The sequence below is a fragment of the Streptomyces boninensis genome (assembly GCF_048572725.1).
In the GTDB taxonomy this organism is placed as follows: Bacteria; Actinomycetota; Actinomycetes; order Streptomycetales; family Streptomycetaceae; genus Streptomyces; species Streptomyces boninensis.
Genome location: NZ_CP183837.1, coordinates 8446869 through 8562211, shown reverse-complemented (window position 1 = coordinate 8562211; position 115343 = coordinate 8446869). Strand labels below are relative to the sequence as shown.

The window sequence follows — 115343 nt, the reverse complement described above, 5'->3', positions numbered from 1 at the left end:
CAGGCACCGGCCTTGGAATGCTCCGCGGCCGCCTTGCCCCAGCCCAGCGCGAGGGCCCCGGCGACCAGGACCGTGCCCCACCGGAGCGGGCGCGACCGCATCGCCAGGCGAAGCCGTTCCACCGACGGCGCGACCAGCGAGTGCGGCTGCATCTGCCAGGTGCCGCGGCCGCGCAGGTCGCCCAGGCACAGGGCCGCGAACGCGGACACCACCCCCAGCAGATAGCCGCCCCACAGCGGCGGCCCGCCCACCCGCTGCTGCCACCACGTCTCGCCGAAGTCCAGCCGCGCCATCACCGCCACGGCGATGGCGAAGGCGGGCAGCAGCGGCAGCACCCGGACCGGCGCCGGCACCTCCCGGTCCAGCCGCCACCAGGCGAACTCGGTGTGCCCCGCCGCCTGCATCCGCGCCGCCAGGAACCCGGCCCATTTACGGGCATGTTCGGGTGAGTGCCCACCGCTGAGCTCCCGCTCGGACCGGGAGGGGTTGTATACGGCATCCAGGTAAGCCGTGTAGAGCCGGCGCTGGATCTCACCGGTACCCCGGAACCGGCCCGCCTCCAGCAGCTCGTCCGGATCCCCGGCGCCGTCTCGGTACGCGTCCGGCGCGATCACCACCATGAGGGGCACGGCCAGCGCCTGCCGCAACTGCACGACCGCACGCGACTGGTCGCCCGCGTCCTGCAGCCGGTCGGTCACGTTCCGCCAGCGCGGCCGGCGGCCATCCGGATTCAGGTACGCGGCGATCGCCGACGCGTCCAGGTCGCGCAGCGTGATCTCGGTGCGCAACAGGTCGCTGTCGGCGGGAAGTTCGGCCGCGTACTCCCCCGGTCGGCTACTCATGACGAACTTCCGGGACTGCGGCATGTGCAGCAGGTCGGACACGGCTTTCTTACGGTCGGCCGCGGGCAGTTCGTCGAGGCCGTCCAGCACCAGCAGCACCCGCCCGGATTCCACCAGCCGCCCGGCGACCCGGCCCGGTGGCGCCCCGGACACCGGCCGGCACGCCTGCGGGTGCTCGTCGGCGATCCGCTCCGCGGCCCAGGCCTCAAGGCCCTGCCCGGAGTCCCAGGAGGAGAGGCCGATGACGACGGGAACGGGCACAGACCGGTCCGCCGCACGCTCCCGCTCCAGCAGATCGCGCGCGAGCCGCAGCACGAGGACCGACTTCCCGGCGCCGGCCGGGCCCAGAACGACGAGGCGCTGATCGGGCGTGCCGAGGAAGTAACGGGCGATCTCCGGCACACCGTCGGCGGCGAGCACGGGCGCACCGCCGGGCGCCCTGCCCTCGCTCCACAGCACGTCCATCAGCTGGTCGTTACGGGCGGGCGCCAGCCGCTCGTCCTCGGCGTACCGGTACAGCAGCGCCTCGGCGAGGTCGTCCGCCGCCTGGTCGAGGACCTGGGGCGAGTCCCAGACGGTCTCACGCCGCCGCTGCAGCACGCGGCCGATCCGTACGAGGACCTCGGCGGCCAGCCAGACCCCCAGCAGCACCCACCCGGCTTCCGCCGGCGCCAAGCCGAGCCGGCGCGGCAACGGCAGCGGCGGCTGGGCGAGGAGCAGCACGACGCCGAGTACGGCGATCAGGCCGCGGGCTCCGGTGCCGATGCCGATGCCGATGCGCAGGATGAGGCGTTCCACCTGTCCGGCGACGATGGCGGTCTCCTGCCGCCCGGACACGTGCACCCGCATCGGCGCGGCCGGCCTGTTACGACGGCGCATCACCGGTTACCTGGACGCCCCCGGGCCGCTGCGGCCATCGAGATTAAGGGTGCCGATGTGTTCCGCCACGACGACGTTGTGCTGGTTGCCCGTGATCTCCACGTGCATCCTGGTCAGGGAGCGGAGTTCGCGCAGGAAGTCAGGGTCCTGGCGCGCCCGCTCGGCCAGCGCGTCGGCGAGCTCCTGCGCCAGGCCCGGATCGCCCGGCTCGCGCTCCAGCCGATCCAACGCCGCTCGCCCGCGGTCCTCTTCTCCGTCGCCGCCACGCGTCACCAGCGAACGCAATGACTGCCAGGCGCCCCCGCCGGCACCGCTCGCCGCCCCGCTCATCCAAGCCATCAGGAGTTCAGCCGCTACTGGGTCCACAGGGCGAGAGTAGGTCAAGTCGAGACCGTGCGCCCCCTTCGTCGCTAGGGTGACACAGCACAACTAGTCGTATTCACGGGGGATTTGATGCCGGATCCGGAGTCGGTGCTGGCGATGACCGCGGCGACGACGATTGTGGCGGCGATGGCGACGAACGCGTGGGAGACGACCAGGGCCGGGGTGGCCAGGATCTTCCGGCGGGCGGCTGAGGAGGGGCCGGAGACGCCGTCCGGAGCCGTCATCGAGGTGCGGTTGGACCGCAGCGCGGCGCAGATCGGGCGAGCCGACGAGCCGGACCGGGCCCGGGAGGCGCAGGCCGGCCGCTGGCGGGTGTACCTCGAGGACCTACTGCAAGATCATCCAGAGGCGGCGGCAGAGCTGACGGACCTCGTGGCAGACGTACAAAGGCAGCTGCCGCCCGTCCACCAGCAATGGATCATGCACGTCGTGGCCCGCGACGGCGGCTCCGCCTACGGGGCGCAGGGGCCGGGCAGCAGAGTCATCGTCCATCCGCACCCGGAGCCGCCTGAGGCCCGTCGTTGATCCCCGCCCAGCAGCAGACCGTCCAGGCGGTCAACGGCTTCGCGTACGGCTGCGTCGGCGCGGACATCCATGTCTTCGGCGACGGCGTGCCGCTGTACGTCCTGCAGCGCCGGAGCCGCGACGCCCGGCCGGACGCGTCCTGGCTGCTGGCGCTGCCCAGCCGCATGCTGAATTCCCGGTTCGAGGTCGTCGGCTTCAGCGGGCGTACGAAGGAGCTGGACGACCTGCGCCGCTGGCGCGATCACGGGCCCCGGCTGGCGGTCCAGTGGCTGCATGCGCCGGGGGGCCAGGGCAAGAGCCGGCTGGCCGCGGAGTTCGCGAAGGAGTCGGAGGCGGCGGGGTGGACGGTCGCGACCGCCGCCCGAGGGCCTGGTGTGGCGCACCCGCCGCCCGGCAGCCAGGACCTGCGCGGCGGCGGCTCCGGGGCCGGGGTGCTCCTGGTCGTCGACTACGCCGACCGGTGGCCGGTGGCGCACCTGACGTGGCTGCTCAGCAATGCGCTGCTGCACCGGGCCACCGAGCCGGCGCGGGTGCTGCTTCTGGCCCGTAGCAGGGACCCCTGGCCCGCTGTCCGGGCCGCGATCGCCGATCTGCACGCCGACGCCTCGACCCGTGCGCTGCCGCCGCTGGCGGACGCGGGCCGGCAGGCGGGCGAGAGCGAGCGGCACCAGATGTTCGTCGCCGCGCGTGATGCCTTCGCCGGCCTGTACGGGGTGCCCGCGCACGTCATCGAGCCGCCTGGTGAGCTGCGCGGACCGGACTTCGGGCTGACGCTCGCGGTCCACGTGGCCGCGCTGGCGGCCGTGGACCGGCACGCGCACGCCGCCACCGCGGCTGCGGCGCCGCCGGGCATGACGGGGCTGACCGCCTACCTCCTGGACCGGGAGCGCCGCCACTGGCACACCCTGCATGCCACCGGCGCGCTCGGCGCCTCCACGGCGGAGCTCGCCCGCGCCGCCTTCGTCGCGTCGCTCACCGGCCCGCTGCCGTACCGGGAGGCGCTGCAGGCGCTCGACCTCGCCGGGCTCGGCGCCGATGCGGACCGCCTGCTCACCGGCCACGCGTACTGCTATCCGCCAGGCGACTCCGGCACCGTCCTGGAGCCGCTCTACCCCGACCGGCTCACGGAGGACTTCCTGGCACTGTCCTTGCCGGGGCACCAGGTGCCCGACCACGCCGCGGACCCGTGGGCGGCCGGGGTCCCGGAGCTGCTGCTGCCCGCGGCCGAGCCGACGGACGCCGCCGCCGACACCGACGACGGCTCCGGCTCCGGCTCCAGCTCCAGCTCCGGCTCCGTAAGCGAGCCCGACAAGGACGGCGGCCTCCCGCCGTACGCCCCCCGCGCACTCACCTTCCTCACCGCCGCCAGCTACCGCTGGCCCCACCTGCGCCCCACTCTCGAAGCCCTCGACGCCCGGCTCCCGGAGGACCTCGCCGCGAGCGAGGAGCTCGCGGCGGCCGCGGCCGACCTCGCCGAGCGGCTCGCCCCCGACCGCCTGGCGGCGGCCTCCGGGCCGGCCGATACGGCCCGCCTGCAGCGCGCGTTCGGGAAGCGCCTCGACCAGGCGCGCAGGTCCGCGAAGGCGCCCGCCGCGCTCGCGCAGGCCGTGCGGCTGTATCGCGAGCTCGCCGCCTCGGATCCGCGGGCGTACGAATCCGATTTCGCCGAGGCGTCGCTGGAGCTCGCCATGGCGCTGGTCTTCGCGGACCTCGACCAGTGGTCGGAAGATCCCCTGGTGAACCCCGGGGGCGATCCGGACCGGGCGGATCAGGCGGCGGCGGCCTTCCGGGACGCCATCGAGGTCTTCCGCCGGCTGGCGGCCGCGAACCCCGCCGAGCACCAGGAGCACCTGGCCGTGGCGCTGACCGTAGCGCCCTTCCTGATGCCCCGGCTCGGCCCGTCCGACCTGGCGATGACCACGGCGCTGGAGGCGGTCGGCATGCTCCGCCGGCTGGCGGACGAGGACCCGGGCGAATGGCTCGACGGGTTGGCGTATGCGCTGGTGGCCGCCGCCGGGACGCTGGCCGATGGCCGCCCGGAGCAGGCGCTGGCGCTGGCGGCGGAGGGCGTCGGCATCGCGCGCGGGCTCGCCCGCGACGACCCCGCACAGCACCTGAAGGACCTCGTCTTCGCCCTCCCGACGCAGGCGGCGCTGCTGCTGCGGCTGGAGCAGGGCGAGGCGGCCCTGGACGCGCTCAGCGAGGCCGCCGGGCTCAGCGGCGGCGGGCAGGCCGGGCAGGCCGGGCAGGCCGGGCAGTCCGGCCAGGACGCCGACGCGTGGCAGTCGGTGATGTCGCACGCGCTCAGCTTCGTATGGGTGCAGGAGCGGACCACCGGCGCGTCGACGGGACTCGGCACGGCCGCGGCGGTGCTGGGCGGGCTGGCCCGCGGAGACACCGCGGGTCGCGGTCCCGCACTGCTGCAGGCGCTGTTCGCGGTCCTCGCCATGCTCGAAGGGTCCGAGCGTACGGAGGACGCGCTCGCCGTCCGCCGGGACATCGTCCACCTGCTCAAGACGTCGGACGAGATCCCGTACGCGGGAGGCGACCTCGTCGGCACGTCGGACGTGCTCGGTGTGCTGGTCGAGATGAGCGTCCGGCTGGCGCGGACCGGCCGCTGGGAGGAGGCGCTGACCCACCTCGACGAGGCCGCCGAGGAGCTGTGGGCCGAGGGCTCGGGTTCCCGCGCGGCGAGCCTGGGTGGCGCGCTCACGAACATCACGACCCTGCTCCTCGACCGCGATCCGGGCGCGCCGGAGGATCCGTACGAGCAGATGGCCGACCCCGATGCGCTGCGCGTGCTGGAGCGGATTGCCGATACGTACCACCGCCTCGCGCAGCACGACCCGGCCGCGCACGAACTCGGCGTCGCGGTCACCGCGAAGATCCGCTCCCAGGCGCTGGGGAAGCTGGGGCGGTTCCAGGAAGCCGCGGCCGCCGGCCGGGAGGCGGTCCGCGTCTGGCGCCGCCGCATCGCCAGGGAGGACAATGCCGAGAACCGCGAGCAACTCGCCCTCGCCCTGCGCTATCTCGCCGACAAGCTGTCGCACACCGGCGAGGCGGAGGCGGCGGCCGCCGCGGCGCGGGAAGCCGCCGACCTCCGGTACGTCCTGGCCCGGGACTCCCCCACCCACTACCCGGCCGCCGCGGCCGCCCTCTTCCTCGTCGCGGACAACCTGCGCCGGCTCCGCCCCGCCGAAGCCCTGCGCGCCGCGGAGGAGTCCGCCGACCTCTTGCGGCGCTTCCCCTCCGACAACGCCGCCCAGAACAGTTCCTACCTCGCCACGGTGGACGGGTTCATGAACGAGCTCAGGCAGCGGACGCTCGATTAGCCACTTCTTCCGCACACGCGTTTGAGTGGAATTCGACGTTCAAGAAATCTGCACAATGTGACCTCCAAGTGCATGGAATAGGAGCTCGAATCCCGCCGCTATGCCGGAATCGCCTGGAGCGATCGGGGAGCCCATCGCCCCTGCGTGACAAGGGCGTTCACGCAGGGCAGTCGCCCGCCGCGCACGTTTGTGAAGGATCCGTCCCCATCCGGTGATCACCTCTGCACCGGTTGGCAACGAGCGGCCGGAATGCCCGCCGATGCGGCGTCAACGAGATTGACCGGGTCACCCGTGTGCGTGATTTCATCTTGCGCACCGCGGCAGTTGCGGGAAGGCGCCGGATTCTCCGTCGTCTGCCTGCCGCGGGGTAAGAATCCCCCGACAACGGAAGGGCTGTGCGCCCAATGCGTAACGACCTCGAGACCCGTGAGATCGCCGACACCGAGCTGGACGCCATCTCCGGCGGCGTGATCACCGAAGCCACCACCCTCGGCACCGCCGTCGCCGGCGACGTCACCAACACGGTGAACGGCCTCCAGACCACCCAGGCCGTCACGGGCGTCGCCACCGGCGTCGTCGGCGGCGTCGTCGGCGCCACCGGTGTGCAGCAGGACGCCGCGGCCATCTCCGGCCTGGTCGGCTGAGCACCGCCACTCCCGTGAACCCCGGAGCCCGCTCTGCTCCGGGGTTCACCGCTGCCCGGACCAGGGCGGCCCAGTAGCAGTTGAAGGAATCGTTCCCGTGCAGTTCCGCCAGAAGGCGCTCTCCAAGCTGCAGTCGCCGGAGGAGCTCGATCTCCCCGTACGCTTCGCCCGCCCGCAGGGCCGCCTCGTCCTCGCCGTGACGGTCATCGTCATGGCCGCCGCGGCCTATTGGGCGCTCACCGGCTCCGTGCACTCCAAGCTCTCCGCCCCCGGCATCCTCACCCGCGCCGAGGGCAGCTACCTGCTGCAGAGCCCGGTCTCCGGGCAGGTCACCGAGGTCCTGGCCAAGGAGGGGCAGGTGCTGCGCGCCGGTGCGCCGCTGCTCAAGGTCCGTACGGACATGGGCTATCGGGCCGTGCGCGCGGTGGAGGGCGGCCGGGTCACCTCCCTGGTCGCCAAGACCGGTGCGGTCGTCACGACCGGCGCCGATGTCGCGACCGTGGAGCGGATGCGCAGCGCCGATGAGCCGCTGATCGCCATGGTGTACGTGTCCGGCGGGAGCGGCGCCGGCATCGCACCCGGGGCGCAGGTCGACCTGACTGTGCAGTCCGCGCCGCAGGAGCAGTTCGGGGTGCTGCGCGGCAAGGTGAAGGCCGTCGGGCGGGCGCCGCAGAGCCGCGAGCAGCTCGCCGGGTTCCTGGGGAATCCGCAGCTGGCCGCCCAGTTCAGCAAGGCGGGCAATCCGCTGGCCGTCCTCGTGGAGCTGCAGCCGTCGGAAGCGACCAAGTCCGGCTACCGCTGGTCCTCCGACGCCGGGCCGCCCTTCCGCATCGACTCCCCCACCCCCGTCACCGGCGCCGTGCACCTCACGGCCGAGCGCCCCGTCGACTGGCTGCTCCCGTGACCACGCAACAGCAATCCGGCAGACAAGCCCCGCACCGCCTCCCGCCCTCGGGCCACCGGCGCCGCAGGAGCACGACCAGCCCGCCGAAGGGCCGCACCCCCCGCCGCGTCCACACCCCCACCATCCTCCAGATGGAGGCCGTCGAGTGCGGCGCCGCCGCGCTCGCCATGGTGCTCGCGTACTACCGGCACTTCGTCCCCCTCGAAGAGCTCCGCGTCGCCTGCGGCGTCTCCCGCGACGGCTCGCGCGCCTCCAATCTCCTCAAGGCCGCCCGCTCGTACGGGCTGAAGGCCAAGGGCATGCAGATGGACATCGCCGCCCTGGCCGAGGTCCGCGGGCCTGCCGTCCTGTTCTGGGAGTTCAACCACTACGTCGTCTACGACGGCATGGGCCGCCGCTTCGGCAAGCGCGGCGCCTGGATCAACGACCCCGACAAGGGCCGCCGCTTCGTCCCCCTGGACGACCTCGACGCCGCCTTCACCGGCGTCGTCCTCACCTTCGAGCCGGACGCGGGCTTCCGCCGCACCGGCCGCAAGCCGGGCGTCCTCGGCGCCATGCCGCTGCGGCTGCGCGGCACCTCGGGGACGATGGCCGCCGCCGTCATCGCCTCGCTGCTGCTGGTCGCCGTCGGCGCCGCGGTGCCCGCGCTGAGCCGTACGTACATCGACATGTTCCTCATCGGGCAGCAGACCTCGCTGCTCCCGGTGCTGTTCACCGCGATGGCCGTGACGCTGGTGCTGACCGCGGTCCTCACCGCCCTGCAGCAGGCCAACCTCCTCCGCGGCCGCATCATCGCCTCCACCCTCGGCAGCGCCCGCTTCCTCCGCCACCTGCTGCGGCTGCCGGTCACCTTCTTCTCCCAGCGCAGCCCGGCCGACCTCGTGCAGCGCCTGCAGTCCAACGACACCGTCGCCGAGACCCTCGCCCGGGACCTCGCCGCGGCGGGCGTGGATGCGGTGGTGGTCGTCCTGTACGCGCTGCTGCTCTGGTCGTACGACCCCCAGCTCACCGTCCTCGGCATCGGCATCGCGCTGCTGAACGTCCTGGCGATGCGCATCGTCATCGGCCTGCGCGCCACCAACACCCAGAAGCTGCGCGCCGACAGCGCCAGGCTCACCAATACGTCGTACTCCGGCCTGCAGCTCATCGAGACGATGAAGGCCACCGGCGGCGAGAACGGCTTCTTCCGCCGCTGGGCCGGGCAGCACGCGACCACGCTGGAGGTGCAGCAGCGACTCGGCGTCCCGAGCGCCTGGCTGGCCGTCGTGGCCCCGACCCTGGCCGCGCTCAACAGCGCCCTGATCCTGATGATCGGCGGCATGCGCGCCGTCGAAGGCCACCTCTCCGTCGGCCTCCTCGTCGCCTTTCAGGCGCTGATCACCTCCTTTACGGCCCCCATCGCCCGCCTCAACGGCGTCGCGGGCCGCATCCAGGACTTCGGCGCCGATGTGGCCCGGCTGAAGGACGTCGAGAACGTCCCCGTCGACGCCCTCTACACCCGCCGCGAGCCGCCCGCCTCGACGCGGCGGCTCAAGGGTCACGTAGACCTGGAGGTCATCACCTTCGGCTACAGCCCCCTCGACCCGCCGCTGCTCAAGGACTTCTCGCTCAGCGTCGGCCCGGGTCAGCAGGTCGCCCTCGTCGGCGGCTCCGGCAGCGGCAAGTCCACCGTCTCCCGGCTCATCGCCGGCCTGTACGCCCCCTGGGAGGGCGCGGTCCGTATCGACGGGATGCGCCTGGAGGACATCCCGCGCGGCGCCCTCGCCGCCTCCGTCTCCTTCGTCGACCAGGAGGTCTTCCTCTTTGAGGGCACCGTCCGCGACAACGTCGCCCTGTGGGACCCCTCCGTCCCCGACGAGGACGTCGTCGCGGCGCTGCGGGACGCCGCCGTGTACGAGGTCGTCGCCCGCCGCCCCGGCGGCATCGACGCCCGCGTCGAGCAGGACGGCCGCAACTTCTCAGGCGGCCAGCGGCAGCGCCTGGAGATCGCCCGCGCGCTGGTCCGCCGCCCGTCCGTCCTCGTCCTGGACGAGGTCACCTCGGCCCTCGACGCGGAGACCGAGCAGGCCATCATCGACAACCTGCGCCGCCGCGGCTGCGCCTGCGTCGTCATCGCGCACCGGCTGAGCACCGTCCGGGACAGCGACGAGATCGTCGTACTCGACAAGGGCACGGTGGTCGAGCGCGGCCGCCACGAGTACCTCGTCGCGGCGGGCGGCGCGTACGCCGAACTGGTCAGGGAGCACTGAGAGTTGAGCACGCCCTACGACACCGGCGCCCCCGCCATGGGACAGCCCGCCCCCGACGCCGTCCTCGCCGCCCTCGGCGAGCTCGGCTCCGCCGTCGACTGCGCCGGGATGCGCAGCATCAACCTGGAGGGGCCGCACGTGCTGTGGCTCGTGCTCGACGGCGCCATGGACCTCTTCGCGGTGGACGCCGCCGCCGACGGCCACTGGCACTTCCTCGGCCGCATGCGCGCGGGCACCCTGCTGCTCGGCCCGGTCGAGGGCCCGCGGCACACCCTCGTCGGCCGGCCGCTCGCCGGGTGCTGGCTGCGCCGGATCGAGCTGCGGGAGCTGTACCGGCCGGAGTGGGATACGGGCCAGTGGCAGACCGGCCAGTGGGACACGGGCCAGTTCTACGCCGGGCAGTTCTACGCCGACCAGGGCCACGGCGCGTACGCCCCGCAGCCCACCCCGCTCGAGAACGCCTTCGCCCTGGGCATCGGCCGCGGCCTGCGCGTCCTCTACCAGGCGCCCCTGGACGGCCGCCACACCACCGATCAGTACGGCGGCGACGACGACATCCTCTGGATGCAGATCGCCCCGGGATCGGTCCAGTACGGCGCCGCCTACGAGGCCGACGCCGCGGGGCTGCTCCTCGTCGACCCCGCCATGTGGCAGTCCATGGTCGACCAGCAGTACCGCCTCCTGTACGCCCTCGACCGCTGGATCGAGCAGTTGGAGCGCGCCCACGAGGACCGTACGGCCGCCGGCATCGAGGCGGGCGAGGAGGCCCGCGCCCAGGCCGACCAGGCGCTCGTCGCCTCCATCGGGCGTACGGGCAGGGGCAGCTCGCGCCGCGCGGGCGACGACGCCACCTACGCGGCCTGCCGCCTGGTCGCCGACGAGGCCCGCGTCCCGCTCGGCGAGGCCCGGTCGTCCGGCGCCGCCGCCGGCCGCCTCAGCCCCGTCGAACGCATCGCCCTCGCCGCCCGCATCCGCACCCGCGTCGTGAAGCTGACCGGCCGCTGGTGGCACGAGAACACCGGCCCCCTCGTCGGCCACCGCGCCGACGACGGCACCCCCGTCGCACTGCTGTGGCGCCATGGCCGCTACACGGCCGTCGACCCGGAGTCCGGCGAGCGCACCCGCATCGACAAGGTGACGCAGGAGGACTACGAGCCGCGCGGCGTCATGCTCTACCGCCCGCTCCCCGACACCAAGCTCACCCTCCCCCAGGTGATCCGCTTCAGCGTCCGCGGCACCCGCCGCGACCTGCTGTCGCTGCTCCTCGCCGGACTCGTCGCCGTCGCCCTCGGCGCCCTGGTGCCGATCGCCACGGGCAAGGTGCTGGGCGAGTTCGTGCCCAAGGCCGAGACGAGCCTGATCACCCAGACCACGGTGGCGCTGATCGCGACCAGCGTGGTCGCGGCGTCATTCATGCTCATGCAGAACGTCTCCATCCTGCGCATGGAAGGCCGCATCGAAGCCGCCTTGCAGCCCGCCGTCTGGGACCGCCTCCTCCGCCTCCCCACCCGCTTCTTCGCCGACCGCTCCACGGGCGAACTGGCCAGCGCCGCCATGGGCATCAGCGCCATCCGCCGGATCCTGTCGGGCATCGGCTCGGTGACGCTCCAGGCGAGCACGGTCGGCACGATGAACCTGGTCCTGCTGCTCCTCTACAGCGTCCCCCTCGCCCTGGCCGCGATCGCCATGCTGCTGGTGATCGCGGGCATCTTCGCGGCCCTCGGCCTCTGGCAGCTCCGCTACCAGCGCCGCCTGATCAAGCTCTCCAACCGCCTCAACAACCAGGCCTTCCAGACCCTCCGCGGCCTCCCCAAGCTGCGGGTCGCCGCGGCCGAGTCCTTCGCGTACGCCGCCTGGGCCCGGGAATTCGCGCGCACCCGCGAACTGCAGCAGCGCATCGGCCGGATCAAGAACGCCACGACGGTCCTGAACGCGATCTATCTCCCGCTCACCGCCCTCCTGATGTTCATGCTCCTGGCGGGACCGGCCCGCGGCTCCATGTCGGACAGCGCCTTCCTGACCTTTTCGACGGCGGTGACGATGATGCTGACGTCGGTCACGCAGCTGACGGGCGCGCTGATCTCGGCGGCGGCGGTGCTGCCGATGTTCGAGCAGGTCAAGCCGGTCTTCGAGGAGACTCCTGAGGTACGGCCCGCGGCCACCCAGCCCGGCGAGCTGACCGGCGCGCTGGAGGCCCGTAACCTCTCCTACCGCTACTCGGACGACGGCCCTCTGGTGCTGGACGACGTCTCGTTCTCCATCAGCCAGGGCGAGTTCGTGGCGGTGGTGGGCGCCAGCGGCTGCGGCAAATCGACCTTGCTGCGGCTGCTGATCGGCTTCGACCGCCCGGTCACCGGCAGCGTCCTGTACGACGGCCAGGACCTGGCCGCCCTCGACCAGGCCGCGGTGCGCCGCCAGTGCGGCGTCGTGCTGCAGCATGCGCAGCCGTTCACCGGCTCCATCCTCGACTGCATCTGCGGCACCGAGTCGTACACCCTCGAAGAGGCCTGGGAGGCCGCGGCGATGGCGGGGCTCACCGACGACATCAAGGCGATGCCGATGGGCATGCACACCATGCTCTCCGACGGCGGTGGCACGGTCTCCGGCGGCCAGCGGCAGCGCCTGATGATCGCCCAGGCCCTGATCCGCAAGCCCCGCATCCTCTTCTTCGACGAGGCCACCAGCGCCCTGGACAACGAAACCCAGCGCACGGTCATCAACTCCACCCGCGCCCTGAATTCGACCCGCATCGTGATCGCCCACCGCCTGACGACGATCCTCGACGCGGACCGCGTGATCGTGATGTCCGACGGCAAGATCGCCCAGCAGGGCACCCCGAACGACCTCCTGGCAGACGCCTCGGGCCTCTTCCATCACCTGGTACGACGCCAGCTGGCGTGACCATTCGTTCGAGGAGTTCTGGGCGCCGATGCAGGGGGATATAGCCTGACTTCTCATGGAGTCACTGAGGGAGGGGTCGCGGCGGCAGCACGCGGAGACCGAGGTGCTGCCCCCGTTATTACGCGCGTGGTTGGGGCTGATCGCGGTCCTTGCCACGCTGGTGGTTGTCGCGTTCGGGGTGCCGTACGCCGGTGACGGCGAGTCAAGCCGGGTGGACCGGTGGTTTGTGCTGCCGACGGAGGACAGCGTGCGGCAGCCGCTGCGGAACGTCGCGCTGGCCATCGACTTCTTGGGGGAGCCGGCGGGATCGGCGCTGCTGATCGTGGCCGCGGTGGCGGGCTGTCTGCTGCTGCGGCGGCCGCGGGGGGCGGTGCTCGTCGTGGTCGGCGTCGGCGCGGCCGTGGTGACGACGACGCTGGTCAAGCACCTGGTGGGGCGCACCATTCACGGCCCCGGCAATCTGTCGTACCCGAGCGGCCACACCACCTTCGCCACCGCGCTCGCCGTCGCGGCGGCGCTGGTCGCGGTCGGCCGACTCGGCCTCGGCAGGGCGGGCGGCATATCGCTGGTGCTGGGCGCCGCGCTGGTGGGCGGCGGCGCCATGGGCTGGGCGCAGGTCGCGCTCAGCGCGCATTACCCGACCGACGTCCTCGGCGGCTGGTGCACCGCGCTGGTCGTCGTACCGGCGTCGGCGTGGGTCATCGACCGGGTCGCCGACACTCCGTCCAGGAGGTATCCGGTGCGGCGGTCGTAGTCGTCCCGGGCAGGCCGCTCGCCGTGCTTGAGGGCGAGGGCATTGTCGACGACGAGCGCGTGGAGGTCGCCCGCCGTGAACTCCGGCCGCAGCGCACCGACGGCCCGTGCCGCCGCGATGAACTCATCGTTGGCCTCGCTGCCGACCCGGCAGATCTCCATCAGCTGCGGTGAGTGCGGGTAGGTCTGCAACAGGACGTCGTTGAAGGCGGGCTGGCGGTACTGGAGGTCGCGGATCGCGGTGAGGTAGTACGCGATCCGTGCGCCGCCGTCGTCGATGGTCCGGGCGTGGTCGATCAGGGCGACCAGCTCACGCGCCACGACCTCCTCGATGACGGCCTCGATGAGGCCGATCCGCCCGCCGAACCGGTTGAAGATCGTGGCCTTGCTCACCCCTGCCGCCTTGGCGACCTCCTCCAGCGGCACCGTCAGGCCCTGCCCCTGGAAGGCGCCGATCGCGGCAGCCCGGATCTGCTCGGAATTGCGCCGGGCGTCAGCGCGCATGGCCCTCACCACCACTTTCCTAATTTGACTCGCTCGGTCAGTTTACCTACGGTCGTAGTCACAAGCGAAACTGACCTACCTGGTCAACTTACGAGGGTGAAGATCATGATCGTTGTCACCGGGGCGACCGGCGGGCTGGGCGGCACCACCGTCGAGCACCTCCTCAAGCGCGTACCCGCCGACCGGATCGGCGTCAGCGTCCGCGACACCGCCAAGGCACAGCACCTCGCCGACCGCGGCGTGCGCGTGCGGCAGGGCTCGTACGAGGACCCGGCCGCGCTGCGCGACTCCTTCGCGGGCGCCGAGCAGGTCCTGCTGGTGTCCGGCAACGACCCGGCCGCCGACATGGTCGCCCTGCACCGCAACGGCATCGAAGCCGCGGTCGCGGCCGGCGCCCGGCGGATCCTCTACACGAGCCAGCACGGCGCCGTCCCCGGCAATCCGTACCGGCCGTCGGACATCCACATCGCCACCGAGGCGATCCTCGCCGACTCCGGCGTCGCCTGGACCGCGCTGCGCAATGCCGCCTACGGCCCGATCGACCAGATGCTCGGCCCGTGGCAGCGGACCGGCGTGATCGCCCAGCCGGCGGACGGCCCCGTGCCGTACACCGACCGTGACGACATCGCCGAGGCCACCGCGGTCGTCCTCGCCGGGGACCGCTCCTTCGACGGCCCCGTCGACCTCACCGCGCCGACCGCCGTGACTTTCGACGACTTCGCCAAGATCGCCTCTGATCTCGCCGGCCGCACCATCGAGCGCGTCGTCGCGGACGACGAAAGGTGGATCGCCGACCAGATCGCGAGAGGCGTGCCGGAGCAGCTGGCCCGCTTCTTTCTCACCTGGTATCAGGCAGCCCACGCGGGCTACTTCGCCGAAGCCGGCCCCCTGCTGGCCGACCTCCTCGGCCGCGAGCCCCGCACCGTCGCGGACCGGCTCGCGGCCGAGACCGCTTAGCCCCTCACGCCAGCCGGCGGAACACCGGCTTCACCGGCCGCCCGCCCAGCCATGGCGTGGGGTCACCGGCGTCGAGCGCCTTCCGGTACACCGCGCAGGCCTGACCGACCACCTCGACCGTACCGTCGATGTCCGCGTCATCGAGCGCGCTGCTCACCACGAACGACGGGGCCAGCACGCCGCCCGCGAGCAGCCGCCGGAGGAAGAGCGTCCGGTACGGCTGCGACGGCTGGCCGTTCTCGTCCAGGGTGGCGAAGACCAGGTTGCTGGCCCGGCCCTTCACCACGACGTGGTCGCCGACGCCCATCCCGGCCGCCGCATCGCGGACTCCGGCGGCCAGCCGCTCGCCAAGGGCGTGCAGCCGCGCGGTGATGCCCTCCTCGACATACGTGGTCTGTACGGCCATCGCCGCCGCCAGCGCATGCGTCTCCGCCCCGTGCGTGGTCGACAGCAGGAACACCCGCTCCCCGGAGTGCCGCAGCCCGCCCCGCTCCATCAGCTCGCGGCGACCGGCCAGCGCGGAGACGGCGAAGCCGTTGCCCAGCGCCTTGCCGAAGGTGGAGAGATCCGGGGTGACGCCGTACAAGCCCTGGGCGCCCGCCGCCGACCAGCGCAGGCCGGTGATCATCTCGTCGAAGACGAGCACGCAGCCATGCCGGTCCGCCAGCTCGCGCAGCCCGGCGAGATACCCGGGCGGCGGCTCGGTGTGGGTCGCGGGTTCGAGGATCAGGCAGGCGACCTCGCCCGCGTGGCGGGTGAGCAGCTCTTCCGTCGCGGCCAGATCTCCGTACGGGAAGGCCACGGTCAGGTCGGTGGTCGCCGCCGGAATGCCCGCCGGCATCGGCGTCGTCCCGATGAACCAGTCATCGACCGAGAAAAACGGATGGTCGCCGCACACCGCCACCCGCGGCCGCCCGGTGACCGCCCGGGCGAGGCGCACCGCGGCCGTGGTCGCGTCGGAGCCGTTCTTCGCGAACTTCACCATCTCGGCCGTCGGCACCGTCGCCAGGAAACGCTCCGCCGCCTCGGCCTCCACGATCGAAGGCCGGACGAAGTTGCTGCCGCGGTCGAGCTCCCGCCGCACCGCCTCGATCACCCGGGGATGTGCGTGACCGAGGCTGACCGCCCGCAGCCCGGAGCCGTACTCGATGTACCGGTTGCCGTCGACATCCCACACATGCGCGCCCCGGCCGTGGCTGATCACCGGCGCCAGCTGCTCGGGATACTGGTCGTCGCCCTTCGCGTACGTATGCGCGCCACCGGGAATCGCCGCGTGCAGCCGCTCGTTCGCCGCCCGCGACTTGGGCAGTTGAAAGTCGTCCGTGTCCACGCCGCCTCACCTCTCCAGTTGCTTCAGGACCTCGGCGAGGCCGGGCGCCTCCCGGTCCCGCCGGGACATCGATGTGGCCGGCAGCGGCCAGGGGATCCCGAGCTCCGGGTCGTCGAAGGCGATCGTCACGTCTTCCGCCGGGTCGTGCCGGCGGTCGATCCGGTACGAGGTGTCGGCCGTCTTGGACAGCGCCTGGAAGCCGTGCGCGCAGCCCGCCGGGATGTACAGCGTCAGCTGCGTCTCGTCGGACAGCTCGTAGTAGGCCTGATTCCGGTACGTCGGGGAATCCGGCCGCAGGTCCACGGAGACGTCGAAGATGCTCCCGTACGAACACCGCACCAGCTTCGCCTCCCCGGCGCCCGACCGCAGGTGCAGGCCGCGCAGCACGCCGCGGGCCGAGCGGGAGACGCTGTCCTGGACGAAGGCGTGCGGGTCGAGACCCACCGAGCGGATCACGTCGGCGTCGAAGGTACGGGAGAAGAAGCCGCGTTCGTCGGCGTGCGGGGTCGGCTCGAAGAGATAGGCGCCCGCGATCTCCGGGATTTCGGTGGCTTTCATCTGGTCTCCTGGAACAGGGCCGCGGTCAAGGCGGTGAATTGGTCGTCGAGTTGCTCGGTGGCGGCGCGATTGCGGACGGCGAGGGTCCGCCGCAGCTCCGCCGATTGCCGCTCCAGCTCCCGGAATTGCCCGAGCAGCCGGTCGGCGTCGACCGCGCGCGCCGGGTGGCAGTACTCCCCCAGGCTCATCGCCGCCATCAGCGCGTCGCTCTTCGCCGCATAGCTGACGGCGAGCGTCGGGGTGCCGGCCTTCAGCGCGCAGATCAGGTTGTGATAGCGGGTCGCCACCACGGCATCGGCGGCCGCCATCTCCTTCATCAGGTCAGCGAGCGAGCCCGCTTCCGCGGCCGTGACCAAAGGCGAATCGACCGCGCCGAGCACCGCGTCGACCGCCGCCACGTCGACCTCGTCGCCGATGAGCAGCCGGACCTGCCGGCCGTCCTCGACCAGGGCACGTACGAACCGCGTCATCCCGTCCACGTACCGCCGGTGGATCTCCCCGGCCCGGTCGCGGTCGTCATTGCCGCCGTGGAAATCCATGACGCCGACGCACACCGTCCCCGAGGACCCTGCCGGCGCGGCGGGCGGCGGCAGCGCGAACGCCAGGTCCGGATAGACCTCGTCGCGCGCCGTATCCACGCCCATCGCCCGCATCGCATCCCGGGACTGCACGTCCCGGTACGACCGATACGCGGCCAGCCGCCCCGCCCACCGCACCAGCACCCGCGTCGCCCGCACCCCGATCGGCCCGGCCCCGACCCCGACCAGCGCGACCTTCGTACGGGACACCCGCCCGCTCGCACACAGCAGGAACAGCGCGTACGGAAACCCCCACGGCCGCAGCGGCAGTGTCGCCTCCAGCACGCCCATCCCGGGCACGATCACCACGTCATGCCGCCGCACCCACGCGGCCGTACGGAAGACATCGACCAGCTTGCCGACCCCCTTCCCCGCGATCGCCCCCGCCCGCGACGCGGTCCGGTACTCGCCGCGGTACCAGTGCAGCCGCGTCGCGCGGATCCCGTACCGGGCCGCCACCACCTCGGGACCGCCGCACAGCGCGTCCACGACCGCCTCCGGATGCTCGGCGCGCAGATATCCGAGCACGGCCTCCAGCGACCCGTCGTTGCCGAGGTTCCCGGAGCCGAGCAGGCCGAACACCCCTACGCGCACAGGTGTCACGCCTGCCGCCCTTCACGCCCGGCGACCAGCGCGTCCACCGACACCGCGAGCTTCGCCGGGTCGACCGGCGCCCGGTCCTCGACCCGCTCCCCCGTGCCCGGCCGGGCCCGGCTGGTCATCCATGCGGCCAGGTGGCGGTAGCACGTGCGCCGGTCGCGCGCGGACAGCGGCGCCCGCTGGATCGCGGAGACGAAGCCCCATACGTACTCGGCGAGCAGCCGCGGCGTCGGGTGCAGCCGGCCGGCCCGGCGCGGGTCGAGGTTGACGCAGCGCGAGCGCTTCGAGGGGTTCGCCCGCTCGGCGCGCGTCGGGTGGTCGCGGCGGAAGTACAGCAGCTCCGGCACCTGGTGGAACGGCCCGTGCAGGCCGATCTCGGCGACGAAGGTGCGGTCCGCGTGGTGATAGCTGTCGTGCGGCTTCACCTTGCGCAGCACGTCGGCCCGGATCACCCCGTAGAAGTCGTCGCCGCCGGGCTCGAAGAGCATGCTGCGGAAGCGTTCCGGCGCGTGCGGTGAGTCGGTGGCGAGGGTGTATTCGTACGGGACCTTCACCTGCCCGTTCTCGTCGATGACCGCCTGGTCGGCGTGCGCGAGGATCACCTCCGGGCGCTCGTCCAGCGCTTCCACGCAGCGGCGCAGCAGGTCGCGGGCGTAAAGGTCGTCGTGCGAGGCCCACTTGAAGAGCTCGCCGCGGCACTCGGTGAAGACGTAGTTGTGGTTCGGCGCGGCGCCGATGTTCCGGGGCAGCCGGAGGTAGCGGATGCGGGAGTCCTTGTCCGCGTACCGGCGGCAGATGTCCTGCGTCCCGTCGGTGGAGGCGTTGTCGGTGATGACCAGTTCGAAGTCCTCGTAGGTCTGGCCGAGCAGGGCGTCGAGCGATTCGGCCAGGTACTCCTCGCCGTTGTAGACGGGCAGGCCGATGCTCAGCCGGGGACGGTCGGTCATGGCAACCTCACTTCAGGGATCGAATGACGGTGGCGCTCGCGCAGCGCGGACCGCAGCTGCTGCCACCAGACGGCCGAGCTGACGACGGTCGCGGCGGCGACGCCCCAGGCAGAGCCTGAGGTGCCGCCCAGGGCCGCGCCGCCGAGGCCGCCGCCGACGTAGCAGGCGGAGGCGAAGAGCTGGCAGCGCAGGCTGCGCTTGGCCGCGGCGAGCGCGCGCAGCCCGGCCGCCGCGCCGGTGCCGAGCCCGGCGCCCGCGACGCCGAGGGTGGCGGGCACGATGAGCTGCGCGGCCCCGTACCAGACGGTGCCCAGCACGTGTTCGCCGAGATGGTCGGGGACCAGCAGCAGCGCCGCGCCCCAGAGCACCGCGGCGACGGCCTGCCCGGCGCCGAGCAGCAGGCAGAACTGGGCCAGCCGGTGCGGCGCCTGCCGCAGCACCCGCGCCGCCTCGGCGACGGTGACCAGCGAAAGCCCCATCAGCACGGCGAGGAACGGGCCGAGCAGCAGCTCGGCGCCGCGGACCACGCCGACCGCGCTGACCCCGACGATCACCCCGAGGCCGTACGAGCGGAGCTGGGCGGCGCCGCTGAGGCCGACGTTCTCGACCAGGTACCGGTAGCCGAGGTCGCGCTGCTCGCGCAGCCACCGCCGCGCCCCGGTGAGCCGGGGCCGGACGCCGGCCTGGAAGCAGCCGTACGCGGCCGCCACCGCGGCGGTGCCGCCCCAGGCCAGCACGAACCCGGCCACGCTCCCGACCCGGGCCGCCGCCACCAGCGCGGGGATCATCGCGACGCCCCACACGACGTCGTTGACGAACGCCTTCCGCCCGGTCCCAGCCGCGAAGAACGCGAACCGCCAGGCGTCCTGCAGCAACAGCCCCGGCAGCACGATGCCCAGGCAGAAGAACGCGGACCCCACGCGCCCGCCGACCCCGAGCCCGACCACCAGACACGCCGCCCCGAGCGCGGCGCCGACGGCGAGCGCGGTGCCCGACGACCGGCCCGTGGCCTCGCGCCAGGACTTCTCCGACGTGCCGCTGAAGCGCACCACGAGCGGGTCGGTGGCCAGCCCGCGGGAGACGCTGAGCACGACTCCGTACGTCACCCAGGCCAGGCTGAACACGCCGAAGGCGGCCAGCCCCAGCGAGCGGGCCACATACATCCCCACCAGGAAGTTGGACGCACTGGACGCCGCCTGGTCGGCCAGCCCCCACGACAGCCGCCCGGCAATCGCCCGCCTGGCGGTCGACCGCCGGTGCCGCCCCCTGGCCACCGTCTCCCTCGTCTTCTCCCCCTCGATGGTCATCGCGATGTCACGCCTTGATCAGCCCGGCGCCGTGCAGCGCGCCCGCCGCCACGGCGACGGCGTCGAAAGGCAGCCCGGACCGCTCGGCGATGTCTAGCAGGCTGTGGCCGCCGTCGGAGAGGCTGAGCACCCAGAGCATCGCCATCTGCGCCTGCTTGGCGTCGCTGCGGCCGCCGAGCGAGTCGTAGAGGCCGCGCCTGCCGAGCTGCGGTTCGCCGTACGGGCTGACGTTGACGTACCGCAGATTGCGGTCCAGGACGGCGAACGCCTCGCGGCAGACGGCGAGCGTGTCCGCCATCGCGTCCCCGGATACAAAGTCCAGGTTGTCGCCTGACGTGTGGTACTCCGGGTAGCCCGCGTACGGGGTCCGGCAGAGCGAGCCCACTCCGAGGTCGAAACCGGGCGAGCAGTACTGCCGCTCGTCGTAGCCGTACGGCGTGAACTCGGTGATCCGGTGCGGCCGTTCGGAGGCGGCCAGCACATGCGCCAGCACCCGGTCGATCTCCGCGTCGCCGCGCCTGCTCTGCTTGTACGTGAGCGAGCCCGAGTCGCCCGCGCAGGCCAGCACGAGCCCGTGCTTGACCTTCTCGACGCGCTCCCTATTGCGGGCCAGCCACGTGATCGCGCCGATGGTGCCAGGCGCATAGATGAATCGGTAGGTGTACCAGGGCGTCTCCTCCGCCAGCGCCCGCGCCAGGAAGGTCGCCACCGCGATGCCGGCCAGGTTGTCGTTGGCGAGCGACGGGTGGCAGACGTGGCAGGAGACGATCACCTCGTCGGGGACTTGGCCCGGGACGACGTGCTCGGCGTAGGTGAGGTGGCCGTCCTCGAGGGTGGAGTCGATGCGTACCTCATAGTCGCCGTCCGGCAGCGCGTCCAGGGTGTCCTGGGACAGGCAGAAGCCCCATTGCGGCTGGTAGTAGCTGGTGCGGTACGGCATCAGGGCCGGCTGGTCCGGCAGCGTGTGCAGGTGGTCGCGCAGCTCGGACAGGGGCATGGTCTGCCGCGCCACCGGGACGCTGTAGCCGAGCACGTGCAGGCTGGACTCGGCGAAGTCGACGACCCGGCGGCCGGCGGGGTCGGCGATGTAGGCGTCCCGGATGTTCCATTCCTGCGGCACCGTCCAGTCGAGCACCTGTGTGCCGGTCGGCACCTCGTGCACCTCCAGCGGGACGTACTCGCCGACGATGTCGAGGGTGGCGCGCACCCCGTCGCCCGTGATGCTCCGGCAGAGCGGGTAGAGCCGCTCCACCAGCGCGTACATCTCCTCCCCCGGCTCCGTCATCGGCGCCACCGCAGGGTGTCGTCGACGGCGCCGTCCTCGGACGCGGCGCGGAGCACGGCGAGGCGGGTGAAGCGGCGGTCGAAGTCCTCGCGGGTGAGCTGGTGTTCGCGGTAGGCGGCGGCGAGTTCGAAGGCGCCGCGCTTGACCGTCCACTCGCACTCGAAGTCGGGTATGGCGGCACGGAAGCGGGAGAAGTCGACCCGGTAGGAGCGCGGGTCGGCGCCGGTCTCGCCGGTGATCACCACCTTGGCGCCGTCCACCGCTTCCGCGACCTGCTCGGCGATCTCGGCGACGGTGACGTTGTTGACCTCGCTGCCGATGTTGAACGCCCGGTCGTGCACGGCCGCCCGCGGCGCGGTGAGCGCCGCCGTGAAGGCGCGGGCGATGTCGGCGGCGTGGACGAGGGGGCGCCACGGGGTCCCGTCGGAGAGCACCAGCACCTCGCCGGACAGGTAGGCGTGGCCGACGAGGTTGTTCAGCACGATGTCGGCGCGCAGCCGCGGCGAGTAGCCGAAGGCGGTGGCGTTGCGCATGAAGACCGGGGTGAAGCCCTCGTCGGCCAGCTCGTGCAGGTCGTCCTCGACGCGGACCTTGGATTCCGCGTACGGGGTGACCGGGCGCAAGGGGGCGTCCTCGGCGACCAGGTCGTCGCCGCCCGCGGCGCCGTAGACGGAGCAGGTGGACGCGTACAGGAAGCGCCGCACCCCGGCCTCGCGGGCCAGCCTGGCGAGGCGTACGGACGCGTGGTGGTTGATGTCGTAGGTGAGCTCGGGTGCCAGGGATCCGAGCGGGTCGTTGGACAGGGCGGCCAGGTGGATGACGGCGTCGACGCCGGTCAGGTGCTCGGCGGTGACGTCGCGCAGGTCCACCCGCTGCCCCGGCGGGTCCGCGGGCCGCGGACCGAGCACGCAGTCGGCGAAGAGGCCGGAGTCCAGGCCGGTGACCTCGTGTCCGGCGGCTTTGAGGACCGGGGCCATGACGGTGCCCAGGTAGCCCTGATGTCCGGTCAGCAGTACGCGCAAGGTTCAACCTCCCAGGTTGAGCGTGAGTTTGGTGACGGCGAAGGCCTCGGCGTAGCGCGCCTGGCATTCGATGCCGCGGATCCGGGCGAGGCCGAGGAAGGCCTCCCGGTCGTACCAGGGCCGGTGCCGCTGCGAGGGATAGTGCTCCTGCAGCAGCTCGACCTTCCGCACGGCGGTCTGCGGTGACAGCGGCTGGTACGCGATCGGGCGGCCGAGGTCGGCGTCCCATTTGACGATTTCGTAGCCGAGGACGAGGTGGTCGCGGAAGGCGGTGGTGACGAGCTGCGCCAGGCCGCGGTGGTCCTGGTGCGCGTCCTCGGTACGCGGGGCGAGCACCAGGTCGGGGTCGGTTTCGGCGCGCAGCTCCTCGACGGCGACCTTGGCCTCGTCCCAGTGCGCGGGCAGCCGGCCGTCGGGCAGCTTGAGTACGGTCAGCCGCAGGTCGGCGTCCGGGCAGAAGGCGGCGAGCGCGGACCGCTCCTCGTGCTCCCGGTCGGTGCCGCCGCCGGAGAGTACGAGCGCGTCGACGCGGATGCCGGGGCGGGACCGGCAGAGGGTGAGGAGGGTGCCGCCGGCGCCGATGGCGATGTCGTCGCAGTGGGCGCCCATGGCGACGACCCAGTCGAGGGCGCCGGCGCCGAGGCGGATCATGCGGCTTCCTCCCAAACCGCCCACGGCCGATCCCCGCGCGCATACGCGGCATCCAGCGCCGCCTTCTCCTTCACCGTGTCCGTCGGCTTCCAGAAGCCGCGGTGCTGGTGCGCCACCAGCCGCCCCCGCTTGGCCAGCTGCGCACACCCGTCGGCGACCAGGTCGCCGCCCTCCGGTATGTGGTCGAAGACCTCCTGCCGGAGCACGAAATACCCGCCGTTCTCCCACAGCGGCAGCTCGCTCACCGCCGTAATGCCGCCGACCAGCCCGTCCTCACCGAGGTCCACGCAGTGGAACGAGGACTGCGGCGGCACCACCATCATCGACGCACCCGCGTCGCGCCGCGCGAAGGCGTCGATCATCTCCGGCAGCGGCGCGTCGGTGAGCACATCCGCGTAATTGGCGAGGAACATCTCGTCGCCGTCCAGGTGGTGCCGCACCCGGCGCAGCCGCTCCCCGATCGGCGACTCGATGCCGGTCTGCGCGAAGGTGATCGTCCAGTCGGCGATGTCGGTGGACAGCAGCTCGGCCCGCCCGTTGCGCATGACGAAGTCGTTGGACGTGGTCTCCTCGTAGGTGAGGAAGAAGTTCTTGATGTGGTGCGCCCCGTATCCGAGGCACAGGATGAAATCCTTGTGCCCGAAGTGCGCGTAATAGCGCATCACATGCCAGATCAACGGCCGCGGCCCGACCATCGCCATCGGCTTCGGCAGGTCGTCGGACGAGCCGCTGCGCATCCGTAACCCATAACCGCCGCAGAACAGAACGACCTTCACGGCTTCACCTCGACAATGCTGAGTTCCGGTATGGGAAAGACCAGCCGCCCGCCCCACTCGTGGATGTAGGAAAGCTGCTCGACCAGCTCGGCCCGCAGGTTCCACGGGAGCACCAGGACGTAATCCGGCCGGTCCACCGCGATCTGCTCGGGCGGCAGGATCGGAATGCGGGTCCCCGGGGTGTACCGCCCGTGCTTGTACGGATTGCGGTCGACCGTGTACGGCAGCAGATCGGGCCGGATGCCGCAGTGATTGAGCAGCGTGTTGCCCTTGCCGGGCGCGCCGTACCCGGCGACCGTGTCGCCGCGCTCCGCCGCCGCGATGAGGAAGTTGAGCAGGTCCCGGCGCACCTTGGCCACCCGCGCCGAGAACTCGGTGTACCCGGACAGCTCCTGCAGCCCGGCGGCCTTCTCCCGGGCCAGCACATCGGCCACCCGCTGCGACGGCTCCCCCGCCACCTCCTCGGGCCTGGCCCACAGCCGGATCGATCCGCCGTGCGTCGGCAGCAGCTCTACGTCCACGAGCGCAAGCCCGCCGCTGGCCAGCGCCCGGATGGCCGACGCGACCGTGTAGTACTGGAAGTGCTCGTGGTAGATCGTGTCGTACTGGTTCTGCTCGATCAGCGTCAGCAGATGCTGCACCTCGATGGAGACCCAGCCGTCGTCGGCGACCAGGGAGCGCAGCCCCTTGGTGAAGCCGATGACGTCGGGGATGTGCGCGTACACGTTATTGGCCACGACCAGGTCCGCCGGGCCGTTCCTGGTGCGGACGGCGTCGCCGGTGTCCGGGGTCAGGAATTCCGTGACCGTGGGCACGCCCGCGTCCCGCGCCGCGGCGCCGACGTTCACCGACGGCTCGATGCCGAGGCAGCGGATCCCCCGCTCCGCCACGTGCTTCAGCAGATATCCGTCGTTGCTCGCGACCTCGACCACGAAGGAGTCGGTGTCGAGCCCCAGCCGCGCCACGGCCTCGGCGACGAAGCCGCGCGCATGCTCCACCCAGGACGTCGAGTACGACGAGAAGTACGCGTACTCGCTGAACGTCTCCTCCGGCGTGATCAACGGCGGTATCTGCGCAAGCCAGCACTCGGTGCAGACCCGCAGATGCAGCGGATAGGCCGGCTCCGGCCGGTCCAGTTGGTCCGCGGCGAGAAAGCTCTCGCACGGTGGTGTCGCCCCGAGATCGACGACGCTCTCCAGCGCCGTCGAGCCGCAGAGTCGGCATCCTGTCATTTAGTGCCCCCCAATATCGCGGTGCGGTACTCATCCACCAGGCGCTTCAGCCCGACGGCCGGGCTGAATCCCTGCTCGTATCGGCGCCGGGCCGCCAGTCCCAGCTCCCGGTTGCGGCGCGGCTCCGCCGCGATCCGCCGTATGCGGTCCGCCAGCGAGGCGGCGTCGCCCGGCTGGTGCAGCAGCCCGCTGACGCCGTCCTCGACGAGTTCGACGAAGGCGCCGTGGGCGGCGGCGACGGTCGGGACCCCGGCGGCCATCGCCTCCACGACCACCAGGCCGAAGGTCTCCAGGGACATCGAGGGGGCCAGCACGGCGACCGACCGCTCGATGGCCTTCTGGCACTGGGCGGGGTCGTACAGGCCGACGTACTGCACGTCGTCCCGGTCCGCCGCCCAGTCGGCGACCTCGCGCTCCAGCGGCCCCGCCCCCGCGATCACGAGGGGCACGCCGATGCCGCCGGCCACCGCGAGCTCGTCCCACGCGGCCATGAGCAGCGGCAGGCCCTTGGCCTCCGCGAGCCGGCCGAGATATAGGACGTGCTCGCCGTCGCCCTCGCGGCAAGCTCCTGGATCCGGTACGAAGTTGTGCTTCACCACCAGCCGCTCGGCCGGCATCCCGGACCGCACCAGGACGTCGCGCTGGGCGGCCGAGATGCAGAAGAAGCGGGTGACGTCCCGCCACCAGCGCCGCCGGTTGAGCGGCAGGCCGACCGCGAGCGGCACCGTGGCCAGCCGGGAGTGGCGGTAGCAGCCGTGCCGGACGGCGGGCAGCGGCACGGTGTGGCCGACGCAGTCGGTGCAGGTGCGGCCGTCCCGCTGCAGGGTGCCCGGCGGGCAGATTTGGTAGTAGTTGTGCAGCGTGGCCACGGCGGGCACCCCGGCGTCGGCGCAGGCGGCCAGCACCGCAGGCGACAGCAGCGGGAAGACGTTGTGGACGTGCACCACATCCGGCCGGGTCGCGCGGAGCCGGGCGGCCAGTTCCGTACGGACCGCGGGATTCCACGGCACCAGCAGCGGCACCGCGGCCTTGCCGAGCAGCGACTTGGCGGCGATGTCGTCGCTGCGCCGCTCGAACATCTCGACCCGGTGGCCGGCCGAGCGCAGCAGCTCGGTCTCCTGGTCGACGACCCGGTTCTCCCCGCTCGGCTGCGCCGAGACGTAGCGGTTGTGCACCACGAGGACATGCATGGTCAGGTCACCTCCTTGCCCATCGCGGAATGCGCCGCTGGGGCACGTCGGGTGTCTTCAGGGGCGCTGCCTCGACCGGCGTCGCCAGCAGCGAGGCGGCCAGGGCGAGATGGAGCAGGTACGGCGAGGCGTCGGCGAGTCCGGCCTCGGTGTATGAGGAGATGGCGACGTAGCTGATCAGGAAGATCGCGCAGGCCCGGGACAGCGACGGCGGCCGCAGCAGCGCGACGCCGAGCAGCACGGCGATGTACACCGCCACGATGGTCACGCCGACCAGGCCCTGCTCGTTGTACGCGGCCAGCCAGCTGTTGTCGATCGGCAGCCCGCCGAACGACTTGTCGCCCAGGCCCGTACCGAAGAGCTGCTCCGAGGTGGTCCTGGGCGCCGCGAGCAGCGCGTCCCATACCTTGGCCCGGCCGGTGAGGCTGGTGAAGTACTCCTGGCTCTGCCCGCGCAGGAACCACGCCTGCAGCGCGCCCGCGAACCCCACCGCGGCCACCACCACGACCAGCACCGACCAGCCGAAGAACCGGCGGGCGGCGCCGCTGGTCATGATGAGTGAGCAGATCGCCAGCACCAGCCCGGCGAGCAGGCCGATGGTGGCCGTACGGGTATGGGTCAGCGCCAGCAGCACCAGCGACGGCACGATGACCACGGCCGCGCTGGCCCGGTCGATGCTGCGGCCCACCAGGAGCAGCACCGTCAGGCCGATGATCACCGCCGTGTACTGCCCGATCTGCGGCGGCGTCAGCGGCCACAGGGCGCCGACCAGCCGCCCGCCGTACAGCTCGGGCATGGCCGCGCCCGGCGAGATGAGCAGCCCGGCCGCCACCGTCCCGAGGATCCCGAAGTAGACCCGGATATGGCTTCTGACGAAGGTCAGGCTGCCGTCCCACCAGCGGGTGAGCAGCCACAGCGTGCCGACGAACAGCGCCAGCCGGGTGCAGCGGAACAGCGCCCCGAAGCCGGACTCCAGGTCCACGCTGGAGATCACGCTCGGCACCAGCAGCAGCGTGAGCAGCAGCACGAAGGCGCTCGGCCTGATCCGCAGCCGCAGGTTGAGCGCGAGGGCCAGCGCGAAGGCCGCGAGCAGCGAGCCCATGGTGACCATCTGGATGAGGGAGCGGGGCAGCGGGATGATGGTCTTCGCCCCGGCGGAGCCCATCGTGTTGACCGCCAGCAGCCCCCAGACGATCCCGACGGCCTTCGGCTTGCGTACCGTATCCATCTCAGCCACCCGCCCCGGGGCGGAAGGTGCTGGTCCTGTCCTGCCGGTACGGGCCGGCCTGCCACTGGTCGTAGTCGAGGACCCGGCTCGGGTCGTGGGCGACGAACTGCCAGGGCCCGAGGTAGACGTTGTCGTGCCAGCGGTTGTGCTGCTTGCGGGTGACCGCCTCGGCGACCCCGTTGCCCTTGTACGGCGACCACTTCGGGTAGGTGCCGTAGTTGGCCAGCACCGCCATGCGGTCGCAGAGGTCGATGCAGTTGATGGCGGTCTTCTTCAGCGCGAAGCGGTTGTCGTGGATGTCGACCCGCTGGGTCTTCCACCGGCAGTCGGCGTAGAGCGGTGCCTTGGCGATGCCCGGCTGCTTGCAGCGGTCCTTGTCGCGTACGAGGAGGGTGCAGTCGCCGGAGGAGGTGTTGGAGGGGCTGTTGCAGAACCGGTCGGGGCTTTCCCAGAGGGTGATGCCGTTCCAGTTGTTCTCCAGCACGTTCCGGTAGATCTCGATCTTGCTCGTACGGGCCTTGATCCGCGGTTCGCCGCCGGACTCGGAGACGTAGACGGTCGCGAAGGGGAAGGTGTCGCCGCGGTCGGCGTTCCGGCGGCCGTCGACCAGGTTGTTGCGCCGGATCGTGTTCTTCCTGATGACGGCGTTGTAGCTGATCTCGTAGATGATCGCGGCGCCGTCGTTCTTCTCGATCAGGTTGTTCTCGACCAGGAAGTCGTTGTTGTTGGTGTCCGCCCAGAAGCCGGTGCCGCGGTTGTCGTGGATCCAGTTGCCGCGGATGTCGGCGCCGTTGACCGCCCAGAACTTCATGCCGCCGGTGCAGCCGCAGCCCTCGTTCCGCCGCTCCCAGTCGTCGGTGTTGTTGCCGACGACCTCGTTGCCCTCGACGACCAGGTCGCGGACGGTGTTGCCTTCCTTGTAGCCGTTGATGCCGTACTGGCCGTTGTCGCGCAGGCAGTTGCCGCGGATCCGCTGGCGGGCGCCGGTCATCATCGCGGCGCCCTTGTTGTACTGGATCTTCGAGTGCTCGATCACCCAGTCGTCGCCCGAGCCGGGGTTGACCACGCCCTCGTCCTGCGGCGCCACGAAGCCCTGCACGGTCAGGTGGCGGATGGTGACCTTGTCGGCGTGGCCGCCGAAGGCATACTGGTTCTTCTTCCGGCCGTCGAGCACCGCGCCGGGCGCGCCGACGTAGCGGTTGCCCTTCTTGGGGATGACCTGGGCATAGCGCGCCGGCTCCAGCCGGTGCTTGCCGGGCCGCAGCCAGAACGTCGTGCCCGCGGGGTGGCTCCTGGTCTTCTTCGCCAGGTCGTCGACCTTCTTGGGGTCGACGGTCACCGCGCCCTTCGGCGCCTTCGCGGGCCCGGCCGTCGGCTTGGCGCACACCCGGGCCACGGGCTGGGCCGACCCGGCTTTGGCCGGCTCGGTGGACGCCGCGCCGTCCGGCTCCGCGCCACCACCCGACGTGCCCGTGCAGCCGGTCGCCAGCAGCGTCAGCGCCAGCGGTGCCGCCGACCGCGCCCAGTGCCGCCACTTCATCCCCACGCGCCCTCCCTAGCCGCGGAACCTGAGTACAGTGGTGAACCCGTCCGCGCCGTCGGCGAAGCCGCTGCCGATCAGCGTGGTGGCGGGTTCCTTGCGCCCGAAGCCGGGCGAATACCAGCCCAGCGGCGGGTCGGTCTCGCCGTGGTGGGCCCGCCAGGACAGCTGCTCCGGCAGGTCCAGTACGGCGGAGCGGGGCTCGCCGTCGCGGGTCCAGGTGAGCTCGGCCCGGTTTCCCACCAGGCCGGCCGAGATGGCGGGCCCGAGGTGGAACGCCAGCCGGGCCGTCAGGCGTGGGCCGCGCGCCTCGGCGACCCTGCGCACTTCGTCTACGATCCGCAGCTCCCGGCTCGCGGCCGTCAGCTCGACCCGGCGGCGGTGCACGACGCCCTCCTGGCGCCGGTAGCCGTCGTGTTCGCCGCACCAGTTGGCCACCTGCTCATCGGCGGTGTCCACGGACAGGACGCGGCTGCGGGCGTGCTGGGTCCACAGGAACGGGCCGCCGGATCCCGACTGGTCACCGGCGCCCAGCTGCAGGGTGTTGTGGCCGAGCGTCGACCTGAAGTAGCGGCGCCAGTCGGGCTGCCCGTGATAGCAGTACGTCCCCGGGTCGGCGAGCACGTCGACCCCGTCGTGCCGTACCTCCACGGACAGCGCGTCCGCGTGCGCGTGCGCGGCGATGGACAGGAAGCCGTGCGGGCCGCCGTCGCAGCGGCACCAGATCTCGCCGGGGCCGCGGAGGATGGTGAGCCCGGCGTCGGCGAAGTGGGCAGGGCGCTTCGGAGGGCGGGACGCCGGCAGTTCATGCGGCTTGATGAGCGCGGCCAGCAGCGGCGTGCGCACATCCGTCCCGGGCACCTCGGGCCACCAGTCGAGCCGGCCGAACACGGCCTCCCCCGTGGCCAGCAGCGAGCCCCACCGGTCGGTCCCCGCCCCGTCCACGACCAGCCCGTGCCCATCGTCCGCGTCCCCCTGCCGCGGCGGCCGCAGCGCGCTGTCCACGACGGCCGCGAGCGCGTCCGTCATCCGTAACAGCACCAGCCGCACCGTCGCGGGCACCGGCACCCCGGCGGCATCCGCCTCGGCCACCGCGGCCAGGCCGAGCTCCAGCACCAGGCCGTGGTACTCGGTGGCCAGCTCGCGGTTGAGCCCCGAGAGGAAGGTATTGCTGCGCAGGTGCCGGTCCAGCGACCGCAGGGCGTCGGCCCGCCAGCGCGCCGACGAAGGGAACCAGTCGAAAGCGCAGGCCGCCGCGAACTGACCCGCGGCCTCGGCGATGACGTGGTTGTTCGCCGAGGAGCCGCGGCTCGGGAAGGCGGCCAGCCAGCGCTGGTGATGCCATATCTGGCCGACCGCCGCCGGGTTGTCCTCGAAAAGACCGGCCGCGCCCGGCCAGCCGTCGAGCAGCCGCCGGATCCACACCCACGACAGCAGCCGGATCCCCAGCTCGATGCCGCTGACCCAGTGCACGCCGCGCAGCGGCGGGTTGTCCGCCCACCAGGACCGCAGGTGCTCGGCGACGCGCTCGGCGTAGCGCTCGTTCCCGGTGATCGCGTACGCGGCGGCGAGCTGGGTCAAGTACTGGTGCCGGGACAGCTCCCAGATCTGCTTGATGTCGCCGACCGTGTCCTCGTCCCGGTACGGCACGTCGAAGGCGTAGCCCCACGGCGCCCTGAGCCCGGTCTTCGGGTCGTACCACCAGCCGGGCTCGATGAGGTCGTCGCGCTCGACGCCGAAGTACTCGACCCGCCCGGCCAGCAGCCGGTCCGCCTCCGCTACGAGCCGCTTCGCGGCGTCCGCCGGCACCGCGGCGAGGGCACCTTCGGGCAGTGCTCCGGTGAAGTGGGCGCCGGTCACGTCCGGGGCGGCCGGCGGCGCGGACCGCCACCGCCGTCTGCGCACCGCGTCGGCCACCCGGCCGCCGACCTCCCGCGGCTCCATCCGGGACAGCCGGCGCAGGTACCAGCCCGCGCTCATCGTCATCGCGCCGCCCTCGACAAGGTCACCGGCGCGCCCCCGGCCAGCCCGGCCGGCACGGCGAGGGTGGCCGCGGTGGTGGCCGCCAGGGACTCCAGCGGCACCGGCATCGGCCCGCCGGACCGTACGGCCCGGAGGAACGCGCCCAGTTCGGCGCGCTGGCCCTTGTCCCTGGCCTTGGGGAGCCGCGAGCTGACCCAGCGGTCACGGCCGTACACCGAGGCCTTGACGAAGTCGTCGAGCCGCAGCACCTTGCCGTCCGCGACGAGGTCGAGGGTCTCCTTCGGGAAGCCGGGCGCGCCGGTGGTGACGTAGCTGATGGTGGCCGTGGAGTCGTCCGGGTAGCGCAGCACGACCTGCAGGTCGTCGGGCCCTGACGTGGCGACCGCGTACACCGACACCGGGTCGGCGCCGAGCAGCCAGCTCGCCGTGTCGATGAAGTGCCCGCCCTCGCCCGCGAATCGCGAGCCCTCGCTGTCCTGCTGCAGATACCAGCTGCCGTGCTCGAGCCGGCCCGCGTTGATGAGGTAGCGCAGGTTCGCCGGTCCCGTCCTGGTGCCGAAGCGCCGCTTGGCCTCCCGCAGCAGCGGCGCGAAGCGGCGGTTGAAGCCGACCTGCAGCCGGTCGTTGCCGGTCTCCTCCACGGTGGCCAGGACGTCGGCCAGCTCTTCCTCGGTGAGGGCGAGGGGCTTTTCCACGAAGACCGCCTTGCCGGCCTGCAGCGCCTTGCGGGTGAGGTCGGCGTGGGAGCTGTGCCGGGTGACGACGAAGACGGCGTCGATGGACTTGTCGCCGAGCACGGCGTCGAGGTCGGTGGTGGCCTCGGCGAAGCCGAACTTCCGCTGCGCGTTGGCCCCGGACAGCGCCGTCGTGGTGACGACGGTGGCCAGCTCCAGGCCCTCCTGCCCGGCCAGGTGCGGGAGCAGCATGGACGTGGCGTAATTCCCCGCCCCGGCGAAGGCGATCCGCAGCGCCCCCTTGGGCGTACGGGCCCGGTCCCGCCGCACGTTCACCGCGGGCACGGCCACCGTCGGCGCGGGCTGCGGCTCGGCCGCCTGCCCGGCGTACCGGAACAGCACGGCGACCGCCTTCAGCTCGCCTTCCTTCAGGCTCCGGTACGTCTCCACGGCGTCGTCGAAGCCGGCGACATGGGAGATCAGCGGCTCCACGTCGACCCGGCCGCGGGCGGCGAGGTCGAGGAAGCAGGCCAGATTGCGGCGCTCGGTCCAACGCACATAGCCGATCGGGTAGTCCCGCCCCTCCAGCTCGTACGCCGGGTCGTAGCGCCCGGGGCCGTACGACCGGGAGAACCGGACGTCCAGCTCCTTCTCGTAGTACGCGTTCCACGGCAGGTCGAGGCTGCACTTGCCGATGTCGATGACGCGGCCGCGGTCCCGGGCCAGCTCGGCGGCGAGCTCGACGGGCTGGTTGCTGCCGCCGCCCGCGGCCAGATACACCTGGTCGACGCCGTGCCCGCCGGTGAGTTCGGCGACCGCGTTCGCCACGTCCGCGGAGCCCGGGTCGCCGCAGGCCGCGGCGCCCGTACGCTCGGCGAGCTCGCAGCGCGCGGGGTCGGGGTCGGCGCCGATGACGCGTACGCCCGCGGCGGTCAGCAGCTGCACCACCAGCTGCCCGATCAGCCCGAGCCCGATGACCAGCGCCACCTCGCCGAGCTGCGGCTCGCCCTGCCGGACGCCCTGCAGCGCGATCGAACCCACCGTGCCGAAGGCCGCGTGCCGCGGGGCGAGGCCGTCCGGGACCGGGGTGTAGAGGTTCTGCGGCACCCAGTTCAACTCGGCGTGCAGCGCGTGCTCATTGCCCGCGCAGGCGACCAGGTCGCCGACCTTGACGTCGTCGATCCCGGCCCCGACCTGCTCGACCACCCCGCACAGGCTGTAGCCCAGCGGCGTATACGAATCCAGCTTGCCCATCACCTTGCGGTACGTCGCGGGCAGCCCGTTCGTGGCCACGCTCTGCATGACCTTGGCGACCTGGTCGGGGCGGGAGCGGGCCTTGCCGACCATCGACATGCCGGCCTCGGAGACCTTCATCAGCTCGGTGCCGGTGGAGATCAGCGAGTACGCGGTCCGTACCAGCACCCCGCCCGGCTTGCAGCCCGGCACCGGGACGTCGAGCAGCGCCAGCTCGCCGCTCTTGTAGTTCTGCACTACCTGTTTCACCTGGAAAACTCCCCAGAAGTCGCGCCCCGGTACCAGTACTCGAGGGTCAGCACATGCCATAGATGCTTGGAAAAGTCCCGCTGCCCGGCGGCGTCCTCGGCGGCCATCCGCCGCAGCGCGTCGCGGCGCAGGAACCCGGCCTTCACCAGCTCGCCGTCGTTGATCACATCCCGTACGAGCGGCGCCAGATCGCGGCTCATCCAGGCCCGCAGCGGGGCGCTGAACAGGCCCTTGGGCCGGTAGACGATCTCCTTCGGCAGGATCGAGGTGGCCGCCTCCTTGAGTACGGCCTTGCCCTGCCGTCCGGCGATCTTGCGGTCGCCGGGGAAGGCGAAGGCCGCCTTCACCACCTCGACGTCCACGTACGGCACCCGCACCTCGGTCGACGCGGCCATGCTCGACCGGTCCGTGTAGGTGAGGTTGAGGCCCGGCAGGAACATGCGGGCGTCGCCCAGGCACATGCGGTTGACGAAGTCGTCGAGCTCGTTGTCCGCGTACGTATCGGCGTGCTCGGTGAGCACGTCGTCGACCGTCCCCGCCAGGTCCGGGTCGATCAGGGCGAGCAGCTCCTCCTGGTCGTACATGGTGTAGCTGCGCCGGAAGGCGGTTTCCTCCGGCAGTTCGGCGAAGGACAGGAAGCGCTTCGCGAAGCGCACCGAGCGGTAGCCGCGCCGGGCGGTGGCGACCGGCAGCCGGTCCACGGCGGCGTGCACGCCGCGCCGCAGCGGCCGCGGGACGCGCTGGTAGCGCAGCGCGATCAAGTTGGCCAGATGCTTGCGGTAGCCGGCGAACAGCTCGTCGGCGCCCATCCCCGAGAGCATCACCTTCACCCCGGCCTCGCGGGCGGCCGAGCAGATCAGGTACGTGTTGATCGCCGCCGGGTCGCCGATCGGCTCGTCCAGGTGGTACGTCATCCGCGGCAGCAGATCGAGCACGTTCGGCGCGATCTCGATCTCCCGCAGGTCGACGCCGAACCACTCGGCGACCTGCCGCGCGTAGCGCAGATCGTCCGGCATGGCCTCGAACTTGGCGTCCTCGGCGCGGAATCCGATCGTGTAGGCGGCGATCCCGGGCTGGTGGCGGGCGGCCAGGGCGGTCAGATAGCTGGAGTCGAGGCCGCCGGAGAGAAAGGTCGCCACGGGCACGTCGGAGAGCAGGTGCTGCCGCGTCGACTCCTCGATGATGGCGGCCAGGTCGGGACGCTCGCCGCTACGGGCCCGCTCCTGGCCCTCGGCGGCGACCTCCTTCAGATCCCAGAACCGGCCGCGCTGCACATCGCCGTCGGGCCGGATCCGCAGCCAGCTCCCCGGCGGCAGCTTCTCCGCCTCGCGGTAGGCGCAGCGCGAGTCCGGCACCCAGTAGTAGAGGAGCGAGGCCACCAGCGCCGCATGGTCCACCTCCAGCGTCCCGCCGGTGGCTGCCGCGAGCGCCTTCAGCTCCGAGGAGAAGACCAGCCCGTCGCCGCGCCGCAGCAGGAACAGCGGCTTGATGCCGAGCTGGTCGCGGGCGAGGGTCAGTTCTCCGGTGCGCTCGTCGAAGACCGCGAAGGCGAACATGCCGCGCAGCCGCGGCAGGCAGTCCGTACCCCAGCGCCGCCAGGCCTCCAGCACCACCTCCGTGTCGGAGGTGCCGCGGAAGCGCACCCCGGCGGCGGCCAGTTCGGCGCGCAGCTCGGGTGCGTTGTAGAGCTCGCCGTTGTACGTAAGGGAGAGGCCGTCCACCGCCATCGGCTGGGCGCCGGTCTCGGACAGGTCGATGATGGCGAGCCTGCGGTGTCCGAGCGCCACTTCGCCGTCGCCGGCGGCGTGGCTGTACCTGCCCGCCCCGTCGGGCCCGCGGTGGGCGAGGATTTCGGTGAGCCGGTCGGTCACGGCCTTCCCGTCCGGCCATCGGTAGGTGCCTGCGATGCCACACACGTCTTAGCGCGCCTCCTGGTCGCTGTCCGGGACCCGTACGGCAGGCCACGACGGCCGCTCGGCCCGCTCCGCCCGCTCCGTCCGCAGCCGCCCCGTGCCGTTCTGCCGGGCCTGCCGCTCGCCGTGCCCGCGCAGCGCGGTGTGCAGGCCGTCCCACAGGGTGCCGTCGGTCCTGTCGCCCGGGTCGGGGTCGATCAGCACCACGCCGATCACCGGAATGCGCAGGTCGGCGAGTTGCCGCGCCACGGTGTGCAGCCATGCGGCGCTGCCGTGCCCGGCCCGTACCACCAGCACGGTCTGGGCGCCGAGGTGGTGCAGATCGGTCCATGCGGTGCCCGGGCCGACCGAGCCGACGCCGATCCTGCGGGTCCGCCGGGGCACGGCCGCGGCCTGCTCGGCGCCGATCACCTCCGGGTCGCCCGGCTCTCTGCTGAGCGCCGCGAGCTGCACGCCGGGCAGGCCGTCGACGAGGACCAGCGGCCCCTGCGCCGCCAGCGCTCTGCCGAGGTCCAGGGCGATCACGCTGGTGGTGCGCGCGCAGCCCACTTCGAGCAGCGACACCGGGTCGGCGGAGGCGCGTACGACGCGGGCCAGGGTCGCGGTGAGCTGTCCCCGGGCCCGGGTCCGCGGGCGCAGCCACAGCCTGGACGGCTTCCGCAGCTCGCCGATCACCGAGGCGCCCAGGTTCACGGCGATCTCCCGGCGCAGCACCGGGCGGTCGGCCACCACCGTGCCGACGGCGGCCACGAGCAGCCCGAGGACGAGCCCGAGGACCATCCCGATCGCGCCGCTGGTGACGGCCGACTTGGGCACGGAGTGCGCCACCGCGCGCGGGTCGTCCACGATCTGCGTACGGGCGATGAGCTGGGGCGTGCCGATGCGCGCTTCCTCCGCGCGCTGGTCGTAGTCGCCGATCTGCGAGTTGAGCTTGGCGCGGCGGTCGAAGAGCGACTCGAGCTCCGCCGACTGCGCCGGGGCGCTTTCCGGGGAGCGGCCGCCGATCGCCTTGTTGACCTTGTCGAGCTCCTTGCGCAGCCGGTCCCGCTGGTCGATCAGGCCCTTGGCCTCGGCCTTCGCGGAGTCCCGCATCCGCTTCACGTGGTCGGCTATGAACGCGTCGGCCAGCGCCTTGGCGCGGTCCACCGCCTGCGCGTCGGTGTCGCCGGTCACCGTGATCTGCAGCAGGTTGTTGGTGACGCCCGCGCCCCGGTAGACCTGCAGGAAGTCGTCCGGGCTCTCCGTGGACCCCAGGGCCTTGAGGGCTTTCTCGGCGACCCTGGTGGTCTGCAGCACTTCGACGTCGGTGCGGATCAGGGTGCCGGTGTCGTTCGGCTGGTCTTCCTGGTGGGCGACGAGCACCTTGGTCGTAGCCCTCGGCGGCGGCGGCATCAGCACGGCGAGCGCCGCGCCGACCAGCAGGCCCAGCAGGGCCATGGAGCACCAGAGGCGGCGGCGCCTGCGCACCGCCACCACCAGTGCGTGCAGGTCGAGCAGCGGTGAGGCTGCCGGTGCCTGCGGAGTCGTGCTCGTGGTCACGCTGATCCCCCCGTTACGTGCTGGCCAACCGCGGTCGCCGCCGGCGGGCCGGGTTCCGGCACGGGCCCCGCGGACCGCGTACGGCCCCGGACCGCGCCGGCGACGACGATGCCGACGACCTCGTGCCCGGCGTCGGCGCAGGCCTCGGCGATCCCGGTGAGCTCCGGCGCGGTCCAGTTGCCCGCGCTGAGCACCACCAGGGCCCCCGACTCGGTGCCGCGGTCCGGCACCAGCGGCCGGGACACCGGCACCTCCACCACCCGCAGCGCCGGATATCCCCTGCTCGCCGGGCCCGGGTTGCTCCCGGCCTCGGCGGCGAGCTGCCCGGCGGCCCGGAAGGCGATCTCGTCGCCCTCCGGTACGAGGGCCAGCAGCCGTCGCGGCCCCGGCAGCTGGTCGCGCAGCCGGGCGCACACCCGCCGGTAGCGGGTCCGCCTGCTCGCCTCGTCGCCCGAGGTCCGCGGGGCCGGCGTGTCCCACCGGATGTCGAGGCCCAGCAGCCGGCGGGCAGCGGCGCGCGCGCCACCGCCCTTGGGCCGGTGCGCGCCCCGTTCTCCGGGTACGTCGACGGTGCCGAGCAGCGCCGAGCCGAGCGCCGCGGCCATCTCCCGTTCCGTACGCAGCCGGTTGCTGCGCCGGGCGGCGGTGAGATGGCCGATGATCGCGGCGATGACGAACAGCAGCGCCCCACCGCCGACGAGCTGCGTCCGGGTCGGCGGCGCCTCGCCGGTCGGGCGGGCGGCGGGGCCCATGACGACCATGCTGGCCTTGTTGTTCTCCGGATCGGACTGGTCCAGCTTCTCCACGGCCTCCTCGAGCGCGGTGCGCAGCTGCTCGAGCTTGGTACGGGCCTGCACGCTCTCCACGGACTGCCCGGACCCCGCCGTCTTGGCCAGGTCGGTGATGTCGCGGCTGGTCTGCTCGACCTTCTTGCGCAGCGCCTTGGGCCCGCCCGCCGCCTCGGGGTTGCTGCCCGCGATCCGCGCGGAGTAGGTGACGAACTGCTGCGCCGACTCGTCGGCGAGCCGCTGGGCGCGCTCCGGGGTCTCGGCCGTACCCGAGATCTGGATGAAGTTGCCCTGGGCGCCGGCCTTGGCGGTCACCTTGCCCAGCAGGTCGCTGCCGCTGACGCCGCTCCAGCCGAGCGCGTTGGCCGTACGGTCCACGACGGCGGAGCTGGTGGCGACCTGTGCCTGCGTCAGGATCTCGCGCTCTTCCCACTGCCCCGGCATCACGACGGACGCGGCCGTCGTGTAGCTGGGCGGGAACAGCACCGAGAGTCCGAAACCGAAGAGCGCCCCCGCCACGGCGCAGGCGGCGAGCAGCCGCCCGCGGCGGCGGAAGATCCGGCCGATGGTGGCCAGCCTGATGGTGTCGTCGGTCACGGGGACCACGCTCCGCGGCAGGCGGCGGCGTAGGCGGCGAGCAGCGACTCCTGCGAGTTGCGCCAGGAGAGCGGTCCGCCGATCCGCTCCTGCCCGTATCTGCCCATGCGGGCGCGCTGCTCGGGATCGTCCATCAGGACCGCGATGAGCTTGGCGAACTCGGCCTCGTCGTTGGCGGGCGCGTACAGGGCGGCATCGCCGGCGGAGACGCGCGCCTCCTTGAGGTCGAAGGAGACGATCGGCCGGCCCATGACCATGTATTCCAGGACCTTGTTCATGGTCGACACGTCGTTGAGCGGGCTGTGCGGGTCGGGTGAGAGGCACACGTCCGCGGTGGACAGGTAGCGCACCAGGTCGTCGTCCGGGATGCGCCCGGTGAACTGCACCTGCTCCGCGAGGCCGAGCTGCCGGGACAGCCGCACCATCGCGTCGAAGGTGTCGCCACCGCCGACGAAGACGGCATGCCAGTCGTCCCGCCCCACCTCGTCGCGCAGCTTCGCCAGGGCCCGTAACGCATAGTCGACGCCGTCCTGCGGGCCCATCACGCCGAGGTAGCACAGCAGATGCGGCTTGCCGCGCTTCAGCTCCGGCTCGGGCGGCACGGGATGGAACCGCTCGATGTCGGGGGCGCTGCGCACCACGAAGACGTCCGCGGGGCGGCGGCCGCCGCGGCTGACGGCGACGTCCCGGTAGCTCTCGTTCGTGGCGAGCACGATGTCGGCGGTCCGGTAGGTCCGCCGCTCCAGCGCGCACACCGCTCGGTAGAGCAGGTCCTTGCCGCGGTCGAACCTGGACAGATACAGCTCGGGCACGAGGTCGTGCTGGTCGAAGATGAACCGGGCGCCGCGCCGCTTCAGCCACAGCGCGGGCAGGAACAGCAGGTCGGGCGGATTGCAGGCGTGCACCACATCGACCGGGCCGACCTTGCGGGCCAGCCGGAGCGTGTGCCAGAGCGCGGCGCCGTACTCCCGCAGATAGCCGGCCGGCCCGCCGGTGGCGGCCTTCAGCGGGTAGCGGTGGATCCGCACCCCGCCGATCATCGCCTCCGGCTCGGTGTCCCGCTTGGTGCCGCGGGGGCAGATGACGTGCACCTCCCAGCCCGCGTCGCGCAGGGTGGTGCACTCCTGCCACACCCGGCGGTCGAAGGGAACGGACAGATTCTCGACGAGGATCAGCGCGCGCCGGTCGAGCTGGTCGCCGTTGTTCGCGTTACCAAGTGCGTTGCGCTTTGCGTTACCAAGCAAGTCCCATGTACCCCGGTTCGGCCCGGCGCGCCTCGGCGTCGGGGAGGCGGATGAGGTCGATCAGTACGGGCTTTTCGCCATGCGGCAGCGCCTTCAGCACCGCCGGGTCCCGCGTCCCGACCAGGCATACGTCGGCGTGGTCGAGGACCTCGTCGACGGAGTCCGCGAGCAGCTGCGCGAGGTGCGGCAGCCGGGTCTCGATGTACTCGCGGTTGGCGCCGAGCAGCCGGGAGAGGCTGACGTTGGCGTCGTAGATCTTCAGGTCGTAGCCCTTGCCGAAGAGCCGCTCCGCCAGCTCTACGAGCGGGCTTTCGCGGAGGTCGTCGGTGCCGGGCTTGAAGGACAGCCCGAACAGGCCGGCGCGGCGCTTTCCGGTGCGCTCGACCAGCTCCACCGCGCGCTGCAGATGCTCCGTATTGGAGGGCAGCACATGGGAGAGGATCGGCACCGAGACGTCCGCCCGCCGCGCCGCGTGCACCAGGCTCCGCAGGTCCTTGGGCAGGCAGGAGCCGCCGAAGGCGAAGCCCGGGCGCAGGTAGGCGGGGCTGATGTTCAGCTTGCGGTCGGCCAGGAAGACGTCCATCACCTGGTGCGAGTCGACGCCGAGCGCCTGGCATACGGCACCGAGCTCGTTCGCGAAGCCGATCTTGAGGCCGTGGAACGCATTGTCCGCGTACTTGATCGCCTCGGCGGTCGGTACCGGCACCCGGAACACCTCGCCGGGCAGCCCGTCGTACAGCCCCGCCACCACATCGCCGCTCGCCGGGTCGAACTCGCCGACGACGGTCTTGGGCGGATCGAAGAAGTCCTTGACGCTCGTGCCCTCGCGCAGGAACTCCGGGTTGACCGCCACCCCGAAGTCCACCCCGGCGGTGCCGCCGGTGTACTTCTCCAGGATCGGCACCAGCAGATTCAGGCAGGTGCCCGGCAGCATGGTGCTGCGGAAGATGACGGTGTGCCGGGCCTGGTCGCCGCCCCGCTCGGCCAGCGCCGCCCCGATCTGCTCGGTGACCCGCTCCAAGTACGTGGTGCACAGGCTGCCGTTCGGCTCCGACGGCGTGCCCACGCACACCAGCGACACGTCGCTCTCCAGGATCGCCTCGCGGGCGTCGACGGTGGCGCGCAGCGCTCCGCTCCGTACGACCTCGGCGGTCAGCTCGCCGATCCGCTCCTCGACCACGGGGGCCTTGCCGCCGTTGACCAGGGCGACCTTCGCCGGGTTCACGTCCACCCCGACGACCTCGTGCCCCAGGCTGGCCAGGCACGCGGCCGACACGCAGCCGACATAGCCGAGCCCTAAGACGCTAACTCTCATTCTCGGTAACTCCCCCCACCAGGCAGGCCCTTCTGACCTGCGTCCAGCCCCCGCACTTCAGTACGCCCCCTGACCGTGCAGCACCGCGCGTAGCGTCTTCCACAAGATCACCGTGTCCAGCGCCAGCGACCAGTCCTCCACGTACCGGAGGTCCAGCCGGACCGCCTCCTGCCACGGCAGATCGCTGCGTCCGCTGATCTGCCACAGGCCGGTGAGCCCCGGTTTGACCAGCAGCCGCCGCCGGATGTCCGGGCCGTACGCCGCGGACTCCTCCGGCAGCGGTGGGCGCGGGCCGACGAGCGACATGGATCCGGTGAGCACGTTGAACAGCTGCGGCAGCTCGTCGAGCGAGTACCGGCGCAGCACCGCGCCGACCCGGGTCACGCGTGGATCCCGGCGCATCTTGAACATCAGTCCCGCACCCTCGTTGCGGTCCGCGAGGGCCTCGCGGGCCCGATGCGCGCCGGCGACCATGGTGCGGAACTTGAAGATGGTGAACTCGCGCCCGTCCTTCCCGACCCGGCGCTGCCGGTAGAACACCCCGCCCCGGCTGTCGAACAGCACCGCGAGCCCGACCACGACCATCAGCGGCATGAACAGCAGCAGCAGCACCGCCGCGCCCAGCCGGTCGACGACCTCCTTGATGGCCCGCCGCCCGCCGGTGAAGGCCGGCATGCTGACCCGCAGCAGCGGTATCCCGAGCACGGCGTCGACGTGCAGCCGCGGTCCGGCCACCTCCATCAGCACCGGCGCCACGACCATCTCGGCGTCGCTGCCCTCGAGGTTCCAGGCCAGCCGCTGCAGCCGGTCGGGCGACCAGGCCGGGTCGGGTGTGACCGCGACGACCCGGTAGCCGTCCCGGCGGACGTGGCCCGCGACATCGGCGAGTTGGCCGACGACGGGCACCCCGTCGAGATGGTTCCTGTCGGCCCCGGGCCGGCCGGGTGTCTGGTCGGGCGTGCACACCGCCTCCACCCGCCACCCGAGATGCGGAAACTTGCGGGTCCTGGTGATCAGATCCCGTACGGTCGCCGGGCTCCCGGCGGCGAGCACGGGGCGCAGGCACCGGCCTTCCTTGCGCTGCCGGTGCAGCCACAGCCGCAGCAGATATCGCTCCGTCATGGTGACGAGCGCGATGGCTGGTATCGCGACGAATATCCAGAGCTTGATATTGCGCGAGGTAAGCGCAATCCCGCTGAGCGCCAGCACGACGACCGCGGTGAAGAGCGAGCGGCCGAGCCGGCGGAATTCCTCGGCGCCCTGGCCAAGTACGGCCGGCGCCCATGACCGGGTCACGGCGAGCGCGCCCAGCACCAGCAGTTCGGTGCCGAAGGCGAGAATTCTCCACTTCTCGTGCCAGTTGGCCGCGTCCCGTACGCCGAAGAAGCCGCCGATCGCCGCCACGACGAAGGCGGTGGCCACTGTGTCGCTGGTGATCACGGCGCGGCGGTAGCGCTGCTCCCATCCGATCGCGGGCTGTCTGAGTGCCGCCCCGTTCACCGGGCGCCCGCGCGCCGGTGGAAACGGGCCGATTAATTCCCCCTGTGGTACGGAACCCCCGGGATCGCCAGTGGATGCGACGTGCTTGCCCAACACGGTTACTCCCCCCCGGGAGGCCTCCCCGCCCCCCGCGCTGTCCTCCCTCGGGAGACCTCCCCGCCTCCCGCGCCGCGCCACTGCTCCCGGCGGAAGGCCTCCCCGCCCTCCGGCACAAATCCCGGCAGTCTCAGCGCGACTTGAACAACTCACCTGGCGGCAGCAATCTCGCCAGTCCTAGCAATCCCCTCTAGCGCCACCCCCACGCCGGCACCGGGCCACAACCGCTGTCAGCGCAGCACCCAGCACCAGACCTATAGATCGTTATTGCCCGCCTCATGCCCAAACGGCGGAAGCACGGTCAATCTAGACGATCGAAGCCACCGTGAAGAGGGCCATGCGGGCCATTTGCACACACCCCGAGAACCGGTATCCGCCCGTCCGCGAGCGACCGGATTCCGCCAGAACAGATCCAGAAGTTAGCCGAGCCGTTGAACCTCCGCTGAACTGCGTACAACCAGCCCCGCCCCTCGACGGTCACACCCAATGTCCCGCACCCGTCGATCGAGTGGGAGCCATCGTGCCGCACCGCCGCCGCATCCTGACGTACGCCATCGCCGCCGCCACCGCGGCCACCGCCGGCTTCGCGCTGCCCGCCGCCGCACCCGCCGCCCCCGGCGCCGCTGCCAGCGACTTCAACGGCGACGGCTACGCGGATCTCGCCGTCGGTGTCCCGGACGGGACGGTCGGCGGTGCGGCCAAGGCCGGGTACGTGAACGTCGTCTGGGGCGGCCCCAAGGGCGTCGGCGCCCACGGCAGCATCCGCGTCACGCAGGCCACGCCCGAGGTCCCCGGCACCCCGGAGGCGGGCGACCGCTTCGGCGCATCCGTGCAGCTGACCGACCTCAACGGCGACGGCATCGCGGAGCTCATCGCCGGCGTCCCCGGCGAGGACGTCACCGACCGCGGCACGGACGCCGGCATGCTCAACGTCGTGGGCGGCGCGAAGGGCGGCCCAGGACCGGGCTCGACGGTCCTCTCCGGCCCCGCGCCCTCGGCCGCGTACGGCAAATCCGTCCTCGCCGCCGACTTCACCGGCGACGGCAACAAGGAAATCGTCACCGGCGGCAACGACAAGGTCGCCGCCTTCGTCGCCCAGGGCGAAGACGCCATGATCACCACCATCGTCACCGCTCCCATGGGCGGCGGCGCCCCCTCCCTGACCACCGGCGACTACGACGGCGACGGCACCGCGGACCTCGCCCTGTCGTACTGGAACGCCGGCGCCCCCAGCACGCAGTCGCACGTACGCCTGTGGAAGTGGGACGCCGCCCAGCAGTCGATGGCCAACTTCTGGAACACGGACAACGCCGGCGTGACGGCCCTGGCCACCGGCGACTTCGACGGCGACGGCCACGACGACCTCGCCCTCGGCGAATGCCGCGAGATCGCCGACGAGAACATCGACGACCCGTGCGGCCCCGAGGGCTTGGCCAAGGGCGGCGGCATCCACGTCCACTACGGCAGCCCGGCAAACGGCTCCTTCGGCAGCCGCACCCAGACCCTCAACCAGGACACGCCAGGCGTCCCCGGCATCGCGGAGGACGGCGACCGCTTCGGCGCCGCCCTGACCGTCGCCGACTTCAACCGCGACGGCCGCGACGACCTGATCGCCGGCGCCCCCGGCGAAGCCATCGGCACCAAGGCGAAGGCAGGCGCCGCCTGGCTCCTCCGCGGCGGCGCAACCGGTCTCCTCAACGAAGACGGCGCCGCCTTCACCCTCGCCTGGAACCAGAACACCCCCAACATCCCCGGCATCGCCGAACCCGGCGACACCTTCGCCGCCGCAGCCGCCACCGCCGACTACAACGCCAACGGCACACCGGACCTCACCCTCGGCTCCCCCGGCGAGAACGCCTCGGTGGGCGCGGCCTGGCACCTCCCCAACGCCGGAGCGAAAGCCTCAACAGCCTTCTCCCCCCGCACGCTCAATCTCCCGTCCCCCGCCACAGCCCAGCGGTACGGCAACCCCCTGAGCAGCCGCTGAGCACCGCCTCCTGGTCGGCCACCGCTACACCTGGCGGAACAGTGCCCGAGCGTGATCCGCGGGATCTGCCCCGATCTCGGCGAACAGCTCACCGGCCAGCCGCTCATGGTCCTGGTCGGCCGGGCGGCCGGAGCCGCGCAGCGCGTGGCCCGCGATCAGATGGGCCTGGGCCGCACCGAGGCGGTAGCCCGTCTCCGTATGGACGGCCAGGGCCAGCCGCGCGTGGTCGAAGGCCCGGGCCCGGTCGTCCCGGTCGAGGTGGAGGGCGGCCAGCTCGGTGAGGCAGTGTCCTTCCAGCAGGCGCAAGCCGCTCCGGCGGGCGATCGTCAGCGCCTCCCCCGCCGCGGCGGCGGCGCTGTCGTGGTGGCCGACGTGCCGGTGCGCGGCGGCGAGGCCGACCAGCGCCTCGGCCTCGGCGTAGCCGCTGCCGATGTCCCGGGCGAGCCGCAGCGCCTCCCGGTGCTCGTCGGCGGCCTGCCGGGGGTCGCCGAGGCGGTGGCGGATCGTGGCCAGGGTGTTGCGGGCGTCGGCCTGGAAGCGCAGGTCGCCGATGTCCTGGGCGAGTCCGACGGCGGCCGCGGCCAGGTCGAGCGCCTGGGCCTGCCGTCCGGCGTCCCGGTGTACGGCCGCGAGCACGCGCAGCGCGTCCGCCTCCGGCGCCCGGGCGCCGACCTTGCGGCGCAGCTCGCGGGCCTCGGTGAGCGCGGCGAGGGCGTCGTCCAGGCGGCCGAGGACGTGATAGCACTCGCCGAGGTTGCCGAGGTGGCTGCCCTGGCCCGCGAGATAGCCGGTCTGCTGGTGGATCGCGATGGCCTGGCGGTAGTGGTCGGCCGCCTGCCGCAGCTGTCCCTGCTCGTGGTGGACGATGCCGAGGTTCGCCAGCGCCGTGGCGTGGCCGTCGAGCCACCCTGCCTGCCGGCTGAGGTCGCGCGCCCTGCCGTAGTGCTCGACGGCCGGCCGGTATTCGGTCTGGTTCCAGTGGAACAGCGCGAGGCTGAGCTCCGCGGCGGCCTCCGCGCGCCGGTCGCCGTCGGCCTGGGCGCAGAGCAGGCCCCAGCGCGCCACGGCGGGCCAGTCGACGGTGTCCCGGCGCAGGTCGAAGTAGCCGCGCAGGGCGTCCGCGAGCCGCCAGCCCGCGGCCGGCGGGCCGTGCTCGGCGGCGTGCCGGACGGCGGCCGTGAGATTGGGCCGCTCCGCCTCGATCCAGGCCGACGCCGCGGCCTGGCCCTCGAACTGGGCGGCGTCCCGCGCACCGCCCTCGCCCGCGGGCAGCCGCAGCTTGTCCGGGTAGAGCACCTTGGCCGCCGCGTCCAGCCGGCCGGAGTAGTGGCAGAACAGGCGGTGCAGGGCGGCCGTTCTGTCGGCCTCGGACTCCTCGGCGGCCGCCCGCTCGGCGGCGTACAGGCGCAGCAGGTCGTGCAACGCGTATCTGCCCGGGGCCGGTTCGTCGACCAGGTGGGTGCGGACCAGCCGGTCGAGCAGCCGGCCCGCCGCCGGTGTCTCGACACCGGCCAGCGCGACAGCGCCGGCGGCGGCCACGTCGGGCCCCGGCACCAGGCCGAGCAGCCGGAACAGCCGCCGGGCCGCGGCCGGCAGCGCGAAGTACGACAGGTCGAAGGTGGCGCGGACAGCCGCCTGCGCATCGCCGCCGACCTCCAGCATGGCCAGCCGGTCACCGGTGCGCAGGCGGGCCGCGAAGTCCTCGATGGTGTGGCCGGGATGCGTCAGCACATGGGCCGCGGCGATCCGCAGCGCCAGCGGCAGGCAGCCGCACAGCCGCGCCAGCTCGGCGACCGCCGCGGAGTCCGCCGCGGCCCGGGCGCCCAGCTGGCGGGCCAGCAGGTCGCAGGCCTCGGCGGCGGAGAGCACGTCGAGGGTGAGCGGCGCCGCTCCCTCCCGGGCGACCAGGCCGCCGAGTTGATCGCGGCTGGTGACCAGGACGAGGCTGCCGCCGCCGGGCAGCAGCTCCCGCACCTGGGCGGCGTGCTGCGCGTTGTCCAGCAGCACCAGCATCCGCCTGCCGTCGAGCAGGCTGCGGTACAGGGCGGCGGCCGCCTCGTGCTCCACCGGGATGTCCGCGGACCGCACGCCGAGCGCGCCGAGCAGCCGGGCGAGCGCGTCCAGCGGCCGCAGCGGCGCACCTGCCGCGTATCCCCGCAGGTTCACGTACAGCTGGCCGTCGGGGAAGCCGCCCTTGACCCGGTGCGCCCAGTGCACGGCGAGGGCGGTCTTGCCGACCCCGGCGGGTCCTGCGATGGTGCAGACGACCAGCTCCGCCGCGCCGCGCTCCGCGGCGGCGGGGGCCGGGAGCAGGGTGTCGAGGCGGCGCAACTCGGCCTGCCGGCCGGTGAATCCGGCCGCGTCCGCGGGCAGCTGGCGCGGCGCCATGGCTTGGCCTGCGGCGGCGGATCCGGGGCCCGCGCCGGACGCGCGGCGACCGTCCGCCGCGACGTCGCCCGCGGGTGCCTCCCGTACCCGAACCGGCTCCGCGATCCGCGGGTCGTCCGCGAGGATCGCCTGCTCCAGCTCACGCAGCCGCGGGCCGGGTTCGAGGCCGAGCTCGTCCACCAGCAGCCGCCGCCCCAGGCGGTAGGCCTCCAGCGCCTCGGCGCGCCTGCCGGACCGGTACAGCGCCAGCATCAGCTGGGCGCGCAGCTCCTCCCGCAGCGGATGCTCGCCGACCAGCCGGCGCAGCTCCCCGGCCACGTCGGCGTGCCGGCCCAGCGCCAGTTCGGCCTCGAACCGCGCCTCCAGCGCGTCCAGCCGGCACTGCTCGAGCCGGGCGGCCTCCGCCGTGACGGTCGGGCTCGGCGGTACGTCGTCCATGGCCGGCCCGTGCCACAGCGCGAGCGCCGCCGCCAGCCGGCTCGCCGCGGCGTCCGGATCCCCGTCGGCGAGCCGCCGCTTGCCCGCGTCGGCCAGCCGCTCGAACTCCCCGGCGTCGAGATCGGGTTCGTCCAGTACGAGCTGGTAACCGCGGTCACGGGTGAGCAGCCGCCTCGCCCCGTCCCGGCCGAACTGCCGCCGCAGGCGCATGACGTACCCCTGCACCACGGTCGCGGCCGTCTTCGGCGGCCGCTCGCCCCAGATCTCGTCCGCCAGCCGGTCGACGGTCACCGTGCGGCCCGCCTCGGCCAGCAGCACCGCGAGCACCACCCGCTGCTGCGGCGCGCGGACCGCCGACCACTCGGCACCGTCCCAGACCTGAAGCGGTCCCAGCACCCGAAACTGCATGCCCACCCCCGGCCGGGGCCCGGTTGTTCGCGAACGGACAATCCGCCAGCACAGCGTCAGCTTATCGCCGCCACAGCGCGGCGAGCCACGCTCGTGCCAGCTCACTTCGAGCGACAGGTCACCGCATGATTGGAGAGACGATGCGGACATCGCTGAAACGCCTCAGGCTGCCGGCCCTCGCACTCGCCCTCGGCACCGGGGCGGCCCTCCTCCCGACGACCGCGGCGGCCGCACCGGCCTCCGCGACCGCGATCCCCACCGGACAGGTCACCATCCGCCCCGTGCACTCGGAGAAGTGCCTGGACGTCACCGGCGCCAGCACGGCGGACGGCACCGTCATCCGCCAGTACGGCTGCCATGGCGGCCCGCACCAGCGCTTCACCCTCCCGGAGATCCAGCCGGGCCAGTACGGCATCCGGGCCGTGCACTCGGAGAAGTGCCTCGACGTGCCGGGCGCCAGCCCGCTGGACGGCGTGGCAATCGCCCAGTACGGCTGCCACTTCGGGCCGCACCAGCGCTTCCGCCTCCAGGAAGTCCAGCCCGACCAGTACGCGATCCGCCCGGTGCACACCGAGAAGTGCCTGGACGTGGCAGGCGCCAGCTCCGCCGACGCGACGGAGATCCGCCAGTACGGCTGCCACTTCGGGCCGCACCAGCGCTTCCGCCTCGTACCGGGCTGACAGGCGCCCCTTCCGTCGCAGCCCGCCGGGGTGAGCACCCCGGCGGGCTGCGCCGTCGGCGGCGGTCCTACGGCTGTCCTACGGCGTGCTGCCTTCCGCCTCCGGCCGCGGCACGAGGTCCAGCGCGGGGGACTGCTCGATCTCGTGCTCGGCGGAGTCGATGATGGCCAGGACCGCCGTGGCCGCCGCCTCGCCGTCGCCGCGGCCGATCGCCTCGGCGACGGCGAGATGGCGCGGGAGCGAGGCCTCCAGCGCACCGGGGGTCTCCGTACTGATGGCGAAGCTGTGCTGGAGGGCGACGTCCAGGGCGCGGCCCAGTGAGCCGAAGAGGCGGTTGCCGCTGGCGTCCAGCAGGGCGCGGTGGAAGGCGGCGTCGGCCTCGACGTAACCCGCGTGCTCCGGGTGGCGGGCGGCGGCGGCCATCCTCTCGTGCGCGTCCAGCAAGGTGCGTACGTCCCCGGGCACTCGTCGCGCAGCGGCCAGCCGGGCCGCGGCCGGCTCCACGGTGCGGCGCAGCTCCACGGTCTCGCGCAGCAGCAGCCGCGGCCCGTACTCCTGCTGCCAGCGCAGCACGTCCGCGTCGAGGTAGTTCCAGCCCGCGGGCGGCAGCACCCTGGTGCCGGTGCGCGGCCTGATGCCCAGCATGCCCTTGCCCGCGACCGACTTGACGGCCTCGCGGAGCACCCCTCGGCTCACCCCGAGCTCGGCGGCGAGCTTCTCCTCGACCGGCAGCGAGTCGCCGGGCGCGGCCTCCCCCGAGACGATCCGGCGCACCAGCTCGTCGACCGCCCACTCATGCATCGTCCGATGTCTGCGCATGAAAGTTCCTCCCGCCCCCTCGACGGCAATCATCGAATGATTTAACTTTTCCCGTCAACTGCACCTGCCAGAGCCGTACTCAGAGCCGTCCCCCCAACGAAGAGAGTGCTCGGCATGACGCCCTTCCCCCTGCGGACCCACAACCTCCCCGCCCCCGAGGTCCGCGAGCTCCCTGCCCCGCCGAAGCGGGTGTGGCCCATCATCGGCCCCGGCGTCGTAGCGGCCGGAGTCGGGCTCTCCTCCGGGGAGTTCATCCTCTGGCCGTACATCGCCTCGCAGGCCGGCCTCGTCTTCCTCTGGGGCGCCGTGGTCGGCGTGCTGACCCAGTGGTTCATCAACATGGAGGTCGAGCGCTACACGCTCGCCACCGGCGAGACCGCCGTCTCGGGCTTCAACCGGTACTGGAAGCACTGGGGCGCGGTGATGGTGGCCTTCACGTACGCCGCCAACCTCTGGCCCGGCTGGGCGACCAGCTCGGCGACGATGCTGAGTTACGTCTTCGGCGGCGACCCGGCGATCATCGGCATCTGCCTGCTGGCCGCGATCGGGGCGATGCTGACGCTCGCACCCGTGGTCTACAACGCCCTGGAGAAGCTGCTCTTCTTCAAGCTCGCCGTCGTCGCCGTCTTCTTCGTCCTGGCCGTGGTGCTCGCCGTGGAGGCCTCCAGCTGGGGCGACCTGCCCGACGGCGTCACGCACATCGGGCAGTTCCCCACTGAGCTGGGCGTGGCTGTGCTGATGGGCGCCATCGCGTACGCGGGCGCCGGTGGCGGGCAGAACCTCTGCCAGTCGAACTGGATCCGCGACAAGGGCTTCGGCATGGGCCGCTACGTGCCGCGCGTGGTCAGCCCGATCACCGGCAAGGAGGAGGCGGCCTCGACGACGGAGGCCGCGGCCGGCTACGTCTTCGACCCGGACGACCGGGAGAACATGTCCCGCTGGCACCGCTGGTGGCGGCTGGCCAATCTCGAGCAGGGCATGACCTTTGTGCTGGTCACCATCGTGACCATCGTGCTGACCTCGCTGCTCTCGCACTCCACCGTCTTCGGCATGGAGGGCCTGGCCAACGACGTCTCCTTCGTGGAGGCCGAGGGCGAGGAGCTGAAGTCCGCCGTCGGCGGCTGGTTCGGTACGACCTTCTGGCTGATCGGCGCCTTCTCCCTCTTCACCGCCGCGACCGGCATCGTGGACTACACGTCGCGGATGGCGGCGGACACCCTCAAGTCCACATACCTGCGCGGGCGGACGGTCTCCGAGAGCAAGCTGTACTTCTGGCTGGTGTGGGGCGTCGTCGCCGTCGGCGCGGCGATCCTGCTCGCCGGCTTCGACCAGCCACTCGTACTGCTGGTCATCTCCGCCTGCGTGTCGGGCGTGATGATGTTCGTGTACTCGATCCTGCTGCTCGTTCTCAACCGCAAGTCCCTCCCCCGGCCCCTGAAGATCCGCAACTACCGGATCGCGGCGCTGATCTGGGCCGTGCTGCTCTACGGCACGCTGGCCGCCCTCACCATCCGCCAGCAGTACATCGACCACTTCTGAGGTGCAACGCAGTGACTGACGTGAGTGCAGCCAAACCCGACCGCCGCAGCCAGGCCTGGTTCGGCGCCGAGGGCCGCGCCGGGATGATCTACCGCTCCTGGATGCGCAACCAGGGCTTCGGCCACGAGGTCTTCGACGGCCGCCCGGTGATCGGCATCGCGGTCAGCGCCTCCGAGCTGGCGCCCTGCAACGCCCACCTGGACCGCGTCGCCGAGGCCGTCAAGCGCGGCGTCTGGCAGGCGGGCGGCTTCCCGCTCGCCTTCCCGACGATGGCCACCGGCGAGACGCTGATGCGCCCGACCGCCATGCTGTTCCGCAATCTGATGGCGATGGAGGTGGAGGAGCTCGTACGGGCCAATCCCCTCGACGGCGTGGTGCTGCTGAGCGGCTGCGACAAGACGACGCCCGCGATGCTGATGGGCGCGGCGAGCGTCGACCTGCCGGCGGTGATGGTGACGGGCGGCCCGATGCTCAACGGGAAGTACCGGGGCCGCGATGTCGGCTCGGGCACGGCGGTGTGGCAGTTCGAGGAGGACCTCAAGACCGGGCGGATGACCCAGGAGGAGTGCTTCTTCGCCGAGGGCTGCATGGCCCGCTCGAACGGCCACTGCATGACGATGGGCACCGCCTCGACCATGGCCTGCATGGCCGAGTCGCTCGGCATGCAGCTGCCGGGCTCGGCCACGTGGCCCGCGGTCGACGCCCGCCGCTTCGAGACCGCGCAGAGCGCGGGCAAGCGCATCGTGGAGATGGTCGACGAGGATCTGCGCCCGTCGAAGGTCATGACCCGCGCGGCCTTCGAGAACGCCATCCGCACCAACGCCGCCATCGGCGGCTCCACCAACGCCATCATCCACCTGTCCGCGATCGCCGGCCGGCTGGGCGTCGACCTGTCGCTGGACGACTTCGACCGGCTGGCCCGCGAGGTGCCGACGCTGCTGAACCTGCAGCCCTCGGGCAAGTACCTGATGGAGGACTTCTGCTACGCGGGCGGGCTGCCGGCGGTCCACCGCGAGCTGGTCACGGGCGGCATGCTGCACACGAAGCAGATCACCGTGACGGGCCGCCCCATAGCCGAGAACGTCGCGGACGCCGAACGCATCGGCGACGACGTGATCACCCCGCTCACCACCCCCTTCCAGGCCGCCGGCACCGGCACCGCCGTCCTCCGCGGCAACCTCGCCCCGAACGGCGCGGTCCTCAAACAGTCCGCGGCCACCCCGGAGCTGCTCCAGCACCGCGGCCGCGCGCTGGTCTTCGACTCCCCCGAGGCGTACCACGCGGTCTGCGACGACCCGGACCTGGACGTGACCGCCGACAACATCCTGGTCATCCGCGGCGCCGGCCCCAAGGGCTACCCCGGCATGCCCGAGGTCTCCAACGTCCCGCTGCCGACCAAGCTCCTCAAGGCCGGCGTGACCGACATGATCCGCATCTGCGACGGCCGGATGAGCGGGACGGGCTACGGCACCGTGGTGCTGCATGTCGCCCCGGAGGCGGCGGTCGGCGGCCCGCTGGCGCTGGTCCGTACGGGCGACGAGATAGAACTCGACGTCGCCGGGCGGCGCCTGAACCTGCTGGTCCCGGAGTCGGAACTGGCCGACCGGCAGGCGGCGTGGACGCCACCGGCCCCCAAGCACGCCTCGGGCTACGCCTGGCTCTACACCGAGTTCGTCGCCCAGGCGGACGAGGGCGCCGACCTCACCTTCCTCCGCGGCTCACGCGGACATGCGGTGCCGCGCGACTCGCACTGACCAGCAGGGGTCATCCGCCCACCGGATTCCCCTTCACCTTGAGACAGACCCGCTCGACCCCGAGCGAGTCCCAGCCCTGCCCCTCCTTACGGGCGCGGGCACAGGTGTACTGGCGGAGGTCCCTGGTGTCGACGAGCTTGGTGATCTCGACCTCCACATCCTGCCGGTCCGCCTTGCCCTCCCCGCAGTTGGGGTCACAGTCCGTGCTCGCGGTCCAGCCGCGGGCACGGGCGGTGGCCTTGCCCCAGTCCTTCCACTCCAGGCCCTGGAGTACGAGATTGGAGCCGACGTACATCTTGCGCGGGGCGGTGTAGGGGCCGTGCCCCATGCCGGCGGCGTCGGCGCTGCCAGTGAGGATGTCGGTGTGGACACAGGCGCGCTTGTGCTGCGCCTCGTCGCAGATCACCTGGGGCTGGCCGGGCGGCTTGGGAGTGACCGTGGACGGCGGGGTGGTCGGCTTACCGTACGCAGACCAGTCGAATTTCGCCACGGCGCGCGCCAGCTGCTTGGCCTCGTACTGATGCCCCCGGAAGTTCGGGTGCATGGCAACATTGGTCCGGAACTTGCCCCTGTGAAGGATGTAGTTCCATATCGACCACAGACCGTTGAGCCACTCTTCCTCTCCGCAGAGATTGTGCCCTTCGAATCCGAGGGAGACTCCGACGTATTCGACGCCGGGAGATGTGGCCTTGTCCACCGCATCGCTGATGGTCGTGTTCAGGCGGTCCGCGACACGGCGGAACATTGCGGCGTCGTGAGCCTGGAAGGCTCCGCAGCTGTCGGCCAGCCCCGAGAGGCCACTCCACCTGCTCGGCTCTTCGAAGAGTCGCGGGTATCCCAGCACGGCGAGGTAACCGCCGTCCTCAAGTAGTTTGTCGGAGACGCGGTCGTAGATTTCGGGCAGACGTGCACCGAGTTTGTCGACCAGGACATTCATGAGGTCCTCGGTGACCGGGCAGCTACTCCTTCGCCGTTGGCTGGCCTCAAGAGGGGTGTCACCGAAGGTATTGCTGATACGGTGCAGCACGCACTGCTCAATGACATCGGCAAAGCCGATGTCATTGCCTCCAATGGTCATGGCAATCAGTCCGTACCGCTTGCCGGAGCGACTTGCTGCGGTGATCTGTTCGGGCAGATCCACCGGGTCGGGTTCGTCCTTGTCATCGACGAATCTGGACAACGCGCCGGTGCAGGCGTGGAAATCGACCGCGTCCTCGACGTACTCGTCCATCTCCGGCAATCTCGCGGCATATGGCCCGTAGGCGGAGGTCGACTGAGCGCAGGGCCCCTTGATGGTGTACATGCCTTCGCCCGACGAGTAGGAGTCCCCCAGCACCAGCATGGGCACGGGCTTCGGGGGCGGTACGTCCGGGGCCTGCGGCGCAGCCGCCAGTGGTTGCGCCGCCGAGCCCAGCAGCAGGAGGAGTGCCACACCTGCAGTCGCCAACGGGCGCCTCATCGCTCGTCCCCCACCTTCCGAAGCTCGTCCAGCCTGCCCTCGACCCGCTGCGCCGCAGTCGCCGTGAGTTTCGCGCTTCGCCGCGCCTTGCCCTCCTCGCCGACGGCGCACGACTCCACCGCCGACAGCATCGCGTCGAGCTCAGTCGTCCACAGGCGTCCCGCCACCGGATCGGGGACGCCCTGCAGCGCCCCGAGGAGCTTCTTCGCCGGATACCGGTCGCCGAGCGTCCCCCGCAGCCCCTTGCACTTCTCGCCCAGCGCGTCGCCGTCCACCTTCCCGGGCAGCCCCGCCGCGTCCCGGTGCAGCCGGACCAGGAGTGCGCCGTCACCCTTGAGGTACTTGTTCGTCGCCGCGGCGATCTTCTCCTCGGAGGGAAGTCCGGGGTCTCTGGGTGACGGCGACTTCGACCGCCCGCCTTCGTCACCCGGGGAACTGCTGTCGCACCCGCCGACGGCTAACAGCGCGGCGACCGCGCCGAGCAGCGCCCACGTACGCGGTTGACCCCTGTCCATCGACCAACCCCCATGGGTCCGTGGCGACTTGTGGCCTCCCGCACCGTGCAGCACACAGCGGAGCGGGTCAACGGCGCTCGGCCGGTCGGTACGGGATCTCCCCAATCCCTCCGCAGCATCGGACCAGGGGGCGAAGGCAGGAAATGCAGCGATCCATACCCCGGCACGAGCTCCCCCCAACCCTCTTCTTTTGAGTGATTGCCGGTCCGGTCGGAGCAATCTAGTTTCGCTGTCATGACGACCTCCCAGGAAGAAACTCTGCCCCAGCAGAGCCTGGCCACCGCCGCGGCCCGTAATCTCACGACCACCACCAAAACTCCCCCGCAGATGCAGGGGATTTCCTCCCGCTGGCTGCTGAAGATGCTGCCGTGGACCGAAGTGAAGGGCGGCACGTACCGCGTCAACCGCCGTCTCACGCACACCCTTGGCGACGGGCAAGTCGAATTCACGTCAACGGCGGGTGAAATCCGCGTCATCCCCCAGGAGCTCCGCGAACTCCCGCCGCTGCGCGGCTTTGACACCGACCCTGAGGTGCTCGAGGCGCTCGCCGGCCGGTTCCAGCAGCGTGAGCTGGCCGCGGGCGAGCCGCTGGTCACCGAGGGCACGCCGGCCGACCGGGTCATCCTCATCGCGCACGGCCGGTTCGAGCAGCGCGGCGCCGGCAAGTACGGCGACGAGACCGTGCTCGGCGTGCTCGCCGAGGGCAGCCACCTCGGCGACGGGCTGCTGCTGGGCGGCGAGTCGCCCTGGCCGTACACCGTCCGCACCCTCACCCAGCGCGGCACGGTCCTGATCCTGGAGCGCGCCGCCCTCCAAGAACTCCTGGAGAACGCCCCGGGCCTGCGCGCCCACCTGGAGTCCTTCCGCGCCATCCCGCAGCAGCGGCAGAACGCCAAGGGCGAGGCCGAGATCGCGCTGACCTCGGGCCAGGCCGGGGAGTACGACCTCCCCGGCACCTTCGTCGACTACGAGCTCAGCCCCCGGGAGTACGAGCTCAGCGTCGCCCAGACCGTGCTCCGCGTGCACAGCCGGGTCGCCGACCTCTACAACGACCCGATGAACCAGACCGAGGAGCAACTGCGCCTGACCGTCGAGGCGCTGCGCGAGCGCCAGGAGCACGAGCTCGTCAACAACAAGGACTTCGGCCTCCTCCACAACGCCGACCTCAAGCAGCGCATCCACCCGCGCTCGGGCCCGCCCACCCCCGACGACCTCGACGAACTGATCACCCGCCGCCGCTCCACCCGCTTCCTCCTCGCCCACCCGCGCACCATCGCCGCCATCGGCCGCGAGTGGAACAGCCGCGGCATCTACCCGGCGATGAGCGAGATCGACGGCCGTACGGTCCCCGCCTGGCGCGGAATCCCCATCCTCCCCTGCAACAAAATCCCGATCTCCCCGCAGCGCACCAGCTCCATCATTGCGATGCGTACGGGAGAAGATAATCAGGGCGTCGTCGGGCTGCACCAGACCGGAATCCCGGATGAAATCGAACCCGGAATGAACGCCCGCTTCATGGGAATCGACGAAAAGGCCATCATCTCCTATCTGGTGAGCACCTACTACTCGGTGGCCGTCCTCGTACCCGACGCGCTCGGAATTCTCGAGGACGTGGAGATCGGGCATTGAACCCCCTCGCAGGACCCGTCGGCCTGGGGACGGCCGCCGCGCGACTGGCCGAGGCCTTCGCGGGCGGCAGGGACGAGCCCCCGGCCCCGGCCTCGGACACCGCCGACGGGAAGGCCATCCCGGGCCTCTACCACCACCCGGCCCCGGAGCCCGACCCCGCCCGCGTGGCCGAGGTCGACCGCCGGATCAAGGTCTGGGCGGTGGAGGAGGCGGAGGTGTATCCGCCCGAGTGGGAGGACCAGTTCGAGGGCTTCGCCGTCGGGCGCTACATGGTCGCCTGCCACCCGGACGCACCCACGGTCGACCACCTCATGATCGCCGCCCGGCTGATGGTCGCCGAGAACGCGGTCGATGACTGCTACTGCGAGGACCACGGCGGCTCACCCGTCGGCCTGGGCAGCCGCCTCCTGCTGGCCCACACCGCGCTCGACCCGCTGCACACGACGAAGGAGTACGAGCCGGAGTGGATCCAGTCGCTGCAGTCGGATGCCCCGCGCCGCGCCTACAGCTCCGCCATGGCGTACTTCCTGCAGCAGGCCACCCCCGCGCAGGCCGACCGCTACCGGCACGACATGGCCCGCCTGCACCTGGGATACCTCGCGGAGGCGGCCTGGTCCGAGACCGGCGAGCTGCCGGAGGTGTGGGAGTACCTGGCGATGCGCCAGTTCAACAACTTCCGCCCCTGCCCCACCATCACCGACACCATCGGCGCGTACGAGCTGCCCGCGGACCTCCACGCCCAGCCGGCCATGCAGCGCGTCATCGCGCTCGCGGGCAACGCCACCACGATCGTGAACGACCTGTACTCGTACACCAAGGAGCTGAAGAGCCCCGGCCGCCACCTCAACCTGCCCGTGGTGATCGCCGAACGCGAGGGTCTCTCCGACCGCGAGGCGTACCTGAAGTCGGTCGAGGTCCACAACGACCTCATGCACACCTTCGAAGCCGAAGCGAAGGCCCTGGCCACCGCGTGCCCCGCCCCGGACGTGGTGCGTTTCCTGCGCGGCGTGGCCACCTGGGTCGACGGCAACCACTACTGGCACCAGACCAACACCTACCGATACCACCTGCCGGATTTCTGGTGAGAATGGACGACGCCTCGATGACCAGCAACGAACTCGCCACCGTCGATCGCACCACCGCGTTCGTGCCCGCCCCCTCATCCCCCTACCAGGGAGACATCGCCCGCTACTGGGACCAGGAGGCCCGGCCGGTCAACCTGCGGCTCGGCGACGTCGACGGGCTGTACCACCACCACTACGGCATCGGCGACGTCGACCACACGGCCCTGGGCGAGCCCGGCGACAGCGCGTACGAGAAGCGGCTGATCGCCGAGCTGCACCGCCTGGAGTCGGCGCAGACCGACGTCCTGCTGGACCACCTCGGGGAGCTCGGGCGGGACGACACTGCGGTGGACGCGGGCTGCGGTAGGGGCGGGTCGATGGTCATGGCCCACCAGCGCTTCGGATGCGCGGTGGAGGGCGTCACCCTGTCCGCGAAGCAAGCCGACTTCGCGAACCGCCGAGCCGGCGAGCTGGGCATCGGCGACCGGGTCCACGCCCGCGTGTGCAACATGCTCGCCACCCCCTTCACCACGGGGCAGGCCGCGGCCTCGTGGAACAACGAGTCGAGCATGTACGTAGACCTGCACGACCTCTTCGCAGAGCACTCCCGCATCCTGGCGCCGGGCGGCCGCTACGTAACGATCACCGGCTGCTGGAACCCCCGCTACGGCCAGCCCTCGAAGTGGGTCTCCCAGATCAACGCCCACTTCGAATGCAACATCCACTCCCGCCGCGAATACCTCCGCGCCATGGCCGACAACCGCCTCGTCCCGAACACGATCGTCGACCTCACCGCCGCGACCCTGCCCTACTGGGAGCTCAGGGCCACATCGTCCCTGGTGACCGGCATCGAGGAGGCCTTCATCAACTCGTACAAGGACGGCTCCTTCCAGTACCTGCTCATCGCCGCCGACCGCGTCTGATCTGAGGTCAGGTGGACATTCTGATCCGGCCCTCCCGGCGGGCCTGGTCCAGGAGGCCGCGGATGAGCTGACCGCCGATGCCTCGGCCCTGGTGATCGGGGTGGAGCTCGATCCGTGACAGGTAGATCTCCTGCGGCCGATGCTCGATGTGGATCATCCCGGCGTCCGGGCCATCGGCGGTGATGATCTGCCACCGGCCCGGGGTGAACGCGCGGTCGTGGAAGTCCCGCTGGACCTGCTCGTCCCAGCCCCAGACGGCTGTGACGTAGCCGCCCATGGCGGCTTTGTGCAGCTGGAAGCAGTACTCGCTGTCGGCGGCGGTGGCCGGCCGCAGGCCGACGTCCGGTCCTTCCGTCACGCCGCTGGTGTGTCGAAGTGCGCCGGGAGGGAGAGGAGTTCGCTGAGGTCCGCGCCCGGGGCGTACTCCTGCGGCTGTGTGCCCCGCCGCAGCAGGCGGGCGCCGGCGGTGATGCCGCCGAGCTGGAGTGCGTCGCCGGTGCGGCGCAGCCAGGTGCCCTCGCGGAGGCCGAGCACCGGTACGTCGTTCTCCTCCAGGAACTGCGTGAGGCGCTCCTCGCGGGTCTCGCCCATGTGGCTGCTGGCCGGGTCCGGGTCGAGGTAGTGCGGGTTGATCTGGAAGGGGACGAGGCCGAAGGCGGTGAAGCTCGGGGGCTGGACGATGGGCATGTCGTTGGTCGTACGGAGCGTCGGGCAGGCCATGTTGGTGCCCGCTGAGGAGCCCATGTAGGGCATCCCGGCGGCGGCCCGCTCGCGCACCGCCTCGATCAGGCCGTGCTCGTGCAGCGCCTTGAGCAGCCGGAAGCTGTTGCCGCCGCCGGTGAAGACGGCCTGCGCGCCGGCCACCGTACGGGCGGGGTCGCCGTCCTCGTGGACGCCGCGGACGGTGACGCCCAGCGGCTTGAGCGCGGCGGCGGCCTTCGCGGTGTACGTGTCGTGGTCGGCGAGCGCGTACGGGACGAAGACCAGCTCGGCCACGCCTGCCAGGTGGTCCGCGATCACCTCCGTCGCGTGCTCCAGGTAACCGCGGCCGGGGGCGGCGGAGTTGGACAGCAGCAGCAGGTTCATCAGGGGGTGCCTTTCCGGGCGGTTGCGGACGACGTGGGGGATGAAGCGGGGGACGACGGACGCGCGCGGCGCGGGGACAGCAGCTCGCCGATCTCCGCGGCGGCGGAGCGGAGCGGGTCGAGGAGTTCCTCGTCGGGCCCGGTGACCACGTCGTGCGGCCCGACGAGTGAGAGGGTGCCGACCGGCTGGGCGCGTACCAGCACCGGCACCGCGAGCGCCGCCGTGGCCGGATCGTACTCCCCGGTGGAGTAGGCATAGCCGTCCTGGCCGGCGCGGACCATCAGCTGCTCCAGCTCCTCCGGGTCGGTCACGGTCTCCGGCGAGAACCGCGCCATCGGCCGCCCGTACAGCAGCCCGGCCCGCTCGCCGGGGGTGAGCATCGCGAAGTACGCGCGGGAGGTGGCGCCCGCATGCGCCGGGTACAGCTCGCCGGTCAGCCGGTAGGCGCGCAGCGGCCCGCTGCCGCCGTCGGCCGTCTCCACGCAGCGCACGTGGACGTTGTCGGGTACGGCGAAGAGCACGGTGGCCCCGGTCCGTATCGCCAGCGCGCGGACGGCGGGCCGCACCAGACCCGCCATGCCGCCGTGCCGCTCCCAGGCGGTCGCCATGTGCCACACGGCAGGTCCCAGGCGGTAGCGCCTGGTGACCGGGTCGGAGACGAGAAAGCCCCGGTGCGCCAGGGCGGCCAGCAGCCGCTGGGCCACGGACTTGTCCCAGCCGAACTCGGCGGCCAGGTCCGTCACGCCCCACTCCTCACGCTCGTGCGAGAAGGCGAGGAGGACGGTGAGCGCGCGGTCGGCGGTTTGCAGCGGCGGTGCGGTCATGAGCCGCAGCGTACCGGATAGTGGATAGGCTTCTCTCAAATAGAGAAAAGGTTGTGATAGCCGGTACGCCCGGCGCAGGCTGCCACCTATCACTGCACGCTCACGCACCAAGGGAGCCGCCGTGCTGAAGCACGTGCTCGACGTCATCGACCTCCTCGACCGCCCGCAGGCCACCGGCGACCTCCTCGCCGGCCACCTGCGGTCCGTCCTGGACGCGGCCGGCCCGCTCGTCGAGGGCCCGAAGCCGGAGATCACCGTCACCCGGATCGAGGGCGAGCGCGGCGGCACCGACTTCGTCAAGGTCACCGTCCCCGGCACCCGCGGCAAGAGCGCCGGCGGCGAGGCTCCCACCCTCGGCATCCTCGGCCGGCTGGGCGGCGTCGGCGCCCGCCCGGAGCGGATCGGCCTCGTCTCGGATGCCGACGGCGCGGTCGCCGCGCTGGCCGCCGCCGCGAAGCTGCTCGACATGTACGGGCGCGGCGACCGGCTGGAGGGCGACGTCATCCTCTCCACGCACGTCTGCCCGGACGCGCCGACCCGCCCGCACGACCCGGTGCCCTTCATGGACTCGCCGATCTCCGTCCTCGACTGCAACCGCGCGGAGCTCTCCCCGGAGATGGACGCGGTGGTCTCCATCGACACCACCAAGGGCAACCGGCTCCTCAACCACCGCGGCGTCGCCCTCTCCCCCACCGTCAAGGAGGGCTGGATCCTGCGCGTCAGCGACGACCTGCTGGGGCTGCTGGAGACCGTCACCGGCGAGACCGCCCGAGTGCTGCCGATCAACACGCAGGACATCACCCCGTACGGCAACGGGGTCCACCACATCAACTCGATCATGCAGCCGTGCGTGGCCACGGCCGCACCGGTGGTCGGCCTCGCGCTGGTCACCCAGACCACGGTGGCGGGCTGCGCGACGGGCGCCAGCCATGAGCCGGACATCGCCGCGGCCGCACGCTTCGCGCTGGAGGCCGCGAAGGACTTCGGGCGCGGGGTCGCGCGCTTCCACGACCCGGCGGAGTTCGACCGGCTGGTGGAGCTCTACGGGCCGATGACCCAGCTGCAGGCGCCCACCCCACGGAGCACCCCATGACCACTTCACAGTCCGCGCCCCAGGCGACCGCGCCGCCGGAGCACCCCCGCGCATTCGAGCCGGTGACGCTCATCGTCACCATCGTCCTGTCCGTGCTGGGGTCCGTGATCGGCCTGGTGCTGATCACGACCCTGGGCATCGCCCCCAACACCTCCGTCATCGGCGCCCTGCTGGCGATGCTGATCGGCCGGATCGCCGTCGCGGGGCTGAGCCGGATGCGCAGCCGGCACCGGCAGAACCTGGTCCAGTCCGCCGTCTCCGGCTCGACCTTCGCCGCCGCGAACTCGCTCATCACGCCCATCGCGGTGCCGTTCCTCATCGGCCGCCCCGACCTGGTGTGGATCATGCTGCTCGGCGCCGTGCTCGGCCTGGCGGTGGACAGCTGGGTGCTCTACCGCGTCTTCGACTCCCGCCTCTTCCCCGCCTCGGCCGCCTGGCCCGCGGGCATCGCCGCGGCCGAGACGATCAAGGCGGGCGACGAGGGCGGCAAGAAGGCCGCGGTGCTCGGCATCGGCGCCGTCGTCGGCTTCGTCGGGGCGATGTTCAAGCTCCCGACGTCGGCCGCGGGCGTGGCGTTCCTCGGCAACATCTGGGCGCTGCTGATGTTCGGCCTCGGCCTGCTGGCCGCGCAGTACGTGCCGACCGCCTTCGGCTACGACCTGACCGCCAACTACGTCCCGCACGGCGTGATGATCGGCGCCGGGCTGGTGGCGCTGGTGCAGGCGGTGCTGCTGATGCGCGACCGCTCCGCGCAGCGGCAGCCCGAGGCGCAGTCAGCCGTGGACACCAGCGACAGCGAGGCGCACGACCCCGGCTTCCGCACCGTAGACGCCCAACGGCTGCGCCGCGGCCTCCTCGAGGGCATGGTCCTGTTCCTCGTCGGCGCCATCGTCGTCGCCGCCGGCGGCGGCATCGCGGCCGACATGGGCGGCCTCGGCCTGGTCGCCTGGGTGCTGCTGGCCGGTGTGGCCGCGCTGGTGCACCAGCTGATCGTGGGCCTGGCCGCGATGCACTCCGGCTGGTTCCCGGCCTTCGCGGTCACGCTGATCTTCCTGATCCTCGGCCTGGTGCTGAGCATCCCGATGATCCCGCTCGCCCTGCTGGTCGGCTACTGCGCCTGTACCGGACCGGCCTTCGCCGACGTCGGCTTCGACTTCAAGGCGGGCTGGCTGCTGCGCAGGGACGGCGTGCCGTGGCGCCCGTACGAGATGGCGGGCCGCCGCCAGCAGTACCTGTCGCAGCTGGTCGGCTTCGCCGTGGCGATCGTCATCGTCGCCATCGCGTGGAAGCCGTTCTTCTCCGACGGCCGGGTCCCGCCGGTCGCCCAGGTGTACGTCGACACCATCAAGACCGGCCTCACCGACATGCACGCGGTGGGGATGATGCTCCTGTGGGCGATCCCCGGTGCGCTGGTCCAGCTGCTGGGCGGCTCAAAGCGGCAGATGGGCGTGCTGCTGGCCACCGGTTTGCTGGTGGCGACCCCGCAGGCGGGCTGGCTGGTCCTGGCCGCGCTCGCCGTCCGCTTCGGCTACACCCGGTGGCGCCGCGCCCAGGCCAGGGCCGCGGCCCGTACGAAGGAGGAGCAGGACGCCGCCGCCGAGGCCGCCGACAACGATCTCGCCCTGGTCGGCGCCGGCTTGATCGCGGGCAGCTCCGTGCACGATGTCGGCCAGATCTACAAGGCGGTGTGAGCGTGTCCACAGCAGAAACCGAGCCCCGGGGCGTCCTGGGTCTGGTGAGCATCGGCCAGGCCCCGCGCACCGACCTGACCCCCGACATACTGCCGCTCACCGCCGGGCTCCGGCTGGCCGAGCACGGCGCGCTCGACGACGACCGGTTCGACGGGCCCGACGCCGATGCCGTACGGGCCGCCGTCGGCCCGGTCCCCGGCGAGGCGCCGCTGATCTCCCGGCTGCGCGACGGCGGTTCCGCCGTCCTCGGCCACGAGGCGCTCGCGCCGCGGATGGCCGCCGCCGTGGCGCGCGGCGAGGCCGAAGGCGCCGACGTCACGCTGCTGCTGTGCACCGGCCACTTCCCGCCGGTGCCCGCCTCCCGCCCGCTGCTGTACGCCGAACCGCTCGTCCAGCACGCCGTCCGCGCCCTGGCCGGCGCGGACCCGGTCGGCATCGTCTGCCCGCTGCCCGCGCAGCAGGAGGACGTCGCGGCCCGCTGGGCCCGGCTGCTGCCGGGCCCGGTGACCGCCGCTCCGGCCGACCCGTACGGGGCGGCCGCGGCGGACAGCTGCGCAGCGGCGGCGCGGCAGCTGGCCGCGGGTGGAGCGCGGTGGCTGGTGCTGGACTGCATCGGCTACACCGAGGAGATGCGCGCGGCCGCGGCCCGCGCCACCGGCGTCCCGGTGCTGCTGGCCCGCGCCCTCGCCGTACGCCTTGCGGCGGAGGCCGCCATGTCGGCGGCGCGCGGCCGCAGCTGAGTGGTGCGGGAGACGATTCACTGAGCTGGACAGGACCGGCCGTCAATGGCCGACATCGTGATCGCCCGCCTCGACCAGGCCGCTTTCGTACGCGAAGATCACGATCTGCACGCGGTCGCGCAGCCCGAGCTTTGTGAGGATGCTCGAGATATGCGACTTCACCGTGGCGGCGCCGATGACGAGCTGCCCGGCGATCTCCGCGTTGCTCGCGCCCCAGGCCACGGCGGTCATGATCTCGCGTTCCCGGCCGGTGAGCCGTTCCAGGCGGGCCGCGACGGCCGCGTTGACAGCGCGGCGGGGCGCGAAGCGGTCGATGAAGCGCCGGGTGATCGAGGGGGCCAGCAGAGTCCCGCCCTCGGCCACGGTGCGTACGGCGGTGCCGAGTTGTTCGGGAGGGATGTCCTTGAGTACGAAGGCGCTGGCGCCGGAGCGCAGCGCCTTGTAGACGTACTCATCCGGGTCGAACGTGGTCAGGATCAGCACCCGGGCATCCCAGTCGGCCTCCGCCAGGATCCGGGAGGTCGCTTCGAGGCCGTCCATCTCCGGCATGCGGATATCCATGAGGATCACGTCCGGCCGGTGCCGGTGTGCCGCCTCGATCGCCTCGAGACCGGTGCCCGCCTCGGCCACCACCTCGATGTCGGGGTGGATCCGGAGGATCATGACGAAGCCCCGCCGTACCAGCGCCTGGTCGTCGGCCACGACGACGCGGATGGTCACGAGGGCTCACCTTTGACGGGCAGGTAGGCGGTGAGCCGGAAGCCGCCGGCGGGGCGCGGCCCGGCATCGAGATGCCCGCCGAGCAGGTGGGTCCTTTCCCGCATGCCGACGATGCCGTGGCCGGGCGGGCGCTCGTGCCCGGCAGGCGCGGCAAGGGCGGCGGCCCCGCGGCCGTCGTCGGTCACCTCGATCGTGAGGCCGTCGGCCGCTCCGGTCAGGCGCACCTCGGTGCGGGTGCGCGGTCCGCTGTGCTTGAGCACGTTGGTCAGGGCCTCCTGGACGATGCGGTACGCCGAGAGGTCGACGCGGGCCGGGAGCGGGGCGGCTATGCCGTTGCTGACCGAGAGGTCCAGGCCCGCCTCGCGCACCTCGGCCACGAGCCGCGGCAGATCGGCCAGCCCGGCCCGGGGCCCGAGGCCGTCGCGCCCGGCCTCCGGCCGTAACACGCCCAGCAGATGGCGCAGTTCGTCCAGCGCCTGGCGGCCCGCCTCCTCCACCGCCGCCATCGCTTCCAGGGCGCCCTGCGGGTCCTCGGCGGCCACCATGCGGGCCGCACCGGCCTGCACCGTCATCATGCTCACCCGGTGGGCGACCACGTCGTGCAGTTCACGGGCGATGTGGGTGCGCTCCTCGGCCACGATCCGCCGCGCCGCCGCGGCCCGCTCCTCGACCAGCCGGACGGCCCGGCCGGCGCGCAGCCGCAGGCGCCGGCCGAGGTACCAGACCCCCGCCATGACGAGAGCGCTGAAGAAGACCTCCCCGCCCGAGGAGTTGAGGAGGACGCCGTCGATGGTGAGGCCGACGATGGCCGCGGCGATGCCGAGCGGGCCCCACCGGCTGTCGTCGGCGTGCCGACCGGCGCTGTACAGCGCGACGAGCACCATGACGCCCAGCGTGGAGTAGCTGCTGCCCAACGTCGGCGCCCACATGGCCAGCACCACGTACACGACCGCGACAGGACGCGTACGGCGGACATAGATGGCCGCGGCGGCCACCAGGACGAGCAGCGGGGCAGGGTGGAGAACGCCGGCGGCCGGGCGGACGACCAACGAGTTCTCCGGGCCTTCCTCGAGGAGCGCCACCCACAGGAACAGCGCCACCGCGAGGACGGCGTCCGCGCCCCGCGGCCAGCGCGTGAACGGGCCGCGGAATCTGCCCGGCACGCCGCGGCCCGGCGTCTCGGCGTGCAGCGCGCTGCGCTTCATCGTCACTCCAACGAGAGGCGGCCGGGGCCCGGTTGCAGATCATTCGGGCGCATCGGGCACGTCATCCTAATTCGGCCCCGACGCACCGTCACCCGCCGTCGGACGGATCCGGTCCTCCGCCGCGGGCAGGAGGCGCGGCCCTGTTCTCCCCGCCGCACGCGGGAGGGCCGGACCCGCCGTGCGGCGGGAGACGGCGCCGGTGCCGGCGCCCACGATGGACCTGCCCTTTTCGCCGCTTTACAGGGAGCTGACGTCATGAACCGACTCACGCGCCGGATCGGCGATGCGAGCGCCCGCCGGCCTTGGGTGACCATCGCCGCCTGGCTGGCCGCGCTGGCCCTCGTGCTGCCCCTGGCCGGCCTGGCCGCCGGTCCGTTCGTCGATGACCTCGTGGCTCCCGGCAGTCAGAGCGAGGAGGCCATGGAGTTACTCGAGGAGCGCTTCCCCGAGGCGTCCGGGGGCACTGCCGTGGCCGTCTTCGCCGCACCGGAAGGCGACCGGGTCGAGCGACATCGGCCTGCGATCGAGGCCGCCGTCGCCCGGATCGACGATGTGGAAGGGGCCGCCGCGGTCACCGACCCCCTCAGCGCCGGAACCGTCTCGCCCGACGGGCGCACCGCATACACCGAAGTCGCCTTCGACGTGCCGCCGATGGAGGTGGACCCGGAGGAGATCGATGCCCTCAACCGGGCGATAGCACCGGTGCGCGACGGCGGCATCGCCGCCGAGCTCGGCGGCGACACCGTCTTCATCAACGCCGAGACGCCGACCTCGGGCGCGGAGGCGGCGGGTCTGCTCGCCGCCCTGCTCGTCCTGGTGATCGCTTTCGGTACGGTGGCAGCCGCCCTGGTCCCGATCGCCCTGGCTCTCGTCACCGTCGCCGCCGGACTGGGCAGCATCACGCTGCTGGCCCATGCGATGGACGTCTCCACCGCCGCGCCCACCATCGGCGCGATGATCGGCTTGGGCGTCGGCATCGACTACGCCCTCTTCATCGTCGCGCGCTACCGCGAGAACCATGCCGCAGGCCAGGAGCGCTCCACCGCGCTGTCGAACGCCATGGGTTCGTCGGGCGCGGCCGTTGTGTTCGCCGGCGGCACCGTCGTCGTGGCGATGACCGCGCTCGCGCTGACCGGCCTGGGTTTCCTGACCTCGATCGGCCTCGCCACCTCGCTGGTCGTGGTGTTCGCCGTGGCGACCGCCCTGACCCTGCTGCCCGCCCTGCTGACCCTGCTCGGCGACCGCGTCCTGAAGGCGCGGCGCTCCCGTACCCGCATGGTGAAGCGGGCCGAGGGGACGGCATGGTGGCGGTTTGCCCACCGGGTCTCGGGCCGGCCGTGGCCGTACCTGCTGGTGGCATCGGCGGTGCTGCTGGCGCTGGCCGCACCCGCCCTGCGCATGGAGACGGGCTTCCCTGACGCGGGCAACGACGCGGCCAACACCACCCATCGTCGCGCCTACGACCTGCTGGCGGAGGGCTTCGGGCCGGGCTTCAACGCCCCGCTGCTGATCGTCGCCGACCTCCGCGGCTCCGGCGTGGACGCCGGGGGCATACCCGAGCTGTCCCGCCGCCTCGCCGATGACCCCGGCATCGCATCGGTCGGCGAGCCGCGCTTCTCCGCGGCGAAGGACACCGCCGTGCTGCCCGCGCTCCCGACCACCGCCCCCGCGGATCCCGCGACCTCCCGCACCCTCGACCGCATCCGCGGCGCCGTCCCCGGCAACGTCGCCGTATCGGGCCTGACCGCCATGACCGACGACCTCACCCGGCAGCTCTCCGACACGCTGCCGGTCTTCATCGCCGCGATCCTCGTGGTGTCGTTCGTGCTGCTGATGCTGGTTTTCCGATCCGTCGTGGTGCCGCTCAAGGCCGCCGTGATGAACCTGCTGTCCATCGGCGGCGCGTACGGCGTGGTGGTGGCCGTCTTCCAGTGGGGCTGGCTGGGATGGCTGTTCGGCGTCGACGAGACCCTGCTGATCGCCTCCCCGATGCCGACGATCTTCTTTGCGGTCCTCTTCGGCCTGTCCATGGATTACGAGGTGTTCCTGCTCTCGCGCATCCGCGAGGCATACGACGCGACAGGCGACGCCAAGGAGGCGGTGGCGCGCGGCATGGCCGTCACCGGCCGGGTCATCACCTCGGCGGCGCTGATCATGACGGTGGTCTTCCTCAGCTTCGTCGTCAATCCGTCACCGCTGATCAAGATGATGGGCCTGGGCCTCGCGACGGCCGTCGTGCTCGACGCCACGATCGTCCGGATGGTGCTCGTACCCGCATCCATGGCACTGCTCGGCCGCGCCGCCTGGTGGCTGCCCCGCTCCGGTTCATGGCTGCACGCCTCTTGTCGCCGCCCGCCGGGCCGGACTACGGTCGCTGCCCAGTCAGTCGATGCGTATCGACAGCATCGACACCCCGCCGAGGAGGTGCCAGGGCATGGCGACCAGCCGTGATGTGGCCCGCCTTGCGGGTGTCTCGCAGAGCACCGTTTCGTACGTGATGAGCGGGCGTCGCTCGATCTCGGCCGAGACCCGGCGGCGGGTCGAGGAGGCGATGGTCGCGCTGCGGTTCCAGCCGAACGCCGGGGCTCGCGCGCTGGCCAGCCGCCGCAGCAGCGTGGTCGGGCTGATGGTGCCGTTCGCGCCGGGGGCCGACACCGGCGGCGTGCTGCCGTTCATCGAGACCATCGCCAAATGCGCCCGCGCCGAGGACCACAACGTGCTGCTGGTCACCGAGGAAGAGGGCGCCGAAGCGGTGGAGCGACTCGCCGGGCAGGCGCTGTGCGACGCGCTGGTGCTGATGGACGTCGAGGCGGCGGACGAGCGTGTCGCGGTGGCGGCCGCGCTCGACCTCCCGGTGATCCTGATCGGCGTGCCCGAGGATCCGGGCCACCTCCCGTGCGTGGACGTGGACTTCGAGCGCGCCGGGCAGCTGGCGGTGGACGAGCTCGCCGCGTGCGGGCACCGGCGGATCGTCCAGCTGGGCTATGAACGCCGGTCGGTGGAGCGCGACGTGAACTACGTCCGCCGCTTCCACCGCGGCGCCGAGGCCGCCGCCCGGCGGCACGGCATCCCGTACGCCCAGGTCACCCCTGAGGACGCGGGACACGCGGCCGTCGAGGCCGCGCTCACAGAGGCGATGGCCCATCACGACGGCACCGGCGACCTCGGCCTGGTGGTCCCCGAGGGGCGGCTCTCCTCCGCGGTGCTGACCGGCCTCGCGGACCGCGGCCTGACCCCGGGCCGCGACGTGTCCGTCATCGCGCTCTGCACCGATGACTCCGCGGAGACGACCCACCCCGCCGTCACCAACGTCTCCTTGGAGCCGCGAGAGGTATCGCGCAGGGCGATGCGCACCCTCTTCCGGCTACTGGCGGACGACCCCTCAGAGCCGCCCGGCATCGACCTGGTCCAGCCCCGCCTCACCAGACGCCGCACCACCCTCCCCCACCCCCACTGACCCCACCCGTCCCCCACCAACCGCCTTCCGGGATCCGGACGACGCCCCCCGGAAGGCCTTCGCACCACGTCTGTCGATACGTATCGACAACGCTCTGCCCCGGCGCCCCAACCGACCGATGAAGGAGAGCGAACGTGCCCCCACGACGAGCCCGCTGGCCCGCGCTGGCGCTCCTCGCCCCGCTGGTCCTGTCCGGCTGCGGCGGCAACAACGGCGTCCCCGACGACGCCGGCACGCTGCGCGTCATGGACTACTACGTGGACGAGCCGCACCGGTCCATATACGACCGGACCCTCAAGGAATGCGGCCGCCGCGCCGGCGTCGCGATCGAGCACGAGAGCGTGCCGAACGCCTCGCTGATCCCCAAGACGCTCCAGCAGGCCGCCTCCCGCACCCTCCCCGACCTGCTGATGATCGACAACCCGGACATCCAGCAGATCGCCGCCACCGGCGCCCTCCACCCCGTCACCGAACTGGGCCTCTCCGCCCGCGGCTACGCCCGCAGCGTCGTGGCCGCCGCCAGCCACCGCGGGAAGGTGTACGCGCTGCAGCCCGTCGCCAACACCATCGGCCTCTTCTACGACAAGGACGCCCTCGCCCAGGCGGGCATCGACCCGCCCACCACCTGGACCGAGCTCAAGACGGCCGCCAAGAAGCTGACCGAAGGCAGCCGCTACGGCATCGCCTTCAGCGCCGCCGCCACCTACGAGGGCACCTGGCAGTTCCTCCCCTTCATGTGGTCCAACGGCGGCGACGAGCGACGCCTCACCTCCCCGCGTAACGCCGCCGCCCTCCGCCTCTGGTCCGACCTGGTCCGCGAAGGCTCCGCCTCCCGCTCGGTGGTCAACTGGGGCCAGACCGACGTCTCCGACCAGTTCGCGGCCGGCAAGGCCGCGATGATGGTCAACGGCCCCTGGCAGCTCCCCGCCCTGGACGAGAAGAAGGACCGGCACTACGGCATCGCCCGCATCCCGGTGCCGAAGGCGGGCGACCGCTCCGTCGTGCCGCTCGGCGGCGAGGGCTGGACGCTGCCGCGCACCGGCAACGCCGAGCGCGAGGCCAAGGCGGCCAAGGTCCTCGGCTGCCTCACCTCCGACGACAACCAACTCGCACTCGCCGCCAAGCGGCAGACGGTGCCGACGAAGACCGCGCTGATGGGCCCGTTCGCCAGAAAGCACCCGGAGATGCGGGAGTTCACCGAGCTGGTGCGCGGCTCCCGGGCCCGTACCGGCGCACTGGGCGAGGACTGGCCGGACGCCGCCACGAAGATCTACACCGCGCTCCAGACCGCGCTGGCCCGGGGCGCAAGCCCGCAGCAGGCGCTGAGGGAGGCCGCACATGACTGACCTCCAGATGACCCAGCTCCGCTGGTGGCACACCCAGCGCGGCCGCGAGCGCCTGTTCCACCTGCTCTTCCTGCTGCCCGCCCTGGTCTACCTCATCGCCTTCTTCGGCTACCCGGTCGTGCAGAACCTCCTCATGGGCTTCCAGCACTACGGCATCGCCACCTTCTACACCGGCGAGGCGCCCTGGGCCGGCTGGGACAACTACGTGGCCGTCACCTCCTCCGCGGTATTCAGCACGGCGGTGCTCAACACGGCGCTGTTCACCGTCTGCTCGATCCTCGCGCAGTTCGGCATCGGCCTGGCGATCGCGCTGTACTTCCGCCGCCGCTTCCCGCTCGGCGGCGTGCTGCGCGCCCTGCTGCTCCTGCCCTGGCTGGTCCCAGTGATCGTCTCGGGTACGGTGTGGCGCTGGATCCTGGACCAGGACGGCGGCGTGCTCAACCGCCTCCTCGGCGGCCTCGGCCTGGGCACGCCCGGCTGGCTCACCGACACCTCGCTCGCCCTGCTGTCGGTGATCCTGGTCAACATCTGGCTCGGCATCCCCTTCAACGTGGTCCTGCTGCACAGCGGCCTCCAGGAGATCCCCCGCGAGCTCTACGAGGCGGCGGCGCTGGACGGGGCGACCGGGCGGCGCGCCTTCCGGTACGTGACGTGGCCGCTGCTGCGCCCGGTGGTCACGGTGGTGCTGGTCCTGGGCGTCGTCTACACGCTCAAGGTGCTGGACCTGATCCTCGGCCTGACCGGCGGCGGCCCCGCGAACGCCTCCCAGACCCTGGCCACCCAGTCGTACCAACTGTCCTTCCGCACCTTCGACTTCGGGCAGGGCGCGGCGCTCGGCAACGTCCTCATCGCCGTCTCGCTGGTCTTCGCCCTCCTCTACCTGCGCGCCAACCGGCGCGCCGTGGACGAGTGAGGCGGTCATGAAACCCACGGTTCACACCGCGTTCGGCGCGCTGATCGTCGCCGTGATGCTCTTCCCCGTCTACTGGATGGTCAACGTCTCGGTGCAGCCGCCCGGCTCCACTCTCACCACCCCCCTGATCCCGACGTCGCTGCACCTCGACGGCTATGCGCAGGCCTTCGAGGACCAGGGCCGCAACCTGCTGACCAGCCTGATCGTCTCCGTATCGAGCGTGGCCTTCAGCCTGGTCGTGGCCACCCCCGCCGCCTACGCACTCGCCCGGCTGCGGTCCCGCTGGGTGTCGCCGGTGCTGCTGGCGATCCTGTTCAGCCAGATGATCCCGGGCATTGTCGTCGCGAACGCCCTGTTCAGCGCGTACAACCAACTGGGCGCGCTGAACTCGGTCGGCGGCCTGATCCTCGCCGACTCCACCCACGGCATCCCGTTCGCGATCCTCATCCTGCGCGCCTTCCTGAGCGGCGTCCCGGCCTCGCTGGTGGAGGCGGCGCGGGTGGACGGGGCGGGGCGGGTGCGGGCGTTCGTGTCGATCGTGCTGCCGGTGAGTCGGAATGCGCTGATCACGGCGGGGCTGTTCACGTTCCTCTTCTCGTGGAGCGACTTCCTCTTCGCCTTGACGCTGACCACGACCGATGACGTCCGGCCGGTGACCCTCGGCCTTTACGAATACCTGGGCGCGCACGTCTCCGACTGGAACACGGTCATGGCCACGGCGACGCTCTCCTCCATCCCCGCCCTGATCCTGCTGCTCGCGGCGCAGCGCTATATCGCCGCGGGTGTGGGGTCTGGGGCGCTCAAGTGACCCCTCCTGAAAGGAAATCCGCCATGCCCACCACCTCTGCATTGCGCGTAACCGTCTGGGGCGAGAACCGGCACGAGAAGCTCGAGGATCACGTAGCCAAGATCTACCCTCAGGGCATGCACACCACGATCGCCGAGGGCATCAGGGAGAACCTGGCCGAGAGCGACCTCGCGGAGGTGCGCACCGCCGTACTGGACGCCCCGGAACACGGCCTGACCGAGGAGGTCCTCGCGCACACGGACGTACTCACCTGGTGGGGCCACGCCGCCCACGCCGAGGTCTCCGACGAGGTCGTCGCGCGCGTCCACCAGCACGTACTCGCCGGCATGGGCCTGGTGGTGCTGCACTCCGGCCACTGGTCGAAGATCTTCACCAAGCTGATGGGCACCAGCTGCACGCTGCGCTGGCGCTCGGAGCGGGACCGCGAGCTGGTGTGGACGGTGAACCCGACGCACCCCATCGCCGAGGGCGTCCCGCACCCCTTGATCATCGACGAGCAGGAGATGTACGGGGAGTTCTTCGACATCCCCGCCCCGGATGAGCTGGTCTTCGTCAGCTCCTTCTCCGGCGGCGAGGTCTTCCGCAGCGGCTGCACCTTCCGCCGCGGCCACGGGAAGATCTTCTACTTCAGCCCCGGCGACCAGGACTATCCCGTCTATCACCACAAGGACGTCCGCAGGGTGATCGCCAACGGGGTGCGCTGGGCACGCTCGGACCGGCCGCAGCGGGCGGCGCCGGAGCTGCTGCGGTACGAGAGCGGGGAGTTCTTCAAGGGCGGCGCGTACCAGGGGCCGCTGGGATGAACCACGTAACCATCGACTGCGGACCCGAGTCGCCGCTGCGCCTGGTCGTCGTGGGTTCGGGCCTGATGGGCCGCGCCTGGCTGCGTGCGATCACCGACTCGCCCGCGGCCGAGCTCGTCGGCATCGTCGACCTCGACGCCGACGCCGCCCGCCGCGCGGCCGCCGAGCTCGGCCGCCCCGACCTGCCCACCGCCGTCACGCTGCCGGAGCTGGCCGAACGGACCGGCGCCCAGGCCGTGGTGAACGTGACGACGCCGGTGGCCCACCACCCCGTCACCACCGAGGCGCTCTTCGCCGGCCTTCCCGTCCTGGGCGAGAAGCCCATCGCCGACACCCTCGCCCGCGCGCTGTCGCTGGCCGCGGCGGCCGAGGCGAGCGGGCAGCTGTTCATGGTGAGCCAGTCACGCCGCTGGAACCCACGGCTCTTCGCGCTCCGCGACCTGCTCGCGGGTCTCGGCGGCATCGGCACGCTGACCACCGAGTTCTACAAGGCGCCCCACTTCCCCGGCTTCCGCGAGGAGATGGCGCACCCGCTGCTGGTGGACATGGCGATTCATGCCTTCGACGCGGCCCGGTTCCTGCTGGGGGCGGAGCCGGTGTCGGTGTATTGCGAGGCGTTCAATCCGCCGTGGAGCTGGTACGCCGGGGATGCGAGCGCGTGCGCAACTTTTGAGATGGAAGGAGGAACGCGCTATCTCTACCACGGCAGTTGGTGCGCTCCCGGAGACGAGACCTCCTGGAACGGTTCCTGGCTGGCGAGCGGCGAGAAAGGGACGGCGCGGTGGGACGGCGAGAGCGATCCGGTGGCGTCATCCCGTACCGACAACGGCTTCGAGGAAGCGTACGGCGGACCCGCCGAGATCGCGGGTGCGCTGCACGCCTTCGTCGAGGCGCTGCGTACCGGCGGGACGCCGATGGGCGAGGCGCACGAGAACGCGATGAGCCTGGCGATGGTCGAGGCCGCGGTGGAGTCGGCGCGGACAGGGCGGCGGGTATCCGTCGACGCCGTACTGGACCGGGCGCATGCGCAGGCGGTGGCGGATGAGGGGCGGCCCGGGGTGCGGGCGGTGCTCACCGGGTGGACGTCCGTACGGGAGGCGCTGGCGGCGGGCGATCCGGCGCCGGTGAGGGCGCCGTACCGTAGGCCGCGCTGATCCGCGCGGGCGGCTGGGTCCGAGCGGCTGGGTCAGCCGGCCGGGCCCGCCAGGTCGCACCGCCGTGCGGGCGCCCCGAGCGTAAGCGAGATCCGCCGGGCCGCCTCCGTGACGGCCCGGCCGTGCCCCGCCACCGCCTCCGCCTCCACCGTGTGCCGCAGCGCCGCCGCGCTGACCCCGCCGATCACCTGCCCGAGATGGTCGAAGACGGGGGCGCCGACGGCGACGACCCCGTCCTCGTTCTCCTCGGCATAGCCCCGCAGCCGGATCGCGTCGAGCTCGGCGAGCAGCGGCCCGGGGGCGGTGTGGGTACGAGCCGTACGCGCCGGGAGGCCCGTACGGCCGAGCAGGTCGCGGGTCTCCTCCGGCGGGAGCGCGGCGAGGATGGACTTGCCGACCGAGGTGGAGTGCAGGCGCAGGCTCATCCCGACCCTGGACGCCAGGTGATACGGCCGGTCGCCCTCCAGCTTGGCGGCGTAGACGGCCTCGTCCCCGGAGAGCAGGGCGAAGTGCACCGTCCAGTTGGTCCGCTTCTGCAGCTCCTCCAGGGCGGGCCGCATCTGGTCGGCCAGGCAAGCGGCGCGCTGGTGGCAGCTGATGAGGGCGAGGATACGCGGGCCCCCGGCATAGCTGCCGTGGCTGGTCTGCTCCGCCAGCGCCTCCAGGACATCGAGCGTCTTGTCCGCGGCCGTCGGGCGCCGCGGCCTCCGCTGGCCCAAATCCATACATCGACGGTTGCCCGCGACACACCTATCCGAGACGCTGTCGCCGGACACGCCGACAACTCGGTCTTCCGCGCCCGCGCATTCGCTCACGCAAGCGCCGAATGCGATCGTGACGAGGTCCGCCAGGTCGAGGTGCGTCTTCAGCGTCGATCCTCATCGCCCCGCCGTTGATCGATGAAGGTGTGCGGCAAACTTAGGCAGAGCGTTCCACGCCCGAACGTCTGCAGCCCTACGTGTGCAGTCCCCTCGTCATACCCTGTAGTCGTCACTCGAGCACGTTCCATTACCGCCCGGACAACAGCCGTAGCGGCGAAACAGACCTAACAATGCGCATCACCATTGAACGCGGGCAGATGCTAAGCGCAAGCTGGCGGTCATCGAAGTGGGAGAAGTCGTCGATACTGGAACACAACAACTCGACTCGGATCACGAGGCGTTGGGAACACAGTACGGTTAATTGCCGACCACCACCCGAGTATGCGGGTGCGCATAGGCGGTGTATGCCAGCCAGGACGAGTCTTCGGGCTGACTTTCGCGCACCGCATGCCGTGCGCACCTCATTGCTTTACCAACCGTCTCCCCCTGTGCAAGACCGCGGTAGAAGGCGAGGAGCATGTCGGCAGCAGCTTGGTCAGTGACTGACCATTGGGTACCCACCAACGGGCTCCCGCAACGCCGCACCAGGGTCTCCGCCCATCCGGCAAGCCCAGCCAGTCCCCAATTCTGATGCGCTGAGCGGCAGACGTTGAACACGAACAACGGCCGCCTCTGCGCGAGCGCGGCCTCGATTGGGCCGCAGATCGCGGTGGGACGCCACCGAGTGCCATCTGCGAGACATACACCTCCGGAGTCCCCGTGCCCGAGGACGTGCCACAAGCCGAGGTGGCTGGCCGACTCTGTGAGCACCGCGTCCACGGAAGCCGCGTCCGCTTGGGTAGGGCTGAGGTCACGCAGACCAGCGCGACGGAACAGCGCGGTTGCCGCCCCGCGCTCCCGAACGAACGGGGCCGCGGGTTCGTTGGAGCGCGCCTGTTCGGCCCAGTAGTATCCAGTGGAGTCGAAACGGGTGGAGTTACTGCCGTCCAGGAACGCGAACGAGGCAACCGACACCTCGTCTGGAGCGGGGTGGCGGCTGGAGAGCCAGCGGGTGAGCTCGAACCTCAAGCACCATGGTTCGTCATCCACAACGGTGCGCCCGCCAACCTGCTCAAACGGTCGGACAGCTTCCCATGGGATCCACGGCTCGTCCGAGGTTATTTGCATCGAGCCTGCTTCCCTGAAGTCCAGGTAGTATCCCCGCAGTTCGTCCGGCACAAGGTCGCGCCAGAGCTGCTCACCAACTTGACGTTGCTGGCGAGGGGTGCGGGCCCGCTCGAAGTCGTGTAGTCGGTCCCGCCGATACTTTTCCGGTGAGTCGTGCAGCCGTCGGGTCCCAGCGGGGAACGAATGAAAGCCGGTCCGGTCGGGCGCATGCAGCTCAAACAGCAATTCTGGGCTGTTGCCCCTATCGTCGAGCCGGATTCGTAGCTCGATGCCTGCAGCCCTCATTCGGGGTGGCGCTACAACGGCCGAACCACGCGCCGCGGAAACCGCCTGTGCCGTATCGACAGACTCGCTCACAACGTCGACACTGGCTATCACCGTGACTGTCCGTCCGCTATCGCGGTGAAGCACATCGAAAGTAAGCTGGGTGGAACCGGTGGCGAGGCCGACGATGGGAAACACCAGCGCTGGCCCGTCGTCGTCGGGCTGCACGGTCAGCTCACCGCGTGGCGGCCCGTCTACACGGACGACATAGGCCGGCGCAGTCAGCACCACAATGTACGTGGTAGCACCCGTCGCGGCGGCCTCGATAGTCTTGATCGATCGTGGTAGATCGACGGTGACCATCGCCCGGGTCCCGACAGTGACTGTCCTCGGTGCGACGACATTCACTTGACGCTGCTCAAGAACGTTCTGAACTCTCGTCGCCAGTAGGGTCACCGCCGTCGACCACGCTCGGTCCACCTCTGGCTTGGTTCGGTCGGCTTTGTTGCGAGTCGGCGCAGTCGCTTCGCCGAACGCGGCGGCCAGCGCCGGGTGAGCCCGAAGGAGGCGACCGAGACGAAGCACAGCAACAGCCCGTTGCGGCGGCAGGCCGTCAGTGATTGGCCGTATCAGTCCGGCGACTTCGCCGACCACACTGTGCCACGCCTTGCCGTAGAACGCAGGCAGCTCTGCCCAGCGATCAGCGACCAGCTGCACAATCTCGGTCAAGACCGCCTCGTCCGGCACAGCGCTATTCGGGTCGTTCATGGTCAAGCGCCCAGCAGCACGAACGGGCCCCAGTACCAAGACTCCTTGAACGGCCGGTGGGCGGCGTCGAGGACACCAAAGCGCAGCGCGTTGCGGGCCGCAGTGGCTGCCGGGTACCGCTGCCCGCTCGGCAGTGCCTCAACATCCTGGCGCAGCGAGGGCTGTTGCTCGAAGAACTGGGCAAGCTCACCCGCCGTGACCTGCGCCAGCCATCGCTGTGCCCGGGACAGGGCCCGGTGCGGCGGAAGCGGCCCCTCGCCCACCACTGGGTCACCGTAAAGGTGGTAAAGGTAGAACCGTTCCATGAGCAGGGTGGTCGACAGGTCGTCTACCGGCCACAGGGTGGCAACCACAGCTGGGATGCCTCCGGCGAGCAGTGCGGACGGCAGGCCGTCGATGTCGGTGCTGCGCATGGCGTGGGCCGAGGGGATCGCAGTCTGGCAGGCCGAGAGCGTCACCAGCCGCGCCGCCTCGAAGGGGCGTTCATGCAGTAGGTCGGTTAGGGTCAGCTCGGCTCCCTCCTCCAGTTCAAGGTACGGACTGTAGTCGCCGAGCTGATAAGCCCCGTGGCAGGCTAGATGCACGTGGCTGGCGCGGCGAAATGCAGAAAGCGCCACGTCGCGGGTGGCCTCCCGGCCAACCCGCACTTCCGACTGCACGAACAGCGCACCGATCCGGCGTACCTCGTGCTCGGCGTAGGCCAGCGGGGCCGATCGCGGTCGTGGATTGGCAAGGCCGCCGAACATCGGGGGCGGCCAATCTTCCGCGGCACGAGCCCTGGCGTGCAGCAGTACCCGCGCGGACGGGGCGAACGCGACGTCCACACTGTCCAGCAGGCACTCCGCGTCGGCGCCCGCGTGCAACGGTGCTGTGTGCACCGGGAACTGACCGAGCTGTCCGCAAACGACAAGGCATACTTCCTCGACATTGAGACGGCGCAATGTTTCAACGATCGGTGCGACGACTCGCTGGCCGAGCCGCCACATCCCACCGTCCTCGTCGCGTCCCGTTCGCTGCGTCACACCAGGCCCGAACAATGACCCGATCGTCAGAGCCGAATTGCCGTCCTCGAAGACCGTTTCCACGAGGTTCATCTGGCGCATCATGTATCCGTTGGCGAACGAATACGGGCCGTCTTCGCTGTCAGAGTGCATCAGCAGACTCACCGCGTCGTCCTCGGTGAAGTCTGACCACACAACCTGCACCTCCTGACCGTCCGGTGCTGCCGATAGCACCAGCATGACCGTGCCCCATAGGGCGCTGGCAATGTAGATCAGCGGGCACCGAGGCGCCGCAGAGGCAAGCACGGTGTCCAGGTCAGCCGGCTTGCCGAAGTCGGCGAACCCGCTGACTTTGCGAATGCGGCATAGCGCGTCGTCGAGCTGCCGCCTCGCCTCGCGAATCTGCCGCGCGACCCCGCCCACCACAGCCGCGGTGGCCGGCTTCTCAAACACTGCATGCCGCATTCCGATCGACCCGCTGGAGTCAGCGGCTTGTGCGGCACCCAGGCGCTCGCGTGCCTGCAGGTACTCCTCGGTCAGATGCGGAGCGACCGTCCGGAGCCGATCCAGCCCAGGCCTACCCGCAATGGTCACATTGTCGCCCAGCCGATCGCCAAGCATTCTGGCACGACCGCGCTCCAGGGCGACTACAGCATCAGCAAGACGCCCCGCACGCGCGAGTGCGTAGGCGGCGTGCTGCGTGATCAGAGCAAACTCCGACCTATTTTCCCTCCCGGCTCTAGTCACCACCCCGGACACCAGTCGTTCGTCGGCCGCCATTGCCGAGGCGAACGCTTCAGCCGCCTCCGCCCAGCGTCCCGTCTCGGCGAGCAACTCACCGAGACGCACGGCGATCGACTTGTGCATTCGGGGAGCCGTCTCCACCGGGTTCGCGACCAGAATCGACTGCGCCTCCGCGATCTCTTCCATCTTGTCTGGCTCGCCGTCGCGCGCGCTCCCGGTCAGCTTGTCGTGCCTGCGGAGCAGGTCGCGCCTGACCATCCGGTTAGTGTCCAACGCGGCTCGGTCACCAAGTTCCCTGTGCACCTCGGCAGCCTGATCGAGCAGGCGAAGCCCTTCCTTCAGCACGTCAGGCGAGGTGCCGCCACGCGAGTACCGGTTCGCCGCCAGCACCTCGACGGTGATCGCCCATTCGTGTGGGAAATTCTCACGGGTACGAACCCGTAATCCTGCCGAAAGATGTTCGTCGGCCAGTGCGTGGTGCTCGTCTTGGTGAGTCACCATGGCCAAATTATGATAGGCGATTCCCAAGCTCCGCTGCCCTTCCCCCCATTCGGCAGGTTCAGTCTCGGGCGTCGTGACCTCGAGCGCCTGTTGAAAGTGCCAAACAGCTTTCTCGTGGTTCGTTCGCGGGTTGCCGTCAACGCGTTCGTCGTGCAGCGCGCCTAGAGCACGCTGAATCCGCGCCCAGTCTCTCGCGGAGGCTTCTTTGGTCCACACCGACAGGCACTGCTGCAGATGACGCTCGGCATTCTCGGCATCCTCCGCGGGATCTCCGAGTTGCCGTTGGCATAGGGTCACCGCGGCGCTGTCGTGTAGCCGCGCCCAGAGGTCCGAAGCGTCGACCACGCTGAGCTGTGTGAGGGCGTCTGAAAAACAGCGCAGCGCGGCTACCTCATTTGCACCACGGTCGCCGCCGCGGCGTGCGTCGAATGCGACGCCGCGGCGCCAAAGGGTCCGCGCCCACGCCACCACATCTCGTTGTGGGGAGCGGACTTCAAGTGCTCGATCGAAGCAGGCGATGGCAGCATCCGTGTCGCGTGAAGCCACACCTGTCGGGTCTCCGAGGAGAATGTCGCCTAGAACCTGTTGAGCGTCCGACCAGTACACGGGCATCGCCGCCCGGGGATATCCAGCAATGGCCCGCCGTGCGTATTCGACCGCAAGGGAATGGTTCTTCGTTGGATCCCCGCTGATTCTGTGGTCGTAGAGCTGAGCCAGACGGTAGTCGTCGTCGGCAGCGTATTCCGACTCTGCGCGGCCCGGTTCGGCGGAGGCCTCTAACTGACGCGAAATGGCCTCCTCCAGATGCTCACGCGCACGGCCGGGGTCAGCGTCGGCGAGGTCGCGATGAACGTTAGAAAGCGTGTGTAGCACCGTAGCTCGACGTTCCGGCGATCGGTCCTTGAGTAGTGCGGCGGCATCGACCAGCAGCGACCGTTGTCGTTGCAGACTCTCCAGGTCCTCCCTGCCCCCGTCCATCTTCTTCAAGTTGTCTGCCTCGACGAACAGTTCCAACCCTTGCGCGGTCATGATGTCGACGCCGAGAATCTCCGCTATCCGTCGCAGTTCCTCGGCATTCCTTTTCGTACCCCGATCGCGGTTGAACATCGTCAATCTTCCTCGTGTGTGGTCAGCGCGGCTTGCAACGGATAATGCGAACCATGATCGCCAGTCCGTCCCGCACCTCAAGCCAGCAGGTGTACTCCCACTCGCCGGTCACGACGACCTGCACACCGCCGTCGATATCGGTATCCACCGTGTCGACGGTGAGACCTCCCTCGTCCTCCCCGTACCGTTGAGAAATGAGCCAGAGTGCCCGAGCGGTAGCCTCGTCCTCGTCCAGCGGTGGAATGTGCGGCGCCGCCCTCGCCCCGAGCCTGGTCCGCACCTTCGCGGCGAGCACTTTCGCCACGTCCCAGGCCGCACTGGTCGCCGCCCAGGCCCCAAGACTTATGACGACGTCGGTAATATCCGGACCCCGCCTGTCTGGACCTGGGTCTGTACGCATGGTGATCGACGCGCAGTCATCCCCGAACTCGGCGGCTAGACTAGCCGCATAGTCGGACTCCCACGTGGCGTTCTGCACCACCAGGACGGCAAGTTCATTTTCCGCCTCAGCCGAGACTGTCACCACCAAAGCATTCTCTAACACCGCCACCTCGCTCCTGGGTGATCTGACCAACGCATGCTGATCCTACCGGTGTTCGTGCTCTGGGCGGTGAGCGTACGGATTGAGATCGTTTCATCCTGATGTTGCTGTTCAGGGGCTGGTGTGGCTGGTGGGTGGGGTGTTCGTGCCGGTCGGTGGCGTGATCGTCTTTCACCAGGAGGCTTTCGGTACGGGTGGGACGAGCTGGGCACGTAACAGCGTGGTGGCGTGCCAGGGGCCGCCCAGGCAGAGCTGGGTGAGGATGCGCAAATTCTTCAGGTCGGCGAAGCCGCGCCGGCCACGCGCGGCCTGCTACCTGGTGATGATCACCGGGTTGTCCGCGTCGTCGTCCAGGCGAGGAAGGATCAGCGATGGCGCCGAGGTCGGCTAGGCGCAGGTGGACAGCGCGGTCATCAACCAGATCGGCATCGTCGGCATGGGCAACAACGCGACCCTGCGGGAGAACCGGGCGACGTACAGCTCGTTGACTCCGAGCAGAACACCTGCTGAGTCAGCGCTGGCCACGCCGCAGCCACGTCCCGGTGGGCGTGGCCGCGGCCTCGGCGAGCTCGGCGGGGGCGCCCTGGGCGGCGATGCGCCCGCCGTCCGAGCCGCCGCCGGGGCCGAGGTCGACGACCCAGTCGGCGTTCCAGATCAGGTCGGTGTCGTGGTCGATGACGATGACGGTGGCGCCGGTGTCCAGGAGCCGGTCCAGTGTGATGACGAGGGTGCTGACGTCCTTGGGGTGCAGGCCGACCGAGGGCTCGTCGAAGATGTAAACGGTGCCGGGCTTGTCGGTGTGCAGGGCGGTCGACAGGCGCATGCGCTGGGCCTCGCCGCCGGACAGCTCCGGGGTGGCCTCGCCGAGGGTGAGATAGCCGAGCCCGATCTCGCGCAGGGCCCGCAGCGGCCGGTGGACGGCGCGCTGGCCGGCGAAGTGCTCGACGGCCTCGTCGACGGTGAGGCGCAGCACGTCGGCGATGGTCATGCCGTCGCGGAGCACCGGGAGGGTCTCGGGGTTGTAGCGGTTGCCGTGGCAGACGCCGCAGGGCATCGGCAGGTCGGGCAGGTACTGGATGTCGATCGACAGCTCACCCATGCCCTGGCAACCGGGGCACTGCCCTGCCTTGGTGTTGTACGAGAAGTGGCTCGCGGTCCAGCCGCGTCGCTTGGCCTCGTCGGTGGCCGCGTACAGCTTGCGGATGGCGTCCAGCGCGCCGGTGTAGGTGGTGGGCGTGGAGCGGGAGTCGGGGCCGATCGGGGTGGCGTCGATGCGACGCAGGGCAGCCAGCGGCTCGCCAGCGTGCAGCCGGTCCACATGCAGCGACAGCACCCGCCCGGCGAGCTGAGCGGCCATGGCGGGGCGAGGCTGTCGAGGACGAGGGTGGACTTGCCGGAGCCGGAGACGCCGGTGACCAGGGTGAGGCGGCCCATCGGGAAGGCCGCGGTCAGGTTGCACAGGTTGTGCAGCTCCGGTACGTGCAGGCGCAGGCGGGGCGTGTCGTCGTCGACCGGGCGCAGCGTGCGGACGGTCTGCGGGGCGGTGCCGGCGAGGTACGGGCCGGTGACCGAGCGCGGGTCGGCGGCGAGTTGCGCCGTCGTTCCTGCGGCGTCGAGGCGGCCGCCGTCACGGCCCGCGCCGGGGCCGCTGCTGGGTTCGTCGAGTACGTAAAGTACGCCCGTGCTGCCGGTATAGACGGTGGCGGCGAGCTGAGGCAGAGCGCCACCGAGTCACAGGACCAGGCCCGCTGTACGCCGCCTTCGGGCTCCAGCTGACACGACAAACCAAAGAAGCGGACCGTGATCGTTGAATTACAGCCCGCGTCAGTCATGTGCGTAATTGCGTGTCCGAGGTCCGACCGGGGCAGTGGGCCGACGCGCTGACCAGGAGCATTGGGCTCGGCATCGGCTGAGCAGCGGATCGCGAGCCCACCACCCCGATCAGCTGTCGCGGTCGACCACCAGAAGCACCGCTACACCCGACCGCTCAACTTGCATCGCGGGGGCGACGCATCAGTATTGTGCCGAGGACCGGCTCCACTGCGTGCAACGCTGCCCGTACCCCGAACATCCCGCCGACTAAGAGCTCGTAACACAATGAGGTGGATCTACGCTGATTGCCGTGTCGCGACGGGGAGTTGAACGTTCGTCGGGGCATGGGGTCATCGCCGTGGATCGTGTCGGACGAGCTGTGGGCGCGGGTCGAGCCGCTGCTGCCGAAGTGGGAGCGCCGGTATCGCTACCCGGGGCGGAGGCCGGTGCCGGACCGCCGGGTGCTGTGCGGGATCCTGTTCGTGCTGTTCAACGACATCCCGTGGGAGCGTCTGCCGAAGGAGTTGGGCTTCGGTTCCGGGATGACCTGCTGGCGGCGGCTGCGGACTGGAACGACGCCGGAGTGTGGCAGCAGCTGCACGAGGTACTGCTGGCCGAGCTGAACGCGGCCGCACGGCTGGACTGGTCGAGGGCGGTGGTCGATGGCAGTCACGTGCGGGCCATAAAAGGGGGAGCCACACCGGCCCGTCACCGGTCGACCGAGGTCGGGCCGGATCCAAGCACCACTTGATCACGGACGGCCACGGTACGCCGCTCGCGGTCCTGCTGACCGGCGGCAATCGCAACGATGTCACCCAACTGCTGCCGCTGCTGGATGCCATCCCGCCCGTCCGCGGCCGCGTCGGACATCCCCGCCGCAAGCCGGAGGCGCTGTTCGCCGACCGCGGCTACGACCACGACATCTACCGCGACCGGCTACGCGAGCGGGCCATCGCACGTCGAGGCACCCGGCACGGCAGCGGCCTGGGCATCTACCGGTGGGTGGTGGAGCGGAGTTTCGCCTGGCTGCACGGCTTCCGCCGCCTGCGTATCCGCTGGGAGCGACGAGCCGACATCCACGAAGCCTTCCTCAAACTGGCCTGCTGCCTGATCACCCACCGACAGATCCAGTCATTGTGTTAGGACCTCTAAGGGGCGTGGCCATGGCAGCGGCAGGCCGGACAAAGGGACCGGTCGGCGGCTGTTCAGTATCAACTCCTGGCTGGCATACTCCAGTTCCGTTATGATCAATGGTGCGTGGGGGGCGACGATGGCGCAGAGCGGGCTCGCCTGGCTTACTGAGGCCGTGGCGGATTTCGGCGCGTCGTGCAGGCCGGTGGTGAACGGTCCCGGCGATCCGGAAGCGGCGATCCGTCCTCCCCTGGAGGGGCTCCTCAAGACTGTTGGTGATCATGAAGCCCTCGACGGTGTTCTGTGGCACTCCGAGATACCACTGCGCTCCATCGGGGTGCGCCCGGACTACGCAGTGGAGGTTCATGGCTCGATCGTCGGCTATATAGAGGTCAAGCGTCCGGACCAGTCCGTCGATCCCGCGAAGTTCACCGGGCGTAACAAGAAGCAGTGGGAGCGCCTGCGCGATCTGCCAAACGTGCTCTACACCAACGGCACGGAGTGGCGGCTCTTCCGCACAGGGGAGCTCGTGGGCGATCCCGTATACCTTGATGGAGAACTGGCCGTGGCAGGGCGCGCGCTACGGGCCCGAGATCTTGAGGGCTTCAACACCCTTCTACGCACCTTCCTGCACTGGATTCCCGAGCCAATCCGTCAGGTCTCCGTGCTTGTACGGCGCACCGCACCGATGTGCCGACTCCTACGCGCCGCGGTCCGGGAGCAGCTTGAGCTCGAAGGCAGGGCGAAGGCTGAGGGCGAGCAGACCCACAATCTGCGGTTTACGGGACTGAAGAAGGACTGGCGCACGCTGCTCTTTCCTACCGCCGACGACTCCACCTTCGCGGACGGCTATGCACAGACGGTTACTTTCGCCCTGCTGCTGGCCCGGACCGAGAACATCTCATTGACCGGGGTCGCTCTGCACGAGATCGGCCGACGGCTCGATGCCGGTCACGCTCTGATGGGCAAGGCCCTCCAACTACTAACCGACAACATCACCCCGAGCTTCGAGGTCACCTTCGAGCTACTCATCCAGGTAATCGACAAGGTCGACTGGGACGCCATCCGCAAGGGACGCCGCGATGCCTACCTCTATCTGTACGAGTCGTTCCTGGAGGTGTACGACGAGAAGCTGCGTCAGCAAAGCGGCTCGTACTACACGCCTCGCGAGGTCGTCGAGGAGATGGTGCGGCTGACCGAGGACGTGCTCCGCACCCGCCTGGACCGTGCGGACGGTTATGGCAGCCAAGATGTGCGCATCGTCGATCCGGCCATGGGGACGGGAACGTATCTCCACGCGATCATTGAGCACGTCGCCGCCTGGGCCGCGCAGAAGACCGGCCCTGGCGCAATACCGGACGCGATAGGCCGGCTTGCGCGCCGCCTCATCGGCTTCGAACTGCAGATGGGCCCGTATGCGGTGGCCGAGCTGCGCACCTCGGACCTGCTCAAACGACACCGCGCTACACCGCCCCCGAGCGGCATGCAGTTATTCGTGACGGACACGCTGGACAACCCCTACGTCGCCGAGGAGGGATTTGCCTCGACCTATGAGGTGATCTCCGAGTCGCGCAGGCAGGCGAACCGTGTGAAGGCCGGAACACCTGTCACCGTCGTCATTGGAAACCCGCCGTACGACGACAAAGCCAAGGGGCGTGGCGGCTGGGTGGAAAACGGGTCAGAGGCACAGGGCGTTCCACTACTCAGGGACTTCAAGTGGCCGGGCAACGGCCGTTACGAGCACGTCCTCAAGAACCTTTACATCTACTTCTGGCGCTGGGCGACCTGGAAGGTGTTCGACGCCCACCCGGAGGACCAGCAGGGCGTCATCTGCTTCATCAGTCCCTCTGGGTTCACCACCGGTCCGGGAGGGCGCGGGCTGAGGGACTATCTGCGGCGTACCTGCGACGAGGGCTGGATCATCGACGTGTCCCCGGAAGGCCACCGTCCCGACGTGGCCAGCCGGATCTTTCCCGGTGTTGCCCAGCCGCTGGCGATCTGTCTCTTCGTGCGCAGCGGGAACAAAGGTCCTGAGCAGCCAGCTCGTATCCATTACCGCGCCGTGCACGGGAAAAGAGACGTCAAATATCGCGAGCTCAAGAAGATCCGCCTCGACGATGAGGGCTGGCACGACACCCATTCCGACGCTGTTCTACCGTTCCGTCCGATTGGCGTGACGGGGTGGGAGGACTTCCCTGCCCTTGAGGATCTCTTCCGTTGGGGAAGCCTCGGAGTCACAGCCAACCATTCCTGGGTCAATGGCCCAGACCCGGACCTTCTGCGCCACCGCTGGGCACATCTGATCCACGAGAGCGACGCGGCCAAGAAGGCCGAGCTGCTGAAGGAGACCAGAGACCGGTCGTTGGACACCACACCGACCCGACTTCCCGGCCAGCCCAAGTACGACCGGGCCCTCCGAACGGAAACAGAGCTCACCCCTCGTCTGACGCGCATCGCCATGCGCAGCTTCGACCGCCAGTGGCTTATCGCAGACAGCCGTGTCATCGACTTCCCCCGGCCCAGTCTGTGGGCGGCAGCGCACGGGGACCAGTTGTTCCTCAACCAGCAGTCCTCGCACGAGATCAGCACAGGACCGGCCGTAGTCGCTACCGCCCTAATCCCAGATACCCACCACTTCAACGGTCGCGGTGGCAAGGTGATGCCAGTCCTGCATCCGGACGGCGCGCCCAACGTTCATCCACGCCTGCTCGCTCACCTTGCCAGCGAGATCGGTGTCTCCCGGATCACTGTGCACAATCTCGCCGCCTATGTGCTCGCTGTTGCCGGGCACGGCGGATTCACCGAGCGGTTCACCGAGGAACTGCTGACCCCCGGTGTCCGGCTGCCGATCACCAGGGATCCGCAGCTGTGGGAGGAGGCCTTACGCCTGGGCGCAGAGCTGTTGTGGGCCTCGACATACGGCGAGCGCTCTATCTCCCCGGAAGCAGGCAGGCCGCAGGGGAATGTCGAGTACCCACAGGGCGACGCCCGCCGAGTCATCTACGAGCAGGCAGTCGGGCAAGCCGTACCAGCTCGGATCGACTACTCGGAGATGACCGAGACGCTCCATGTGGGTCCGGGGCAGTTCAGCCCGGTGCCCGCCGAGGTGTGGGACTACAACGTCGGCGGGATGCCTATCGTCAAGAAGTGGTTCGGCTACCGCAAGGCCAGCCCCAACAGCCGCAAAACCAGCCCCCTGGACGACTTGCATGTCGAGACCTGGGCCGGAGACTGGTCGCAGGAGCTGATGGAGATGCTCTCGGCGCTGCGGCGTCTTGTAGAACTTGCACCCGTCCAGAAAGAATTGCTCGGTCGGATCCTCGCCGGCCCAACGGTCACCTCTGCCAGCCTCGAAGCTGCCGGGATCTTGCCAGTGACTGGGAGAGACCGCAAACCGCGCGGCCGGGTGGAGATATTCCCCACCGAGGAATAGCCGGGCTCATGCTCCCTTCGCCCGGCGGTTAATGTATTCCACCGCCTCTTGGATAGTCCAGGCTTCCTGCGCCAGCTGACGGAGTGCGTGCGCCCCGCCAGCGGGTGCGGGTGTGAGCCGTTCGAGCTCGTCGGCGAACACGCCCACATCCGCCAGACGAGTCGAGAGCCGAGCGCATTCGGACTCAAAATACGCAGCTCTCCCGCTCGGGGTGATCGACAGATAGCCGTCCGCTACCTCCACCATCCCCATCCACCCGAGGGTGCGTGCATCTTCCCGGGTCGCCTCTGCATCCATGCCCCGCGCCGCCACCGCCATGGGATCGGCATCGGGATGCGGGATCTGCGCTAGCACAAGGTGATGCAGTAGCTGGAGTTGAGACGTGGATAGGGCGGCATGCATGGTCGCTTTCTAGCAGACCCCGGACCGCTCCACAGGATGTGGCGTACCGGGAGCACTTTCAGGGCAATTCCGACTGATCCTTGGGCCTTGGTGCACGAATTTCACCCTGCCCGATTCGGGTGACCGACGCGTCTGACGGGGAGACCCAGCAGCTGGCGAAGCCGTCTGCGCTTTGTAGCCTCGGCCGACCAGGCGGCACGTAGGATGGTCCCGCGGCGTATAGGTCGACCCGCCCACCCAGACAGTCCTGACCTGGGCAATTGCCAGAACGGGACCGTTTCCATGTCACACCGCGGCCAGCACCGATCACAGGGCTTGTGGGCCGAACGCCAGGCGGCGAGCCGTCGCCCAGGCCCAGCTCCGCCAGGAGGTCGGCGTGTGCCTCACCACCCGGACAACAAGAAGTGCTGGCTGAGATGGATCTCAGCCAGCACCGTACCCACACTCGTAGGCTCCTAACGGTGTCCGAGGGACGTACCGGGCAGTGAGCCGGCGTGCTGAGCAAGAACGTCCGGTTGTACATCGACCAACGACGGCTCACACGCTGAGGCTCCGATAGCTGCGTCAACGGCGGCCGTTAAGCGTTCGGTCCTCGGCGTGGGGTGTCACCACGGGATCGTGCCGGACGAGCTGCGAACTATGCGGAGCGGCCGCTGCCACAACGTCGGCGGCGATTTCGACCTCTGCCGCAAGTCGCTGTGAGAACGCGAGATCCTGAGCAGGACTCAGTGCGCGTTGCATGCCGGGACCCCGTGGGAGTACCTGCCGCAATAGTTCCGCGCTAGCTCGGGTCTGTCGCGCTTGCGCCGGTTCGGGACGAGAACTGGCTGGTGTCTGGCAGCTATAGGAGATTCTGATCGCCGAGCCGCCCATGGCCTGGCGGCTACACTGCTCCCGCTCCGTCGTCGACTCCTGCCGCGTCAGGGCTCTGAGAGAGGACGGTGACGGAGCCCTCTCCGGCCCCGAGCCAGGCGGGACAGCTCCAAGAAACACCCGAACTCTGACAGCCACAGCTCCACTTGCGTCCTCCTGACCGCTGGCACAGGAACGAGGTCACCACGCCCCGGGCCCTCTCCGCCGCAGGCCAGACTCGCTGTTCGCCAACCGTGGCCCTAGCCGCAGATCCGTGGCACCGGCCAGCATGCTTGGAGGCACCTGCGCTGATGTTTTGCATGCCTCCGCCAAGCTACCCCGAAGATGAAGTGATTGATACCAGCTGCGGTGAGCGTCTGCTACGCGTATCGTTATGGTCGGCGACGACCCTGGGGGGCGAGATGGAACCCATCAGCAAAGAAGAGCTCGCTGAAAAATACTCAGATGAGGAATTCCAGAGGAAATTATTCCGCCTTACCTCGATGAGCGAACTTCTGGGATCCTGCCTAATAGCGAAAAACTACCGGCCCCCTAGGGACCTCTATGAAGAGATTAGACTTACCGCTTACGGCGACGAGAAGCTACAAATGTTCACACGCAAGAAGATTCCTTATCCGGAATCACGTCTGGGCTGTTTTCTAGAATTTTCATGGACTGACCTATTAGTCGATGTGGATTCTACAAATGACGCCCGACTACAGGAAGCCATTGGCCGCCAGATCAAGGATAGGGTGATCTATTTCCCATTCATATTTGGTCGATACCTTTACGATCGCGCATTTGAGAAGTTGGACCTCAAGGATGGCCTAAGACAGCTTAGCCTTCCTCAAACTCTTGAATTTCTAGATGAAACACCCCAAGGGGTCTTCCAGGTTCACGATATGGTCACGGGACCCTACGGCCTACTCACAAGTCAACAAATGCGTTATTTCGGCCCGGAGCGGCATGCACGGCTGATGCACTGCAGCGATGTCAGCTGCGATGAAGTGCATCACGTTCACTTCTCAACTGCCCCGGAAGCGGGAATTATCAAGCATCGCGAAGAACGGCTGCGTGTACTCAAGCGAGAGAACGAGACCCCAAGCGCTTGGGGGTCGTTCTTGTCAGATATTTTCACTCGGACAATGAAGGTTGCGCGGGACGACGCTGGTGACGGCTTGGTCGCGTTGATTGGCGACGCCTTCACTCGCGAAGAGCTTGGTAAAATCGTTGCGTGGCTGCTAGATAATACGAAAGGGCGATTGCGTAAGACATGCGAGCCCCTTCAACTCCGAGGAGCATCTCCCGATATAGTTTCACCTCTAACGACCGCAGAGCTAATGCAGCTAAGCCTGACAGTCAGCGACAGGGATTTAATTCAAGGGATAGATTCACTTATCCATTCGGGTGAAATACAGATCCCGGCTGGAGAAGTGCGGGAGCCGGTAATCAATCACGCAGCTTTTGGGAAATTCAGAATATCCGCGGAAGCGAGCATCCATGGAATTCGCCTATTTTCGAACGCGATGAACGTTGCTCCTCTGAGGCTGCGAAATCTGATCGAGCGCATGTACAGACTGGAAAACGCGGACGACAGGGAAGAGCTGGAGTGGCAGCTGCGGAGCGAGGGTGCCCCCAGCCTGGAGGCCAGCCTCGACAAGTACCTACAGAATAGATCACCCCGGCGCGTGCTGAGTACGCTTGTGCTTGCCCGGAAGAGTAATGCGATAACCGCGTGCGAAGTTCTCAATCTACCCGATGACGCGGCAGAGCGTGATGAATTCATCTCACTTATCCTATGGAAACTTGGATACCCTTCAGCGCTGAAGGGTGACCCGCATGACGATTTTTGGCGCCTGCACGAAGAGATGGAAAGGATGGTGCGAAGCTCTCCAGGGAGCCCGCTCGGTCCCACCGTTGAAGAATTTCGCGGTACAGCCGCAAATTATTTCGTTGAACTTGAAAACATCCTTGATGACAGCCTTTGCTTCACAGTGTGGGCGCTTACGACTGACCACTTCGCCAGCATGAAACCCTTCGCATATAATGCGGATGAAGAACGGGTTCGGTCGCATAATTGGCTACAAGGGGTCGCGACCCGCTCATCTGAGGATCAGATGGAGTTCAATGAACGTATTAGCCTGTATGCCCTCTGTCGAGGGTTCCAGTGTCTGGCTAGCGAACTCTTGCGAATCGCCTCAGAACGTGAAAGTCACAGACGGCCAATACAAGACGTCCCGGAGTGGGCAGGGCAGCAGGTGCTCCAGCGGTTTCCATTTGCGCATGTGATTCCATATCTTGACCTAACGAACGACGCCAGAACAGCGGTAGCAGACAACCTGCAAGGTATTAGTCGCGTCTTGGTTGCGAACAATGTATCGAGTGCGCGAAATGAGTGGCTACACGGGCGACGCAACGAAGTTCGATTCGACGTGGTGCGGACCAGTCTGCACGCAATTCGATCCGCAGTTCAAATTATTGAGGATGCAGGTTTCTCGCGTATCCCATACGCAATCGAATCCAAATCAATCGACAATTACGGGAGAGAGTCCCTCGCATTGTCGAGTGTGCGCGGATTTAAATTTACCGTATCCTCTCCATCACCCTTCGAGTGGCTGAATATGCCGAATGTTGGAAGGGGTGTGCACGTAATGACGTCTGCAATATTCTCGGAGCCGTCGCACGCCTTGAGGTTCCGCTCCGAGATGCCTTCATCCTATCGCGACATGTGGTCAGACTACCCCAAGAGGAAGCCACGCTCTCAGCGGGCGATTCAGGCGATAGAACGGCTTACTATACCCGAAAGTTAATGAAGTGATGGCGGCGTGGTCAAGCAGTCCCCTTGGCGAGTAGTGACTGTGGGGCTGCACGTCGAGCGTACGTGACAAATTCTGTTGAGCTTTCCGAGCTCCTTCATCTCTCTCCCGCGCAGGGGTACTGAATGGACGGTATCCATCAATCCCTGCTAATTGGACGGAAGCTTCGGGTTCCGCTCCCCTTGCCTTCATGCCCAGACCTGGTGGCGAGGGCAGCTAGGTAGAGGGTGAGTTGGTGCAAGGGAAATGCCTAGCCCGCTAAGGCCAAAGGCTGAAAGCTCGCCGCCTGCCTAGGCTCGTTACGCGCTGCCCCAGCGACTCCAGGACTGCTTCCACTCAGCCACGAAGCGAGTAAGAACCTAGTCGATGCGCTCAGTAGTCCGTTTGCCGTTCTGCAGCAGGCCTACGAAGGCACGTCTTACCACCGGCTCGAGACGCCTTGCTAATACGAGGCCTCGGCGGGGTGCCTCGCCCGGTCCATTCCACGACTAAAATCGCTCAACTGCGCCCAAGGAATGCGATGCATGCCCTGGCCGCACCACTGTCTCCCCCCACGAGCTCGTTGAGTCCCGCGTGACGGTGCTCTAGGCAATGAAGGATCTGGCGTGGGCGAGTGCGCCTCCGATAAGTCCGCAGAGCCTGCGAACGCCTTCCGCGGACGGCAGTTCGCTCAGCCAGGGATCGACAGACTGCCACCCCTGATCAGTCAGCGGGGGCATCGGAGCTCCGGCTGCGATGTTGTGGGGCAGCTTGGGCAGCCGCACCAGTAGGCGATCGGTTCCTAGCGCGACTGCGGCGGCGATGCCCTCGTGAGCCAGGACCGGAACCCCGTAGGCGGTGTGCAAGGGGTGCCGCGGGGCCAGATCGGCCAGGCGGTCGCAGAGGTCGGGGTGCGTGTGCAGCTGCCACTTGCCGAGCGCGTGATCGCCAGGGCCATCCGGCGGGACAGCCTGCGCCCGCAGGAAGTCCAGCAACGCCTCGTTAGGTGAGAGCTCCGGGAGCACAGGCTGCGGCGGCTTGGCTGGCATGAGGACCACGCTACGCGCCCCCATAGTCGACAACCGGCCCGCTCGCTTGGTGTGGTTCTCAACAACTGGCCAATCGACGACAAGTCGGCATGCGGATTCCGGCAGCGCTCTCGGCGCCTCTGGGCTTCCTCCGCCGCCCCACCCACAGGTTGGAGGTCTCCAGCGGAACCTTGTATCGACGTCTTCACTGGTGGTGATGCCAGAGCGCAGACAGCGGAAGGAGGGTCAGCCGGTCACCGAAGGGCAGGGCCTGGGGGCCCGTATGGAGTAGGTAGCCGTGGACGAAATCATCGCCCAGGTTGTCGCGCAGCGCGGCAAGGCCCCGGAAGTCGCCCATGTTGGCCGAGTCGGCTGCCTTGCATTCCACGGCGACTACGCGGCCGTCGCCGGCTTGCAGGGACGATGTCGACCTCCAGGCCGCTGCGGTCGCGCCAGAGGTGGATGCGGGCATCGGTTTCGCTCCAGACGCGCTGCTTCGCCAGTTCATTGACCACGAATGTTTCCAAGAGCGCACCGCGGCAGGGGGCGACGGGACGGGCCAGGGCGGCGGCGTTGAGGGAGAGGAGGTGAGCGGCAACGCCGGTATCCGTGAGATGGACGTTGGGGTGCTTGACGACCTTGGCGGTGACGTTCCTGGACCGGGCGGGGACGCGGTGGATGAGGAAGGCGGTGCGCAGCAGGTCCAGATAACGGCGCACCGTCTTGGCGCTAAAGCCGGTCTTGTTGGACACGGCGGTGATGTTGAGTTCCTGCGCGATGGTCGAGGCCAGATAGCGCAGCATCGACTCCGCGGCGCTGTCTTCCCTGATGCGCGCGACTTCCCGCAGGTCGCGTTCGATGACGTTGGTGAGGTAGCCGTCGTACCAGCTGCTCCGGACCCGCGGGCTCTGGATCGCGAGCGGTTCCGGGTAACCCCCGGCGCAGATGCGTTCGAAGTAGTCCTTGCGGGTCTGAGGGGACGGCGGCAGGTCTCGTAGCTGCTCGGGGTTGGCGAAGGCGAGGTCGATGAAGTGCTCGGTCACGCCTGCAAGCTCACCTTGCGAAAATGGCCACACCTCAAGCACTCCGGCCCGTCCGGCAAGGGACTCGGTGATGCCGGGGACGGAAAGGAAGCGCAGCGAGCCGGCCATCACGAACTGGCCGCGCTCCTCATCGCCGTCCACTCGCACCTTGGCCGAAGATGGACTTCCCGTATCGTCGACCTCTAAGGTCCCGGAGCGTCCCAGGCTAAGTTCTCAATTCGTCCCATCGGGCGATCACCCTGGACTCGCGTTGACGTGCCAGCCTGCGACGACCAAACGCAAACGGTGCTGACCGAAAGTCGGCCAGCACCGTCATGATCTTTTGAGTGTCCGAGGAGTGACACGCACCATACGCACATGCCGATGCTGCAGGGGGTACTGGAACTGGGGCACTGACGCTGCGTTAGCGTTGATCTTCGCGAAGCGGGGCGAACCGCTCGCACATGGGCAGATGGAGCCCGGCCTCGGCCACGCCATCGTCATCGGCGTCCGCGGGGCCGGTGGCGGCGTGCCAGCGTCGCTCGTCGACGGCGGTCTGCTGTGCCGCGTCGGCATCCGAGCCGATGCGTTTGATCGCATAGTCCATCAGCCGGCGCCCGCCGGGAAAGGCGCGGCTACCTACGTGGACCTGCCGGGTGAACAGGTCCGCCGCGACCGCGGTGGCCAGCATCGTGTCCTGGCCGTCGAGAACGGCGGTGAGGCGACGGTGCAGGTTCAGCAGCTGCTGGGCGATCATAGACAGGTCGGGGCTGCTGGGGTGCCAGTCCGAGTCGACCTGGTCCAGGTCGCGTACGCGCTCAAGCTCGTGGATGAGGTCCTGCGGTTGCCACCGGGCGCGATTACGGTCGAGCCAGCCGAGCGGCGAGTCGCCCTCGAGCGGGCGCCGGGCAGTCGGCACCCCTGCCTCCGCCGTCTCTGCGCCGGGATCTGCTTCCGTCACCGACTCGGCACCGACGGGTGGAGCAGCGGCGGGTGCGGACGTGGCCAGGAGTACTGCCAGCTCGCCGATGCTGGTCTCGTACGGGTGCACGTCGAGGACGCTGTAGAACAGCACCCTGGCCAGCGCACAGAGTTCACGTTGACCGCCGTCACCAAGCACGCGCACCACTGGCACGGCCAATCCGCCCGTCTCGCTCGTCGCCGAGCTGCGCATCGTTCTACTCCGCCTCGAAGTTAAGTTAGCCTTACCTTCCTTTGGTGGAAGCGTGCTGAGGAGCGGGTGGGTGGAGGCGGACATATCCGGGCGTGACGTGCTGCGTCGCGCCGTCGCCGGGCAGCGTGGCGGGGTGGTCGCCGGAGCGCTGTTGAGTGCCGGGCATCAGGTGGGCGAGGTTCTGGTGCCGGTGCTGATCGGGCTGATCGTCGACCGGGCGGTGGCGCGGCCCGATGCCGGGGCGCTGGCCGGGTGGCTCGTGGTGCTCGCCGTCGTCTACGTCATGCTGTCGTACGGCTTCCGTATCGGCGCCCGGTTTGCTGAGCGCGCCGCCGAAGAGGCCGGCCATCACCTGCGGCTGGACCTGGTGCGCCGGGTGCTGGCCCCGCACGGCGGCGCCGAGGCCGGCCGGCCGCCGGGGGCGCTGGTGAACGTGGCCACCGAGGACGCCCGCCGGGTGGGCGCCTTCAACATGGCCCTGCCCCTCGGATTCGCCGCCGTCGTGGGCGTGGTGGCCGGCGCGGTGATGCTGCTGCGGGCCTCCGTGCCGCTGGGGCTGCTGATCCTGCTGGGTGCCCCGGCGCTGATGGCGCTCGGTCACTTTCTGGCGCGGCCGTTGGAGCGGCGCAGCGCCGCCGAGCAGGAGCGGGCGGCGCACGCCTCCGGGGTGGCCGCCGACCTGGTCGCCGGCGTCCGGGTGCTGAAGGGGCTGCGGGCCGAGCGCGCCGCCGTGGCGCGCTATCGCGCGACCAGTGGGGCGTCGCGTGCGGCCAGCGTCCGGGCGGCTGGTGCGCAGGCGTTCCAGACCGGGCTGATGCTCACGCTGACCGGGCTGTTCATCGCCCTGGTGGCGCTGGTGGGCGGGCGGCTGGTCCTCAGTGACTCGATCGGGCTCGGGGCCCTGGTTTCCGCGGTCGGACTTGCCCTGTTCCTGCCGGGGCCGGTCGGCATGCTGGCCTGGGTCGGGGCGGAGTTCGCCAGGGCCCGGGCCTCTGCCGTACGGGTCGCCGATGTCCTGGCCGCGCCGGGCGAGATCACCGGCGGCAGCGGGGAGCCCGCCCGGCCGGCCGCGGGCGAGCTGCGGGTGCGCGGGCTCGGGCATGGCGGCCTCAGCGGCGTCGACCTCACCGTGCGGCCCGGGGAGCATGTCGGTGTCGTCGTCACCGACCCCGGCCACGCGGCCGCCCTGCTGCACTGCCTGGCCCGCCGCTGCGACCCGGCCGAGGGACGTATCGAACTCGACGGGCTGCCCGTAACCGAACTGGCACCCGCGGCCCTGCGATCGACGCTGCTGGTGGCCGAGCACGACGCGCAACTCTTCGACGGGACGCTGCGGGAGAACGTCACCGCCGCCGCACCAGCGGGCGCCGACCCCTCCCCCGCCATGGCCGCGGCCGCCGCCGACGAGGTCGCCTCGGCGCTGCCGGCGGGCGCGTACGGCCGGATCGGCGAGCGCGGCAGCGCGCTGTCCGGCGGCCAGCGCCAGCGGGTCGCACTGGCCCGCGCCCTGGCCGCGGAGCGCAGCGTGCTCGTGGTGCACGATCCGACCACCGCCGTGGACGCGGCCACCGAGGCCCGGATCGCCGCCGGCATCCGCCGGGTCCGGGCCGGGCGGACCACGGTGCTGGTCACCAGCAGTCCCGCGCTGCTGGCCGCCACCGATCGTGTCGTGTTCATCGACGGTGGCACCGTCGCCGCCGAGGCCGTGCACGAGGACCTGGTACGCGATCACACCAACTACCGCGCGGCGGTGCTCACATGACCGCCGTCTCCCAGAAGCCGGAGCCGTACGACACGGCCGCCGCCGTCCCGGAGGAAGGCGGCTACGAGCTCCTGCCCGTAGCCTCCCCCGCCCGCACCCGCGCCGCGCTGCGCGAACTCGTCCGGCCGGAGCGGGCGCGTGCCGTGCTCGGCCTCGGCGTGCTGGTCGCCGCGACCGCCGTCGGGCTGCTGGTGCAGCCGCTGCTCGGCCGCGTCGTCGACATCGTGGCGGACGGCAGGCCCGCCGACGACCTGACCCTGCCGGTCGTCCTGATCGCCGTCGTCGCCGTGGCGCAGGGCGTGACCACGACCATCGGACTCGGCCAGGTCGCCCGGCTCGGCGAGAGCGTGCTGGCCCGGCTGCGCGAGGACTTCGTGGCGCACGCGCTGCAGCTGCCCGCCGACCGCCTGGAACGTGCGGGGGCCGGGGACCTCACCGCCCGGGTCACCGGAGACGTCGCCCGGGTCGCCGAGGCGGTGCGCTCGGCGCTGCCCGAAATGGCCCGCTCCGTGCTCACCATCGTCCTGACCCTCGGGGCGCTGGCGCTGCTGGACGTCCGATTCCTGCTGGCCGCACTGCTCGCCGTCCCCGTGCAACTGCTCACCGCGCGCTGGTACGTACGCCGGGCGCTGCCGCTGTACGCCGAGCAGCGGGTCGCCAACGGCGCGCAGCAGCAACAGCTGCTGGAGACCATCGGCGGCGCCGCCACGGTGCGCGGACACCGGCTGGAGCGAGAGCACACCGAGCGCAGCGACCGCGGCTCGCGCGCCGCCGTCGAGGTCACCATGCGCGGCGTCAAGCTGGTGCTGGGCTTCTACGGGCGGCTGCACATCGCCGAGTATCTCGGCCTGGCCGCGGTGCTGTTCGCCGGCTATCTGCTGGTCCGCGACGGCTCCGCGTCCGTGGGTACGGCGACGGCGGCCGCGCTGTACTTCCACAGCCTGTTCGGGCCGGTCAACCAGGCGCTGGTGCTGCTGGACGACGCGCAGTCGGCGACGGCCGGTCTGGCGCGGCTGGTCGGGGTGACCGATCTGCGTACGCAGGAGCCGGCGGCCGCGGGCGTCCGTACGGAAGACGAGGCGGCCGAGCCCGCGGTGGAGGTACGCGCCGTCAGCCACACCTACGGAGCCGGCCGCCCGGTCCTGCGCGACGTCTCCCTCACCCTCCGCCGGGGTGAACACGTGGCGCTGGTGGGCGCGAGCGGGGCCGGGAAGTCGACGCTGGCCCGCATCGTCGCCAACGTGCAGCAGCCGACCGAGGGGACGGTACGGATCGCCGCCGACGGCGCGGACGTGCCCGTCGCACTGGTCACCCAGGAGGTCCACGTCTTCAGCGGGACCCTCGCCGACGACCTGCGCCTGGCCCGTCCGGATGCCACCGACGCCCAACTGCGCGCCGCTCTCGCCACCGTGCACGCGCTGGACTGGGCCGAGGCGCTGCCCGACGGCCTGGCCACCGAGGTCGGCGAGGGCGGCCACCGGCTGGATCCGTCCCGCGCCCAGCAACTCGCCCTCGCCCGGCTGGTGCTGGCCGACCCCGCCGTCGCCGTGCTGGACGAGGCGACCGCGGAGGCGGGCAGCGCGGGCGCCCGGGTGCTGGAGCGCGCCGCCGAGGCTGCTCTGTCGGGCCGTACCGCCCTGGTCGTCGCCCACCGGCTCACCCAGGCCGTCGCCGCCGACCGGATCGTGGTGCTCGAGGCGGGCCAGGTCGTGGAGACCGGCTCGCACGAGCAACTTCGGGATGCCGGCGGCCCGTACGCCGCGCTGTGGCGGGCGTGGTCCGGCAGCCGCACCGCCCCGCACCCCTGAACGCTGACCCCTTCTCTCCGACAGCCCCTGAACCCCAGAGGACAACGCCATGTACCGCCGTCTCCAGCGCCATCGGCTCGCCGCCGTAGCCGCCTCCGCCCTGCTCATGGTCTCCGCCGCCGCGTGCGGCTCCGACGGCGACTCCGGCGACTCAGCCGGGCCCGCCTCCGACAGCAAGGCGGACAAGGGGGCATTCCCGGTCTCCCTCGGCCACAAGTACGGCTCTACCACCGTCAAGTCCGAGCCCAAGCGCATCGTGACCGTCGGCCTGACCGACCAGGACTCCGTGCTCGCGCTCGGGAAGGTGCCGGTCGGCACCACCGAGTTCGTCGGCGAGTACAAGGGCGCCATCGGCCCCTGGGCGGAGAAGGCACTCGGCTCCAAGCCGCGGCCCAAGGTGCTGCATGACGACGGCACCGGCCCCCAGGTCGAGAAGATCGCGGCGCTGCGCCCCGACCTGATCCTCGCCACGTACTCCGGACTCACCAAGGACCAGTACCGCACCCTCTCCAAGATCGCCCCGGTCGTCGCCCAGCCCAAGGACGGCCCGGACTGGTCCATCACCTGGCAGCACCAGACCGAGCAGATCGGCAAGGCGCTCGGGCAGCCGGACAAGGCGCGGAAGCTGGTCGCCGGCACCGAGAAGCACATCGCCGGCGCCGCCGCGAAGCACTCCGAGTTCAAGGGCGCGAGCGCGGTGATGGCCACCCCGTACGAGGGCAAGTACATCTACGGCCCGCAGGACAACCGCACCCGGCTGCTCGCCGATCTGGGCTTCACCCAGCCCGCCGACCTCGGCAAGGTGGTCGGCGACGAGTTCGGCGCCAACCTCAGCAAGGAGCGCACCGACCTGCTGGACACCGACGCCCTGGTCTGGCTCGTCGACGACCCGGCCAAGGACGCCGCCAAGCTGCACAATGACCCGCTCTACGGCGACCTCGACGTGGTCAAGCAGGGCCGCGAGGTGCTGATCGAGGAGGGCAGCGACTTCGGCAGCGCCATCTCCTTCGTCAGCCCGTTGAGCCTGCCGTACGTGGTCGACCGGATGACGCCGCTGCTGTCCGCGGCCGTCGACGGCAAGCCGGCCACGACGGTCCCGGCGCCCAAGCCGTGATGACGTCAGGACCCGAAACCGCCGCCGAGCAGGGCGCCACCAGCCGGCGCCCCACGCACCCCACACGCCCCGCGCGCCCCACGGTGCTCGTGGCCGCCACCGTGGCCGCGCTGGCGGCGCTGTGCCTGCTCTCGCTCGCCCTGGGCGCGCTGGACATCCCACCGTCCCAGGTCTTCCGCGCGCTGACCGGCGGCACGGTCGACAAGCGCATCGACGACGTCATCTGGACGGTACGGATCCCGCGGACCGGGCTCGGCCTGGCGGCCGGTGCCGCGCTCGGCCTGGCCGGCGTGCTGATGCAGGCGCTGACCCGCAACCCGCTGGCCGACCCCGGCATCCTGGGGGTCACCGCGGGGGCGTCCTTCGCCATCGTCCTCGCCGCCGGGGTGGCGGGCATCGGCTCGCTGCTCGGCTACATCTGGTTCGCCTTCGCCGGGGCGATGGCCGCCGGGATCACGGTCTACCTGCTCGGCAACATGGGCCGCTCGGGCGTCACTCCGGTGAAGCTGGCCCTGTCCGGCGTGACGGTGACCGCCGTGCTGTCCTCGCTCACCAGCGCCGTGGTGCTGACCGACCCGGACGCGCTGAACCGCTACCGCTTCTGGTCGGCCGGCTCGCTGGCCGACCAGGACGCGGCCACCGTCTGGCGCATCCTGCCGTTCCTGGCGGCCGGCGCCCTGCTCGCGCTGGCGAGCGCGCCCGCGCTGAACAGCCTCGCGCTGGGCGACGACGTCGCCGCCTCGCTGGGCCGGCGGCTCGGTCTCGTACGGCTGCAGGGCGTCGTCGCCGTCACCCTGCTCACCGGCGCCGCCGTGGCCGCCATCGGCCCGGTGGTCTTCATCGGCCTGGTCGTCCCGCACGTCGCCCGCGTCCTGGCCCAATGGGCGGGCCTCGGCCCCGATCACCGGTGGCTGCTGCCGCTGTCGGCGGCCGCGGCCGCCGCGCTGCTGCTCGCCGCCGACATCCTCGGCCGGCTCATCGCCCGCCCCAGCGAGGTGCAGGCCGGGATCATCGTGGCCTTCGTCGGCGCCCCCTTCTTCATCGCCCTGGTCCGCCGGCAGCGGCTCGCGGAGGTGTGACGGTGTCCGCCGAAGTCCGTACCGAAGCCGCAAGCACCGCGAACGCCGCCACGTACCGCGGCGCGCGGCCCTTCCGGCTGGCCGTCCCGCCCGTCTCCGGGTTCGTGCGCCCGCGGCAACTGGCCGTGTGCGCCGTCCTCGCCGCCGCCGTCTTCGCCGCCCTGTGCTGGGCGGTGTCGGTGGGCGAGTACGGCATCCCGTTGCCCGACGTCGCCCGCGCGCTGACCGGTTCCGGAGACCCGGGCACCGTCCTGGTGGTACGCGAACTGCGGCTGCCCCGCGCCATGGTGGGGCTGCTGGCGGGCCTGGCCTTCGGCGTGTCCGGGGCCCTGTTCCAGACGATGACCCGCAACCCGCTCGCCAGCCCCGACATGATCGGCCTCACCCAGGGTGCCGGCACCGCGGTGGTCGCCGGCATCGTCCTGGGCTGGGACTTCGGCCTCAACACCCAGGCGCTCGGCCTGCTCGGCGCTCTCGCCAGCGCACTGCTCGTCTACGGGCTGGCCTGGCGACGGGGCACCACCGGCTACCGCATCATCCTCGTCGGCATCGGCATCTCCTGGCTGTGCCTGAGCACCACCGACTACCTCCTCGCCCGCGGCGGCCAGCTGCAGGCCCAAGCCGCGCTCGGCTGGCTCGTCGGCAACCTCAACGGCCGCGACTGGCAGCAAGGCGCGCCGCTCGCCTTCGCCCTCATCGTGCTGCTGCCGACCGCGCTGCTGGTGGGCCGCCTGCTGCGCACCCTCCAGCTCGGCGACGACGTCGCCAAAGGGCTGGGCACCCGGGTCCAGCTCGTACGCCTGACGGTGCTGCTCACCGGCGTCGGCCTGGTCGCCTTCGCGACGGCAGCCGCGGGCCCGGTGGCCTTTGTGGCGCTCGCGGCACCGCAGATCGCCCAGCGGCTGTGCGGCACGGCCTGGCCACCGCCACTGGCCGCCGGCCTGACCGGCGCCCTCATCGTCCTCGCGTCCGACGTCGCGGCACGCGAGGTGATCCCCGGCACCGAACTGCCCGTAGGGATCGTCACCGGGGTGCTCGGCGCTCCGGTGCTGCTCTGGCTGCTCATCCGCGTCAACCGCGCGGGCTCAGGAGGCTGACCGATGACACCCCCGGCGACCGCCGCCGAACCCGCCCTGCGCGCAGAGGCCCTGCACCTCGCTTACGACGATCGTGCCGTCGTAAGCGGCCTCGACCTGGACGTCCCGCGCGGCCGGATCACCGCCATCGTCGGCGCCAACGCCTGCGGCAAGTCGACACTGCTGCGCGCCCTGGCCCGCCTGCTGGCGCCGAAGTCGGGCGCGGTACGCCTCGACGGCCGCGCCCTGCACACCATCCCCACCCGCGAACTCGCCCAGCGCCTCGGCATCCTGCCGCAGTCCCCCATCGCCCCCGACGGCCTGACCGTCCTCGACCTCGTCAACCGCGGCCGCTCCCCGCACCAGACCTGGTGGCGACAGTGGACCAAGGCGGACGAACAGGCCGTACACGACGCCCTCGCCGCCACCGGCACCACCGACCTCGCACACCGCACCGTCGACGAACTCTCCGGCGGCCAGCGCCAGCGCGCCTGGATCGCCATGGCCGTCGCCCAGGGCACCGAGATCCTGCTCCTCGACGAACCCACCACCTACCTCGACCTGGCCCACCAGATCGACGTCCTGGACCTGGTCACCGACCTCAACCGGCACGAGAACCGCACCATCGTCATGGTCCTGCACGACCTCAACCAGGCCTGCCGGTACGCCGACCACGTCATAGCGATGAAGTCCGGCGGTGTCGTGGCCGAGGGCGCACCGGCCGACGTCATCACCGAGCCCACCGTGGCGGACGTCTTCGGCCTCCGCTGCCAGGTGACGACCGACCCGGTCAGCGCCACCCCGCTGGTCATCCCGGTCGGCCGGCACCACCTCCCTGCCGAAAGCGGGGCGAGTCCAGGGACATCGGCCCATGCGTGAACGGACGTACAGAGATCATGCGCCTCGACTGCGGCATCGGCGGTGTCCTCTCAATCACGCGTCTCGCCCTACATCGTCAGCCCCTCGCCTGGACTCGATGGAGCTCCGAGCAGGACTTCCGCCGAGGGCGACTGGGAGAGCCGCAGTGGGCCGACTACCTCGACCGTGCGGCAGGGGAGCGAGAGTGTCAGGTTTCACCTCCCGCCTTGCCCCGCCGCCTCCACTCCACCGGCACCGTCGCCGACAGCCTCAGCTACCCGTTCAAATCCCGCCGTCCCGACACGGTGCGAACGGGCTTCAAGCCCAGGTCAAGGCCTTGATTTCACTTCGGTGAGATCCAGGCCCTTTGATCATTTCCGGGGCCGTCGTCTAACAATTTCCCACGATTGAGTTGAGGAACTCGGCGACTTCGGCGGTCCCTTGCGGTTTGCGCGGCCATCCGTCGACGAGGTGCCCCGGGGCGGGTGTACGGCCCGGTGGTCCGGGCATGCCCGAGCGCGCAATCTAGCAACGGCCGAAACGCTCGGAGCAATCTTTGTTCGGTGCGGATGAAGCCTCCGCGGCCGCACCGGCATCCCCGTACCGTCCGATGCCAATCCGCAGGATCCGCTCTGGCCGGCGGACAGGTGCTAAAGGAGGCGGTATGGCGGGCGTCGTCGGAGCCCTGCTCCACCGGTATCTCGGATCCGGCCGCGCGGTCGGAACGGCGGTGGTCATTGCCGCGCTGCTGGCGACGCTGGCGGCGCTGCTGTTCCCCGTGCAGGCATTCGACGGCGCCCGCTCCATCGCGGCGGCCCGGGAGGGCTGGAAGGACGACGGGCTGGGGACGCGGAGCACTCAGTACGGCCCGCTCAGCGCGCTGGACCGCGACTTCGTGCGCAAAGTGCGGCTCGCCGGACTGTGGGAGTTGCCCGCCGGGCGCCAGGCGCAGGAGCGCAGCGAGCGCGAGCAGGTCCGGATGGCCGGCGACCACCTCGTCGACGGCCACACCGAGCTGGACCGGCGCGCCGTAAAGGCGGGCCGGGCGCTGAAGATCGAACTGCCCAATCAGCCCAACGCGCAGCAGCAGGAATGGCTTACGCAGATGGCGCGGGCCAAGGGCGACGACTACGACCGCACCTTCGCCAACCTGCTGCGCCGGGCGCACGGCAAGGTCTTCGGCCTGATCGGGATCGTCCGGGACCGGACGCGCAACTCGATGGTGCGCTCACTTGCCACCCGGGCCAACACCGTCGTGCTGGATCACATCACCGTCCTCGAGAACACCGGCCTCGTCGACTTCGAGGCTCTGGAGAGGGAGTGACATGGCTCATGAGAATCAACAGACACAGTCACGCGCGCTCGACACGCCCCCTGATCACCCTGGTGGCAGCGTTGGCGCTCGCCGGGAGCGGGGTCGTGGTGGTTAACACCGTGGCCGGCGCCAACGAGGATCCGGCGGCGGCGCAGACCGGGCCGCAACAGCCGGGAGCCGATACCAGGACCATCGACTGTCCGGACATCGGGCTGGCGATGGGGAAGGTGCCCGAGGGGGCGCGGACGGATGTGGCCAAGGGGCTGACCGCGATGGACGCGCAGGTGGCAGGCGCGTACGAGATGCTCGGCACCGGGCAGTTACAGGATCAGGCGATCCTCAAGGACCTTGCCGAACAGCGCGGGCGGAGCATCGGCGCGATTTCGGACGCCGTCGAGAAGGGGGGTGCCGCGCCGCCCGAAGGACTCGAGTCCATGAACAGCTGCCGCATGCAGCCGATCGGCGACGCCGGCGGCGGGGCGGAAGACAGAGGAGACGGCGAACAGCAAGGCGGCGACCAGGGTCAGCAGCGTGGCGGCCCCGTGGCCGAGGACTTCGTCGACATCACCAAGGTCCGGCCGAACGTATCGGACCCGGGGCAGCAGGAGGGCGGCTCCACCGGCTCGTTCACTGTCGACTGCGGCCGCAATGAGGAAGGCCACTTCAACTCGGACAACGTGATCGCCGCCCCCGGCATCGGCAACGGTGCCCATCACGTCCACGACTACGTGGGCAACCTGGCCACCGACGCGTTCACCTCCGACCAGGACCTGGCGCAGGCCGACACGACGTGCGAGCGCGACGACCGCTCGACCCACTACTGGCCGGTGCTGCGCGCGGTTGACGGCGTCACCGAGGGCCAGCCGAACCACGGCGGCCCGGGCGGCGGCGCGGACGGCAACGTCGGCACGGTGCTGAAGCCGGCCGGTGTCACCCTGTCCTTCAGCGGCAGCCAGGCCGGCGACGTGACGGCGATGCCGCAGTTCCTGCGCATCATCACCGGCGACGCCAAGGCGTTCACCAACGGCACGGCGAACGCGAACGCCTCGTGGACCTGCGAGGGCTTCGAGGACAAGGTGCGGCTGGAGGACAAGTACCCGCTGTGCCCGGAGGGCTCGAACGTGATCCGCAGCCTGGAGTTCCAGAGCTGCTGGGACGGGGCGAACACCGACAGCGGCAACCACCGCGACCACGTCGCCTTCGCCCGCGAGGACGGCTCCTGCCCCGAGGGCTTCACCGCGATCCCGCAGCTGACCCAGCAGATCTCCTACGACGTGCCACGCGGCGGGAACGTACCGGAGGAGACACCGTTCGCGGTGGACAGCTTCCCTGAGCAGCTGCACAAGCCGGTGACCGACCACGGCGACTTCATCAACGTCATGCCGGAGGAGCTGATGGCTGAGGCTGTGGAGTGCATCAACAGCGGGAGAGACTGCGGGTGATACGGGAGCACGGCGGCGGCCCCGGAGCTCAGAGCTCCGGGGCCGCCGCCGTGTGAGATCACATCACAGGCCGTTGACGCGTGCCTGCCGGACCGGGTCGAAGGAGCGCAGCGCGTCCCCGGTGGCGCGCGCCCCGCGGCCGAGGACCAACCGGTGGTGGCGCATCCTCGCCAGCAGCCGCCGCCCGCGCAGGGTCATCTCCAGCTCAAAGCGGCTGCGCGGGTCGCGCAGCGCCGGGCCGAAGAGCTTCTCGACCTGGCGCATGCGGTAGCGCACCGTCTGCGGGTGCACCTCAAGGATCTTCGCGGCCTCGGGGACGCCGCCGCCCTCGAGCCAGGCAAGGAGGGTGCGCTCGAAGCGCGCGCTCTGGCGCGGGGTGAGCTCGTCGAGGGGCTGCAGCCACCGCGCTGCCAGGGCGCGGGTGAGCGACTCGTCCTGCAGCATCAGCAGCTCCGACAGGTACTCATCGACGACCAGGACCCGCTCTTCGCCCGCGCCGTCGCCCGGGCCGAGCTCCAGCAGCCGGGACGCCCAGCGCACCGACGACGCGGTGACGCCCAGCGGTACGACATGCCCGATCGCCGCAGCGCGGCCACGCAGCACCCCTTGGACCACGTCCCGGATCTCGTCGTACGGACCGGGGTCAGGGACAAGCAGGCACACGTCGCCCTGCACCGGCCCGGCCAGCGCGTTGCCGAGGGCGGTGGCCAGCTGGGGGATCTCGCCGGGCCAGGAGAGGACCACGGCCCGTACGGTGTCGGGCAGCGGCCAGCGCGCCGCTTGGGACAGCTCGGCCAGGCACCGGGAGGAAGCCGCGGCCTCCTGCTGGCCGATGAGCACGCCGCACAGCCGCCGGCGGGCCCGGTCGATACGGACCGCATCGCCGAGCGGCGGCTCCGCTTCCACCTCGTCCGCCTCATCCAGCCCGTCCACCTCGGCGGCAGCACCCGCCGGCCGACGGGGTAAGCAACCGACCGCGGTAAGCAAGGCCTGTTCCACGGCCCTCGGTATGTCGTCCTCTTCGTTATCCGGAAATGCAGCTGCAAATCGGGGAATTGCGCTCCGCAGCTCGTCGACCACCTGGCGGGCGACGGCTGAGACTTCCTTGCGTGCCACGCGAGGGCGCCCTTTGCGTGGGAGCGATCGCACGAGATCGACTAAGTCGCTCATCTTGTACCTCGTTCCTGCCGGGTCGGGCCGGGCCCGGTGCGGGGTGGTCAGGCCCGTGAGGGTCCCCCCGGATCCCTGGTTGGTCATCATCGACAGCCGGACTACGGAGCCGCGACGCCACCACAAGAATTTGTCACAGCGCGATAACTTCTGGGTCCGTTCCGCCGGGCTCGGCGATGCTGTGCATCCCGGCTGGAACCATCCGGTCGCGGAGAGTGAAGAAATCTGCACAGCTCGCCACCGAATCGCCATGCTTTGGCAAATCAACGATTCGTTGCACGTTTGGGAGCCTGATGTCCCTACTGACGAACCGGACTTCCCGACCGCAGCAGACCACCGCCGCCCGTTCGGCCCGCTCGCACCGCAGACGACCGCGCACCGGCCCACCGCCGGACCGGGACCGTCCGCCGCGTACGGGCGCGGTGTGGACGGCATTCGGTCTCGCCGCCACGATGGCCGTGCTCTTCGCCGTCAGCGGCGGGTCGTTCTCGCGGACCGCCGCATTCCTCGACTTCGGCGCCGGGGTGCTCGCGCTCGTCGCCCTCACCGGCGCAACGCTGTGGGGCCTGGTCGCCGCCGAGCGGAAGCTCCTGATCCCCGACCACCGCCTGGTGGCGCAGGCCGTGCACCGCGGGCTCGCGGTGTCCGGGCTCGGCTTCCTGGCGCTGCACGTGGGCGTGAAGATCGCGGCCGGTTCTGTGACCACGGCCCAGGCGCTGCTTCCGTTCGAGACCCTGCGCCGCGCCCCGCTGATCGCGCTGGGCACCGTCGCCGGCTATCTCTTCCTCGCCGTGGCGGTGACCGGCGCCGTGCGCGGCGCCTTCGCGCGCAAGGGCGGCTCGCGCGGGTGGCGCGGGCTGCACATGGGTGCGTACGTGGCCTGGGGGCTGGCGCTCGTGCACGGCCTGAAGGCCGGCCGGCCCGCGGCCGGCTGGGTGTCGGCGATGTACGGGCTGGCGCTGGCCGGTGCCGTGGTGGCGCTGGCCTGGCGGCTGGCGCCGAGCCGCAACCCACCGCGCGCCCCCGGCTCCGGCTCCGGCGGGCCGGCCAAGCGGAGGGCCACGCGATGACCTCCATCGTGCCCCGGCCCGTCTCCGCCGCCCCCGCCGCACCCCCGGTGCTCAGCTACGGGCCGCCGCGGCTGCTGGCCGGGCTCACGCCCGGCAGCTTCCCGGGCGGCGGGCGGCTCGACCGGGTCGGGCACCTGACGGTGCACGGCACCCTGCCGCGGCTGGACGCCTGGGAGCTGGTCGATCTCGCGGAGAACACCGCGCTCCACGGCCGCGGCGGCGCGCACTTCCCCGTCGCGTACAAGCTCCGCGCCGTCATCGAGGCCGCCGCCCGGGGCGGCCGGGCCCGTACCGCCGTGGTGGTCAACGGCACCGAGGGCGAGCCGAGTTGCCTGAAGGACACCGCGCTGCTGCTGCGCGCGCCGCACCTCGTCCTCGACGGCGCCGAACTGGCTGTCGACGCGCTGGGCGCCGAGCGCCTGTGCGTGGGCGTAACGCGCAAGGATGTGGCGGCCTCGGTGCGCGCCGCCGTCGCCGAGCGCGGCCCTCGGCGGCCTGTGGCCGAGGTCAGGCAGCTGCCCGAGCGGTTCGTCACCGGCGAGTCCAGCGCCCTGGTCAGCGGCCTCGGCCAGGGTCCTGCACTGCCGACCGGCAGCAGGATACGTACCAGCGACAGCGGTCTTGACGGCCTGCCGACCCTGCTGTCCAACGCCGAGACGTTCGCCCAGCTCGCCGTCGCCGGCAGGCTCGGCGCCCTGGGCTTCCGCGACGTGGGCCTGCCGGACGAGCCGGGCACGGTCCTGCTGACCGTCGCCGGGTCGCACGTACTGGAGGTGCCGACCGGCGTGCCGCTGCCGTACGTGCTGGGCCTGTGCGGCAGCCACCCGGGCCAGGGGGTGCTCGTCGGCGGCTACCACGGCCGCTGGCTGGACCCGCGCTCGGCGTGGCAGGCCCGCATCGCGGATGCCTCGCTCGAAGGGCTCGGCTCCCGGCTCGGCGCGGGCGCGGTGCTGCCGCTGCCGGTCGAGACCTGCCCGGTCGGCGAGACGCTTCAGGTGGTGCGGTGGCTGGCGGCCGAGTCAGCGGGCCAGTGCGGGCCCTGCGTCATCGGCCTGCCCGCGCTCGCCGACGAACTCGAGCGCGCCGCCGCAGGGCCGCGCGGGCAGCCGGGGGCGGGCGCGGCCGCGCTGCGGGGCCTGCGGGCCCGGACCGAGGCCGTGAAGAAGCGCGGTGCCTGCAGCCACCCCGACGGCACGGCCGGCTTCGTCGAGTCCGCGCTGGACGTCTTCGCCACCGACTTCCGCCGGCATGCGGAAGGCGACGGCTGCGGCCGCCCGGTGCTCGGCGCGCTGCCGGTGCCCGTGCAGGAGTCAAGAGCACCGGGGTCAAGAGCGCTGGGGCCAGGAGCGCCCGGCGACGACCGCCGCACGGACCTGCGGCTGGTCGTTGACTGGGTGCGCTGCCAGGGCCATGGGCTGTGCGCCGGAGCCGCGCCCGACCTGGTCGAGCTCTCCGGCGACGGCTACCCGACGCGGGCCGACTACGGCGTACCACAGCGGCTCGGCCGGCAGGCCACGCGGGCGGTGCGCCGCTGTCCGGCGCTGGCGCTGCGCGTGGAGAAGTGAGTACGGCGCTGAGCCCGGCGCCGTTCACTGCCCCGAAGGCTTTGACGGAGAAAAACAACTTTTCTCGCACCAGGCGCGACAGTCGCAAGACTCCCGTTCAGGCACTCTCGAAGGGAGCAGCGATGAGGAACCACCGAAGTGTGAAGCTCGCCGGCGCGGCCCTCCTGGCAGCCCTGCTGACAGCGGCGTGCGGCGACACCTCCGGACCCGCCGGCACCAGTTCGGTGGCCGACTCCGAGTACGGCGCCAAGGAGTCGGCCGGCACGGACAGCAAAGACTCCGGCGGTTACGACGCGGGAGACTATGGCTCCGGCGGAAATGAGGCGGGCGGCGCGGGTGGCGGCGCGCGCACCGGACCCGCCGGCACGCTGACCCTCACCGCCTCGGACAAGCTCGGCTCCGTAGTCACCGACGCCAAGGGCTGGACCCTCTACCGCTTCGACAAGGACACCGCCGACCCGCCGGCCTCCAACTGCGACGGCGACTGCGCCACCACGTGGCCCCCGGTGCGCGCCGACGAACCGGACGCCTCCGACGGCATCGACCCCGAACTGATCGGCTCGGTCAAGCGCAAGGACGGCACCCAGCAGCTCACCATGAACGGCTGGCCCGTCTACCGCTACGCGAAGGACAAGGAGCCCGGCGACACCACGGGCCACGGCGTCGGCGGCACGTGGTCCGCCATCTCCAAGGACGGCGGCAAGGCGAGCACGAGCGGAGCGGGGCAGCAGGACGCGGAGCAGCAGGAAGAAGCGGCACCACTGCGCGCGGAGCAGAACGCCCAGCTGGGCGAGAAGATCCTCGTGGACGCCAAGGGCCGCACGCTCTACCGCTTCGACAAGGACAGCGCCTGGCCGATGAAGACCGCGTGCACGGGAGAGTGCCTGACGACCTGGAAGCCCGCGAAACCCGTCGACAAGAACGCCGTCCAGGACGTGAAGCAGAAGCTGGTCAACACCTTCACCCGGCCGGACGGCAGCAAGCAACTGGCGATCGACTGCTGGCTGCTGTACTGGTACACCGGCGACAAGAAACCCGGAGACATCAACGGCCAGGGCGTGAAAGGCGTATGGCACGCGGTAAAGCCGGACGGCAAGAAGATCACCTCCTGACGCGGCCATCAGCCAGACGCTTCCCGGGCCGTTGTCGCTAACTGGCATGAGGTGCGACCTCGGCCGGGAAGGGTCACCATGGGCACCAAGGCTGACCATCCCCGCGAAGTCGTCGTACGAACGGGGGAGGAGGCCCTGGACCACCCACTGACCGTCTACGTCCGCCAGGACGCGCTCTTGCCGAAACTGGACGCTTGGATCGAAGCAGCCCGACGCACCGTCGCGGACTGTAACCGTCGTATAGAGCGCTACCGGGCCGCTCTGGAAGCCGGCACCGACCCGGCGCTGGTCGCCGAGTGGATCCGCACCGCCCAGGCCGAGCAGGCCGCTGCCCAGCAGCAGCTGGCCACCGCCGCCCGGCGCAAGCGGGAGATCCTCACCGAGCAGCAGATCCACGACATGATCAAGGCGCTCGGCGACATGACGGACCGTCTCCAGGCCGCCGAGCCACAGGACAAGGCTCCGCTGTACGACGCCTTCGGGCTCCAGCTGACCTACAAAGCAAAGACGCGGACCGTGATCGTTGAATCACAGCCCGCGTCAGATATGTGCGCAATTGCGTGTCCGAGGGGCGAGTTTCCCTGGGAGCCCACGGAATGCCAGCGCGCCCGGCGCAGCAATCCTGTCAGCAATGCTGGAACTGGCCCGGTAGGCGATGGGGCCGCCGCAGCGCCGTGAGGTGTCTTCGGGGACCGCTGGTGGTCTGGGTGTCGCCCAGTCACAGACTGCACTCGGTGGGCGTTATGTCCGAGGGCTCGATCGCGGCACCTGGGGGCCCAACTGCGGGTTCCGTACGCAGCAAGGAACATATCGATGAGCGCGTCGACCTCGGCTGTGCCGACGGGCCGGTTTGACAGTAGGTAGCGGTAGTAGAGGCTGCCGCAGTGGACTTCGGCGGGGAAGGTCAGATCCGTCTCGGCGGCCAGTTCGCCGGAGTGCTGCGCGCGCGTGATGCGTTCGAGGGTGCGCTGTTCGACGGTGGCCAGGAAGCGTCGGTGCGGTTCTGCTCGCAGGTCGGGATTCGCTTGCGCTTCGGCGATCGCGGCACGGTAGACCGGGCGATCGCGCTGTGGCTGGCCGTCCCGGCCGCCGGCCATGGACAAGGTGTTAGCCGAGCAGGTCCCGGGCGCGGGCGAGTTGTTCGCTCTGCTTCAGCCAATCCGATCCGTCGAAGCTGAGGACGGCACGTTCGGCGCCGGCCGCGGCGTACGCTGCCAGGTGTTCGGCTGCTTCGGCCGGGCTGCCGGTGACGGGGACACGGGCGGCCTGCTCAGCCGCCATACCGTGCGTATCGACGAGGGTGCGGACGAAGGAGTCGCGGGCGGCGGTGTCGCCGCTGAGCTGGGCGTGGCCGCCGACGGTGACCGATGGAGTGGGGCGGCCCTGTGCCGCCGCCAGGTCGGCCAGGCGCTCGGTGCTCTCGCCGAGCTCCTGGGGCGTGAGGAGCGAGGGGAACCAGCCGTCCCCGTAGCGGGCGGCGCGGCGCTGCGCCGCCGCGGAGGTGCCGCCGATGAGCACGGGCGGCATCGGCGCCGCCGGGGCCAGCCGGAGGCCGTCCGCCTCTGCGCCTTCGACGAGCCGGGGCAGCACGGTGAGGGCGTCGTCCGTACGGCGCCCCCGTCCGGCCTTTTGTGCACCGACCGCCGACCAGTACGGCGCCTCGGGGTAGCCGCCGATGCCCACGCCCAGCAGGACCCTGTTGCCCGAGACGTACTGCAGCGTCTGCAGCTGCGCGGCCACTGCTGCGGGCTCACGCAACGGCAGTACCAGCGTGCTGAAGCCCAGCCGCAGGCGATCGGTGGCCGCCGCTGCGGCGGCGAGAGCGGCCACGGGTTCGAGAGCGGGTGTGCCGTCACCGATGGTGAGGTCCGCCACCCACGCGGATTCGAAGCCGAGCCGCTCCAGGTGACGGGCGGCCCCCTGGATGCCGCCGACCGCCGCCAGTTCGTCCAGCGAGCCAAGCGAGGGGAGAGTGACGCCGAGGTGCAGCACGGTGATCCTTCCGAAGCCCATTCCTGTGTACGGCACGAGCCTGCAACCTCAACCAAGGTCGAGGTCAAGGTCGAACGACCGCAACAGCCACGTCCCTCAGCAGGCCGGCCTCCGAGTTAGCATCATGAGCGGCACCCCTTCGCGCTGCGGGCTCACTAGTGCTGTGACCGCGAACCTTCACCGGGTTGCTGGGCCGGCGATTATAGGGATAGGTAGCTCCTGGCTCCTTCCGGTCGCGGTACGGTCCTGCCATGTCCCGATCAGCCGATATTGGCCTCTCTCAGCCCCCGGTCACCGCCGATGACCTCGACCTTGCCGTGCAGCTTGCTGTGGCAGTCCTTCGCGAGGCGCCCCCAGCCGCTTGGGAAGGCAAGGCCGGTTCGCTGGAATGGGACTGCTGGGAGACCGTCGAGCACCTCAGCGACGACCTCTTCGCTTACGCTGCGCAACTGGGCCCCAAAGCACCGCCCTTGGACGGTGATGTGCCCTTCGTGTGGGAGAGTCGGCGGCCCGGCGGGCCGGCGAACGCCATTCACGCGGACCGCGAGGCGGGGCCTGCCGGCTTGCTGCAGGTCCTGGAAGCGAGCGGTGCGCTGCTGGTCGCCATGGTGCGCACGACGCCGCCGCGGGCCCGCGCTCACCACGGCTTCGGCGTCTCGGATCCGGAGGGCTTCGCCGCGATGGGGATCGTGGAGACTCTGGTGCACACGCACGACCTGGCACAGGGGCTCGGTCTCGCATGGAGCCCGCCTGCCGATCTGTGCGCGCGGGTGCTCGCCCGGCTGTTTCCGGACGCGCCGTCGTCCACGGATCCCTGGTCCACTCTCTTGTGGGCCACTGGACGCGCTGAACTACCCGGACAGCCTCGTCTCACCACGTGGCGCTGGTACAGCACACCCCGGGCATAGGCTCAGGCGTCTCCGCCGCAAAGGAGAGGTTCGGTCGGGGTCGGCTTGTCAGGCTGCTGCCGAGATCGGTCCGCCACCCCCAGCGGATGCCTTTCTCGCTTCGGACGCGGGCGCGTTCCCTGCGTTCGGCGGCTAGAACGTCGCGGTGACGGGCGTTCGCGTTGCGTCAGCGCAGGTAGGCGTGCAGGGCACGGGTCTGCACGGTGTGGCTGGGATAGTTCGAGTTGGCGATGGTGAACTGCCTCAGCGGTCCGAAGTGCGTCTCGATCGGGTTCGCCCATGAGGCGTAGGCCGGGGTGAAGCACAACTCGACCTTGTGCTTCTTCACCCAGCGACGGATGGCGGCGCCTTTGTGGGCGGACAGGTTGTCCAGGATGACGTAGGTCGGCGCGCCTTCGGACCGGGTGGCGCGGATCGATTTCAGCGCGGCCAGCGTGTTCGCCGCACCTTTCTTGCGGCGGATGATGCCCCACAGGGTGTCGTCACCGACTGAGTAGCAGCCGTGGAAGTACCGCACGCCATGGGTGCGCTGGAAGGTGACACCGCGGTGGGCGAGCAGGCAGCGCGCGCGTCGCGCTGTCATCGACGACTCCACCGAACCACCACGGGCCATACGAACCGGGCCCGGTCCGCTCGCCGGACCCTAGGCAACGTTTGCGCAGGCCAACCATTGTGCTCCCGCCTCGCTACGCAACCGACGCACGGCACGGGCCGGCCCACCCCGGTCCGTATCCGAGCGGCGGACAGTCCGGCGGGTTTGGGCACCCACGTGACGCTGACCTGCTCCCACGAGTAGAAAGGAGCAATGGCAGAGCGTGCGCGCATCCGGGAAAGCGCTGAGGATGTCGAGGCGGTCACCCGTGCGGTACTGACCGCCTCGCGGCTGCTGGTGGCGGTCTCCGCGCGGTCGCTGGCCGCGGTCGAGGACACCGTGACGCTGCCGCAGTTCCGGGCCCTGGTCGTGCTGTCCACGCACGGGCCGTCGAAACTGGTGGACCTCGCCGAGCAGCTCGGAGTCAATCCGTCGACCGCGATGCGGATGGTTGACCGGCTCATCGCCGCCGGCCTGGCCTCGCGCAGCCCCAACCCCGCCAACCGCCGGGAGCGCAGCCTTGGCCTGACCGCGGCCGGAGAGCGCATCGTGGAGCAGGTCACCGCACGGCGCCAGGCGGAGATTGCCTCGATCGTCGAACGGATGGCGCCGGCGCAGCGGGACGCGCTCGTGGCCGTGCTGACCGCGTTCGCCGAGGCCGGTGGCGAGCCCGACGCCGGCCGCGCGGGTGGCGCCGACCGGTATCCGCTGGGCTGGGACGAGCCCAGCGTCGCGTCGTCCTGAGCCCGGCGCCGCATCACACGTCCAGGCGCAGCTCGGCCTCGCACAGCTTGGCACGCGCCCGTGCCAGGTCCGCGCTGCGGCGATCCAGCACCAGGTACAGGAAGAGCCCCTGGTGGCGTCGTTGGTTGAGCGGGCGGATCACATGCAGCTCGTCGTCGAGCGTGACGACGATGTCCTCCATGCGGGCCGGGTGGTAACCCAGCAGCTCCAGGGCGGCAAGCTTGGCGCGCACCACGTCGGTGTCCGCATCAGCGGCCTTCTCCAGGTTCGGGCCGCGGCCGGTGTGCACGCCGGCCAGCATGAAGCGGCTCACATAGTCGACGAGCGCCACCGCGAGCGCTCCTCGCACCCCGGCGGCAACTCCCTGCAGCAGTGACGTGGTGTCGTCCATGGCGCACGGTCCTCCCCAGACAGGCAGCTACGGCCGCCGACCAGGCTTCCCGGCTCACCAGGAGGCATCCGCCCGTGAACGCCTCCACTGCACTCATGTTTGCACAGAGCAACATCGACCGTGGCCGCTTCCCCGGATTGCCCGTCGGCGCCGCCGAAGTGTGGCTGAGCAGGGGGCTTTACTACCGCTTGGTACGACGCTGCCGCCGAGCGTGCGGGCGGCTACTGGGGTTCCTGGGTACAGGCTTAGAACTTCCCGGGGAACTTCCGGGCGAGCAGGAGGTAGCCGACGAGGCACGCCGCAATGATCAATCCAGTGACGCGCTCAGCTGTCATCGGCCCCCTCCGTCCCTGCGTCCCGATCGGGTTTCAGCCCTCGATTTTGAGTGTGCCCGGCCTCCGGACCGGCGAACAGACCTCGTCGCCCGTTGCTCGTCCCGTCGCGAGCGGGCCGGTCGTTTCTGATTGCCAGGGTCCGGCAATCCCGGAGACCCATTGATGGGCGCTAACGATCGGTCAAGAACGCATCAGGATCCGGTAAGGTCCGTCGCGGTGTGCCGGGAAGTCTGGTCGGCGAGCAGGGAGAGATCTCTTCAATCCCGATCGGGGGCGTTCGCGGTGGTCTTGGTCTGTGTGTTCGGGGTGGCGCTGCTGGTCGCGGTGCTGCTGTCCGGCCTGGCTGCGCGGTCCGTGCTCTCCACATCGCTGCTGTTCCTGCTCGGCGGAGCGCTGGTCAGCGACGGCTTCCTCGGGCTGATCCACATAACGCCGGACAGCGAGATGGTGTCCGTGACCGCGGACCTGGCGCTGTTCGCGGTGCTCTTCACCGACGGCATGCACGTATCGCTGCCGGCGCTGAAGTCCGGCTGGCGCAACCCGGCCCGGGCACTTGGACTGGGGATGCCGCTGGCGTTCGTCGGCATGGCACTGCTCACGCACTACGTGGTCGGTCTCGACTGGACGACGTCCTTCCTCGTCGGCGCCGTACTCGCCCCGACCGACCCCGTGTTCGCCTCCGCGATCGTCGGCCGCAAGGAGGTTCCGGCGAAGCTCCGGCAGCTGCTGAACGT

The 115343-nt window shown here is 70.7% G+C and carries 88 protein-coding genes and 4 pseudogenes (2 of these 92 cut by a window edge); 44 read left to right on the top strand and 48 right to left on the bottom strand.

Going from position 1 to position 115343, the window contains the following annotated elements; genetic code table 11:
* A protein-coding gene (locus ACNNMR_RS38560) for an NACHT domain-containing protein (RefSeq protein WP_419999370.1) crosses the window boundary here: on the bottom strand, nt 1–1721 show its start. Its footprint begins 1816 nt before the window's first position; only the first 1721 of its 3537 coding nucleotides appear in the window; its start codon is at nt 1719–1721; its stop codon lies beyond the left edge, outside the window.
* Between the two features lie 6 nt (nt 1722–1727).
* Nucleotides 1728–2087: a hypothetical protein gene (locus ACNNMR_RS38555; RefSeq protein ID WP_419999369.1), complete on the bottom strand. Its 360-nt coding sequence runs from the start codon at nt 2085–2087 to the stop codon at nt 1728–1730.
* Between the two features lie 87 nt (nt 2088–2174).
* Between ACNNMR_RS38555 and ACNNMR_RS38550 the strand changes: the two genes are divergently transcribed.
* From ACNNMR_RS38550 to ACNNMR_RS38520, 7 genes are all read left to right on the top strand, one after another.
* Complete coding sequence (locus tag ACNNMR_RS38550; protein WP_419999368.1) at nt 2175–2630, top strand: hypothetical protein; 456 nt, start codon at nt 2175–2177, stop codon at nt 2628–2630.
* Nucleotides 2627–5962, top strand: a complete 3336-nt coding sequence (locus ACNNMR_RS38545; RefSeq protein ID WP_419999367.1) for a hypothetical protein — start codon at nt 2627–2629, stop codon at nt 5960–5962. Before ACNNMR_RS38550 ends, ACNNMR_RS38545 begins: the two co-directional genes overlap by 4 nt.
* Nucleotides 5963–6366: 404 nt before the next feature.
* The gene (locus tag ACNNMR_RS38540) at nt 6367–6606 is read left to right on the top strand and encodes a hypothetical protein (protein ID WP_419999366.1); all 240 of its coding nucleotides are present in this window, start codon (nt 6367–6369) and stop codon (nt 6604–6606) included.
* Nucleotides 6607–6703: 97 nt separating this feature from the next.
* On the top strand, nt 6704–7510 hold the full coding sequence (locus tag ACNNMR_RS38535; protein WP_419999365.1) for an HlyD family efflux transporter periplasmic adaptor subunit: 807 nt from the start codon (nt 6704–6706) through the stop codon (nt 7508–7510).
* A complete protein-coding gene (locus tag ACNNMR_RS38530) occupies nt 7495–9759 on the top strand; it encodes an NHLP family bacteriocin export ABC transporter peptidase/permease/ATPase subunit (protein ID WP_420000624.1) in 2265 nt (754 codons plus the stop codon). The genes ACNNMR_RS38535 and ACNNMR_RS38530 overlap by 16 nt, the downstream gene beginning before the upstream one ends.
* Before the next feature lie 36 nt (nt 9760–9795).
* Complete coding sequence (locus ACNNMR_RS38525; RefSeq protein ID WP_420000623.1) at nt 9796–12660, top strand: NHLP bacteriocin export ABC transporter permease/ATPase subunit; 2865 nt, start codon at nt 9796–9798, stop codon at nt 12658–12660.
* 55 nt (nt 12661–12715) lie between these two features.
* Nucleotides 12716–13414, top strand: a complete 699-nt coding sequence (locus ACNNMR_RS38520) for a phosphatase PAP2 family protein (RefSeq protein WP_419999364.1) — start codon at nt 12716–12718, stop codon at nt 13412–13414.
* Here ACNNMR_RS38520 and ACNNMR_RS38515 read toward each other — a convergent pair.
* A pseudogene (locus ACNNMR_RS38515) lies at nt 13363–13917 on the bottom strand (TetR/AcrR family transcriptional regulator); the annotation flags it as partial. The gene ACNNMR_RS38520 and the pseudogene ACNNMR_RS38515 sit on opposite strands and share 52 nt — an antisense overlap.
* A gap of 105 nt (nt 13918–14022) precedes the next feature.
* Here ACNNMR_RS38515 and ACNNMR_RS38510 point away from each other — a divergent pair.
* Entirely contained in the window at nt 14023–14874 is an 852-nt protein-coding gene (locus ACNNMR_RS38510; protein WP_419999363.1) for an NAD(P)H-binding protein, read from the top strand.
* Nucleotides 14875–14878: 4 nt separating this feature from the next.
* Here the strand turns inward: ACNNMR_RS38510 and ACNNMR_RS38505 are convergent, their stop codons facing one another.
* The 21 genes from ACNNMR_RS38505 to ACNNMR_RS38405 are packed head-to-tail and all read right to left on the bottom strand — an operon-like array spanning nt 14879 to nt 42207.
* On the bottom strand, nt 14879–16204 hold the full coding sequence (locus ACNNMR_RS38505) for a glutamate-1-semialdehyde 2,1-aminomutase (RefSeq protein ID WP_419999362.1): 1326 nt from the start codon (nt 16202–16204) through the stop codon (nt 14879–14881).
* 6 nt (nt 16205–16210) lie between these two features.
* Entirely contained in the window at nt 16211–16762 is a 552-nt protein-coding gene (rfbC, locus tag ACNNMR_RS38500; protein ID WP_419999361.1) for a dTDP-4-dehydrorhamnose 3,5-epimerase, read from the bottom strand.
* Nucleotides 16759–17943 carry a polysaccharide pyruvyl transferase family protein gene (locus tag ACNNMR_RS38495; protein WP_419999360.1) on the bottom strand — a complete coding sequence of 395 codons (1185 nt, stop codon included), beginning with the start codon at nt 17941–17943 and terminating at the stop codon, nt 16759–16761. Before ACNNMR_RS38495 ends, rfbC begins: the two co-directional genes overlap by 4 nt.
* Nucleotides 17940–18887, bottom strand: a complete 948-nt coding sequence (locus ACNNMR_RS38490; RefSeq protein WP_419999359.1) for a glycosyltransferase family 2 protein — start codon at nt 18885–18887, stop codon at nt 17940–17942. The genes ACNNMR_RS38495 and ACNNMR_RS38490 overlap by 4 nt, the downstream gene beginning before the upstream one ends.
* Nucleotides 18884–20194, bottom strand: coding sequence for a hypothetical protein (locus ACNNMR_RS38485; RefSeq protein ID WP_419999358.1), 1311 nt, complete (start codon nt 20192–20194; stop codon nt 18884–18886). The genes ACNNMR_RS38490 and ACNNMR_RS38485 overlap by 4 nt, the downstream gene beginning before the upstream one ends.
* 7 nt (nt 20195–20201) lie before the next feature.
* Nucleotides 20202–21479 (bottom strand): DUF4910 domain-containing protein, encoded by a 1278-nt coding sequence (locus ACNNMR_RS38480; protein ID WP_419999357.1) that lies wholly within the window; start codon nt 21477–21479, stop codon nt 20202–20204.
* On the bottom strand, nt 21476–22501 hold the full coding sequence (locus tag ACNNMR_RS38475) for an NAD-dependent epimerase/dehydratase family protein (protein ID WP_419999356.1): 1026 nt from the start codon (nt 22499–22501) through the stop codon (nt 21476–21478). Before ACNNMR_RS38475 ends, ACNNMR_RS38480 begins: the two co-directional genes overlap by 4 nt.
* Before the next feature lie 3 nt (nt 22502–22504).
* Complete coding sequence (locus ACNNMR_RS38470) at nt 22505–23152, bottom strand: PIG-L deacetylase family protein (protein WP_419999355.1); 648 nt, start codon at nt 23150–23152, stop codon at nt 22505–22507.
* On the bottom strand, nt 23149–23928 hold the full coding sequence (locus ACNNMR_RS38465; RefSeq protein ID WP_419999354.1) for a glucose-1-phosphate cytidylyltransferase: 780 nt from the start codon (nt 23926–23928) through the stop codon (nt 23149–23151). The genes ACNNMR_RS38470 and ACNNMR_RS38465 overlap by 4 nt, the downstream gene beginning before the upstream one ends.
* The gene (locus ACNNMR_RS38460) at nt 23925–25160 is read right to left on the bottom strand and encodes a class I SAM-dependent methyltransferase (protein ID WP_419999353.1); all 1236 of its coding nucleotides are present in this window, start codon (nt 25158–25160) and stop codon (nt 23925–23927) included. The genes ACNNMR_RS38465 and ACNNMR_RS38460 overlap by 4 nt, the downstream gene beginning before the upstream one ends.
* On the bottom strand, nt 25157–26350 hold the full coding sequence (locus ACNNMR_RS38455) for a glycosyltransferase (protein WP_419999352.1): 1194 nt from the start codon (nt 26348–26350) through the stop codon (nt 25157–25159). The genes ACNNMR_RS38460 and ACNNMR_RS38455 overlap by 4 nt, the downstream gene beginning before the upstream one ends.
* Before the next feature lie 7 nt (nt 26351–26357).
* Nucleotides 26358–27578 carry an O-antigen ligase domain-containing protein gene (locus ACNNMR_RS38450; RefSeq protein WP_419999351.1) on the bottom strand — a complete coding sequence of 407 codons (1221 nt, stop codon included), beginning with the start codon at nt 27576–27578 and terminating at the stop codon, nt 26358–26360.
* Nucleotide 27579: 1 nt separating this feature from the next.
* Nucleotides 27580–29124: a right-handed parallel beta-helix repeat-containing protein gene (locus tag ACNNMR_RS38445; protein ID WP_419999350.1), complete on the bottom strand. Its 1545-nt coding sequence runs from the start codon at nt 29122–29124 to the stop codon at nt 27580–27582.
* Nucleotides 29125–29133: 9 nt separating this feature from the next.
* Entirely contained in the window at nt 29134–31104 is a 1971-nt protein-coding gene (locus ACNNMR_RS38440; RefSeq protein ID WP_419999349.1) for an alginate lyase family protein, read from the bottom strand.
* Nucleotides 31101–33278, bottom strand: a complete 2178-nt coding sequence (locus ACNNMR_RS38435; protein WP_419999348.1) for a bi-domain-containing oxidoreductase — start codon at nt 33276–33278, stop codon at nt 31101–31103. Before ACNNMR_RS38435 ends, ACNNMR_RS38440 begins: the two co-directional genes overlap by 4 nt.
* Nucleotides 33275–35194 (bottom strand): asparagine synthase (glutamine-hydrolyzing), encoded by a 1920-nt coding sequence (gene asnB, locus ACNNMR_RS38430; RefSeq protein WP_419999347.1) that lies wholly within the window; start codon nt 35192–35194, stop codon nt 33275–33277. Before asnB ends, ACNNMR_RS38435 begins: the two co-directional genes overlap by 4 nt.
* A 3-nt stretch (nt 35195–35197) precedes the next feature.
* Nucleotides 35198–36730, bottom strand: coding sequence for a Wzz/FepE/Etk N-terminal domain-containing protein (locus ACNNMR_RS38425; protein ID WP_419999346.1), 1533 nt, complete (start codon nt 36728–36730; stop codon nt 35198–35200).
* Nucleotides 36727–38115, bottom strand: coding sequence for a polysaccharide biosynthesis protein (locus tag ACNNMR_RS38420; RefSeq protein WP_419999345.1), 1389 nt, complete (start codon nt 38113–38115; stop codon nt 36727–36729). The genes ACNNMR_RS38425 and ACNNMR_RS38420 overlap by 4 nt, the downstream gene beginning before the upstream one ends.
* Nucleotides 38112–39359, bottom strand: coding sequence for a glycosyltransferase family 4 protein (locus tag ACNNMR_RS38415; RefSeq protein WP_419999344.1), 1248 nt, complete (start codon nt 39357–39359; stop codon nt 38112–38114). Before ACNNMR_RS38415 ends, ACNNMR_RS38420 begins: the two co-directional genes overlap by 4 nt.
* A complete protein-coding gene (locus ACNNMR_RS38410) occupies nt 39349–40674 on the bottom strand; it encodes a nucleotide sugar dehydrogenase (RefSeq protein ID WP_419999343.1) in 1326 nt (441 codons plus the stop codon). Before ACNNMR_RS38410 ends, ACNNMR_RS38415 begins: the two co-directional genes overlap by 11 nt.
* 57 nt (nt 40675–40731) lie before the next feature.
* Nucleotides 40732–42207, bottom strand: coding sequence for a sugar transferase (locus ACNNMR_RS38405; RefSeq protein ID WP_420000622.1), 1476 nt, complete (start codon nt 42205–42207; stop codon nt 40732–40734).
* Nucleotides 42208–42790: 583 nt separating this feature from the next.
* Between ACNNMR_RS38405 and ACNNMR_RS38400 the strand changes: the two genes are divergently transcribed.
* Complete coding sequence (locus tag ACNNMR_RS38400; protein ID WP_419999342.1) at nt 42791–44257, top strand: FG-GAP-like repeat-containing protein; 1467 nt, start codon at nt 42791–42793, stop codon at nt 44255–44257.
* 24 nt (nt 44258–44281) lie between these two features.
* Here the strand turns inward: ACNNMR_RS38400 and ACNNMR_RS38395 are convergent, their stop codons facing one another.
* Nucleotides 44282–47479, bottom strand: coding sequence for an AfsR/SARP family transcriptional regulator (locus ACNNMR_RS38395; protein ID WP_419999341.1), 3198 nt, complete (start codon nt 47477–47479; stop codon nt 44282–44284).
* A 152-nt stretch (nt 47480–47631) separates the two neighbouring features.
* Between ACNNMR_RS38395 and ACNNMR_RS38390 the strand changes: the two genes are divergently transcribed.
* Nucleotides 47632–48171: an RICIN domain-containing protein gene (locus tag ACNNMR_RS38390; RefSeq protein ID WP_419999340.1), complete on the top strand. Its 540-nt coding sequence runs from the start codon at nt 47632–47634 to the stop codon at nt 48169–48171.
* A gap of 78 nt (nt 48172–48249) precedes the next feature.
* On the opposite strand, the gene ACNNMR_RS38385 is transcribed toward ACNNMR_RS38390, so the two are convergent.
* Entirely contained in the window at nt 48250–48990 is a 741-nt protein-coding gene (locus ACNNMR_RS38385; RefSeq protein WP_419999339.1) for a FadR/GntR family transcriptional regulator, read from the bottom strand.
* A gap of 114 nt (nt 48991–49104) precedes the next feature.
* Between ACNNMR_RS38385 and ACNNMR_RS38380 the strand changes: the two genes are divergently transcribed.
* Both ACNNMR_RS38380 and ACNNMR_RS38375 read left to right on the top strand, forming a co-directional pair.
* On the top strand, nt 49105–50529 hold the full coding sequence (locus ACNNMR_RS38380) for an Nramp family divalent metal transporter (RefSeq protein WP_419999338.1): 1425 nt from the start codon (nt 49105–49107) through the stop codon (nt 50527–50529).
* 11 nt (nt 50530–50540) lie between these two features.
* A complete protein-coding gene (locus tag ACNNMR_RS38375; protein ID WP_419999337.1) occupies nt 50541–52283 on the top strand; it encodes an IlvD/Edd family dehydratase in 1743 nt (580 codons plus the stop codon).
* Between the two features lie 10 nt (nt 52284–52293).
* Here the strand turns inward: ACNNMR_RS38375 and ACNNMR_RS38370 are convergent, their stop codons facing one another.
* Together ACNNMR_RS38370 and ACNNMR_RS38365 are read right to left on the bottom strand one after the other, a co-directional pair.
* Complete coding sequence (locus ACNNMR_RS38370) at nt 52294–53715, bottom strand: SGNH/GDSL hydrolase family protein (protein ID WP_419999336.1); 1422 nt, start codon at nt 53713–53715, stop codon at nt 52294–52296.
* A gap of 23 nt (nt 53716–53738) precedes the next feature.
* Nucleotides 53739–54257: a hypothetical protein gene (locus ACNNMR_RS38365; protein WP_419999335.1), complete on the bottom strand. Its 519-nt coding sequence runs from the start codon at nt 54255–54257 to the stop codon at nt 53739–53741.
* Nucleotides 54258–54491: 234 nt separating this feature from the next.
* Between ACNNMR_RS38365 and ACNNMR_RS38360 the strand changes: the two genes are divergently transcribed.
* From ACNNMR_RS38360 to ACNNMR_RS38350, 3 genes and pseudogenes are all read left to right on the top strand, one after another.
* The gene (locus ACNNMR_RS38360; protein WP_419999334.1) at nt 54492–55886 is read left to right on the top strand and encodes a family 2B encapsulin nanocompartment shell protein; all 1395 of its coding nucleotides are present in this window, start codon (nt 54492–54494) and stop codon (nt 55884–55886) included.
* Nucleotides 55887–55891: 5 nt separating this feature from the next.
* Nucleotides 55892–56971 (top strand): annotated as a pseudogene (locus ACNNMR_RS38355) (family 2 encapsulin nanocompartment cargo protein terpene cyclase); the annotation flags it as partial.
* 17 nt (nt 56972–56988) lie between these two features.
* Nucleotides 56989–57873, top strand: coding sequence for a geranyl diphosphate 2-C-methyltransferase (locus ACNNMR_RS38350; protein ID WP_419999333.1), 885 nt, complete (start codon nt 56989–56991; stop codon nt 57871–57873).
* A gap of 7 nt (nt 57874–57880) precedes the next feature.
* Here ACNNMR_RS38350 and ACNNMR_RS38345 read toward each other — a convergent pair whose 3' ends face one another.
* The 3 genes from ACNNMR_RS38345 to ACNNMR_RS38335 are packed head-to-tail and all read right to left on the bottom strand — an operon-like array spanning nt 57881 to nt 59783.
* Nucleotides 57881–58231 carry a GNAT family N-acetyltransferase gene (locus ACNNMR_RS38345; protein WP_419999332.1) on the bottom strand — a complete coding sequence of 117 codons (351 nt, stop codon included), beginning with the start codon at nt 58229–58231 and terminating at the stop codon, nt 57881–57883.
* Nucleotides 58228–58959: a dipeptidase PepE gene (gene pepE, locus ACNNMR_RS38340; protein ID WP_419999331.1), complete on the bottom strand. Its 732-nt coding sequence runs from the start codon at nt 58957–58959 to the stop codon at nt 58228–58230. The genes ACNNMR_RS38345 and pepE overlap by 4 nt, the downstream gene beginning before the upstream one ends.
* The gene (locus ACNNMR_RS38335) at nt 58959–59783 is read right to left on the bottom strand and encodes an IclR family transcriptional regulator (RefSeq protein ID WP_419999330.1); all 825 of its coding nucleotides are present in this window, start codon (nt 59781–59783) and stop codon (nt 58959–58961) included. The genes pepE and ACNNMR_RS38335 overlap by 1 nt, the downstream gene beginning before the upstream one ends.
* A 121-nt stretch (nt 59784–59904) precedes the next feature.
* On the opposite strand from ACNNMR_RS38335, the gene ACNNMR_RS38330 reads away from it, so the two are divergent.
* From ACNNMR_RS38330 to ACNNMR_RS38320, 3 genes are read left to right on the top strand one after another with little or no spacing between them, the layout of a single operon-like run.
* Nucleotides 59905–60876 carry a DUF1177 domain-containing protein gene (locus ACNNMR_RS38330; protein WP_419999329.1) on the top strand — a complete coding sequence of 324 codons (972 nt, stop codon included), beginning with the start codon at nt 59905–59907 and terminating at the stop codon, nt 60874–60876.
* Nucleotides 60873–62567: an OPT/YSL family transporter gene (locus ACNNMR_RS38325; RefSeq protein ID WP_419999328.1), complete on the top strand. Its 1695-nt coding sequence runs from the start codon at nt 60873–60875 to the stop codon at nt 62565–62567. The genes ACNNMR_RS38330 and ACNNMR_RS38325 overlap by 4 nt, the downstream gene beginning before the upstream one ends.
* Before the next feature lie 2 nt (nt 62568–62569).
* Nucleotides 62570–63307: an AroM family protein gene (locus ACNNMR_RS38320; protein ID WP_419999327.1), complete on the top strand. Its 738-nt coding sequence runs from the start codon at nt 62570–62572 to the stop codon at nt 63305–63307.
* 42 nt (nt 63308–63349) lie between these two features.
* On the opposite strand, the gene ACNNMR_RS38315 is transcribed toward ACNNMR_RS38320, so the two are convergent.
* A complete protein-coding gene (locus tag ACNNMR_RS38315) occupies nt 63350–64027 on the bottom strand; it encodes a response regulator (protein WP_419999326.1) in 678 nt (225 codons plus the stop codon).
* Nucleotides 64024–65232, bottom strand: a complete 1209-nt coding sequence (locus ACNNMR_RS38310) for a sensor histidine kinase (protein ID WP_419999325.1) — start codon at nt 65230–65232, stop codon at nt 64024–64026. Before ACNNMR_RS38310 ends, ACNNMR_RS38315 begins: the two co-directional genes overlap by 4 nt.
* A gap of 255 nt (nt 65233–65487) precedes the next feature.
* Between ACNNMR_RS38310 and ACNNMR_RS38305 the strand changes: the two genes are divergently transcribed.
* The 7 genes from ACNNMR_RS38305 (at nt 65488) to ACNNMR_RS38275 (ending at nt 73713) form a co-directional block, all read left to right on the top strand.
* Complete coding sequence (locus ACNNMR_RS38305) at nt 65488–67683, top strand: MMPL family transporter (protein ID WP_419999324.1); 2196 nt, start codon at nt 65488–65490, stop codon at nt 67681–67683.
* On the top strand, nt 67667–68689 hold the full coding sequence (locus ACNNMR_RS38300) for a LacI family DNA-binding transcriptional regulator (RefSeq protein ID WP_419999323.1): 1023 nt from the start codon (nt 67667–67669) through the stop codon (nt 68687–68689). Before ACNNMR_RS38305 ends, ACNNMR_RS38300 begins: the two co-directional genes overlap by 17 nt.
* 134 nt (nt 68690–68823) lie before the next feature.
* On the top strand, nt 68824–70035 hold the full coding sequence (locus ACNNMR_RS38295) for a sugar ABC transporter substrate-binding protein (protein WP_419999322.1): 1212 nt from the start codon (nt 68824–68826) through the stop codon (nt 70033–70035).
* A complete protein-coding gene (locus ACNNMR_RS38290; protein WP_419999321.1) occupies nt 70028–70948 on the top strand; it encodes a carbohydrate ABC transporter permease in 921 nt (306 codons plus the stop codon). Before ACNNMR_RS38295 ends, ACNNMR_RS38290 begins: the two co-directional genes overlap by 8 nt.
* A gap of 7 nt (nt 70949–70955) precedes the next feature.
* A complete protein-coding gene (locus ACNNMR_RS38285) occupies nt 70956–71756 on the top strand; it encodes a carbohydrate ABC transporter permease (RefSeq protein ID WP_419999320.1) in 801 nt (266 codons plus the stop codon).
* Between the two features lie 23 nt (nt 71757–71779).
* Nucleotides 71780–72559 carry a ThuA domain-containing protein gene (locus ACNNMR_RS38280; RefSeq protein ID WP_419999319.1) on the top strand — a complete coding sequence of 260 codons (780 nt, stop codon included), beginning with the start codon at nt 71780–71782 and terminating at the stop codon, nt 72557–72559.
* Nucleotides 72556–73713: a Gfo/Idh/MocA family protein gene (locus tag ACNNMR_RS38275; RefSeq protein ID WP_419999318.1), complete on the top strand. Its 1158-nt coding sequence runs from the start codon at nt 72556–72558 to the stop codon at nt 73711–73713. The genes ACNNMR_RS38280 and ACNNMR_RS38275 overlap by 4 nt, the downstream gene beginning before the upstream one ends.
* A 32-nt stretch (nt 73714–73745) precedes the next feature.
* On the opposite strand, the gene ACNNMR_RS38270 is transcribed toward ACNNMR_RS38275, so the two are convergent.
* The 5 genes from ACNNMR_RS38270 to ACNNMR_RS38250 all read right to left on the bottom strand — a co-directional run bounded on the left by ACNNMR_RS38270 (nt 73746) and on the right by ACNNMR_RS38250 (nt 81984).
* Complete coding sequence (locus ACNNMR_RS38270; RefSeq protein ID WP_419999317.1) at nt 73746–74438, bottom strand: IclR family transcriptional regulator; 693 nt, start codon at nt 74436–74438, stop codon at nt 73746–73748.
* A gap of 453 nt (nt 74439–74891) precedes the next feature.
* Nucleotides 74892–76733: a CHAT domain-containing protein gene (locus tag ACNNMR_RS38265; protein ID WP_420000621.1), complete on the bottom strand. Its 1842-nt coding sequence runs from the start codon at nt 76731–76733 to the stop codon at nt 74892–74894.
* A 2-nt stretch (nt 76734–76735) separates the two neighbouring features.
* Complete coding sequence (locus ACNNMR_RS38260) at nt 76736–80086, bottom strand: CHAT domain-containing protein (RefSeq protein ID WP_419999316.1); 3351 nt, start codon at nt 80084–80086, stop codon at nt 76736–76738.
* Nucleotides 80087–80108: 22 nt separating this feature from the next.
* Nucleotides 80109–80636, bottom strand: a complete 528-nt coding sequence (locus ACNNMR_RS38255) for a hypothetical protein (protein WP_419999315.1) — start codon at nt 80634–80636, stop codon at nt 80109–80111.
* Between the two features lie 502 nt (nt 80637–81138).
* The gene (locus ACNNMR_RS38250; protein WP_419999314.1) at nt 81139–81984 is read right to left on the bottom strand and encodes a hypothetical protein; all 846 of its coding nucleotides are present in this window, start codon (nt 81982–81984) and stop codon (nt 81139–81141) included.
* Nucleotides 81985–82091: 107 nt separating this feature from the next.
* Here ACNNMR_RS38250 and ACNNMR_RS38245 point away from each other — a divergent pair, with 107 nt between their 5' ends.
* The 3 genes and pseudogenes from ACNNMR_RS38245 to ACNNMR_RS38235 all read left to right on the top strand — a co-directional run bounded on the left by ACNNMR_RS38245 (nt 82092) and on the right by ACNNMR_RS38235 (nt 87003).
* Nucleotides 82092–82403 carry a hypothetical protein gene (locus ACNNMR_RS38245; protein ID WP_419999313.1) on the top strand — a complete coding sequence of 104 codons (312 nt, stop codon included), beginning with the start codon at nt 82092–82094 and terminating at the stop codon, nt 82401–82403.
* A gap of 380 nt (nt 82404–82783) precedes the next feature.
* Nucleotides 82784–83582: pseudogene (locus ACNNMR_RS38240) on the top strand (IS5 family transposase).
* A gap of 100 nt (nt 83583–83682) precedes the next feature.
* Nucleotides 83683–87003: a type ISP restriction/modification enzyme gene (locus ACNNMR_RS38235; RefSeq protein WP_419999312.1), complete on the top strand. Its 3321-nt coding sequence runs from the start codon at nt 83683–83685 to the stop codon at nt 87001–87003.
* A gap of 6 nt (nt 87004–87009) precedes the next feature.
* Here the strand turns inward: ACNNMR_RS38235 and ACNNMR_RS38230 are convergent, their stop codons facing one another.
* On the bottom strand, nt 87010–87405 hold the full coding sequence (locus ACNNMR_RS38230; protein WP_419999311.1) for a hypothetical protein: 396 nt from the start codon (nt 87403–87405) through the stop codon (nt 87010–87012).
* Nucleotides 87406–88607: 1202 nt separating this feature from the next.
* Here ACNNMR_RS38230 and ACNNMR_RS38225 point away from each other — a divergent pair.
* Nucleotides 88608–91067 (top strand): hypothetical protein, encoded by a 2460-nt coding sequence (locus tag ACNNMR_RS38225; RefSeq protein ID WP_419999310.1) that lies wholly within the window; start codon nt 88608–88610, stop codon nt 91065–91067.
* 590 nt (nt 91068–91657) lie between these two features.
* Here ACNNMR_RS38225 and ACNNMR_RS38220 read toward each other — a convergent pair.
* From ACNNMR_RS38220 to ACNNMR_RS38210, 3 genes are all read right to left on the bottom strand, one after another.
* Complete coding sequence (locus ACNNMR_RS38220) at nt 91658–92101, bottom strand: hypothetical protein (protein WP_419999309.1); 444 nt, start codon at nt 92099–92101, stop codon at nt 91658–91660.
* A 287-nt stretch (nt 92102–92388) separates the two neighbouring features.
* Nucleotides 92389–93264 (bottom strand): ATP-binding protein, encoded by an 876-nt coding sequence (locus ACNNMR_RS38215; protein WP_419999308.1) that lies wholly within the window; start codon nt 93262–93264, stop codon nt 92389–92391.
* A 262-nt stretch (nt 93265–93526) separates the two neighbouring features.
* Nucleotides 93527–94276 carry a hypothetical protein gene (locus ACNNMR_RS38210; RefSeq protein WP_419999307.1) on the bottom strand — a complete coding sequence of 250 codons (750 nt, stop codon included), beginning with the start codon at nt 94274–94276 and terminating at the stop codon, nt 93527–93529.
* A gap of 70 nt (nt 94277–94346) precedes the next feature.
* Here ACNNMR_RS38210 and ACNNMR_RS38205 point away from each other — a divergent pair, with 70 nt between their 5' ends.
* The 8 genes from ACNNMR_RS38205 (at nt 94347) to ACNNMR_RS38170 (ending at nt 104730) form a co-directional block, all read left to right on the top strand.
* A complete protein-coding gene (locus ACNNMR_RS38205) occupies nt 94347–96038 on the top strand; it encodes an ABC transporter ATP-binding protein (RefSeq protein ID WP_419999306.1) in 1692 nt (563 codons plus the stop codon).
* On the top strand, nt 96035–97846 hold the full coding sequence (locus tag ACNNMR_RS38200; RefSeq protein WP_419999305.1) for an ABC transporter ATP-binding protein: 1812 nt from the start codon (nt 96035–96037) through the stop codon (nt 97844–97846). The genes ACNNMR_RS38205 and ACNNMR_RS38200 overlap by 4 nt, the downstream gene beginning before the upstream one ends.
* Nucleotides 97847–97895: 49 nt before the next feature.
* Nucleotides 97896–98960 (top strand): iron-siderophore ABC transporter substrate-binding protein, encoded by a 1065-nt coding sequence (locus tag ACNNMR_RS38195; protein ID WP_419999304.1) that lies wholly within the window; start codon nt 97896–97898, stop codon nt 98958–98960.
* Nucleotides 98960–100039, top strand: a complete 1080-nt coding sequence (locus tag ACNNMR_RS38190; RefSeq protein WP_419999303.1) for a FecCD family ABC transporter permease — start codon at nt 98960–98962, stop codon at nt 100037–100039. The genes ACNNMR_RS38195 and ACNNMR_RS38190 overlap by 1 nt, the downstream gene beginning before the upstream one ends.
* 2 nt (nt 100040–100041) lie before the next feature.
* On the top strand, nt 100042–101136 hold the full coding sequence (locus ACNNMR_RS38185; RefSeq protein ID WP_419999302.1) for a FecCD family ABC transporter permease: 1095 nt from the start codon (nt 100042–100044) through the stop codon (nt 101134–101136).
* A gap of 3 nt (nt 101137–101139) precedes the next feature.
* Entirely contained in the window at nt 101140–101994 is an 855-nt protein-coding gene (locus ACNNMR_RS38180; RefSeq protein ID WP_419999301.1) for an ABC transporter ATP-binding protein, read from the top strand.
* A gap of 643 nt (nt 101995–102637) precedes the next feature.
* Nucleotides 102638–103297, top strand: a complete 660-nt coding sequence (locus tag ACNNMR_RS38175) for a DUF4142 domain-containing protein (protein ID WP_419999300.1) — start codon at nt 102638–102640, stop codon at nt 103295–103297.
* 8 nt (nt 103298–103305) lie between these two features.
* Nucleotides 103306–104730 carry a DUF1996 domain-containing protein gene (locus ACNNMR_RS38170; protein WP_419999299.1) on the top strand — a complete coding sequence of 475 codons (1425 nt, stop codon included), beginning with the start codon at nt 103306–103308 and terminating at the stop codon, nt 104728–104730.
* Nucleotides 104731–104793: 63 nt separating this feature from the next.
* Here the strand turns inward: ACNNMR_RS38170 and ACNNMR_RS38165 are convergent, their stop codons facing one another.
* Nucleotides 104794–105663, bottom strand: coding sequence for a PucR family transcriptional regulator (locus ACNNMR_RS38165; RefSeq protein ID WP_419999298.1), 870 nt, complete (start codon nt 105661–105663; stop codon nt 104794–104796).
* Nucleotides 105664–106193: 530 nt separating this feature from the next.
* On the opposite strand from ACNNMR_RS38165, the gene ACNNMR_RS38160 reads away from it, so the two are divergent.
* The 4 genes from ACNNMR_RS38160 (at nt 106194) to ACNNMR_RS38145 (ending at nt 110325) form a co-directional block, all read left to right on the top strand.
* On the top strand, nt 106194–106970 hold the full coding sequence (locus tag ACNNMR_RS38160) for a hypothetical protein (protein ID WP_419999297.1): 777 nt from the start codon (nt 106194–106196) through the stop codon (nt 106968–106970).
* Nucleotides 106967–108535: an NADH-ubiquinone oxidoreductase-F iron-sulfur binding region domain-containing protein gene (locus ACNNMR_RS38155; RefSeq protein ID WP_419999296.1), complete on the top strand. Its 1569-nt coding sequence runs from the start codon at nt 106967–106969 to the stop codon at nt 108533–108535. The genes ACNNMR_RS38160 and ACNNMR_RS38155 overlap by 4 nt, the downstream gene beginning before the upstream one ends.
* A gap of 122 nt (nt 108536–108657) precedes the next feature.
* The gene (locus ACNNMR_RS38150) at nt 108658–109647 is read left to right on the top strand and encodes an SCO0930 family lipoprotein (RefSeq protein WP_419999295.1); all 990 of its coding nucleotides are present in this window, start codon (nt 108658–108660) and stop codon (nt 109645–109647) included.
* A gap of 78 nt (nt 109648–109725) precedes the next feature.
* Complete coding sequence (locus ACNNMR_RS38145) at nt 109726–110325, top strand: hypothetical protein (protein WP_420000669.1); 600 nt, start codon at nt 109726–109728, stop codon at nt 110323–110325.
* 140 nt (nt 110326–110465) lie between these two features.
* On the opposite strand, the pseudogene ACNNMR_RS38140 reads toward ACNNMR_RS38145, so the two are convergent.
* Both ACNNMR_RS38140 and ACNNMR_RS38135 read right to left on the bottom strand, forming a co-directional pair.
* Nucleotides 110466–110744 (bottom strand): annotated as a pseudogene (locus tag ACNNMR_RS38140) (TetR-like C-terminal domain-containing protein); the annotation flags it as partial.
* A 10-nt stretch (nt 110745–110754) separates the two neighbouring features.
* Nucleotides 110755–111675, bottom strand: coding sequence for an LLM class flavin-dependent oxidoreductase (locus ACNNMR_RS38135; RefSeq protein WP_419999294.1), 921 nt, complete (start codon nt 111673–111675; stop codon nt 110755–110757).
* Between the two features lie 215 nt (nt 111676–111890).
* Here ACNNMR_RS38135 and ACNNMR_RS38130 point away from each other — a divergent pair, with 215 nt between their 5' ends.
* Entirely contained in the window at nt 111891–112547 is a 657-nt protein-coding gene (locus ACNNMR_RS38130) for a hypothetical protein (RefSeq protein WP_419999293.1), read from the top strand.
* A gap of 166 nt (nt 112548–112713) precedes the next feature.
* Here the strand turns inward: ACNNMR_RS38130 and ACNNMR_RS38125 are convergent, their stop codons facing one another.
* The gene (locus ACNNMR_RS38125; protein WP_419999292.1) at nt 112714–113130 is read right to left on the bottom strand and encodes a transposase; all 417 of its coding nucleotides are present in this window, start codon (nt 113128–113130) and stop codon (nt 112714–112716) included.
* A gap of 222 nt (nt 113131–113352) precedes the next feature.
* Here ACNNMR_RS38125 and ACNNMR_RS38120 point away from each other — a divergent pair, with 222 nt between their 5' ends.
* A complete protein-coding gene (locus tag ACNNMR_RS38120; RefSeq protein ID WP_419999291.1) occupies nt 113353–113883 on the top strand; it encodes a MarR family winged helix-turn-helix transcriptional regulator in 531 nt (176 codons plus the stop codon).
* A gap of 13 nt (nt 113884–113896) precedes the next feature.
* Here the strand turns inward: ACNNMR_RS38120 and ACNNMR_RS38115 are convergent, their stop codons facing one another.
* Both ACNNMR_RS38115 and ACNNMR_RS38110 read right to left on the bottom strand, forming a co-directional pair.
* Nucleotides 113897–114274: a hypothetical protein gene (locus ACNNMR_RS38115; RefSeq protein ID WP_419999290.1), complete on the bottom strand. Its 378-nt coding sequence runs from the start codon at nt 114272–114274 to the stop codon at nt 113897–113899.
* A gap of 245 nt (nt 114275–114519) precedes the next feature.
* On the bottom strand, nt 114520–114609 hold the full coding sequence (locus ACNNMR_RS38110; RefSeq protein ID WP_419999289.1) for a K(+)-transporting ATPase subunit F: 90 nt from the start codon (nt 114607–114609) through the stop codon (nt 114520–114522).
* Nucleotides 114610–114891: 282 nt separating this feature from the next.
* Here ACNNMR_RS38110 and ACNNMR_RS38105 point away from each other — a divergent pair, with 282 nt between their 5' ends.
* Nucleotides 114892–115343, top strand: the 5' end (the start) of a protein-coding gene (locus ACNNMR_RS38105) for a cation:proton antiporter (protein WP_419999288.1). 841 nt of this gene lie beyond the right edge of the window; only the first 452 of its 1293 coding nucleotides appear in the window; it begins with the start codon at nt 114892–114894; its stop codon lies beyond the right edge, outside the window.

Coding starts and splice junctions, on each gene's coding strand:
- ACNNMR_RS38265 (WP_420000621.1), bottom strand. CDS start 76,733: ATGAACGACCCGAATAGCGCTGTGCCGGACGAGGCGGTCTTGACCGAG.
- ACNNMR_RS38285 (WP_419999320.1), top strand. CDS start 70,956: ATGAAACCCACGGTTCACACCGCGTTCGGCGCGCTGATCGTCGCCGTG.
- ACNNMR_RS38440 (WP_419999349.1), bottom strand. CDS start 31,104: ATGACGATGAGCGCGGGCTGGTACCTGCGCCGGCTGTCCCGGATGGAG.
- ACNNMR_RS38385 (WP_419999339.1), bottom strand. CDS start 48,990: ATGCGCAGACATCGGACGATGCATGAGTGGGCGGTCGACGAGCTGGTG.
- ACNNMR_RS38490 (WP_419999359.1), bottom strand. CDS start 18,887: ATGACCGACCGTCCCCGGCTGAGCATCGGCCTGCCCGTCTACAACGGC.
- ACNNMR_RS38485 (WP_419999358.1), bottom strand. CDS start 20,194: ATGACCATCGAGGGGGAGAAGACGAGGGAGACGGTGGCCAGGGGGCGG.
- ACNNMR_RS38235 (WP_419999312.1), top strand. CDS start 83,683: ATGATCAATGGTGCGTGGGGGGCGACGATGGCGCAGAGCGGGCTCGCC.
- ACNNMR_RS38520 (WP_419999364.1), top strand. CDS start 12,716: ATGGAGTCACTGAGGGAGGGGTCGCGGCGGCAGCACGCGGAGACCGAG.
- rfbC (WP_419999361.1), bottom strand. CDS start 16,762: ATGAAAGCCACCGAAATCCCGGAGATCGCGGGCGCCTATCTCTTCGAG.
- ACNNMR_RS38145 (WP_420000669.1), top strand. CDS start 109,726: ATGGGCACCAAGGCTGACCATCCCCGCGAAGTCGTCGTACGAACGGGG.
- ACNNMR_RS38190 (WP_419999303.1), top strand. CDS start 98,960: ATGACGTCAGGACCCGAAACCGCCGCCGAGCAGGGCGCCACCAGCCGG.
- ACNNMR_RS38365 (WP_419999335.1), bottom strand. CDS start 54,257: ATGGACAGGGGTCAACCGCGTACGTGGGCGCTGCTCGGCGCGGTCGCC.
- ACNNMR_RS38120 (WP_419999291.1), top strand. CDS start 113,353: ATGGCAGAGCGTGCGCGCATCCGGGAAAGCGCTGAGGATGTCGAGGCG.
- ACNNMR_RS38260 (WP_419999316.1), bottom strand. CDS start 80,086: ATGTTCAACCGCGATCGGGGTACGAAAAGGAATGCCGAGGAACTGCGA.
- ACNNMR_RS38160 (WP_419999297.1), top strand. CDS start 106,194: ATGTCCCTACTGACGAACCGGACTTCCCGACCGCAGCAGACCACCGCC.
- ACNNMR_RS38460 (WP_419999353.1), bottom strand. CDS start 25,160: ATGACAGGATGCCGACTCTGCGGCTCGACGGCGCTGGAGAGCGTCGTC.
- ACNNMR_RS38115 (WP_419999290.1), bottom strand. CDS start 114,274: ATGGACGACACCACGTCACTGCTGCAGGGAGTTGCCGCCGGGGTGCGA.
- ACNNMR_RS38130 (WP_419999293.1), top strand. CDS start 111,891: ATGTCCCGATCAGCCGATATTGGCCTCTCTCAGCCCCCGGTCACCGCC.
- ACNNMR_RS38410 (WP_419999343.1), bottom strand. CDS start 40,674: ATGAGAGTTAGCGTCTTAGGGCTCGGCTATGTCGGCTGCGTGTCGGCC.
- ACNNMR_RS38455 (WP_419999352.1), bottom strand. CDS start 26,350: ATGCATGTCCTCGTGGTGCACAACCGCTACGTCTCGGCGCAGCCGAGC.
- ACNNMR_RS38510 (WP_419999363.1), top strand. CDS start 14,023: ATGATCGTTGTCACCGGGGCGACCGGCGGGCTGGGCGGCACCACCGTC.
- ACNNMR_RS38250 (WP_419999314.1), bottom strand. CDS start 81,984: ATGGCCGCTCAGCTCGCCGGGCGGGTGCTGTCGCTGCATGTGGACCGG.
- ACNNMR_RS38335 (WP_419999330.1), bottom strand. CDS start 59,783: ATGACCGCACCGCCGCTGCAAACCGCCGACCGCGCGCTCACCGTCCTC.
- ACNNMR_RS38270 (WP_419999317.1), bottom strand. CDS start 74,438: ATGGATTTGGGCCAGCGGAGGCCGCGGCGCCCGACGGCCGCGGACAAG.
- ACNNMR_RS38275 (WP_419999318.1), top strand. CDS start 72,556: ATGAACCACGTAACCATCGACTGCGGACCCGAGTCGCCGCTGCGCCTG.
- ACNNMR_RS38125 (WP_419999292.1), bottom strand. CDS start 113,130: ATGACAGCGCGACGCGCGCGCTGCCTGCTCGCCCACCGCGGTGTCACC.
- ACNNMR_RS38480 (WP_419999357.1), bottom strand. CDS start 21,479: ATGACGGAGCCGGGGGAGGAGATGTACGCGCTGGTGGAGCGGCTCTAC.
- ACNNMR_RS38300 (WP_419999323.1), top strand. CDS start 67,667: ATGGCGACCAGCCGTGATGTGGCCCGCCTTGCGGGTGTCTCGCAGAGC.
- ACNNMR_RS38210 (WP_419999307.1), bottom strand. CDS start 94,276: ATGCGCAGCTCGGCGACGAGCGAGACGGGCGGATTGGCCGTGCCAGTG.
- ACNNMR_RS38175 (WP_419999300.1), top strand. CDS start 102,638: ATGGCGGGCGTCGTCGGAGCCCTGCTCCACCGGTATCTCGGATCCGGC.
- ACNNMR_RS38525 (WP_420000623.1), top strand. CDS start 9,796: ATGGGACAGCCCGCCCCCGACGCCGTCCTCGCCGCCCTCGGCGAGCTC.
- ACNNMR_RS38325 (WP_419999328.1), top strand. CDS start 60,873: ATGACCACTTCACAGTCCGCGCCCCAGGCGACCGCGCCGCCGGAGCAC.
- ACNNMR_RS38305 (WP_419999324.1), top strand. CDS start 65,488: ATGAACCGACTCACGCGCCGGATCGGCGATGCGAGCGCCCGCCGGCCT.
- ACNNMR_RS38200 (WP_419999305.1), top strand. CDS start 96,035: ATGACCGCCGTCTCCCAGAAGCCGGAGCCGTACGACACGGCCGCCGCC.
- ACNNMR_RS38360 (WP_419999334.1), top strand. CDS start 54,492: ATGACGACCTCCCAGGAAGAAACTCTGCCCCAGCAGAGCCTGGCCACC.
- ACNNMR_RS38550 (WP_419999368.1), top strand. CDS start 2,175: ATGCCGGATCCGGAGTCGGTGCTGGCGATGACCGCGGCGACGACGATT.
- ACNNMR_RS38220 (WP_419999309.1), bottom strand. CDS start 92,101: ATGCCAGCCAAGCCGCCGCAGCCTGTGCTCCCGGAGCTCTCACCTAAC.
- ACNNMR_RS38150 (WP_419999295.1), top strand. CDS start 108,658: ATGAGGAACCACCGAAGTGTGAAGCTCGCCGGCGCGGCCCTCCTGGCA.
- ACNNMR_RS38450 (WP_419999351.1), bottom strand. CDS start 27,578: ATGGATACGGTACGCAAGCCGAAGGCCGTCGGGATCGTCTGGGGGCTG.
- ACNNMR_RS38110 (WP_419999289.1), bottom strand. CDS start 114,609: ATGACAGCTGAGCGCGTCACTGGATTGATCATTGCGGCGTGCCTCGTC.
- ACNNMR_RS38470 (WP_419999355.1), bottom strand. CDS start 23,152: ATGATCCGCCTCGGCGCCGGCGCCCTCGACTGGGTCGTCGCCATGGGC.
- ACNNMR_RS38170 (WP_419999299.1), top strand. CDS start 103,306: ATGAGAATCAACAGACACAGTCACGCGCGCTCGACACGCCCCCTGATC.
- ACNNMR_RS38310 (WP_419999325.1), bottom strand. CDS start 65,232: ATGAAGCGCAGCGCGCTGCACGCCGAGACGCCGGGCCGCGGCGTGCCG.
- ACNNMR_RS38540 (WP_419999366.1), top strand. CDS start 6,367: ATGCGTAACGACCTCGAGACCCGTGAGATCGCCGACACCGAGCTGGAC.
- pepE (WP_419999331.1), bottom strand. CDS start 58,959: ATGAACCTGCTGCTGCTGTCCAACTCCGCCGCCCCCGGCCGCGGTTAC.
- ACNNMR_RS38280 (WP_419999319.1), top strand. CDS start 71,780: ATGCCCACCACCTCTGCATTGCGCGTAACCGTCTGGGGCGAGAACCGG.
- ACNNMR_RS38195 (WP_419999304.1), top strand. CDS start 97,896: ATGTACCGCCGTCTCCAGCGCCATCGGCTCGCCGCCGTAGCCGCCTCC.
- ACNNMR_RS38350 (WP_419999333.1), top strand. CDS start 56,989: ATGACCAGCAACGAACTCGCCACCGTCGATCGCACCACCGCGTTCGTG.
- ACNNMR_RS38230 (WP_419999311.1), bottom strand. CDS start 87,405: ATGCATGCCGCCCTATCCACGTCTCAACTCCAGCTACTGCATCACCTT.
- ACNNMR_RS38390 (WP_419999340.1), top strand. CDS start 47,632: ATGCGGACATCGCTGAAACGCCTCAGGCTGCCGGCCCTCGCACTCGCC.
- ACNNMR_RS38380 (WP_419999338.1), top strand. CDS start 49,105: ATGACGCCCTTCCCCCTGCGGACCCACAACCTCCCCGCCCCCGAGGTC.
- ACNNMR_RS38290 (WP_419999321.1), top strand. CDS start 70,028: ATGACTGACCTCCAGATGACCCAGCTCCGCTGGTGGCACACCCAGCGC.
- ACNNMR_RS38180 (WP_419999301.1), top strand. CDS start 101,140: ATGACACCCCCGGCGACCGCCGCCGAACCCGCCCTGCGCGCAGAGGCC.
- ACNNMR_RS38155 (WP_419999296.1), top strand. CDS start 106,967: ATGACCTCCATCGTGCCCCGGCCCGTCTCCGCCGCCCCCGCCGCACCC.